The organism is uncultured Planktomarina sp., from assembly GCA_943788425.1.
GTDB lineage: Bacteria > Pseudomonadota > Alphaproteobacteria > Rhodobacterales > Rhodobacteraceae > Planktomarina.
The window spans coordinates 1-114010 of the sequence record CALSQF010000006.1 but is presented as its reverse complement, the minus strand read 5'-3'; the positions used below and the strand labels follow the sequence as shown (position 1 = coordinate 114010).

Here is a 114010-nt window from a genome sequence, read left to right as displayed (position 1 = left end):
CTTGAGCAGCGATAGGCTAGCAAACCCATCCACTGGCAGATGTTGTGAGGCTTGATAGGCCTCAATGGCGATTTCCGTATTTGGTCCGGTGAAACCATCTGCGCCGATGGTATCAAATCCCAATGTCGTCAAGCGGGATTGGATGAATTTCATCTCGGCTTGCGTGAGGCCGCGGGCATCGCCGCCGGGCGGAAACTGCAACGCCGGCGCGCCTTGAAGGCGGTCCGACAAATGCCCGAGGGCAATCGCATAGCTTTGTGCATTGTTATAGCCTATAAAGGCATTGAAATTCTCAGAAACCACAAAAGCAAGACTGTTAACCCCGCCGGGCAAAATCAGCTTGGAGTCATAGGTGCGCTGGTCTTCGTTCATAAAGCGCACACCTAGGTGCGCCCAGGCGTCTCGTGAGCGCGGCGACAGATGGCGCAGCATGTGCAAATCCGCCGGCTCTGGAAGCTGGACAACCGTACCCCAAGGCACATCTGCCTTCCAGCCATGGCAGACGAGGAAATGCGCCGTTGAGACCAGCGCATCTGCGGGATCCTCTGCCCAAATATCTGGCTGGCCATTTCTGGCAGAAACGGCGAAATCAATGTAAGATTTGGGCATGAATTGTGTGTGGCCCATGGCTCCGGCCCAGCTGCCCAGCATTTGATCGGGTGATTTTATGCCCCGGGTGACAATTTCGAAGGCGGCCAAAAGCTGTGCTTCGAACATGGCGGCTCGGCGGCCTTGTGCCGCCAAAGTTGCCAAGGCTGAAATGACGGGCACATCTCCGCGAATGCTGCCGTAATTGCTTTCTAATCCCCAAATTGCGGCAACCACATGGCGATCCACCTGATAGTCCGCCTCAATTTGGTCAAAAACCTCTACATGTTTTTGCAAGGCTGCTTGGCCCTGTGCAATGCGCGCGGGGCTGACGGTTAACTCGATATAGCGTTGCAGGGTTTTGCGGGCTTCGGGTTGGCGCATATCAGCCTGTGCGCTATTCTGCGCAGTGGTCAAATAGGGCGAAACCTCAGTCAATATTGCAGGTGAAACACCATAAGCTGCGGCGCGACTCAAAAAGTCAGATTTCCAGCTTTCAAACGTCATTGCCGTTTTCTGGTAACCTTTCTGGATTTGCCCTTCTTGGGCCCCCGCCGGTTGTTGGCCGACGCAGTTTTGCGTTGTCTCGGCCGTGTTTGCAACTTTGAATCTTCAAGTTGTAAAAGTTCAAGCAAAATACCCCCAGTGGTTGGGGTGGTTTCGGCCAATCGCACAACCACACGTTGACCAAGGCTGATGATCGTGCCGCTGTCCGTACCGCGCAGGGTTTGGCTGTCAGCATCATGTTCGAAATATTCCCGCCCCAAGGCGCGCATAGGCACCAATCCATCTGCACCTGTTTCATCAAGTTTCACAAATATCCCAAATCGTGCGATTCCTGAAATGCGCCCACTGAATTCATTTCCGACACGCTCTGACATGAAACTGGCCAAATAGCGGTCTGAAGTGTCGCGCTCTGCGAGCATTGAGCGTCGCTCTGTTTCGCTGATGTGTTTGGCGGTCTCGTCTAGCATTTCGACATCCTGCGGTGACAGGCCATCTGACGCCCACCCATGGGCTGATACCAAGGCACGGTGCAGCAAAAGATCCGCATAGCGCCGTATGGGCGATGTAAAATGTGCATAATTCTGAAGCGCCAATCCGAAGTGCGACATGTTTTGTGAACTATAGTAGGCTTGAGTCATGGAACGTAATGTTGAAAGATTAATTAACTCTGCTTCATCTTTTCCGGTGGCAGCCTTTAATAATTGATTAAGATGCCGCGTTTGCAATACTTGACCCTTGGCCAGAACCAGCCCCACAGATTTTGCAGTTTCGCGCAGGGAGTCTAATTTTTCGGGGCTTGGTTCTTCGTGAACACGGAACAAAAGCGGCTGTTGTTTGGCAATCAAAGTTTCAGCTGCGGCCACATTCGCCAGCACCATACATTCCTCGATCAAGCGGTGGGCGTCTAAGCGTTCCGAGAAATTAACTGAAGCAACCTTGCCGCTGTCTGATAGAATTATTTTGCGTTCAGGCAGATCCAGATCCAGTGGTTGGCGGGCTTCGCGCGCCTGTTTTAGAGCTGCATAAGCTGCAAATAGGGGCCTAAGCACAGCGTCAACCAAAGGTGCGGCGCGTTCGGAGGGATCTCCATCTACGGCGGCTTGAGCCTCCTCATAGGACAGCGATGCTGGCGATCGCATCACCCCCCGAACAAACCGATGTGACAGTTTTTCGCCTGTTGACGAGAGTTTCATTTCGACCGCAATACAGGGCCTTTTGACCCCTTCATGTAGCGAGCACAGATCACCGGACAGCCGGTCTGGCAGCATGGGGACAACGCGGTCTGGGAAGTAGGTAGAATTGCCGCGCTTGCGGGCTTCCGCATCCAAGGCGGATCCGGCTGTTATATAATGCGCGACATCGGCGATGGCGACCCACAGCAAGAAGCCTCCAGGGTTCTTGGGATCTTCATCCAACAGAGCGCAGCAGGCATCATCATGGTCTCGCGCATCGGCCGGGTCGATGGTGATCAAAGGTAAATCTGTGAGATCAACGCGGCCTTTTGATGTTGCGGGTTTTGCGGCATCCGCCTGTGCCATAACCGCATCGGGAAAGGCGTCTGGAATTCCATGTTGATGAATGGCAATCAGCGATATCGCTTTGGGAGCGGAAGGATCTCCGAGCCGCTCGACCACGCGTGCGCGCGGCGGGCCTAGGCGGCCCTTTGGACCGGACTGTTCGGCTTCGACCAATTCTCCATCTTTTGCCTCACCCGTTGCATCTGCCGCGACAAGCCATTCTTTCCCGTCGCCCTTATCAATCGCAACAATGCGCCCGCCTTCTGCTGTGAGACGGAAAATACCTAAGAGGCGTTTGGGATTGGTTCCAATCGCGCGAATCAATTGGCCAGTATATTGATGGCTGTCCTCATCAGGCACGGGGGTAAGCCGTGCCAAAAGGCGATCACCCTGTCCCAAAGCCGGCTCTCCTTGACGGCTACGCATGAGGATTTTGGGCACATGGCCTGTGCCTTCCCATTCCAGCGGCACGGCGAACATATCGCCTTGCCCATCGGGGCACAGCATTTGCAGGACTGAAACAGGGGGTAAACTATTGGAATCATTAAACCGCCGCCGCCTTTGCATGATGTGGCCTTCGGTCTGTAATTCTTTCAGCATTTGTTTGAGATCAATGCGCGCAGCACCTTTAATTCCAAACGCTTTGGCGATATCTCGTTTCGAGGACTTTTCGGGGTGCGCGCGGATCCATTCGAGAATCTCTGCCTGTGAAGGAATTTGAGTCATGATAGCCCGATATCACGCGGCTGCGACATTCTAAACCCTTGGGTTGTGTGGAGATGTGCTTAGGAAGGTGCATATGAACTGGAGTTGCGAAATGAAATTTTTAATCACGGCATTAATTTTGATATGCGGGTCTGTTTCTGCACAGAGTTATCAAACAGGTGATCTGACGGTCACAAACGCCGTCTCATATCCGACCACTGGCCGTAGTGGCGCAGGATATTTCATCTTATCCAATACAGGCGCAGAGGATGCGCTTGTGGGCGTTGAAGCAGATTACCCAAAGGTAATGCTCCACAAGTCCATGATGAAAGATGGCGTCATGACGATGGAACACCAAATGCGCGTGGAGGTTCCAACGCAGGGACAACTCAACTTCGCCCCTGGGGGTTATCATGTCATGTTCATGGGGCTTAAAGAGGCGTGGGGCGTTGGCGACACGATCAAGGCCACTTTGATTTTCGAGAAATCTGGTCGTTTAGACCTGACTTTCACAGTGACAGAGCGTCCGTAACACAGCCTCTACTTGCCGATCTCACCTTGATTGACGCCGACATGGCCGCGGTGCAACAACAGGTGATCCAAAAGCACGCAGGCCATCATTGATTCGCCAACAGGCACTGCTCTTATGCCCACACAGGGATCATGGCGGCCCTTGGTGATGATTTCTGTATTTTCGCCAGATTTTGTGATTGTTTTTCGGGTCGTCAGGATGGAGGATGTGGGTTTAACAGCAAAGCGCACCACCACGTCTTGGCCCGTGCTAATGCCACCCAAGACCCCACCTGCATGGTTCGAGTTGTAAACTGGCCCGTCCGGTCCCATTGAAATTTCATCAGCATTGGCTTCACCGGTTAGTTCCGCTGCGGCCATTCCATCGCCAATTTCCACTGCTTTGACAGCGTTGATGCTCATCATCGCTGCGGCCAAATCTGTATCGAGCTTGGCGTAAATTGGCGCGCCAAGCCCGGCTGGAACTCCTGAGGCGATCACTTCTATAACTGCGCCGACGGAACTGCCGGATTTGCGCAAATCGTCTAGATAGGTGCCCCAATCTTGAGCGGCCTGCGGATCTGGAGTCCAGAATGGATTTCGGTCAATCTGCGACGCATCAAACAGGTCACGATTGATTTTATGGGGCCCCATCTGACACATGAAGCCGGTAATTTTGAGCGACGGCGCCAGCAACTTGATGGCTTCGCGTGCCAATCCACCCGCGGCCACCCGTGCTGCGGTCTCACGTGCAGAACTGCGTCCACCACCGCGGTAATCGCGAATTCCGTATTTCTGCCAATAGGTAATATCGGCATGACCTGGGCGAAACTTATCCATGATATCGCTGTAGTCTTTGGAACGCTGATCGGTATTCTCGATCATCAATTGCACGGGCGTGCCAGTTGTTCTGCCTTCAAAGACGCCAGATAAAATTTTCACCTGATCGGCTTCTCGCCGCTGTGTGGTGTATTTATTTTGTCCCGGTTTGCGCTTGTCGAGCCATTGCTGAATCATAGCTTCATCGATCGGAACGCCGGGAGGGCAGCCATCCACCGTTGCTCCAAGGGCCGGGCCATGGCTTTCACCCCAGGTCGTGACACGAAACAAATGTCCAAAACTGTTTAAGCTCATGGTGCATCTCCTTTGACCCTGCAATATCGTCGCGTGTCTTGTGGAGCAAGGCCAATAGCGCGCGCCATTCACATAGAAGGTGTGATTAAGCAGGGATAATTTGAGCGATCCTGCCGGGGTTTTGGCAATGATGGGTCTGCGGTACTCTCAAAACAGTTGAAAATACAAAAAATTCTACTCAAAATTGAATAACAAGAATAATAATTGCAATTAATCAGATCATTATTAGGTTTCTGTGGTGCATGATTTTGCAGTGAAACTACATATCCACCCGCCGAACGGGAAAAATCCTCGTGGAGGCGACGGTATATGTCGAAAATTTGCAACAGTATGCATCACCTTTGAAGGTGATGATCTTCCGAAGACGATTGAAATGCGGCTAAAATCTACGCAAAGCGTTGGATTTGATCGCCTCGAATGTAACGATTAAACGTTAATAAACAGTAAAAATTAGTTCTGTTATAAAGTGCCTTTTTGTAATTTGAAAAATTTTTCAACGGACGGTGGTTTGGGTGGTTCCAAATGAGCAGGCCGTAACATTAGATGAAAGAGAATTGTGATGAATAAATTTTTGAGCTTGAGCTTACTGGGAGCAACACTGGCGCTTGTGTCAGGTTGCACACTTGCATCGTTTGAAACTGAGCCTGTGACTTTGAAAACCGACAAAGGTGAGGTCGTCTGCCAACTATACGACCGTAACACTGTTATTTTTGATCGTGTAATTCACATGCCACATGCAATGCATGTCGAAGAGGCGGATGCCCTCTGTCGCGCTGAGGGTGAGCGGCTGAGGAAGAAATAGATTACATTCTTTATTTCGCGCTAATGCTCCCCCACAGCCGGATAACTGTCGGGGGCTTTTGTGCTGGTAGGGATTGTAAAATCCTTTCTCCAAGACTATCCAGTATCTACCTCGGGGCGCCCTTATGGGCTGAGATGCGTAAGCGAACCCGTAGAACCTGAACCGGCTAGCACCGGCGGAGGGAAGGTTTGGACGTCTCCAATCCCTGACCCCGTTCGGCGATATGGAGATAAAAATGAAAGTGACTTCCCTTTTCGCAGGACTGTTTTTAGCAAGCGCGGCTGTTGCCGAAACGCCTGTATTGACGGTCTATACCTATGACAGCTTTGTATCAGATTGGGGTCCCGGCCCGGCGGTTGAATCTGCTTTTGAGGCCAAATGTGGCTGCGACTTGCAGATGATTGGCGCCGGCGATGGGGCGGCGTTGTTATCGCGCCTCAGGCTTGAGGGCTCCCGCACTGAGGCTGATATCGTTTTGGGCTTGGATACAAACCTCACAGCTGCAGCCGCGGAAACGGACTTGTTTTCACCGATTTCACTGTCTGCAAACTATGCGGTGCCCGGTGGGTGGAGCGATACGTATTTTGCGCCATTCGACTGGGGATATTTTGCTTTTGTTCACAACACAGATCTGACCGCTCCGACAAATTTTCGCGCCCTGGCCGCGAGTGATTTGAAAATCGTGATCCAAGATCCTCGGTCGTCCACACCGGGTTTAGGGCTCCTCCTTTGGATCAAGACTGCTTACGGTGATGAGGCGGCGGATATCTGGGCTGATCTTTCAGACAATATTGTGACAGTGACAGCAGGTTGGTCTGAAGCCTATGGCATGTTCTTGGAAGGAGAAGCGGATTTGGTACTCTCCTATACCACATCGCCCGCCTATCATCTGATTGCCGAAGAGGATTCTTCCAAAACTTTTGCTTTGTTTGACGAAGGCCATTATATGCAAATTGAAGTGGCTGGGAAACTTGCGACGACAGATCAAAACGCTTTGGCGGATCAATTCCTGAAATTTATGGTTTCTGATGATTTTCAAAGCATCATTCCCACCACTAATTGGATGTTCCCAGCAGTTACGCCTAAGAATGGATTGCCCGATGGCTTTCCTCAGGCATTGAGTGCCGAGCAGTCTTTGATTCTTTCACCTGAGCAGGCCGCAGCGCAGCGCAGCGCGGCTTTGGATGAATGGCAGAGCGCACTCTCGCAATAATGCTACGCAGTGTTGTTGGTGGGGCAGCCTTGATTGCCCTGCTCATCTTTTCCCTTGGCACAGCCTTGGTTGTCGGCCTGCAAGGGCGCGGGCTTGGTGTGTTGAACAGCGCCGATTGGTCGGCCATAAAATTCACCCTGTGGCAAGCGAGCCTTTCGGCATCATTGAGCATAGCAATGGCGATCCCAGTTGCGCGGGCCTTGGCTCGGCAAAGTTTCCCTGGCCGCCAAGCTCTGATCACTCTCTTAGGCGCGCCCTTTATTCTGCCTGTGATCGTCGGCGTTCTGGGTCTTTTGGCAGTTTTTGGCCGCGCAGGATGGATTAGCGCTGCATTGGACTGGGCTGGCTTTGCAAAACTGTCCGTTTATGGCGCACCAGGCGTGATCCTGGCCCATGTCTTTTTCAATTTGCCTTTGGTGACGCGGCTCTTGCTGCAGGCTTGGATGGCAATCCCCGCAGAGCGATTTAGAGTTGCTGAAAGTCTTAGTGCCGCGCCATGGGCTTATTTTCGATTAATCGAAGGTCCGATGCTGCGTTCCACGGTTCCAGGGGCATTTCTGCTTGTGTTCTTGCTATGCCTTACCAGTTTTGTTGTCGCGCTCGCGGTCGGAGGCGGCCCAAGGGGGACGACCATAGAGCTGGCCATTTATCAGGCTTTTCGCTTGGATTTTGATTTGGGAAAAGCGGCCAGTCTCGCGCTGGTCCAATTTTTAATTTGTGGTACCGTGTCACTTCTGGCCTTTCTCGTACCCTTGCCGCAAACCAATGGCCTTGGGCTTGATCGGGTTCTGCAACGATTGGATGGGTGGCGGCATAGGTTATGGGATGGATTTTGGATTTCAATCGCTGCAGCGTTCTTGGTGCTGCCGCTTGGGGCCGTTCTATTTCGGGGGCTGCGGCATTTGCTTGAATTGCCGCCGCAAATTCTTGCGGCCAGCGTAACATCTTTGACCATCGCTATTATATCAACTGCCCTCTGTCTTGCGATGGCGCTGTCTCTGTCGCTGGCCTTTGCACGCCGGGGCGCACTGGCGCGCAGCTTGGCGGAGGCTACGGGAATTTTGGGCCTGGCCAGCAGTCCGCTGGTGGTGGGAACTGGTCTTTTCGTGTTGATTTTCCCTTACGCGCAACCAATGGCTTTTGCCCTGCCGATCACGGCTTCGGTCAATGCAATGATGGCTTTGCCCTTCGCTCTGCGCGTATTGATGCCTGCGGTTCAAGAGACTTATGGCGACTACCTCCATTTGCGTATGAGCCTTGGAATGGGCCGCTGGATCTGGGCGAAACGGATTTTAGGGCCTCGCCTGCGTCGCCCGATTGGGTTTTCGGCTGGTCTCGCTGCGGCGCTCTCAATGGGAGATCTTGGTGTGATTGCGCTTTTTGCGGATCCTGATTTGCAAACCTTACCGTTGATGCTTTATCGCTTAATGGGCGCTTATCGTATGGACCAGGCCGCCGCGACCGCGGTGGTTCTTGTCGTGCAGAGTTTATTTTTGTTCTGGATGTTTGATCGTGGAGGGCGCCGGCATGCTGCATTTGGATAGGTTGGCTGTTCAGCAGGGCGGATTTTCTCTTAGGGCGGATTTCAAAATTGCAGCGGGGGATCGGGTGGCGGTGATTGGTCCCTCTGGTGGGGGTAAATCGTCATTACTTAACGCGATCGCAGGGTTTCTTGCACCGCGTGTCGGGCAGGTGCTTTGGAACGGTCAGCCCATGCCAGATCACCCCGGTGAACGGCCGCTCAGCATATTGTTTCAAGATCATAATCTCTTTCCCCACCTCACGGTTCTGGACAATGTGGCCATCGGCTTGCGGCCTGATATGCGTCTTTCGGTATCTCAGAAGGCACAGGCTTTAGCCGCGCTGGATCAGGTGGGGCTGAGTGACAAGGCGACGGCCTATCCGCGTGACCTCTCAGGCGGCCAGCAAGGTCGAGCGGGATTGGCGCGGGTGTTGTTGCGTCAACGTCCACTTTTGCTGCTGGATGAACCTTTTGCAGCGCTGGGTCCGGCGCTGAAGGATGAAATGCTAGAGATCACGCGTCAGATTGTGCAGCAGGCTGGTGTCACCACATTGATGGTCACCCATGATCCGCAAGACGCAATGAGCTTTGCAGAATACGCCATTTTGGTTGCCGATGGTCACGCAGATGCGCCTGCGCCAATCGGCCCCCTGTTTCACGAGCCTCCAGTGGCCTTGCAGGCCTATCTGGGGCGGCGGGCACCTTGAGCCCATAAAAAAACGCGCCCCCTCGGGGGCGCGTTATATTTTGGAAAAAGACTTAGTCTTTTCTATATTTTATGGGGCGCCAGAGCTGCTTATTGGCCAGATATAGCAGCAGGGTCAAAAAGCCCAAGATCAAAACCCCAACCGTTCCGGCACGTTTCCGGTCGTTGAGTTTTGGCTCAGCTGTCCACATCAGGAAGGCCGAGATATCTTCAGAGAGATGCTGAAGATCGTTCATGTGGCCATCTTCGAATTCAACAAGCTCGTCTTCCAATGGTGGACCCATGGAAATCCAACCACCTGGGTAAGCGGTGTTTTCATAAAGCGTCACGCCTGCGGACGTTTTTTCATTTCCGGTATAGCCGGTGAGCAAAGACATAATATACTCTGCGCCGCCCATACCTTTAACCAACTGGTTGATGCCTGTGCCTGCTGGCCCGTGAAAGCCTGCGCGGGCTTTGGCCATCAAAGACAGATCGGGCGCATTGGCATTGCCGCCCTTTGGGAAGTGATCGGCTGGAACGGCCTCGCGGTAATCGCCTTCCCCATCGTTTAGATCTTGATCCCAAACTTCGATAAAGTCAGAGGCGTAGGCTCGCACTTCTTCCTTGCTGAGATGCGGTCCGCCCTCATCGCCCAGAGAGCGAATGGGAACGAACTTCATGCCGTGGCAAGAGGAACAGACTTCCGTGTAGATTTTCAATCCGCGCCGCAATTGTTCTTGATCGTAGGAACCAAACGGACCTTCAAAAGAGAATGCGTGGTCTTTAACATAGCCTTCACCTCCAGCAGCGTGCACCCCGCCAGTGGCGAGGAGCAAAGCCAGTGTGAGACCAGTTGTGAGTTTCTTGAACATATTTCGTTCCCTTCTCACTCTGCCGGTTGGGCAGCATCTGCTGCACCGACCGCGCCGTGTTTGGCATTAAAGTCATCTTCGATGGTTGCAGGCGGTGTCGAGGGTTTCTCAAGCACGCCGAGCAGGGGCAAGATAACAAGGAAATATGCAAACCAATAAGTCGCGCCAATCAACGAGAAAGTGGCATAGGGTTCTTCCGCTGGACGCGCACCGAGCCACATCAAGAAGATGAAGTCTGCAACAAGGATGCCAAACCACCATTTGAACATGGGGCGATACCGACCAGAGCGCACACTTGAAGTATCCAACCATGGTGCAAGTGCCATAACGGCAATCGCACCGAACATGGCCAGAACGCCGAAGAATTTCGCGTCAATGATGCCGCCTGTTACGAAGCTTGCGATCTGAACGACCCATACTTCCGATGTGAAGGCACGCAAAATGGCGTAGAATGGAAGGTAGTACCATTCAGGCACAATATGAGCCGGTGTCACCAATGCGTTGGCTTCGATGTAGTTGTCAGGGTGGCCAAGATAGTTTGGCATGAAGCCAACAATCGCCATGAACACGGTCATGATAAGGCCCAGGGCAAAGAGATCCTTTACCACGAAATAGGGCCAGAATGGCAACGTGTCTTTTGCAGCTTCTGCTTTCGAACCTCGGCGCACTTCTACACCTGTTGGGTTGTTGTTGCCTGTGGTGTGAAAGGCCCAGATGTGTACGATTACAAGACCTGCAATCAAAAATGGCAGGAGGTAGTGCAGGCTGAAGAAGCGGTTCAACGCCGGTTGGCCTACGGCGCTGGCGCCCAAGAGCCAGGTTTGCAGCGGCTCACCAATGAAGGGGATCGCACCAAACAGGCCGGTGATCACAGCGGTCCCATGGAAGGACATTTGACCCCAAGGCAAAACATATCCCAAAAAGCCTGTCGCCATCATCAACAGATAGATCAGCATACCAATGATCCATGTGATTTCACGCGGGGCTTTATAGCTGCCGTAGTAGAGACCGCGGAACATGTGGGCATAGACAGCAATGAAGAACAAAGACGCGCCGTTCATGTGGAAATAGCGAATCATATGGCCGCCGTTCACGTCGCGCATGATGTGCTCAATCGACGCAAAGGCCAGATCGACATGCGGGGTGTAGTGCATCACCAGTACAACGCCTGTGACAATTTGCATGGCCAGACAGAAGGTCAAAACAATGCCCCAAATCCACATCCAGTTCAAATTCTTTGGAGTGGGGATCATCAATGTGTCATACAAAAGTCCGATGATTGGCAGACGCGAATTAATCGCTTTTGTGGCCTTGGACTTTGGTTCGTAATGATCGTGTGGAATACCGCCCATTATGCGTTCTCCTTGCCGATAACCAGTTCTGTTTCTCCGTCGAAACGGGCCACTGGAACCAATAGGTTTTCTGGAGCTGGGCCTTTGCGAATTCGGCCAGCTGTATCGTAATGTGATCCGTGACAGGGGCAGAACCAACCGCCAAATTCACCGGCGCCATCGCCCAAGGGCACGCAACCCAAGTGGGTGCAAACGCCCAGCATGACCAACCATTCGCCGTTTTCGTCGAGCGCGCGGTTTTCATCGGTCGCAGGAAGATCTGGTTTGTTGTCATTGCGGTCATTGCCGTCAATCAAATCGCCCATATCAACGGCCCGAGCCGCTTCAATTTCGCTCTCTGTACGACGGCGAATGAAGACTGGCTTGCCCTGCCACAGAACGGTGATTTGTGTACCCGGTTCAACGTCGGCTACATCTACGCGGATCGCGGCCAAGGCCAAAACATCCGCTGAGGGGTTCATCTGGTCGACCAAAGGCCAAACCGCTGCACCCGCTGCTACTGCGCCTGCACCTGCCGTCGCGTAGTAGAGAAAATCTCTACGGGTGCCTTCGTGTTCATCTGTATGCGCCACGAGGTTCCTCCAAGTTAAATGCCAGTCAGGACTGGCTCAAAGACTCGGACCCCGCAAAAGCAGGGTCGCTCGATCCGGTTCCTAGCTCAGGGACAGCGCCGCGTCCAGCGGACATTCGGGCGCAGTCTACAAGGTGCAAATTTGCCGCATTTTTGTAACATTTGCACTGTGCCGCCCCGGTAGCGGCTAGGTTTATCCGTCGAGATTTGTCTCCAGAAAGCTAGGGCGTTTTGAGAAATCAGCAAACCAAGCCGCAAGCGCGTCATGTCCTTGCCGCCAATTGCGTGCGTCATGCCGCAGATCTAGATAACCCAGCGCGCAAGCAATGCTGATATGCGCCATGGTGAGCGGGCCGTTCAACAGGTCCATCCATTGGCTTTGCAAGGCATCGCAACCGCCCATGACTTTTGCCCATTGGGCATCGGTCCATTCGGTGCTGACCTTCTCTTGCGGACGCAAGCGCAGTTCATAGGAAATACTCACCGCACTATCCATCATCGAATCGCCCGTAGCCTCAACGGTGAGCACATCCCAAAGCCTGGCCTCTGGATACATTCCAGAGGCGGCTTTTGCGTCCAAATAGCGTGTGATCACGCGGCTGTCATAGAGCGCAGGCCCATCGGCACGAGTCAAAGAGGGGATACGCCCGGTTGGATTGGTGGCCTTGGCCTGTTCATTGACTTGAAAAGGGGAGGTCGCGATGCTGATCTCTTCTACATCTTTGAGCTTGTTGGTTTCGCGCAACAACACCCGGACTTTCCGTGCAAAGGGAGAGGCTTCGGCCATAATCAGTTTCATTTCATTAACCTTTCAAAAAGGGGGTTATCCGCTGAGCGGCTGTGCGTTTGCTCAACTGCGGCGCAAAAGATCTGCTGGCCGTACCGCCTGGCCCGTGCGTGCCGATTCCAAAGCCGCCTCTGCTAAGGCAAGAGACATCAGCCCGTCATAGCCGCTGGTGCGAGGTGGCTGCCCTGAATTTAAACAGCCTACGAAATGCTCGATCTCCGCCGCATATGCCGCGATATAGCGGGTCATGAAAAAATCGAGCAGCGGCGGACGGGTATAGCCTGTGCCATTGGCGACGGTGACGCGCGACTGATGATGGTTGTCAGCCGATACGGAGCCGTCCGATCCATGCACTTCGATGCGCTGATCATACCCAAAAGTGGCGCGGCGTGAGTTGCTGATGGTGCATTGTTTGCCGCTGGCCGTGCGCAAAATAGCATTTGCGCTGTCAAAATCGCCGCGATTGCCAATTTCAGGATCGGTCAGCACAGAGCCGGCCGCCTGCACCGTTTCGATCTCCTCGCCGAGCATCCAGCGTGCCACATCAAAATCATGGATCATCATATCTCGAAAGATGCCGCCTGAGTGTTCGATGTACTCATAGGGTGGTGCGCCAGGATCGCGGCTGATCAATGTGACCATCTCGACCGCGCCAATTTGGCCTGCATCAATTACAGCGCGCAGAGCTTGAAAGTCTGGATCAAAGCGTCTTTGAAATCCAACCATCAAAGTAGTTTTTGTCTCATCCACAACTTTCAGGCAGGCCTTGACGCGCGCCAGATTCAAATCGACTGGTTTTTCACAAAAAATCGCTTTGCCGGCGCGGGCAAAATCCTCGATCAAATCTGCATGGGTGTCGGTTGGGGTGCAGATGATTACCGCGTCAATATCAGCCGAGTCCTTGATTTGCTCAATCGTACGAATGTCGCAGCCATAGGTGTCGCGCAACGCTTCTGCGGCTGCGGGCATGGGGTCGGCAACTGCGACCAACTGTGCGTTGGGCACCGATGATACGGCACGGGCATGAACCTGGCCAATGCGCCCTGCGCCTAAGAGACCGATTTTTGTCATCATTTTTTCCTTCAAGTCCTTCGCAGGAATAGGCCTGCGAGATGTCTCGCGAATTGATACGCGGTTACGGCGTTCATTCAAGTCCAGACTGCCGCATTGTGGGCAAAGTTGCATTTTATCCGCCGATGTGGCGCTCTAAAATCGCGCTGACTTGTAGGGCCGACGATTGCTGGTTAGCAAGGGAGCAGAAAAGGACATAGAATGAAAAAATCTTTGGTCGACCTTGGTCAACAACTGCTGGATGCCGCGAAACGCGCCGGGGCGGATGCCTGCGATGCCATGGTGGTTGATGGGGTATCGCACTCCATTGAAGTGCGCGGCGGCGAGCTTGAGCAGGCCGAGCGCTCAGAGGGGATTGATATCGGATTGCGGGTCATGCTGGGTGCACGCCAGGCCTGTGTTTCGGCCTCTGATATCAGCGCGGAGGCCATAGAGCTTATGGCCCAGCGCGCTGTTGAAATGGCACGCCATGCGCCGGATGATGCTTACTTGCGTCAGGCCAGCGCTGACCAGCTGGCCCGTAATTGGGACGTGGAGTCTCTGGAGCTGTCCGATCCAGAAGAGGAGCCATCGGCGGCACAATTGCAGGCGACGGCGCTCGAAGCGGAGGCGGCAGCCCGAGCGGTTTCGGGCGTAATGCAATGCCAATCGGCAGGGGCGGCCTTTGGCGCGCGGCGCATTCACCTTTGCATGTCGAATGGATTTAGCGGGGGTTATGCGCGCACAGATCACGGGTTTTCTTGTGTCGCCATTGCGGGCACTGGCTCAGAGATGGAACGCGATTATGATGGCGATTCTCGGATTTTTCGCGCAGATTTGCGTGCGGCCTCCGAGGTTGGTCGCTGTGCCGGTGAACGGGCCGTGGCGCGCCAAGGCGCGCGCAAACCCCCCACGGGCGTTTTCCCAGTTCTTTATGACGAACGTATTTCCAGTGGTTTGATTGGGCATCTTCTTGCTGCGAGCAATGGATCGGCCGTCGCGCGCGGCGCAAGTTGGCTGCAACATGACATGCACAGTTTGGTTTTGCCGCAGGGGACCTCGTTGCTGGAAAACCCATATCGCAAACGCACCGCTGGCTCGCGCCCTTTTGATGGGGAAGGCTTGCCAGTTGCGGAGCGAGCGATTGTGGCAGATGGGATCTTGCAACAATGGACGCTTGATTTGTCCACGGCCGCGCAATTGGGGCTGCAAAGCACTGGGTCCGCTATGCGTGGCCCCTCCGGGCCGCCCGCGCCGGGGGTGGGAAATGTAACGCTGACGCCAGGCCCGCAAAGTCGAGAAGATTTGATCCGCGATATGGGCACGGGCCTTTTGTTGACCTCTTTGATCGGCGCGTCGATTAATGCCACGACTGGAGATTACTCGCGTGGTGCCTCAGGTTTTTGGGTGGAAAATGGTGAGATTGCCTACCCGGTCAATGAATGCACCATCGCGGGAAATTTGCGGGAGATGCTGCAAAATATTGTTCCTGCCAATGATGGACGGGTGCATCTGTCGCGGGTTGTGCCGTCCTTATTGGTTCCATCAATGGCTATCGCTGGTGAATGATCTTGAACTCATAACCCAAGCGGCCCGTGCTGCCGGGGATATAGCCATGGGATTTTTTCAAAAAGATCCTGAGATATGGGACAAATCTGATAATGCGGGCCCGGTGACAGAGGCGGATCTCGCAGTTGATAAAATGCTGTCTGCGGCGTTGTGCTTGGAACGCCCCGAATATGGCTGGCTGTCTGAAGAAACTGAAGATGGTGTAGAAAGATTGCATAAAGAAAAGGTGTTTATTGTTGATCCGATAGATGGCACGCGGGCGTTTATTGCCGGGACAGAACATTGGTCGCATTCTTTGGCCGTCGCCAAAGCTGGGCAAGTTCAAGCGGCGGCGGTCTATCTGCCGGTGTTGGACATGATGTTTTGTGCAAGTTTGGGCGCAGGCGCCTATCTGAACGGCGCGCCTATCTCTGTGTCGCTGCGCGCTGAGACCCAAGGGGCCGATATATTATCTGCTAAATCAAATTTTGACCCTGAATTTTGGCCCGGTGGTTTTCCGGATTTAAAACGCAGTTTCCGCTCTTCTTTGGCCTATCGGTTGTGCTTGGTGGCCAATGGAGCCTTCGACGGCATGCTGACTTTACGGCCGACATGGGAATGGGATGTCGCGGCTGGCAGTTTGATTGTGAATGAGGCGGGGGGGCTGGCCACAGATCAAACTGGAGCGGCGCCCCTTTTTAACAGCGCGGCGGCACAGCTGAACGGAATGGTGGCGAGTAATCGAGATATTCACTCTGGCCTTATGGCGGGTCTAACCTAGGGGCGGATATGACGACAGAGGCCAGAACAGACCGCCCGCTGGTATGGGCCCACGCAAATACACCGGCGGCGGTAGATGCAATTCGTGAGGTGTTGATGCGCGCGCAATTGAGCGATCCAACACTATCTTACGTCCTGACGGCCCCAGACTCGGAGGGTGCTTTTGCACCGGATGTGGTGGTTTTGGATGAGGCGGATGCTCAGGCGGGTTTGGCTTGGTTGTCGAAGACCTCGCCTGATTTGTGTCTTTGGGCGCAGGCCAGCGTTGCCTCTGCATTGTTTGGGTTAAACCATCGCCGCTCAATTCCGACTCTCTTAATCAACGCAGAAACCCGACCCCTGTGGAGCCGCACCTGGCTTTGGCGCAAGACGATCGCGCGGCAGACTTTGAAAACTGTATTCTATGCTTTTGTCACCTCAAGCGAGTCTACGGGAAGCCTCAGAAATCTTGGCTTGCCCGCTCAGAATATAGAGGTTTTGGGATCACTTCTTGGTGGTGTCGTGGTGTCGGGCTGTGATGAGGGTGAACGGGACCGTATTGGTGAAATTTTGGCGGGGCGGCCTGTATGGTTTGCGCATCGGGTGCCCCATCAGGAAATGCGCGTCGTGATAGATGCCTTTATGCAAGCCCAGCGTAAGGCGCATCGCATGCTGTTGATTTTAGATTTGCTCGATCCGTTAGGCACTGAAGATTGCTTGGCTCTTTGTGCTGAGTTGGGATTGACCACACATGCGCGGGCTGAAGAGGGTGAGCCAGAAACGCGGACGCAAGTCTTTCTCTCGGAATCGGGTGAAGACACAGGCCTTTGGTATCGACTGGCGGCGCTCGCGTATATGGGCGGAAGTCTGACGAGCGGCGATGTACCCAATCCGATGGTTGCGGCCGCTCTAGGGAGTGCGGTTGTGCACGGGTCCGAAATTGGCCAAAATCAACATGCCTATAATCGCTTACGGGAGGCCGGAGCGACGCAGCCTTTGGAGACTTCACAAGATTTGAGCCAGCGCGTGGCGGCGCTGATGGAACCTGACCAATGCGCTGAGATGGCCGCTGCGGGGTGGGAGGTTGTCTCAGAAGGGGCAGAGGTAACGGATCGGTTGGTGGAGATCACCTTGCAAAAACTTGGCCTTGGGGAGGCGGCACAATGATACGCACGCCGCAGTTTTGGCATCAACCGCCAGGGGTCATGGCCTATGGCCTTTGGCCATTGGGTCGCCTCTATGGCGCGGCAACGGCTTGGCGGCAAAGCCGTGCATCGCAGGCGCTTGATGCGCCCTGCTCGGTAATTTGCGTCGGAAATATCAATGCTGGAGGCACGGGGAAGACGCCCGTGGTTATTGCATTGGCCGAGCACCTCAAGAAGCGTGGCCGGCAGGTTGTTGCCTTATCGCGCGGCTATGGCGCCACTGTCGCTGTGCCAATTTTGGTGGATCCTAAAACACATGGTGCGGCGGAAGTGGGTGACGAACCCTTGTTGATTTCCGCCTTTTGTCCTGTGGTTGTGGCTCGCAAAAGAGTCGAGGGTTTGGCCCTAGCTTTGGCACAAAAGCCAGATGTGATTTTGATGGATGATGGTTTCCAAGATCCCTCTGTGCGCAAAGATTTTTCAATCGTTGTTGTCGATGCTGCCCTTGGATTTGGTAACGGGTTTTGTATACCGGCTGGCCCTTTGAGAGAGCCGCTGGCCAAAGGTTTGGCGCGTGCTGATCTGTGCCTGTCAATTGGAGAGGCGGCCGCGCAGCGGCGATTTACGGCTCTGGGCCCAGACCATGCGCATTTAAGGGTTGAGGGCCAGATCAAACCTTTGTTGACAGGCATGCCTTGGCAGGGGCTGCCGGTTTTTGCCTTTGCCGGGATTGCCCACCCAGAAAAATTCTTCACCACCCTGCGCGATCTTGGCGCCAATATTTTGGGCTGTGAAGCCTTGTCGGATCACGAACCGCTGTCGCTGCCCTTGATGAAGCGGCTGGTCGCAAAGGCGCGGGAGCTGAATGCACAGTTGGTGTGCACGGAAAAAGATGCGGCCAGATTGCCTGCTCAACATCAAAGAAATGTTTTGGCCCTGCCCGTGCGGCTTGAGTTAAAAGACTGGTCCAAGATCGATGAAAAACTCATCAATCTTGAACTTTGACGTTTATTGAGCATCCAGAATTTGTTGCAATTCCGGGTAGGGCATATTCGAATATTTCACGCCATTGATAATGAAGGATGGGGTGGAAGATATTTCATCTGCGGCCCGGTTGGCCTCATACCACGCCACGAGTTTTTGTGCTTTTTCACCATCGGCAAAGCAACTCTGAACATCTTCTTGCGAGAGGCCTGCGGTGAGGCCAATGCGGCGCAAATTCTCAGCAATTTCCGCCGGCGTGCCTTTGGTCCATTCGGATTGCTTGGTATATAAAAGATCGGTGATGGCAAAAAACTTATCTGCCCCGCCGCAGCGCGCGATGATCGAACCCCATAGGCCATAGCGATCAAAATAGATCTCACGATAGGTAAATTGGAGTTTGCCTGTGTCGATATAGTCAGTTTTGAGTTTTTGAAACACATCCTTGTGGAAGGTGCGGCAATGGGGGCAGGTATAGCTGGCATATTCTGTCATCTGAATTGGCGCGTCTTTGGCTCCGAGTGTCATCTCAAGAATAGAGGAAGTGTCAATTTCACCGGCTTGTGTGGCATTGGCGGCCCCAAAACCTGGGGCCGTTGGTCCCGAGGGCGCGGGCGCTTGCACCATGTAAGCTCCGATGCCCAAGGCGAGTACAAATACCAATCCGATTGCATAAGTCTTTTTCATCTCAAGATCTCTTTTCATGTTTCATAATGTTTTCGCCGAAGGCTGCCAGAGCTGCTCTTAGGCCGTCGTCTTTGATCTCGCACGCAATGGTCTTGGCTTTTTGAGCTGCGGCGGGGCAGGGTGCTGGGGTGGTGCTTTTGGGCTGGGTCCCAAACAGGGCCTTACCATCGGAAAATCCGACGGGGGCTGTTTGGGTGATGCGGATGCGTGAAATCGCGTTGTAGCCATAGCAGGCATTCACCTTTTCGCGAAGCTGTGGCAATTGCATCGCGATCATCTGCGCCTGAGGGCCGGTGGTGAGAACAACCAATGTCGCACCAAATCCCTTTTGGGCGTAGCTGACCTTCACGGGTGTGCAGATATCCGCAACAGGCGCCCCGACGATCTCAGACCAGTGGGTAAGCAGCCGCGTGATCGCAAAGCCACGCGTTTCCCCAGCATTTCGAAGTTTTTGCTCGAGCAAAGCAGAGGTGCGCCGAAAGCCAGCGCCGCGTTTTTTAGATCTGCTTGCGTTTTTTTGCATCGATTTTGCTGACCCTTTCTGATTTACCCTATTTTACCTGAAGCTGGAGGCAACGCCACCACTTTTGTAGAAAGATACTCAAACTTGCGTGATCACATGAACTCAACCGAGCTTTTGACCTGGTATGATGCCCACGCGCGGGAGTTGCCTTGGCGTGTCAGCCCGTCAGCGCGCGCGGCTGGGCAGCAGCCAGATCCTTATCGTATTTGGCTCTCTGAAATCATGTTGCAGCAAACCACCGTGGCGGCGGTAAAAGCTTATTTCCTGAAGTTCACAAAGACATGGCCGACGGTGGTGGATTTGGCTGCTGCTGAAGATGACGAGGTGATGGCGGCTTGGGCAGGGCTTGGCTATTATGCGCGAGCGCGCAATTTGTTGAAATGCGCCCGCGTTATTGTGGCTGAGCATGGTGGAAAGTTTCCGGCAGATCGTGCAGCTTTGCAAAACCTGCCGGGTATCGGCCCCTACACCAGTGCCGCCATTGCTGCGATCGCATTTGACCACGCAGAAACGGTGGTGGATGGCAATGTTGAGCGGGTCATGGCGCGATTGTTTGATCTCCATGCGCCCCTGCCAAAATCGAAGGGCGCGCTAACGTCACTTGCTGCAAGCCTGACGCCCCAGGCGCGGCCTGGCGACTATGCGCAAGCGGTGATGGATTTGGGCGCTACGATCTGCACGCCGAAATCACCACGATGCGCCCTTTGCCCATGGCATAGTATTTGCGCTGCGCGTAAAGCTGGTACTGCGGCGGACCTGCCGTGGAAATTACCAAAGTTGAAAAAACCCACGCGCTTTGGGACCGCTTATGTCGCTCGGCGCAGCGATGGGGCTGTGCTCCTGGAGCGGCGTCCAGAGCGCGGCTTGTTGGGTGGTATGCTGGGCTGGCCGGGGAGTGACTGGCGTGAAACTCTGACAGATGCGATCCCGCCGATACAGGCGAACTGGGTCGAGGTTCCGGGCGAGGTGCGCCATACGTTTACGCATTTTCATCTGCGTCTGTTGGTTATGGTGGCCGAGGTTGAGGCCCACCAAACCAATCAAACATTTATTGCCGCTCAGGACTTCCGTCCCGCAGACCTTCCCACGGTGATGCGCAAGATTTGGAGCATGGCAGCTGCAGAGATCTAGCCGGCCTTGTCAGGTCGATCCGCAAACATTTGTCTGATTTTGGTCATAAATTTTCAAAGTGGCATCATTCAGGGCCGCGTTTTGCTGGTAATATATTTTGAGCCCCGTGGTGGTTCTATATTTTTCGGATTGAGGGCGATCATGCGCCGCATATTTAAAGGATTGAACAATGGCTGATCTGAGCCGGATGCCTGAGATTGGGCAATGGCGCAAGGTTTTACCCTTTTGGGTGTCCTATTTGCTGTTCCCGCTGATCTGGTTGAGCGCAATTTGGGGCGACTGTTGGGTTTTGTTGACCCCGCTGGTGGCTTGGTATTTGTTTTAGCTGCTTGATTTGGCGTTTGGACTGTCTATCGCCAATGAAGATCCAGCAACAAATGTCTCGGCTTTGGCAGGCTACCGATGGGCCACTTTGCTTTGGGCACCTTTCCAATTTGTCACCATTTTTGGTTTATTGATTTACGTATTGCAATCGGGTCACTTGAATTTTTGGGAGCAATTAGGGCTATTTTATAGCTTGGGTGTGATGTCTGGTACGATTGGCATCAACTATAGCCATGAAATGATACATCAAAAAACTGCGGTTGAGCGCGGGATGGCAGATGTGCTTTTGGCGATGGTGCTTGATTCGCATTTTCGCAGCGAGCATTTGCTGGTGCATCATCGGTATGTCGGAACCCCGCGGGACCCGGTCACCGCACGCTATAACGAGAGTTTTTACAAGTTCTTTCCCAGGGTCCTGACGCAGTGCTTTTTTCTGCAATACGCATGGAGCGGGCCATGCTGCGCCGTGCCGAGCACGGGTTTTTCTATCCAAAGAATTCGCTGTTGCGATATGTTGTATTGCAGGCTGGCTTTGTAGTTTTGGCTTTTCGCATTGGCGGTTTTGCAGGGTGGCTGCTCTTTGCTTTTCCGGCTTTTGTTGCAGTCTAGCAGCTGGAATTGATCAACTATGTTGAGCATTCCGGATTGACGCGCAAACATTTGGACGACGGCGTCTATGAGCATGTCTTGCCGCGGCATTCATGGAATGCGGCGCATCAGGCGTCCAATTGGTTGTTGATCAATCTGCAGCGTCATTCTGACCATCATTACAAACCAGATCGCCCCTATCCCTTGTTGCAAACCTACCCGTCTTAGGCGGTACCGCAACTGGCGTTTGGCTATCCTATCATGGCCATGATGGCGATGTTTTCTTGGCGATTTCGCCGGTTTATGAACCCTCAGGTGCGGCGCTGGCGCAAGATGTATTATCCGGAGAATGCGGATTGGACCCCAAATAACAAGGCCGCAAACCCTTTGCTGCGATAAAAAATGCCCCACCAGACCGGCGGGGCATAAGGTGCCGCTTGGTATAGATATGCAAGCACAGGCGAAACTTTTGTTTTGATATTGGGTTAATTGGGGCGTTGACGCATTTCCGAGCGAATTTGCTGGCGCAGCAGATCTATTGAGACCGTTTTGCCGTCGCGACGGAAATTCCAATAGGACCAACCGTTGCAGGATGGTGCATTTTCCAGCACCGCGCCCACTTGATGGATGGAGCCAGCAGCCTCGCCGCTGACCAAGGTGCCATCGGCGCGCACTTTGGCCTCTTTGCCGCGTGGGCTGGTGAGCACTTCACCCGGCCGCAACATACCGCGCTCGACGAGCTGGCCAAAAGCGACCCGAGGTTCTGCGCGTTTGGATACGCTGACCGCCAGGGCATCGCTGTCGTATTTGCGCACGTTGTCAATGCGCTTTTGGGCCACTTTTCGGTAAGCCTCTTCGCGTTCTATTCCAATAAAGTCACGGCCCAGCATTTTGGCCACAGCCCCCGTTGTCCCGGTGCCAAAGAATGGATCGAGCACCACATCGCCGGGGTTAGTCGCCCCGAGCAGAACCCGATGCAGCAAGCTTTCCGGTTTTTGTGTTGGATGGGCTTTGTCACCGTTTTCATCCTTAAGCCGCTCATGCCCATTACAAATCGGCAGCACCCAATCGCTGCGCATTTGAATGCCTTCATTCATGGCTTTGAGCGCCTCATAGTTGAAGGTATATTTTGACCCTTCAGCTTTAGAGGCCCAGATCATGGTTTCATGCGCGTTGGTAAAGCGTTTGCCGCGGAAGTTTGGCATGGGGTTGGACTTGCGCCAGATCACATCATTCAAGATCCAATAGCCTGCATCTTGCAAGGCTGTGCCAACCCGGAAAATATTGTGATAACTTCCAATCACCCAAATTGAGCCATTGGGCTTTAGAATTCGTCTTGCCGCTTTCAGCCAGTCGCGGGTGAACCTGTCATAAGCTGCAAAGCTGTCGAATTGATCCCAGTAATCGTCGACCGCATCAACCTTGGAGTTATCCGGACGGTGCAGATCTGATTTGAGCTGCAAATTATAGGGCGGATCTGCGAAGATTAGATCGACGCTGTTTTCCGGGAGTGAGTTCATGACATCGATGCAGTCGCCATCGATAATTGCGTTCATCGGCAGCCCATCGACTGCCGTTTCATTCGGTTTTTGATTCATTTTTCTGCCTCTGTCCATGGTGCATTTTCGCACTCGTTGGTTGGGTGTAGGATGAGTCAGGAACGAATCGGCGTCAATTTCTTTTTCTTATCAGCAGCTTAAATTTTTCCTTGATACAAGATATTGTGTACTGGTTTGAAGGTTCGTCTATGGTGTGGGGTCACCCCGAAATCTTGGAGGGCTTTTAGATGCTGTGCTGTCGGGTATCCGGCATTTTTTTCCCAACCATAACCGGGAAACTGTTGCGCTAAATCACACATGACCATATCACGCCTAATTTTTGCCACAATTGAAGCAGCTGCGATAGACACTGATAAAGAGTCCCCTTTGACCAAAGCCGTGGCGGGGAGCTCAAGATTGCGTGGAATGATATTGCCATCTACCAGAACATGATCTGGTGTTTGCCTCAACCCTGCCACCGCACGTTCCATTGCCAGATGCGCAGCGCGCAGAATATTGATCTGTTCGATCTCACGTTCTGAGGCGCTGGCCACTGAAACATCCGCATGGGCCAGAATGCTTTCCAGCAAAGCATCGCGTTTTTTGGCCGAGAGTTTTTTGCTGTCGTTCAACCCTATTGGGATATGTTTGGGGTCCAAAATAACAGCGGCTGCAAAGACAGGACCACTGATCGGGCCGCGCCCGACCTCATCTACACCGGCAATCCACTGGCAGCCTTGCTCCTGAAGGATGCGTTCATAGTCATATGTTGGCAATTGTGTCATAGTATTCGAATACGCCCTTTCGATATGATGTGCCATTCCTCAAAAGTTTTTGACAAAAACGGGTTGGTTGCCGGGTGTCATGCTCTATAAGTAATTGGGATCAAATTGGAACGGAGCTGTGCGCATGTCCTTCACCCTCGCCACATGGAATATTAATTCGGTGCGCCTACGCGAGGCGATTGTTTTGCAATTGCTCCGCGATGAGGCCCCTGATGTCTTATGCTTACAAGAGTGCAAAAGCCCCGTTGAGTTAATCCCAACTGCAGGTTTTGCGAATTTGGGGTATCCTCACATGGTGGCGCGGGGTCAAAAGGGATATAATGGCGTGGCAATCTTGTCCAAATTTCCGCTCGAGGATGCGGGGGGTTTGGATCTGGCGCAATTGGGCCACGCCCGGCATGTGGCAGGCCGTTTGCCCAATGGGGTGACCATCCACAATCACTATGTACCCGCTGGCGGCGATGTGCCGGATCGGGAGACAAATGAGAAATTCGGACAAAAACTCGATTACCTCACTGAGTTGCGAGATATTTTTGCGGCGGAAAAACCACAGCGGTCGATCTTGGTGGGAGATTTGAATATTGCGCCCCGTGAAGACGATGTTTGGGATCACAAAAAATTGCTCAAAATCGTCAGCCATACACCGATCGAGGTAGAGCACCTCAATGATGTGATGTCTGCAGGCGATTGGGTGGACGTGACCCGGCAGGATATTCCTAACGGCTTGCTCTATAGTTGGTGGTCATATCGCGCAAAAGATTGGGATGCAGCGGACAAAGGGCGCCGTTTGGACCATGTTTGGGCCACATCAGATATTTCGGCCTCGGCACATTCCAGTCGGGTGCTGCGTGCGGCACGGGGGTGGGAGAAACCGTCCGATCATGCGCCTGTTTTTGCCAGCTTTGATTTGTAAGGGCTCTTGGCAAACGCCATTAAGACACTCATATAGAGCCTAACTTAAAAGGAATTTACCATGTTGGAACTGAACACGGCCGCCACGACAACCGAAGCCGATACGTTGATAAAAGACGGATCAGAACAGAGCTTTATGCAAGATGTGATCGAGACATCGCAGTCCGTGCCGGTGATAGTGGACTTCTGGGCGCCATGGTGCGGGCCTTGCAAAACTCTGGGCCCGGCTTTGGAAGCGGCGGTCACTGCGGCGAAGGGCGCGGTGAAGATGGTGAAGCTGAATGTGGATGAAAACCAGCCTATTGCAGGTCAGTTGCAAATCCAATCCATTCCAACCGTCTATGCATTTTGGCAGGGAAAACCAGTTGACGGGTTTCAAGGAGCGGTGCCCGGATCGGAAATCCAAGCCTTTGTCGAACGCGTTTCCGCTATGGGCAATGGTGCTCCGGATGGTGGGCTTGAAGATGCTCTGAACGCAGCTCAAGAGATGTTGGCTGATGGTGATATCCAAGATGCGGCGCAAACCTTTGCTGCGATATTGGAACAAGAGCCATCGACTGTGGGCGCTTACGCTGGCTTGGCGCAATGCTATCTGGCGCAGGGTGATTTGGAGCAAGCAGAAGCGACCCTGAACGGCGCTCCCGCAGCCATCAGCAATGCACCAGATCTTGAGGCGATATACGCGCAATTGGCGCTGGCGAAGCAAGCCTCAGGAGCGGGGCCTTTGGGGGAATTGCAAGCTGCTGTTGAGGCAGAGGGTGACAATCATCAAGCAAGGTTTGACTTGGCCATCGCGCTCCACGCGAAGGGTGATGCGCAGGCGGCGGTCGATCACCTTTTGGAGCTGTTTCGCAGAGATCGCGAATGGAATGAGGCAGCAGCGAAAACCCAACTTTTCACCGTTTTTGATGCTTTACCAGCAAATGATCCCATTGTTTTGAATGGGCGTCGTAAACTATCGTCTTTAATATTTGCATGATGCCCAAGCCGAGCTAGCTAAACATCATGACATTTAAATTCGATATGCCGGACGTGATCCCCGTTTTTCCCTTGCCGGGGGCGCTGCTGTTGCCGCGTGCCAAGCTGCCATTGCATATCTTCGAGCCACGTTTTCTCAGCATGATTGAGGATTGTATGAAAACCTCAAGCCGATTGATCGGCATGGTTCAGCCCTATCAGGCACGAGATGGCGAGACACGGCTGCATTCAATCGGCTGCGCTGGGCGGCTCAACCAGTTTTCGGAAACTGAAGATGGCCGCTATATGGTCACGCTCTCGGGCATGAGCCGATTTCGGATTAAAGATGAGGTGGAAGGTTTTACCCCATACCGTCGATGCCATGTGTCTTGGGCCAGTTTTGAGCGCGACTTGGGCAAGATTGAACGGGACGAAAACTTCGATAGAGCTAGCTTCATGGGCGCGTTGAAACGCTATTTTGACGATCGGCAGCTCTCGACCGATTGGGACACGATGCAGGAGGCCGATGATGAGTTGCTGATAAACTCTTTGTCCATGCTTTGCCCGTTTGAACCCGAGGACAAGCAAGCCTTGCTTGAAGCGCCGAGCCTCAGCACCCGGCGAGAAACCTTAACAACATTGCTTGAATTTGCCCTGCGGGGTGGAGCGGATGAGGATTTCTTACAATGAGTGACATTGATGGAAAAATGTTGGAGGCATTGATTTGTCCTCAAACAGGTGGGCCGTTGATCTATGATGCAGGCGCTCAGGAACTGATTTCAAAATCTGCACATTTGGCCTATCCAATTCGCGAAGGTATCCCGATCATGTTGGTCAGCGAAGCCCGCGAAGTAGATGAAGCCTAGCCCCTAAAGCGGCTCACCGCGCAGTAAACGTGGTGGATTTCCCGCGGCTCCTGCGGCGGTGGCAACAAAATTCTTTCGCAATTTAGGCGCGGCATTGATGAGCCCCATGCCAAGATCCCGGATCCCGCGAAGCAGCGGGTTGTTGTTGGAAAATAATCTGTTGAAGCTGTTGGTTGCCGCGCACAGCAGGGCATTATCAAACCCGCGCCATTTTTGGTATTCCGCAAGCGTGGTCTGGATGCCGAGATCCTGACCCCGCCGCTTGGTGTCGCAAAGCACCTCTGCCAAAGCGGCGACATCTTTAAAGCCAGAATTGAGCCCTTGCCCGGCAATCGGATGCACTGCATGGGCAGCATCGCCAACAAGAGCAACCCGAGGGGCGATCATGCGATGGGTTGTGGATAGTGAAAGCGGGTAAATATACCGGCTGCCCGCAAGAGAAATCTTACCGAGAAAGTCGCCAAACCTTGGGCGTAGGATGTCAAGATAATCCGCATCACTGAGGCTGTGAATGTTTTGCGCGACTTGCTGCTGCTCCGTCCAGACAATGCCACTGCGATTTTGTGTCAGGGGCAGAATAGCCAAGGGGCCGGAGGGCATGAAATATTGATGGGCAATCCCGTGATGTGGTTTCTCATGGGAGATGGCACATACCAAAGAGGATTGGTTATAATCCCATCCTGTGCGCGTCAGACCCGCCGTATGGGCGGTGCGTGAGTTGCGCCCGTCTGCACCGACCAAAACTGCAGCTGTGATCGGGCGATGCCCGTCAATCACCACGGTGACATGAGTGGAGTGGATGGTCTGATTGGTGATGGTCTGCCCACTCCGCAGGGTCACGTTAGACGCTTTCACGGCCTGAGCCAAACGCACACGCAGGTGTCGATCTTCCACCATGAATCCCATCGGACCTAGACTGAAATCTTCATCGCCAAATTGCATGACAAAGGGCGAAGGGGTTCCGCCGGCGGCGCCATCGCTGACCTTTATTTCCAGCATAGGCTCGGCGTGATGTGCCAGATCCTCCCACAGTCCCAGCGCGTCGAGCATTTTCTGACTGGCGGCGGACAGCGCATATGACCGCCCATCAAATTTTGGGCTGAGACTCTCTTGCGGCGCAAATGCGTCGATCACCACGGTTGCGATGCCAGCACTGTCTAGGGCCAAAGCCAAAGTGAGGCCGTTGAGCCCGCCGCCCGCGATGATAACGTCATAATCCATGGATAAGACATGGGGCAGCAAAGGGATATTGTCGAGGGGGTGCGACATCGTTAGCCTGACGTTGAAGCAGGAGGATCAGAGATGCAACGATGGTTAAACATGAGTGCCGCAGCATTGGGCCGCGCAATTGCTAAGGGGGATATCGACCCCGTTGATCTGGCGCAGACCTATCTTGATGCGATTGATGCCCATCCCTTCACATCGCGGATTTACACTACGGTGACGCGTGACCGAGCTTTGGCAGAGGCGCAGGCGGCGTCTGAGCGGGTGCGACTGGGTCAACGGAAGTCTGCGCTCGATGGGGTTCCGGTCTCTTGGAAAGATCTGTTTGACAGCGCAAATGTGGCGACTGAAGCCGGCAGTGTTTTGCTCAAAAACCGTATGCCGTCCACAGATTGCGAGGTGCTGCGCTGCGCGACGGAGTTGGGGCTGGTCTGCCTCGGGAAAACGCATCTGTCCGAATTGGCCTTCTCTGGTTTGGGTTATAATCCCAGAACAGCGACTCCGCCTTGTGTGAATGATCATGACGCTGTGTCAGGTGGATCGTCTTCTGGGGCGGCGGCGTCTGTTGCCTTTGGCTTGGCACCCTTGGCGATCGGATCTGACACTGGAGGCTCCGTAAGAATCCCGGCGGCTTGGAATGATTTGGTAGGTTTGAAAACCACGAGTGGGCGCCTATCTTTGGAGGGGGTGGTTCCGCTTTGCGCGCGTTTTGACACGGTTGGGCCGCTGTGCCGTTCGGTTGAGGATTCGGCTTTGGCGCTTGCGGTTCTGGAGGGCAGCGAGGCTGCGGATCTGACCAACAGCACGTTGGAGAGGCGGCGCTTCGCGATCTGTGACACGGTGGCTTTAGATGCGCTGCGCCCGGAACCGCGCGCCGCTTTCGACATGGCGATAGATCGTCTGCGCTCGATGGGTGCTATGGTTGAGCGGATTGAAATTCCGCAGGTGCAAGAGGCTTTGGCACTTTCAGGAGTTCTATTCGCGGCTGAAGCTTATGGCGCTTGGAAAGACACAATAGAAGCCAATCCAGACCTTATGTATGAAGAGATCTTGATGCGGTTTCGTGGCGGAGCGGATGTTTCAGCGCCAGATTATGTTGCTGCTTGGCAAAAATTAGACAGGCTGCGCGAAGATTATTACACGGCAACCCGAGAGTTTGACGCAGTTTTGATGCCCAGCTCACCGATCCTGCCGCCGAATATGGAAAGATTGGGACGGGATCATGATTATTATGTGGCAGAAAACCTTCTGGCTCTGCGCAACACCCGCATTGGAAATCTCATGGGCGCTTGCGCTTTGACGCTTCCGACGGGCGTTCCGTCATGCGGTCTCATGATGGTTTGTCCGCCTCTGCAAGAGCACCATCTCCTTAGATTGGGCGCTGCGGTGGAAAATGCATTGGCTTAGCGATGGTTTTGGTTTGCAGTGATCGTCTGGCTGCCTTACGCCTGAGCGCAAGAGGAGACACTTTATGATGCCCACCCGTTTTGATGCTTTGCCGACCGCCACTTGGCCCCGTCTGCGCAATCTGTTGGATGGCCAGGCGCCGGGTGGTCCGGTCATCAATATGACCATCGGCGAGCCAAAACATAAATTCCCCGATTGGGTTGTACCGGCATTGGTTGAGGCGATGGAGGGGTTCAACAGCTATCCCGACAATAATGGCACGCCAGAATTGCGTGAGGCAATCACGGGATTTCTGCGGCGTCGTTACGCAATTGATTTGGATATGGACAGCCAAGTTATGGTGCTCAATGGCACACGTGAAGGTTTGTTTAATGGGGTCGTGGCCCTGGGTCAGACGGGATCCAAAATATTGATTCCAAATCCATTTTATCAGGTCTATACGGTGGCGGCTATGGCGATCGGCGCGCAATCGATGTATTTGCCAGCGCGGGCAGAAAGTGGATTTTTGCCGGATTTGGATGCATTGACGCCCGACGATCTTAACCAAACGTCTGTCTTTTTTCTTTGCTCACCCTCTAATCCGCAAGGGGTTGTCGCCTCGAAGGCCTATTGGACTCGATTGCTCACGCTGGCGGAAACTTATGATTTCAAGATTTTTGCCGATGAGTGTTATAGCGAGATCTACAGAACCGCCCCACCGCCCGGTGCTTTGCAGGTGGCGGCGCAAATGGGGGCAGATCCTGAACGGGTGGTTGCTTTTCATTCCTTGTCGAAACGCTCGAACCTTCCGGGGCTGCGCTCGGGCTTTGTAGCGTCGGGATTTAAAAATATTTCACAGATCAAACAGTTGCGCGCCTATGCTGGCTGCCCGGTGGCTGGACCTATCCAGGATGTTTCTGCTAAGGTATGGTCAGACGAAGATCATGTTGTTGCCAACCGGCAACTATATTGTGGCAAATTTGAGGTGGCGGATCGCATTTTTGCTGGAATTAAGTCCTATAATTCGCCACAAGCCGGGTTTTTCTTGTGGCTGCCCGTCGAAGATGACGAAGCCGCTGCATTGAAACTTTGGACCGAAACGGGGTTGCGGGTGCTACCAGGATCATATCTGGGGCAAATCGCAAATGAGCAGAACCCTGGGTCCGGCTATATTCGGGTCGCTTTGGTGGCTCCAAAAGAAGAAATGCAGCGCGGATTAACTATTTTGCGCGACTGCTTATATAAATGATGTTGAGGTACATATGGCTTATCCAACCCGCGGACGCGATCCGTTTTTGGACGCAGCGACACAGGCTTTCTTAGAAAGACGGGGCGTTGAAGCGCTCGGGCTGATTGTTTTGGCGGCGGGCGTGGCCTTTGCCCTGGCCTTGGCGAGCTATGCACCTGAGGATTCGGCCTGGATTTCGGCCGGTGGCCCAGAGATTAAAAATTGGTTTGGGCAGATTGGTGCCATTGTCGCGGCGCCCTTGATCAAGATCATGGGGCTCGGCAGTTGGGGCATTCCTCTGACATTTGCAGCATGGGGTCTAAGGCTGATCGCGCATATTGGTGCGGAACGTATGCTGATGCGTTTGGTCTATGCGCCAATTTTTTGGGCACTTTGTGCCCTTTACGCGGCAACGCTTACACCGATCAGCAGTTGGTCACACAGTTTTTCGATGGGCGGCTTGTTCGGTGACACGGTTCTCTTCATGATTTTGCAATTTCTACCGGGATCGGTGACTTTGGGCGCAAATATTTTGGCTCTTGTGTTGGGAACTTTGGTTTTGATCCTGGGCGGCTATGTGACCGGGTTAATCTTCTGTGAGATAAAAACCTTTTTTCGCGTTACCAGCTTGCTGGGCAGCCGGCTTATCTTGGGTTTGATTTACGTTTTGGTGCGTGGCTGGACCGTCATGCGCAGCCGTCAAGAGCGCCGCACTGCTGAACGCAGCGATCCGAATATGGGTCCTATGTCACTAAGTGAAACAGCGCGCGTTGCATCTGTGAACAGAGCCAATCCCGCGATGCCGAACGCTCCTTTGGATCTTGCTCTACCAGGACAGCCCCAGCCGAAATCACTTTTTGCGCGGGTTCTGAAGCGCGGGGTTGAGCCGAAGCCGGCGCAATCTCTGATAGCGCCAGTTTTGCCGGGCCCCTTGGGTGAGGCAGAGGATCCGATTCAGGATCGTATTCGAGGAAAAATCGTTGAGGCCATTCGTGCGCGCGATCCGCAAGTGGCTATGGCAGCACAGGGCCAAACTCCAATTGTCACCGCCAAACCCGGTCGTCCCACGGGTCCCGAGCCGATAATCTTGCAGCACCCTGCGCCAGAAGCACCCTTCATGGAAGATCAGGCTGAGGTTTTTGAGGTGCATCCTGCGGCCCCGATGCAATCTGACTATGTAGCTGAACCCCCGCTCACCGCTTCGCATAAGCAAGTGGTGCAACACGGCGTGCGACGACCAATCAAACCGTCCAGCCAAGCGATTGCCGAAGCACAGCCAACATTGAATCTGGAACCCAAGACCCCAGATCAAACCTATGAAAAACCGCCTCTGAGTCTGTTGATGAGCCCATCCTCGGTTGAGCGGCATGTCTTGAGTGACGATGCTCTGGAGAGCAATGCGCGCATGTTGGAAAGCGTGTTGGATGATTACGGCGTCAAAGGTGAGATCGTCAGCGTGCGCCCCGGGCCGGTGGTGACGATGTATGAATTGGAGCCAGCACCCGGGTTGAAAGCAAGCCGGGTGATAGGTCTGTCGGATGATATCGCGCGCTCTATGTCCGCACTCTCTGCGCGGGTGAGCACAGTGCCAGGCCGTTCGGTGATCGGGATTGAGCTGCCCAATGAGAGCCGCGAGATGTGTGTTCTGCGTGAAATTTTGTCTGCGCGTGATTTTGGGGATGCGAATATGCGTCTACCTCTCGCGCTTGGCAAAGACATCGGCGGTGAGCCAATTGTGGCAAACCTCGCGAAAATGCCCCATTTGCTGATTGCTGGGACCACGGGTTCGGGAAAATCTGTTGCGATTAACACGATGATCCTATCTTTGCTCTATCGTTTGACGCCAGAAGAATGCCGGATGATCATGATTGATCCGAAAATGCTGGAACTCAGCGTCTATGACGGCATTCCTCATCTCCTCAGCCCAGTTGTCACCGATCCTAAAAAGGCGGTGGTGGCGTTGAAATGGACTGTCGGGGAGATGGAAGAGCGGTATCGCAAGATGTCGAAAATGGGCGTGCGCAATATCGATGGCTACAACAGCCGCGTTAAAGATGCTCAGGCCAAGGGTGAAATGTTCAGCCGCACGGTGCAAACAGGCTTTGACGAAGGCACGGGCGAGCCGCTGTTTGAGACCGAAAAATTCAAACCAGAAACGCTGCCCTATATCGTTGTTGTGGTCGATGAGATGGCGGATTTGATGATGGTGGCGGGCAAGGAGATTGAAGCCTGTATCCAACGTTTGGCACAGATGGCGCGGGCCTCAGGCATTCATATTATCATGGCCACACAGCGTCCTTCTGTGGATGTGATCACCGGGACAATCAAAGCCAACTTCCCAACGCGGATCTCCTTTCAAGTGACCTCAAAGGTCGACAGCCGAACCATTTTGGGTGAAATGGGCGCCGAGCAGCTTTTGGGCATGGGCGATATGCTTTACATGGCTGGTGGCGGCAAAGTCACGCGCGTGCATGGACCCTTCTGTTCCGATGAAGAAGTGGAAGATGTGGTCAATCATCTCAAAACCTTCGGCCCACCAGATTACCTTTCTGGAGTTCTGGAGGGTCCGAGCGAGGGGACCGAGAGTGATATTGATGCGGTGCTAGGGCTTGGCGGCAATACGGATTCAGAAGATGCGCTCTATGACACCGCCGTCCAAATCGTCGCGAAAGATCGCAAATGTTCCACCAGCTACATCCAGCGAAAATTGGCGATTGGCTATAACAAAGCTGCGCGGCTTGTCGAGCAGATGGAAGAGAACGGGTTGGTTAGCGCCGCAAATCATGTGGGCAAAAGGGAAATCTTGATGCCAGAGCACCATTGAGCACGTGATGCGGTGAGGCAATCGTGATGCGGGCGGGCTTCACGCCTTTTGGAAAACAGGCTAGGATTGTGAAATGAGACCCATCACCGCCCTTTATATCATTTTCGCCACGCCAGTTGCAGCTGAAAAAATCAGCCTCAACGAAATATCGTCGTATTTTAATGCCATGACCACGGCAGAGGCACAGTTTTCACAGGTCACGGATACGGGAGAAACCTCTACGGGGCGGTTGTTCATTCGGCGACCTGGACGCATTCGTTTTGAATATGACCCGCCAGAGGCAACTTTGGTTGTGGTTGGCGGCGGACAGGTGGCGGTCTTTGATCCCAAATCCCGCGATGAGCCACTGCGGTTTCCGCTGCGCCACTCACCGCTGAGCCTGGTTTTGGAGCGGACGGTGGATTTGGCGCAACGTGATATGGTGGTCGCGCATTTCGAGGCCGAGTCGCAAACCGCTGTGACGCTGCAGGATCCGGAAAACCCTGATTATGGTTTCATCCAACTGATTTTCACCGCCAAGCCAGTGCAGCTGCGCCAATGGGTCGTGCAAGACAATTCTGGCGGCCGAACCCATATCGTTTTAGACAGTTTGACCCAAGGCGGGAGGCTGTCGAATATGTTGTTCAACATCCAACACGAGATGCAAAAACGCAGCGATTGAGGTGTGTCGCGGGTGACTCAATGCCTTAGGACAATAGCTTGCAAAGGACCTCTGCATAATAAAATCATATTGCAGATATTCCCAGGCCAGTGGCATCACCGGGCAACACTAGGTTTGGGCGCAGATGCTCCGCTCAAATCGAAATTTTGCGATCCAAGTTACAGGCTCTTTTGATCTTACGACCTGTTGGCAAATCCGGCTGCTATCCCTTACCGCAGCTGATCAATTGCCTCTTATACATCGCCGCCCGGCGGTTGAGGCCATTTGCGATATTAATCAGCCAGCGTTTGGATTTGTATGATCCGCGGCGATAACCGGTCCGGCCTTCGTGGTAGGCGAGATATTGGTTGCGCGTGTCGGACATCGGAATGCCCAGAGATCGGCGGCTTTGCGCCATATACCAGCCCATGAAATCTGCAGCATCACGGATATTGGTGCGGCTGGCGCCCCAGCGGCCTGCGCTTTTCTTATATTCTTTCCAAGTTCCATCTAGCGCCTGCGCATAGCCATAGGCCGAGCTTTGACGACCGGCTGGAATGACCCAGAGTATATATTTCTTTGGTGTTCTGGCATTAGCTTTGAATTTGCTTTCTTGCCAAATTATCGCCATTTGCGTCGAAATTGGCACGCCATATTTGCGTTTGGCCGCACGAAAGGCCGGCAGGAAGCTGCGGCGCTGATCTAATATCGAGCAGGCATTGTCTAGATTCCGTGGCGGATTTGAATTGCCACCAGAAAAAGAACACCCCGCCAGAAGGGTGATCAGAACGAGGCTGCGAAGAATACTGCTCATGGGTGCGGTCACTTTTTGTTAATTTGGCCAGCTTTTGCGTTTATTAATAGCGTCATTCCGGGAATTTTGCAATGGTGCCACGGTTTTGGCAGCCATTCGTCTGATTGCGAAATTATGGCACGCATGGGTATCAATTCTGCGTGATCGCATAGACATTTGGATCCAAATCCGCGTAAAAGAAGGTTCAAACCATAGGTGACCTTTGCAAGCTGAAGCGAAATATCATTTGGGCCAAATCGTCCGGCATAAAAAACACCCGTTTCGCGGGGTCGTTTTCGATGTGGATCCAGAGTTTTCCAATACGGACGAATGGTATGCAGCCATTCCGGAAGAGGCGCGGCCGGTGAAGGATCAACCCTATTACCACTTGTTGGCCGAGAACGATCAAAGCTATTATATTGCCTATGTTTCCGAACAAAATCTTGTGGCGGATATATCGGGGGACCCAGTGGATCACCCTGATATTGAGGATATTTTTGGCCCTTTTGAGAACGGCGCCTATCCTTTACAGTTTCAGTTGAATTAATAGCCCAAGGCGCATCCGTCCTTGCGGGGGTCAGATGCGCCTTGCAGGACGCCGTCTGCACCAATTAAAATTGCCTGAGCGCCGCCAATTGGCCCGTCGGGTATTTCGACCTTATGGCCCATATCGGACAGCTCTTGAGCGACCTGCGGCCCATATCCGCGCTCGACTTTCATCGTGCCTGCGTCTGAAAAGCAGCGGGGTGCATCGATCGCCTCTTGTGGGTCCAAGTTGAAATCTACCATGTTTGACAGGAAACGAGCATGGCCGTTGGATTGATAGGAGCCGCCCATCACTCCAAAGGGCATAGTGATACGCCCGCCTTCGGCCAGCATGCCGGGGATGATCGTGTGCATAGGGCGCTTGCCGCCGGCCAGCTCATTGGGGTGGCCGGCGGCAAGCGAGAAGCCCGCTCCGCGATTTTGAAATAAGATTCCAAATCTGTCTGAGGCAATTCCGGATCCAAAGGCATGGAAGATTGAGTAGATCAATGAAACGGCCATCCGGTTTTTGTCGACGACGGTAATGTAAATCGTATCTTTATGGATCGCTTCGGACAGCCCATGCGGATTTGCCATGGCGCGGTTGGGGTCGATTAATCTGGCGAGCTGCGCGGCGGTTTCGGGGGCCATCATATGATCAACGCGGCTGGCATAATCGCCATCGGCAATAAAGCGATTGCGCGCATCATAGGCCAGCTTGGAGATTTCGGCTTCGATATGCGCCCGTTCTGTCCCGAAAGGTGCCATTGCGGCGATGTCAAAATGTTTCATCATATTGAGCATCAATAGGGCGGTTGCGCCCTGACCATTGGCGGGATGCTCAAGCATTTCAACACCCTTATAAGAGGCGCGCAGCGGTGTGCCATAGGTGGATTTGGTAGCGGCAAAATCCTCAAGACTGTGACACCCTCCTGCCGCGCGCAGGCTGGCTTGCATATCTTCGGCAACTGCGCCGGTATAAAACCCATCGCGGCCTTCTGCAGCCACCCGCTCGAGAACCTCCACTTGCCCAGGCGCGGCGAAGAGTTGCCCAAGTTTTGGCGCTGCGCCAGCGGTTAGATATGTGTCGCGCGCGGATCCTTGCAGCGCCTGCGTGTTTTGGGCCCAGTCAAAGGCAACTTTTGGGGCAACGGGCACGCCTGCACGGGCATAATGAATAGCAGGCGCGAGGGTCTCTTTTAGGGGCAGGGCGCCGAAATCTTTTGCTAGGGTGCAAAATCCGTCCATTGCGCCGGGTATCGTCACCGCATCGACGCTGTGCAGTGGGACCGTGCCGTGCCCTGCATCGCGCAAGGCAGCTGCATTTGCAGCCAGCGGCGCGCGTCCAGATCCGTTGAGGGCGACAACCTCAGAGGCTGGATCCTTTTGGACCAGGGCGAACATATCGCCGCCAATACCGGTCATTTGCGGCTCACAGATGCCCAACAAAACCGCCGCTGCAATCGCCGCATCCGCTGCGTTGCCACCCGCTTTTAAAATATCAATCGCAGTGGCGGCGGCCAAAGGGTGAGAGGTTGCGACCATGCCATTGGTTGCAAAGACGGCCGACCGGCCGGGAAGGTGAAAATCGCGCATGTGCAGTTGAGCCTTTTAGATTGAGCTCATTCGAATATAGCGGATAATGCGGCGGAGGCGAGGGGGCTGCGTCAGGTTTGTGATTTTCTGATGCAAAGCCTTGCTCCCAAGGTGCTGGCCGCGTCATAAGTAGGTGGAAAATGTTAAAAAGAGGCGCGTCATGGAAGATGTTTATATCGTAGGAGCGGCCCGTACGCCGATGGGTGGGATGCAGGGGGCTTTGGCCGATGCACCTGCGAGTCAGTTGGGCGGTGTTGCGATCGCAGCGGCGCTTGCAGCCGGCGATGTTGCACCGGATGATGTGAATGAAGTGCTGATGGGCTGCGTCCTGCCGGGTGGGCAGGGCCAAGCGCCAGCTCGGCAAGCGGGGTTTGCTGCAGGGCTGGGCGAAGATGTGCCTGCAACCACGATTAATAAAATGTGCGGCTCGGGCATGAAAGCCACCATGATGGGGTATGATCAATTGGCTTTGGGCCACGGTCAGGCGATGGTTACAGGCGGAATGGAGAGCATGACCCAAGCGCCATATCTTCTGCCAAAAATGCGCGGTGGCGCGCGGCTCGGCCATGGGCAGGTGCAAGACAGCATGTTTCTGGACGGTCTCGAGGATGCCTATGACAAAGGGCGCTTGATGGGCACCTTCGCTGAGGATTGTGCGATGCATTTTCAGTTCTCCCGTGCCGCGCAAGATGCCTATGCACTGCGCTCCCTTGAGCGTGCCTTGGCGGCGCAGGCCAGCGGCGCCGCTGCAGCCGAAATTGCACCGGTGACATTGGTGGGACGCAAAGCGACGGTTGAGGTTGTCATGGATGAGCAACCCGGCAATGCCCGGCCAGATAAAATTCCACATTTAAAACCCGCGTTCCGGGAGGGCGGCACAGTGACAGCGGCCAATTCTTCGTCGATTTCGGATGGGGCGGCGGCTCTAGTTTTGGCCAATGCCTCTGGCCTCGCGGCAAAGGGCTACAGGCCGCGCGCGCGCATCATGGGGCACGCCAGCCATGCACAAGCACCCGGTTGGTTCACCACCGCACCGGTTCCTGCGGCCCGAAAACTTTTAGATCGCCTCGGCTGGGCTGTTGCGGATGTGGATTTGTGGGAGGTCAACGAGGCCTTTGCTGTGGTGCCCATGGCCTTCATGCATGAAATGGAACTTAGCCCGGATGTTGTAAATGTTTATGGTGGCGCTTGCGCCCTGGGCCATCCCATTGGCGCTTCTGGCGCACGAATTTTGGTGACCTTGTTGAACGCCTTGGAACGGCATGATCTCAAGCGCGGTGTTGCGGCGATTTGCATCGGCGGGGGCGAGGGCACTGCCATTGCCATTGAACGCGTATAAAGGCTGCGGATATGGCTCGGGTGAATTATGAAGAGTTGAGAAAAACCATCGCGAGCCTTTGTGCTGGCGAGGACGATACAATCGCTCTTATGGCCAGTGTGGTCTGTGAGCTGCATCACAGTGATGACCGCTTTGATTGGACGGGATTTTATCGTGTAACTGGACCGGAGATGCTCAAGATTGGTCCCTATCAAGGCGGGCATGGGTGTTTGCAAATTCCGTTCTCACGTGGGGTTTGTGGCGCAGCAGCGCGCTTGAAAACCACGCAATTGGTGCCGGATGTGGAGGCCTTTGAGGGCCATATTGCCTGCGCCAGCTCGACCCGATCTGAGTTGGTTTTGCCTGTGTTTAACGGCGCGGGTGATGTGATAGCTGTATTAGATATCGACAGCGATCAACCAGATGCTTTTTCCCAAGAAGATGCGCAGGCTTTGGAGGCTATTCTTGCCTCGGTTTTTAGCAGATAGTTACCGGTGAAAATTTGTTGCTTTTTTTCACGGCTTCTGCCAACGATAAGCTTGGAAATGAAAAAATGTCGGAAAATTTCACGCGATGCTGCAAGGACAGACAGATCTAAACACCCTTGGGGCCGATATTCGGGCGCTGCGTAAGGCGCGGGGATTGACCCTTGCGGAGCTGGCGCAAACGCTTGGGCGCTCGGTGGGGTGGTTGAGCCAAGTTGAGCGAGATATGTCTGAGCCTGCGATTAATGATCTGCGTGATTTGGCCCGGGCCTTGGATGTGTCGATCTCGTCTTTGTTTGGGTCTGGTCCCGCGCCTGCAGATGAGGCTGGCTATGTGGTGCGTAAAAACAGCAGGCGCCCTATTGGCAGCCGGGAAGCTGGGTTGGTCGAAGAGCTGCTTTCACCCGATTTAACCGATGATTTTGAGATGCTTCATTCCACATTTGAACCTGGGGCAAAGCTATACCCTGCTGTCGCCCGCCCCACTCAGGAAGTGGGATATATTCTTTCTGGACAATTGAAACTTTGGATTGGCGATGCAGACTACCTTTTGGCGCCGGGTGACAGTTTTCGTATCAAAGGCGAATTTTTCCGCTGGGAAAATCCAACCGACAAACCCTGCCAGGTGATCTGGGTGATCGCGCCACCGGTGTATTGATGACATTTCAGGGCTGGATCATATTTGCAGGATTTTGGGTGGTTTTCGTGACAACCCCTGGCCCAAATGCAGTCAATTGCATCAGCAACGGCATGAGCTACGGCCTGCGCCGAGGTCTTTGGGCCGTTTTGGCGATTTTGACTCAAGCGACTGCGTTCTTGATCTTATCGGCTTATGGCATCACCGCGCTGCTCTTGGCATCCCCCACAGCCTTTTCCCTGGCCAAGTTGATCGGCGCGGCTGTTTTGATTTTTCTTGGCATTCGCGGTTGGCTAATGGCCGGAACACCGCCCAAGCTCAATCCAGCGCCAGGTTCCATATATGGGCGGGCATTGGCCATTGCGACGATCAACGCAAAGTCGGTGGCCGGATATTTAGCCGCATTCAGTCAATTTGTTCAGCCGGATGTGCCAATTTGGGATCAAATGGTGGTGATTATGCCGACGGCTCTGGGGCTGACTGCGTTGTCCTATACGGGCTATACAGCTTTGGGTGCCGCTTTCGGAAAATCGGCCATGGCCAAAGTCTTCAATGTCTCGCTGCGGCGCGGGCTGGCGGTTTGCTTTATCGCCTACGGGCTTTTGCTCGGCGCCAGTTCGATGCGAAGCACGGCATGAGGGAGGCTTCGCAATGATGTGGGAGATCCTTTGGGGATTTGAGCCTGCGCTGATCACCGGATTTGTGATTGCTGGCTTGATCTTAAACCTCACGCCAGGAGCAGATTTTCTGTTCATTATGTCCAGTGGTCTTTCCGGCGGTCCGCGCATTGGCGTGGCAGCGGCACTCGGTGTGAATCTTGGTGTTGTGGTGCATATTTTAGCAGCGGCCGCTGGGCTGTCAGCTTTATTATTGGCGCATCCTGCGGCCTATGATGCCATCCGCATCTTAGGTGCGGCCTATCTGGCTTGGATGGCACTGCAGGCTTGGCGAAGCAGCGACGTAGTGGTGCGGGCGCGCGGCAGCCGTGGTGTTTGGCAGGCGGCGCGGCGTGGGTTTTTCATCAATGTATCGAACCCGAAAACCGCACTTTTTATCTTTGCCTTCATTCCGCAATTCACTGACCCCGCCGTTGGCCCCATATGGGTGCAGATCTTGATCCTTGGAACAATATTTTTGGTGAATGGGGCGTTGTTCACGCTCTGCCTTGGTGGCGGGTCTGGCTATTTCGCGGCGGCGCTGGGCGCGCGCGCTGGCGTTCTGAACAAAATATCTGCAATTTTACTCGGCGGGCTGGCAGCCCGTTTGATCATTGACTGAGGGAGACCAAAATGAGTGATTTTCCAACCACGGCAAGGGTTGTCATTATTGGGGGCGGCGTTGTTGGCGTGTCGACCCTGTATCATTTGGCTAAAGCCGGGTGGACCGATTGTGTCTTGCTGGAGAAAAATGAGCTGACCGCCGGTTCAACTTGGCATGCGGCGGGCAATTGCCCGTCCTTCTCGACCAGCTGGGCGATTATGAATATGCAGCGCTATTCTCTGGGTCTCTATGCTGGTTTGGCCGAAGAGGTGGATTACCCGATGAATTATCATGTCACGGGCTCTATTCGACTGGCTCACGACAAAAACCGGATGCTGGAATTTGAGCGCGCGCGCACAATGGGCCGGTATCAGGGCTTGGACATCGAGATGATGTCCGTTTCAGATATGAAAGATGCCTATCCCTTTTTGGAGACGCATGATCTGGCAGGCGGGCTATGGGATCCCGATGACGGTGATATTGACCCCGCCCAGCTCACTCAAGCACTGGCCAAAGGGGCGCGAGATATGGGCGCCAGTATTCAGCGGTTTTGCCCGGCAACTGGGGTCACGCAGGTGGGAGATGAATGGATTGTCCATACGGACAAGGGTGATATCCGCTGCGAAAAAGTGGTCAATTGTGCCGGTTATTATGCGCAGCGCGTGGGTGAATGGTTCAAACCCTACGGCGGTCGGACCGTTCCCATGACGGTGATGAGCCATCAATATTTTTTAACTGAAGAAATTCCTGAATTGAAGGAATGGACAGAGGCCAATGGCCGCAAAGTGCCCCTCTTACGGGATGTGGATTCTTCCTATTACTTGCGGCAGGATAAACACGGGTTGAACCTTGGTCCCTATGAGCGCAATTGCAAAGCCCATTGGGTGACGTCCGAAGACCCGATGCCAGAGGATTTCAGCTTCCAGCTCTATCCTGACGATCTGGAACGTTTGGAGTGGTATATCGAAGACGCGATGGCGCGGGTTCCGATTTTGGGCTCTCAAGGCGTTGGTCGGGTGATCAATGGCCCAATTCCCTATGCGCCCGACGGGCTTCCGCTCATCGGGCCTATGCCCGGTGTGAAGAACGCTTATGAAGGCTGCGTCTTTACATTTGGCATCACCCAAGGCGGCGGGGCCGGTAAAGTCTTGGCGGAATGGATCACCGAAGGGGAAACCGAATGGGATATGTGGGCGGTCGATCCGCGCCGCTATACCGATTACACAGATCAAGACTATTGTGACCGCAAGGCCATGGAAGTTTATGGTCATGAATATGCCATGCATTTCCCGCATCACGAATGGCCCGCAGGACGGGACAAGAAACTCTCACCTGTTCATGATAAGGTGCGTGCGGCCGGTGGCGTAATGGGGGCTTATAACGGCTGGGAGCGGGCCAATTGGTTTGCGCAGCCGGGAGATGACACCGCCCATGAGGCGACCCAGACTTGGGAACGTGAGGGCCCATGGGCCGAACGTATTCGCCAAGAGGTCGAGGCCGTGCGCGATCATTGCGGCGTGTTGGATTTGCCCGGCTTCAGCCGTTTCAACCTCACGGGCGACGGCGCCGCAGAATATTTGCGCGGTAAAATCACCGGCGGACTGCCAAAGATTGGCCGTATGAACCTGGCTTATTTTGCCGATAACCGCGGCCGGATTTTGACAGAGATGTCAGTTGTGCGTCACGCCGAGGAGCATTTCACATTGATTACCGCCGCCAGCGCGCAATGGCACGATTATGATGTGCTCAAGTCAGATCTGCCGGCTGGTTTGGAGCTGGTGGACCATACCAAAGACTTTTCAACTTTGATTGTCACAGGTCCCAAAGCCCGCGAGGTTTTAACCAAAATGGGGACCGATGCGGATCTGTCTTTGGGGTGGTTGACGCATCAAGCGGCACAGGTGGCCAGGCAGGATTGCGCGCTTCTGCGGGTCTCTTTTGCCGGTGAACTTGGCTGGGAAATTCATGCGCAAAACGCTAAAATCCCAGCGCTTTATGATGCTGTAATTGCGGCCGGCGCCAAACCCTTTGGCATGTATGCGCTCAACAGCCTGCGGATCGAAAAAGGGTACCGTGCTTGGAAAGGCGATCTGTCGACAGATTACAGCCTTTTGGAAGCGGGACTTGAGCGATTTGTCAAATTGGACAAGCCGCAAGACTTTCCCGGCAAGGCTGCTTTGCGGAACGAAAAGCAACAAGGGCGCAAGAAAGCCTTTGCCATGCTGATCGTTGAGGCGGGCGCTTATGATGCGCCATATATGTCAACAATTTGGCAGGGTGGCACGGTGGTGGGTGAAACCACCTCGGGTGATTTTGGCCACCGTGTTGGCAAATCCATCGCCCTGGCCATGCTGCGCCCTGATTTGGCCGTGCCGGGAACGGAAGTGGAGGTAGAAATTTTCGGCCAACGCTGCAAAGCCGTGGTGCAGGAGGATCAACCGCTTTGGGATCCAGACAATGCGCGTTTGCGCAGCTGATAGGGAGCAGATGTGATGATAATTCTCGATGGCGGTTTGGGCCAAGAATTGGTGAAACGCGCCGGAAAGGCCACGGATTTGTGGTCCATGCAGGCCTTGCTCGACACTCCTGACATGGTGCGTGCCGTGCATGATGAATATTTTGCAGCTGGTGCGCAGGTAGCCACCACCAACACCTATTCTGTTCTGCCAGACCGGCTGGAGAGCAAAGGTTTGGCTGATAAACTGCGGCCTATGACAGTCTTGGCTTGTGAATTGGCTGTGGCGGCAAGAGATGCCCATGGATCTGGAAAGGTGGCCGGTTCAATCGGTCCGATTGGCTTTTCCTATCAACCAGACAAGGCGCCACCCGCCGAGCAGGCTGCTGAGATATATGCAGATATTGCACGGCTTCATGCGGATTATGTAGATTTTCACATTCTGGAAACTATGGCGTCAGTAGATCAAGCGCGTGGGGGGCTGATGGGCGCGGGGGTGACGGGCAAACCGATTTATGTCTCCCTCTCTGTGGATGACAGTGATGGCACCAAGCTGCGGTCTGGGGAACCTTTGACCGATGCGATTGCGATGCTCAAGGCGTTTAATCCGGCCGCAGTTTTGATCAATTGCTCTCTGCCCGAGGCGGTGTCGCAGGGCCTGCCTCTCTTGGCCGGTCACGGGTTTAATCTGGGCGCTTATGCCAATGGGTTCACGGGTATTCACCAGGAGTTCAATTCGATCCATGCGACGGTGGATCTGCTGAAATTTCGAACCGATTTAGGCCCGGCGAAGTATCTCGCCTTTGCGCGCGATTGGGCCAAAAGCGGGGCGGAAATTATTGGCGGTTGTTGTGAGGTGGGTCCGGCGCATATTGCGCTTCTCGCACAGGAACTGGGAGATTAAGACGATGCTGAACGCTTCAGCGGTGGCCTGTATTGAACAGGTGCGATTGGGGTTTGTCGCCTCTGTGACATCGGGGGGGCGGCCGTCTGTTTCGCCAAAAGGAACCTTTGTTGTTTTGGATGAGCACAAGATTGCCTTTGCCGAAATTCGCTCGCCCGGCACCATCAGCAACATTGGCCACAGTCCTGAGGTGGAGGTGAATTTTGTTGATAGTTTTTGCCGCAAAGGCTGGCGGATGCGTGGCGTCACGCAAATTTTGCGACGGGGCAGTGCAGATTTTGAGGAGATTTTTCCCAAGTGGCACACGCTCTGGGGCGATTTATCCGCGCGCATACGGGCCATTGTTGTGATCAAGGTGAACGAGGTCAAACCCCTCTCTACCCCGCCCTATGATGACGGGGTGACGGAGGCGGACATGATTGCGCTTTACAAAGAAAAATACGCGAAGATGTACCCCTAGGGGTCATTTAGCACATAAGTTTAAGTTCCATAGGAGATGGATATGGCTCAGGTTCCGACAAAAGCGCGCGCGGTCATTATAGGTGGCGGTGTTATTGGCTGCTCATTGGCGTATCATTTGGCCAAATTGGGCTGGAAAGATGTTGTCTTGCTAGAGCGCAAGCAATTGACATCTGGTACAACTTGGCATGCCGCGGGCTTGATTGCCCAGCTGCGCGCGACGGCGAATATGACGAAATTGGCGAAGTATAGCCAAGAGCTGTATGGCAATTTGGAAGCGGAGATCGGCGTTGCAACGGGCTTCAAACGTTGCGGCTCGATTACCGTGGCTCTGACCAAAGAGCGCCGGGAGGAAATCTATCGTCAAGCGGCTATGGCACGGGCCTTCGGGGTGGATGTGGAAGAGATCAGCCCAGCTGAGGTCAAAGCAAAATATGAACATCTTAATATTGATGGGGTGACGGGCGGAGTTTGGTTGCCACTGGATGGACAGGGCGATCCGGCCAATATCGCGCTGGCTCTGGCCAAAGGCGCGCGGCAGATGGGTGCGCAGTTGTTTGAGCAAACCAAAGCCATGGGCGTGACACGCGAGGGGCGGCGGATCACCTCTTTACAGTGGGAAAATCAAAATGGCGAGAGTGGCGCGATCGACTGCGAGAATGTAATCAACTGTGGCGGCATGTGGGGCCATGAGGTTGGGCGGATGCTGAGCATTAATGTTCCGCTCCAGGCCTGTGAGCATTTTTATATCGTCAGTGAGGCCATTGAAGGACTGAGCCAAATGCCTGTGCTGCGGGTTCCAGATGAATGTGCCTACTATAAAGAAGATGCTGGAAAAATGCTCCTTGGAGCTTTTGAGCCCGTTTCAAAGCCTTGGGCCATCGAAGGCATTCCGGTTGATTTTGAATTTGATCAATTGCCGGAAGATTTCGACCATTTTGAGCCAATTTTGGAAAAAGCAGTGTCGCGCATGCCGATGCTGGGTTCTGCGGGAATCCACACGTTTTTCAACGGACCGGAGAGTTTTACCCCCGATGACGCCTATCATCTTGGCTTGGCGCCGGAGATGGATAATGTTTGGGTGGCTGCCGGCTTCAATTCTGTTGGTATTCAATCCGCCGGCGGTGCGGGGCAGGCTCTGGCGCAATGGATGGAAGACGGTCAAAAACCCTTTGATCTCGGGGATGTAGACATCGGTCGGATGCAACCGTTTCAGGGCAACAAACATTATTTGTTTGAACGCTCGAAGGAAACGCTTGGCTTACTTTACGCCGATCACTTCCCTTATCTACAAAAAAAGACAGCCCGCGGTGTGCGGCGTACGCCGTTTCATCATCATCTCAAGGAAAACGGCGCTGTCTTTGGTGAATTGGCCGGGTGGGAGAGGGCGAATTGGTTTGCCAATCCTGGGCAAGATGCCAGCTATGCCTACAGTTGGAAGAGGCAAAATTTCTTTGATAATATCGCAGCCGAACATAAGGCGGTGCGCAACAATCTTGGGCTTTATGATATGTCCTCGTTTGGCAAAATTCGCGTGGAAGGGCCGGATGCTTGTGCCTTCATGAATTACATTGGTGGTGGTCAATATGATGTGCCCCAGGGCAAGATTGTTTACACGCAATTTTTGAATGATCGGGCGGGGATAGAGGCCGACGTGACCGTCACCCGTTTGTCTGAAGCTTGTTATCTGGTGGTTACCCCGGCTGCGACCCGTCTGGCCGATCAGACCTGGATGATGCGCCACAAAGGGGCGTTTAATGTTGTGATAACTGATGTCACGGCGGGTGAAGGTGTCTTGGCTGTCATGGGACCAAATGCTCGCAAGTTATTAGAGCGGGTTTCTCCCAATGATTTCAGCAATGCCAACAATCCCTTTGGGACGGCGCAAGAAATTGAGCTGGGCATGGGGCTGGCACGGGTGCATCGGGTCACCTATGTGGGCGAGTTGGGCTGGGAGGTTTACGTCAGCACAGATATGGCGGGCCATGCTTTTGAAACACTGTGGCAGGCTGGGCAAGAAATGAATGCAAAACTTTGCGGCATGCATATGATGGACAGCTGCCGTATCGAAAAAGGTTTTCGACATTTTGGCCATGACATCACTTGCGAGGACCATGTTCTAGAGGCTGGATTGGGCTTTGCGGTGAAGATGGACAAAGCTGAGTTCATCGGTCGTGATGCGGTGCTGCGCAAGAAGGAAGCGGGACTGAATGCGCGCATGGTACAGTTCAAACTGACCGATCCAGAGCCGCTTTTGTACCACAATGAGCCGGTGCTGCGGGATGGTGAGATTGTAGGTTACCTGTCATCTGGCAATTATGGTCATCACCTCGGTGGCGCAATTGGCTTGGGATATGTGCCCTGTGCCGGTGAGAGCGTGGCTGAAGTTTTGGCCTCCAGTTATGAAATCGACGTCGCTGGAACGCGGGTTGTCGCGGAAGCGTCGATGAAGCCGCTTTATGATCCAACCGGCGCCCGTGCCAAGGCTTAGGACCCTGGGGGAGGCGCCTGCGGGCGCCTTTCCGCATTAACCATAAAGTAACTTTTACGGCTCAATTCCATTGAGTTTCGTTGATCGCATTTCCCGTCAAGTTAATATTGGATTAACAATTCCCTCCCTCACCTCATTGGGTTTGGATGTAAATAATTGATTAATATTTACTTTGATGGATGCTATGTGACGGTTCAACCAAATTTCAGCAGTGATGTGCCTTTAGTTGGCCTGCGTACCCATGGCCTATGCGCAGGATATTGAGCCGGGTGAAACCATGGGTGCGGCAGTCTCTCCAAGCATGTTTGCCCGTGTTTATCAGCATGGTCAGAGTGTCATGTAACACCCTGCAAAGACACTGGCATGGCATCAAAAGGCGGCGTCTCAAGGAGATGTCGAGGCGCAATACAAATTGGCCAAGATGTATGAGGGCCGCGACAGCATTTTGTTTGACGACACTCAGCAAGAAGACATGAAACTGTTTGGTACAGTACAAGGTATTGCTGTTGCAGCAACAACCGACCAAGAAAACTTTACTAACTCCTACTCACTCAGTGGTACTTTTGCTGGTGTAGCGTTGACAGCTACTGGCACAGACAACGATGATAACGGCGGTTCTGCATCAAAGATCTCTGCATCCTACGCAATGGGTGACTTGACGCTGAAAGCCTCCGTTGAGGACGAGTCAAAAGCAGACGGTTCCGAAGATGACAACACACTTGGTCTGTCATACGTAATGGGCGGCATCACTGATGGCTACACATCAATCCGTCCAGGCACTGCCGGTTCCTGCGGTGACGAGTGGGACTTCTCTGTTGCATACGCAGCTGGTGCCACTTCAGCATCCTTCGCAACTGACGAAACAGATGCCACAACATTCATCCTTGACTACGATCTTGGTGGTGGCGCATCTGCATTCGCAGCAATGCATGACAAAGCTGGTGAGAATAACGATCTGACAGCTATCGGTTTGAATCGCATTCTAAGCGAAACCTACTTACCCATAGAGAGAGCGGCGCTTCGGCGTCGCTCTTTTTTGTAGCGGCATCGCGTATTGGCAAGGTTGCATCCCAAACGGCGGCATTCGGTATATACAGCTGCACGCGTTTGAGCTGCTTGGGCCTCGCGTGCACGGGGTTCGTGCGCATTCCACAAGGTCCGCAGCTCTGCATCCACTTGGACGGATTGCGCATGCGGGCGCGCTGGTGAGGCGAGGAGGCGCATAGGACGTCAAATCACACCGATTGCATTGGTTTCGCAGGTATGCACATGCGTGGCGGAAATAGGCGCGCAGATGCAGGCCCGTGACGCGTGATTGGGCGTTGAACCGCGCGGCTTGATCTAGCTGAATGTCTGGTTGGAAAAACAAAAGGCTTAGGCCGCTAAGCCTAAACCTTTGTACGAGTGGTGAGCCCTGATGGGTTCGAACCATCGACCTACTGATTAAAAGTCAGTTGCTCTACCGGCTGAGCTAAGGGCCCACTGCGGCGGTGTCTAGAAAGGGTAGAGGGCGGGGTCAAGGGCTATTATGATCTATTACTGGATTCCTTTTAATTACACCGATATATGGCCATCATGACGCAGCAGATTTCCTTTAAGAAGATGCATGGGCTCGGCAATGACTTTGTTATTGTCGATTCGCGCGGGCATGGGCCACTGATCTCGCCAGAAATTGCCCGCGGATTGGGCAATCGACATCTGGGTGTGGGGTTTGACCAGCTGGCGGTGATAAGTGATTCGCCGCAGACGGATGTCGCCTTGACCTTTTTCAACGCCGATGGCTCGACAGCGGGTGCTTGCGGAAATGCCACGCGCTGCGTCGCGCAATATGAGATGCAGCGTTTGGGGCGGCAGACTCTCTCTTTGATTACGGAGCGCGGCATCTTGCATGCGCGTCAGGAGGGCGCTTTGGTCAGCGTCAATATGGGCCAGCCTTTGCTTGCATGGGATGAGGTGCCGTTGGCGCGGGAAATGGAGACTTTGCACTTACCGCTTGACGGCCAGCCGACGGCAACTGGCATGGGCAACCCGCATTGCACGTTTTTTGTTGAAGATGCGGATGCAGTAGATTTGGAGCAGTTGGGGCCAAGGTTTGAACATGATCCGTTGTTTCCTGAACGCACCAATGTGCAATTTGCCCATGTTGCCGGAGAGAACCGTCTGAGAATGCGGGTCTGGGAGCGCGGTGTGGGGGTGACTTTGGCCTCTGGCTCGTCATCTTGCGCCACAGCGGTCGCGGCGGCGCGTTTGGGCCTCACTGGGCGGCGGGTTGAAATTCAGCTTGACGGTGGTTTGATTGACATCGATTGGTGCGACGATGGTGTTTGGATGACAGGCGCAACTATGCATGTGTTTGATGGCGTGCTGACCGTGCAGTTTTTGGAGAGCCTCCAATGAATGTGCCAGTCTTTTCAAATCATGGCTGCCGATTAAACATGTATGAAACCGAGGCGATGAAAGAGCTGGTGAGTCAATCGGGACTCACTGATACGGTTGTGGTAAATACCTGTGCCGTGACTGCGGAAGCGGTGCGTAAAGCCAAGCAAGATATACGCAAGCTGCGCCGCACACACCCGCAAGCAAAATTGATTGTCACAGGCTGCGCTGCGCAGACTGAGCCTGAGAGTTTTGCGCAGATGTCCGAAGTGGATGCTGTGCTGGGCAATATGGAAAAAATGCAGCCTGCAACTTGGGCCGGCTTGGCGGGAGAGTATGGCACGGAGCCGGTGCAGGTGGATGACATCATGTCCGTTACCGAAACAGCTGGCCATTTGATCGACGGCTTTGGAACCCGCAGCCGCGCTTATGTGCAAGTGCAAAATGGCTGTGATCACCGCTGTACCTTTTGCATAATCCCATTTGGTCGCGGCAACTCGCGCTCTGTGCCGGCCGGGGTTGTGGTGGATCAAATCAAAAGATTGGTGGATCGCGGCTATGCGGAAATTGTTCTAACGGGTGTGGATATGACCAGTTGGGGCGCAGATCTGCCAGCGACCCCGCGCTTGGGGGATTTGGTGCTTCGGATCCTAAAACTGGTTCCAGATTTGCCCCGCCTGCGGATTAGCTCGATTGATTCCATTGAAGTGGACCCTGCATTGATGCAGGCCATTGCCACAGAGCCGCGTTTGATGCCGCATTTGCATCTGTCCTTGCAGCACGGCGACGATCTCATTTTGAAGCGCATGAAACGCCGACATTTACGCGACGATGCCATTCGGTTCACTGAGGAGGCGCTGTGCCTGCGCCCTGAGATGACATTTGGCGCGGATATTATTGCGGGGTTTCCGACGGAGACCGAAGCCCATTTTGAGAATTCCTTGGCGCTGGTGCGGGATTGCAACCTGACGTGGCTACACGTCTTTCCCTATTCTGTGCGCAATGGCACGCCTGCCGCCCGCATGCCGCAGGTGAATGGTCGCGCCATCAAAGACCGCGCCGCCCGCCTGCGCCAGGCAGGAGAGGCGCAGGTTGAGCGCCATCTTGTGGCGCAGATCGGGCAAATTCACAGCGTGTTGATGGAGAGTCCTACGATGGGTCGCACACAACAATTTGCGGAAGTGACTTTTGATCAGGCTCAACCGGAAGGTCAGATTGTTTCTGCAGAGATCACAGCAACTTCTGGCACGCAATTGCTTGGGCGCGCCGCGTGAGCTTGGATGCGTCGTCGCCAGTTTTATACAGCTTTCGGCGCTGTCCCTATGCTATGCGTGCTCGGGTGGCGATTTTGGCGTCTGGCTTAACGGTGGAGCTGCGGGAGATCGTGTTACGGGAGAAGGCGCCAGAATTCCTCGCCAGCTCTCCGAAGGGCACCGTGCCTGTTTTGGTGACGCCCTCTGTGGTGATTGAGGAAAGCCTTGAGGTAATGCTTTGGGCTTTGGATCAATCAGATCCAGAAAGCTGGCTGGTCATGCCGGAGGCGGGATATGAGTGGATTGCGCGCTGTGACGGGCCGTTCAAAACCGCGTTGGATCATACGAAATATGCCGTGCGCTATCCCGATCTAGATCCTGAACAAGAGCGCGGACGGGCGGCGGAATTTTTGTTGGATTTAAATTCGCAAATTGCCAGCTCAGATTGGATTTTTGGCGCAACATGCACCCTGGCCGATATGGCAATTGTGCCATTCATACGTCAATTTGCCAATAGTGACCGCAGCAGGTTTGATGCCCAACCCTGGCCAAACCTGCAGCGCTGGCTGTCCAGATTTTTGGCGTCGGACCGTTTTGTCAGCATCATGACAAAATACCCCGAATGGCAGGCTGGCGATCGCCCGGTGATTTTCCCCAACCCACCTTAACTATTTGCGTCGTAGGGTGTCACCATAGGCGATCTTCGGTGATAGCTCGATCACATTGCTCATAGGTTCCAGCGAAGGATCGTTGCGCGCCGCAATAATTTTGGCTGCCATTTGACCGATCTCAAAACGACAGCTGTCCATCGTGGCCAATTTCTGCGGCAGGCCGTCAATCAGTTCGACTTTGTTGAACCCCGCCAAACCCATCTGTTCGGGAACATTTATACCTTGTTCGCGCAGATGCAAAAGCCCACCTGCACCAATCATATCATTGGAATAATACATAAAATCCAATTCTGGGGAGCGTTCCATCATTGCGGCGGTCATTTCGCGGCCTTTGGCCAATGCTGAACCGCCGGTGTAAAACTCCTGATCCATAATCTCGACACCCTGTTTGCCTAAGGCCTGGGTGAAGCCTTCAAAACGCTTGCGGGCCCGATGATCGAGCGGCATTTGTGTGCCCATGAACCCGATATTTTGGTACCCAGACTTTAAAATCGCTTCTGCCATTTTGCGCCCGGCGCGCCGGTGGGAAATACCGACCATGGCATCAATGGGTTCGCCGTCAATATCCATGATTTGCACCACTGGAATACCGGAGTTTATGAGCATCGCGCGTGACGTCTCTGATTGCTCCAGCCCTGCAATGATCACGCCGGAGGGGCGCCAAGAGAGCATTTCATAGAGGACTTTTTCTTCACGTTCGGGTAGATAATTGGTCACGCCAACAACAGGTTGCAAGGGTGTGTCATCCAGCGCATCGGATATGCCGGTCATCACTTCGGGGAAAACCATGTTTGACAAAGACGGAATAATTACCGCCACTAAATTCACCCGCTGAGAGGCCAAGGCCCCAGCAATTTTATTTGGCACATAGCCCAGGGTTTTGGTTGCGTTTAACACTTTCTCCCGCGTCGCGGCCGAGACATCGCCTCGATTGCGCAACACGCGGCTCACCGTCATCTCTGATACACCTGAAACTTCGGACACATCTCGGAGGGTCAGAGGGCGCTTTTGTTGACTCATGTTTTGATCCATATTTAACTTCCAAAACGTTACCCAAGCCAATGCGGAATGTCCAAGCCTAGTATGCACCCGGCCTGAATAAGCCAAAACTTCTACAATTCAGGCACTGGATTTCCCAAGATATTTTTGGCACTAGGGTTGCGTGGCTCAGTGGCTCAACTGGATAGAGCAGCCCCCTCCTAAGGGGCAGGTTGCAGGTTCGAATCCTGCCTGGGTCACCAGCGGCCTTTTAATTCTTGCCATGGGCACTTAGGATGCGAATAGAGGCTGTAGGGATTACGAGTTCTGGAGGTTCTTTTTTATGTAGGCTTCCAACCCATCTAGATCGAGCGGTTCAAAGTGACCGAAGCCTTGCATCCAAGCCCCGGCGGCCTGCATGGCATAGGGATCTAGTTTGCACCATTTTACTCGGCCGCGGCGTTCTTGTTGGATCAGTCTGGCGTTGGTTAGTACAGCTAAATGCTTGGAGATCGCCGCCAAAGACATCTCAAAAGGTTCCGCTACATCGGTCACAGCCATGTCATCTTCCAGCAGCAAGGTGAGGATTTCTCGCCTCGTTGGGTCTGAGAGGGCGGAAAAGATGAGATCAAGAGAGCTGGCCATATCCTTACTGATACCCAACGCGATCCGATCGTCAACCGAATGGTTGAATATCCCTTTTGACGTTATTTGAGGTGATTGGCTATGACTCATGATCGATGACGGGAGTGCAATTATTTAAAATAATTTAAAAACAATTAGTTAGGTCGAGTACTTGCATGCAAACTGGAATTGACTCTCCGTGCAGAGGCGACTATCCCCCTCGCATCACTCTTGGACGGGAGTTTTATGTGCCGACGCCAGATCCGCAGAAGCTCACTGAGCTCGAAAATCGCATTGCGAGGATGAAGGCTACGACGGCGCCAAAACCTGCCAAAGAGGAGCATCATACAATGGCCAATATGGCCTGGCGTATGGTGATAGAATTGGTGGCTGGAATCGTCATTGGATTTGGGATTGGGTATGGCTTGGATAGGCTGTTTGGCACACTGCCAATTTTCCTGGTCTTGTTTATAGTTTTGGGCTTTGTGGCCGGTGTGCGCACGATGATGCGCACGGCCCAGGAAGTTCAAAAAATGCACATGGCGCGAGCCGCAGACGAAAAAGAGGGCTGAGACCTTGGCAACAGAAACACATGGCGAAGCAGAAGCAGGCCTCGTATTTCATCCGATGGATCAATTTCAGGTAACACCATTGTTTGGTGCGGGCCCGGTGGAATGGTTTACGATCACCAACGTGACACTATGGATGGGCGTCTCAATTCTGGTAATCTTTGCAATTTTGGTTTTGGGAGCCCGCGGCCGGGCTTTGGTTCCAACACGTAGTCAGTCAATTGCAGAGTTGGCATATGGGTTTATTTACAAGATGGTTGAAGACGTGACCGGCAAAGACGGCGTTGTCTACTTTCCATACATTATGACACTTTTCATGTTCATTGTTGTTGCTAACTTCCTCGGCCTCCTTCCGATGGCGTTCACCACCACAAGTCACATTGCGGTAACAGCCGTAATGGCTATGGCAGTATTCCTAGCGGTTACCATCCTGGGGTTTGTAAAAAATGGTTTTAGCTTTTTGAGCGTGTTTTGGATTTCATCTGCCCCACTTGTGTTACGCCCAATCTTGGCGCTGATCGAGGTGATTTCGTACTTCGTGCGCCCCGTAAGCCACTCTATTCGTTTAGCTGGCAACATGATGGCGGGTCACGCTGTTATTAAAGTGTTCGCAGCGTTTGCGCCTCTGATTCTTATTTCGACGGGTATTGGACTGGTAGTGACACCGCTGTCGATTCTCGCGATCACAGCTATATATGCCCTAGAAGTGCTCGTTTCCTTCATCCAGGCATATGTATTTGCAATTCTGACCTGTGTGTATTTGCGGGATGCATTGCATCCGCATCACTAAGTTACGAGCTTCAACTTATCTATTATAAATGAAATCAAGGAGACTATGAAATGACTGGCGATATCGTACAAATGGGTGCTTACATTGGTGCTGGCTTGGCATGTACTGGCATGGGCGGCGCAGCCGTTGGTGTTGGCCATGTTGTGGGCAACTTTATATCAGGCGCACTGCGCAACCCTTCTGCCGCTGGCGGCCAAACTGCAACGATGTTCATTGGCATTGCGTTTGCAGAAGCCTTGGGGATTTTCTCATTCCTCGTCGCTTTGCTGCTGATGTTCGCAGTATAAGCCATCCTTTCCTTAAGGTTCTGGGGCCTCATTGAAGCCCTAGTTCGCCCTCAGGTATTGGAGGAATTGATATGGCAACACAGACAACAGATGCGGGTCAAGCCGTGGGCGGTGCTGCAAAGGTAGGCATGCCACAGCTGGATTTTTCGACCTTCTCGAACCAAATCTTTTGGTTGGTCATAACGCTTGTTGTGATCTACTTCATCTTGTCGCGCATTGCCCTGCCGCGTATCGGTGGTGCTTTGGCAGATCGTGCCGGTACGATCACGAATGATCTGGCTGAAGCGGAAGACTTGAAGAGCCAAGCGCTTGCGGCTGAAGAGGCCTATGAAAAAGCTCTTGGCGATGCACGTGCTGAGGCTCAGAATATTAACGTCTTAATGCGTGCTGAAATTCAGGGTCAGCTAGACGAAGAATTAGCCAAGGCCGATGCTCAGATCTCTGCTCGGACAAAAGAAGCGGCAGCAGAACTGGCTGAAATTCGCGACTCGGCGAAAGCAAATGTTAAGATTGTCGCCAAAGCAACAACAAAAGAAATCGTTGCCGCGCTGGGCGGTAAGGCAGATGCCAAAACCGTAACAGCCGCCGTGATTGAACGGATGAAAGGCTAAGACATGAGATATCTTTTAGTCCTAATAGTGACAGTTTTGGCCTCACCGGCGCTTGCCGCCAGTGGAGCATTCTTCTCACTCCATAATACCGATTTCGTGGTCACTTTGGCGTTTGCTGGCTTTGTGGCGTTGGTTCTGTATTTTGGTGTGCCGAAAATGCTTGGTGAGATTCTGGACGCCCGTGCGGACGGCATTCGCTCAGAGTTGGAAGAAGCCCGTTCTCTGCATGAAGCGGCGAGGGCGCTGCTGGCCTCTTACGAGAAAAAGCAAGCTGAAGTCCAAGCGCAAGCCGACCGGATTGTGGAGGCCGCGCGCGTCGAGGCTGCTACGGCGGCTGAGCAGGCCAAGGCTGACATCAAAAACTCTGTTGCGCGCCGCATGGTTGCTGCGGAGGAGCAGATTGCATCCGCAGAAGCCTCAGCGATCAAAGATGTGCGTGATGAAGCAATAATTGTGGCCGTGGCTGCAGCTCGCAGCATCATCGAAAATCAAATGACTGTGGCAGATGGCAATGGTTTAATTGACGATGCTATTGAACAGGTTGGTTCAAAGCTACACTAGCTGGTTATGTGAATTGAGAATAAGTCCGAGGTGCGAACCTTGGGCTTATTTGTGCCGCGCCGCATCTGCGTCGAGTGCATTTTTGGGAAAGGTGATCTCCAAACGGGATCTTAGGGCCGGTCTAACGCATGAGAAAAGCGCAGCTTGGCGATCTCCTCATTTTTGTTGGCGCGCTCCTGTTCTTTCAAAACTCCACCGACGAAATCCAAGTGTAAATGCACCGCTTGCCTTGCTGTATCTGGGTTGCGTGATTGGATCGCATCATTGATTGCACCATGTTGTTCCAGCAGTTGCGACCGGCCACTTTTTTGTCGAAATGTTGCCTTGCGATTGTAAAATACCCCGGTCTGGAGCAGATCATACATTGAGCGCATCATATGTAGCATCACCACATTATGCCCCGCTTCGCAGATCGACATGTGAAACTGAGCATCCAATCGCGCCTCTTCGTCCGTAGAGCGCTTGGATTGTGCCGCCTCCATTTTATTGTAAATGGTGTTGATGACCTTGAGGTCCGTATCAGATCCGATTCGGGCGGCTCGTTCTGCGGCCAGGCCCTCCAAATCTTTGCGAAATGCCAGATAGTCGTAAACCGCTTCATCATGGGTTGAAAACAACCGCATGAGGGCCGGGGAAAAAGCAGAGCCTAAAACCTCTGCCACAAAAATTCCTGCGCCTGCGCGCGCCGTAAGAAGCCCAGCTTGCTGTAACTCACTCAGGGCCTCCCGAAGCGAGGGGCGCGATACAGCCAGCTTTTCCGCAAGTTCTCGCTCTGAGGGCAAGCGCTCGCCTGGACGCAAAATGCCGCGCAGAATTAGCTGTTCTACTTGCCGAACAACGGATTTTGACAATTTTTCTGAGTCAACTCTTTGAAACGGCATGCATCCCCCATAGATTGGTCAAATTATATGACCAGTCTACGGAACGCAACCGTCATCTCGAGAAGCGGCGTTGCGTTACTTCAGCCAGGCGGCGGCGCGCAGCCGCGTGATTTGAGGCAAGGTTACAGGTTTGGTCGGATTACAATTTCCACTCGGCGGTTCTGGGCACGGCCAGTGGCAGAGAGATTGCTGGCCACGGGTTCACCCTCGCCGCGCCCAAATGTGCGCAAGCGTACGGGTGGCACACCATTGCTCATTAAGACGTCCGCCACTGCATTTGCACGACGTTGCGACAGTACTTGGTTGTAGTTGGCGCTTCCGGTGCTGTCCGTATGACCTTCAATCAAGATGGCGGAATCTGGATAGGCCTGTAAATTGCCCGCCACAACGCCCAAGTCGCGGCGCAAGTCACTGCGCACAGCGGCGCTATCCAAGGCAAATAGAATGTCCTGTGGCATCGTAACGATGAGCTCGGACCCAGTGTTTGTGACATCGACTTGATCATTGTTCAGATCCCGGCGCAAATCAGCCGCTTGTTGATCCAGAGTTTGACCAATTGCATTACCGGCCGTCGCGCCGACAATGGCACCAATAATTGTCCCCTTTTTGCGATCATTTTTGCTCGACATCTCCATGCCAGCGATGGCCCCAATCATGCCGCCCATGATCGTGCCTGCGGTGGTGTTATCACCTGGCTTGTTAATGGCCGCGCTCTCTGGCGTGACGCATCCTGTGAGAACAACCAATGCGGATCCGGCGAGTGCAGAAGATAAAATTTTCATGATGGGTTCCTCAAACCAGGTCAATTTCTTGCAGCGTCTTGTTATGCGCCAGTTTCCATCTTTGCGCAATTCACTGAATTGTGTGGCGGCAAGGCTTCGCTCATGAATTGCGGACGATGTGCAAAAACAAGCCAAGAAATTTTGGTTTAGTTTTGCTCAAATTTTTCATATAGATCTGCCATGGCAAAACAACTCCCCTATCCGGTTATGCGCGAAATCTTCTCGCGGTTTGAAAACAGCGAAGCTGAACCAAAGGGTGAGCTCAATCATGTGAACGCCTATACGCTCGTGGTGGCCGTGGCTCTTTCGGCGCAGGCGACAGATAAGGGCGTCAACAAAGCCACAGAGGCGCTGTTCAAAATCGTAGATACGCCGCAAAAAATGCTGGATCTCGGTGAAGAGGGGTTGATCGCCCATATCAAGACCATTGGCCTTTATAAGACCAAAGCCCGCAATGTGATGAAGATGGCGCAGATTTTGGTGGAAAAGTTTGGGGGCGAGGTGCCCAATTCACGGGCCGCCTTGCAAAGCCTACCAGGGGTTGGACGTAAAACTGCAAATGTCGTATTGAATATGTGGTGGCAGCAGCCGGCACAGGCGGTGGATACGCATATTTTCCGGGTGGGAAATCGTGCGGGCATTGCGCCGGGCAAAACGGTTGATCAGGTTGAACGGGCGATTGAAGACAATGTGCCTGCGGATTTTCAGTTGCACGCACATCATTGGTTGATATTGCATGGGCGATATATTTGTGTCGCGCGAAATCCCAAATGCCGCGCCTGCATTATCAGTGATTTATGCCAATTTGAGGAGAAAAATCAGTGAGAAAAGCCTATCAGGTGGTTGGTATCGGAAATGCCGTATCGGACGTTATTGCGATCAGCAGTGACGAATTTTTGGCCGAAAACGGGGTTGAAAAGGGCATCATGCAGCTGGTTGACCGTCCGCGCGCTGAAGCGCTCTTCGCAGCGATGGAGAGCCGGACAGAAACGCCCGGTGGATCTGTGGCCAATACGATTGCAGGGCTTGGATCTTTGGGTCTTCGTACGGCTTTTATCGGACGGGTTGCCGATGATGACTTGGGTCATTCCTACGCTTTGGCAATGCAAACAGAAGGCACGGACTTTCCAAACCCGCCGGTGCGCAATGCGGTGCTTCCGACGTCGCGGTCAATGATTTTCGTGTCACCTGATGGTGAGCGTTCAATGAACACCTATCTTGGAATTTCATCAGATGTTGGACCAGAAGATGTGCCTGACGAGGTGATCACTGACTGTGGAATACTATTCTTTGAGGGATATCTCTTTGACAAGGAGCCCGGCAAGGAGGCGTTTCGCAAGGCCGCATCGTTGGCACGGCAATCTGGTGCGCGCGCTGGAATTTCACTGTCCGACCCCTTTTGTGTGGATCGGCATCGTGATGACTTTCGCGCTTTGGTGTTGGGCCCATTGGATTTTTTCTTATGCAACGAAGAAGAGCTGAAGTCGCTGTATCAAACGGATGACTTGGCAAAAGCGCTCAAAATGGGGGCTGCAGATTGTGATTTGGTGGTGTGCACGCGCTCGGAACAGGGTGTCTCGATATGCCAGGCGGATGCGCGCTGGGATGTGCCGGTTGTCCCAGTGATCCCAGTTGACGCCACAGGTGCAGGCGATCAATTTGCCGCTGGCTTTCTATATGGGGTGGCCCAAGGGCTTGATCTTGAGACCTGCGGCAAAATCGGTGGTATTGCCGCAGGAGAGGTGATCGGACACATCGGTCCGCGCCCTGCTACTTCGATCGCACAGATGCTCAAAAAGCAGGGTATTATTTAGACCCGCCTTTAGGTTTCGCTCAATTTTGCGTGAATTTCATCAAGATTAATCTCGCCGATGGGCATTTTATTGGTGGGATCTTCAGAGCTATGTTGATGATGTGCCAATTTAATGAGACCTATTTGATTGGTCATGTGCAGCGTACAGGATTTATCGTCGAAGGCTCCCCCAAGGAAGTCACGCAGCGCCTGTTGCCGACCCTGGGCCAAGATGTTTTGCATGAGCACCACCAAATTATCGATGCGCAATTCCCGCAAAGTTATCAGATCTACGAAGAGGTGGCGCTTGTGGAAAATGCCGTGCCATTGGCAGAATTTTTGAGTATCTCTATCGAAAAGGCTCGTGCCATACTGGCATTGGACCATTTGTTTTCGGATTAGGAGCCTGTTGATGGCGTATGAGTATGACAATCAAAATATCTTCGCTAAGATTTTACGTGGGGAAATTCCCAACACTACCGTACTAGAGACCGAACACAGCCTAGCGTTTCGCGATATTCAGGCACAAGCGCCGGAGCATGTTTTGGTAATTCCCAAAGGAGCTTACGTCTGTTTTGACCATTTTGCCAATTCCGCCAGTGCAGAGGAGATTGTTGATTTCACCCGTGCAGTTGGTCAGGTAGCAACGGCCTTGAAGGTTGATCCTGGCACCGGAGGCGATGGCTATCGTCTCTTGGCCAATTCAGGACGCAATGGGGTGCAGGAGGTGCCGCATTTGCATGTGCATCTCGTCGCCGGTCGGCCGCTTGGGCGGATGTTGCGCGAAGCCTAGCGGGTACCGGCCTATTTGGTGATGTCCAAAAAGACGTCTTGCAAGTCGGGCTGTTCGGTTTGGATGTCCAAAATCTTGACGCCCGCAAGGCGTAGCGCATCTAAAATTTCACCGGGAGAAATGGAACTGCGGCTATACGTGAAGGCCAAGGTGCCATCGGCCCGCTGGCTTTGTGTCACCCCGGCAGGCAGACTGATATCCACGGGCGGTTCACTCTCAACAACTAAGGTTTTTGTGTCAAGTTTTGACAGAAGGTTGGCTGTGGTGTCCAATGCGCGCAGCGCGCCCTCGTGAATAATGGCGATTTGATCGCACATTTCTTGAGCTTCTTCGAGGTAATGGGTGGTGAGAATCACAGTCATGCCGTCCGCATTGAGCTGGCGCACATTGTCCCAGAGCATCTGGCGCAGGCCGATATCCACCCCCGCTGTGGGCTCATCGAGCACCAAGATCTGTGGACCATGGACGAGCGCTTTGCCCAAAAGCAATCGTCGGCGCATGCCACCTGAAAGACTGCGCGCATAGGCATTGGCTTTGTCCTCCAATCCGATCAACCGTAGAATTTCATCGGTTTTGCGCAGAGCTTTGGGCACGCCGTATAAGCCGGCCTGCATATCTAGCGAGGCTCCGGGCGTGAAGAACGGGTCGAGGTTCAATTCTTGCGGCATAACCCCAATCGAGGCGCGCGATTGTCGCGGATTCTCATCTTGATCAAAGCCCCAGATATTGACTGAGCCCGCGGATTTTTTCACCAATCCGGCGAGAATATTGATCAAGGTCGATTTCCCCGCGCCATTGGGTCCCAAGAGCCCGAAGATGGCGCCCCGCGGAATATCCAAATCAATGCCTGAGAGCGCCGTCTTGGCCTCAGTTTTTTTGGTTGCGGCATAGGTTTTCTTCAAACCGCGCAGCTCAATCGCATTTTGTGACATATTCGGCCTTTCAAAGTGCTTGTGGGTTGCGCGTGTTTTGGTATCTTATCCAGCGACATATGCGCAGCAAGTCCCAACAGCAACCAGAAGGCAAAAAAATGACAACTCAAGCACCTGAGACAAAAATTGTAGAGGCTTATCGTGTGGCCTGTGACGGTGGTGAGGGCGCCTTGGGGCACCCGCGCGTTTGGTTGCAGATACCCAATGAGCATGGGTGGGTTGAATGCCCCTATTGTGATGCAAAAATGGTGCATAAGGATTTTGAAGGACAGATCTAAACTGTCCTAACTCAGCGGAATTTCCACCTGACCACTCTTTTCATTAAGGAAATCTTGGATATAATGGCCGGACCAAGCGTGGATGCTCACGCCGTGATTGGTGAGGCCATATCCTTTGACTTTGCCGCTCACATCGTCGCGATAGTAAAAAATTACCTTGCCCCAATGGCCATTGTCGCACTCGAAATTGGCTTAGCCCGTTCCGATAAAATTGCGAGAGACCCATGTGCCCGTGCAGATCGCCCCAAAATTGATTACGCCGGCCAGGGTTCCTTCATCCCGGCCCAAAGCCCGACCTGCAAAATATTTACCGCTATTGCCAAAACAAGCCAGAAGCGGCGAGCAACTGTCGCGGCTGTCAGGGATATCGAAGCAGTTTTCGTCAGGAACCGGCACCGAGGCGGATGCAAATGTACAACTCAAGGCCAGTAGCACTGGCAGGTATAAATTTTTCATGCCACAAACAGTCTTAATCAATGATCCAAGGATAGCATCATTATGGCATTCGGAAAAGGACATCATTTGCATCTGATCGACGGGTCAGCCTTCATCTTTCGCGCCTATCACGCTTTGCCGCCGCTGACGCGCAAATCAGATGGTTTGCCGGTGGGCGCAGTGGCTGGATTTTGCAACATGTTGCAAAGATATGTGGAAAACAACACTGGCCCCGATGCGCCCACTCATGTCGCCGTGATCTTTGATCATTCTGGCAAGACATTTCGCAATGATATGTATGATCTGTATAAGGCGAACCGATCTGCCACGCCGGAAGATTTGATCCCACAATTTCCGCTCACCCGCGCCGCAACACGGGCTTTCAATGTGGCATGTAAAGAGGTCGAAGGGTTTGAAGCGGATGACATCATCGCAACTTTGGCATGCCGCGCCCGTGAAGCGGGGGGCGCGTGTACCATTATCAGCTCTGACAAGGATTTGATGCAGTTGGTCGGTGGCGGTGTTGTGATGCTGGATGCTATGAAAAACAAGGTGATTGATCGCGACGGTGTTGTTGAGAAATTTGGTGTCGCCCCGGAGCGTGTGGTTGATGTACAAGCTTTGGCAGGCGACAGCGTTGACAATGTGCCCGGAGCGCCCGGCATTGGCATTAAAACCGCAGCTTTGCTGATCAACGAATATGGCTCTTTGGAAGAGCTTCTGGACCGCGCTGGCGAGATCAAACAGCCCAAGCGCCGCGAAAGTCTGATGGACAATCGGCCGCAGATTGAACTGTCCAAACAGTTGGTTCAGTTGGATTGCAACATGGAGCTGGATTTCTCTATCGAAGACCTGGAGGTGCGAGATCCAGACCCAAGGGAACTTATGGCCTTTGTTGCAGAGATGGAATTTCGCACCCTCAGCAAAAGGTTGTCTGAAAAGCTGGGGGTTGAAGCCCCAACTATTGCCGAGCCAGAAGTGCAGCAGGCAGCGATTGAGGCCCCGGCTGCGGTGGCCTTTGATGCAAGCAAATATGAGACCATTCGAGACGCGGTGGCTCTGCAAGCTTGGATTGATCGCATTTATGCCCGCGGCTATGTAGCCGTGGATACGGAAACGACCGGTTTGAATGAAATGCGCGCGGATTTGGTCGGGGTCTCATTATGTGTTGAGGCCGGTGAGGCGGCCTATTTGCCGCTCACGCATCGCGCGGGTCAATCTGATGATCTTTTTGGCACGGATGCTTTGGCCGAGGGCCAGATGGATCACGACACGGCTTTGGCCATGCTCAAACCGATGCTGGAAGATTCCACCATTCTGAAAATCGGTCAGAATATGAAATATGACGCCAAGATTTTGGCGCGAGTGGGCATTCAAGTGGCGCCGATCGATGACACAATGTTGATGAGCTACGCACAAAATGGTGGCTTGCACAATCATGGGATGGATCTCTTGAGCGCGCGTTATCTCGATCATGCGCCGATCTCGATCAAAACACTTCTGGGCAGTGGGAAGTCCGCGATAACCTTTGATCGCGTTTCAATTGATGAGGCCAGCCGCTACGCGGCAGAAGATGCCGATATCACCCTGCGCCTCTGGCACTATCTCAAACCGCGTTTGCATCTTAATCGGGTGACATCGGTCTATGAAAGCCTTGAGCGCCCTCTCGTGCCGGTACTGGTGGATATGGAGATGCAGGGGATCAAAGTGGACCGAGATGTCTTGAGCCGTATGTCAAATGGTTTCGCACAAAAGATGGCGGGTCTTGAGGCTGAAATTCACCAGATGGCAGGGCGGAGCTTTAATGTCGGATCCCCTAAGCAGCTTGGCGAAGTGCTCTTTGATGAACTGGCGCTCCCGGGCGGCAAGAAGGGCAAAACCGGCGCCTATGCCACCGGGGTCGATGTGTTAGAAGATTTAGCGACGGAACATGAATTGCCCGGGCGGGTTTTAGACTGGCGTCAATTGAGCAAGCTGAAGTCCACCTATACCGACGCGCTGCAAGACCATATTCATCCTGAGACTGGCCGCGTGCACACATCTTATTCGATCGCGGGCGCAAGCACCGGGCGTTTGGCCTCAACTGATCCCAATTTGCAAAATATCCCCATTCGGACAGAAGAAGGCCGCAAAATTCGCGAGGCTTTTGTGGCGGAGGCAGGCAAAACATTGGTTGCCCTCGATTATTCACAAATCGAGCTGCGCATCCTGGCCCATATTGCCGATATTTCAAGTCTGAAACAGGCCTTTGCCGATGGGATTGATATTCACGCGCTGACAGCAAGTCAGATGTTTGATGTGCCGCTTGATCAGATGACATCTGATGTGCGCCGCAGAGCAAAAGCTATTAATTTTGGGGTGATCTATGGTATTTCTGGCTTTGGCCTTGCGCGCAATCTGCGCATTCCGCGGGCAGAGGCTCAGGCGTTCATCGATACCTATTTTGAACGTTTCCCGGGCATTCGGACCTATATGGACGAGACCGTAGCTTTCGCCAAAGAGCACGGCTATGTGCAAACGTTGTTTGGGCGCCGCATTCATACGCCGGAAATTGGCGCCAAAGGCCCGCATGCTGGTTTTGCCAAACGCGCCGCAATCAATGCGCCGATCCAAGGCACTGCGGCAGATGTCATCCGCCGTGCGATGGTGCGCATGCCCGAGGCGATTGCGCATCTACCGGCCAAAATGTTGTTGCAAGTACACGACGAATTGCTGTTTGAAGTTGAAGATTGTGCTGTCCAGGAGCTTATCGACGTTGCTAAGCAAGTGATGGAACGGGCCAGCTTGCCCGTGGTCAAGCTGGATGTGCCTTTGATTGTTGAAGCCGGATCTGGGCCAAACTGGGCCGTCGCGCATTAGAGTTTGAGGCAAAAGGAGGAAATTTATGGCGAAACGCGGCCTATCAGTAGCGACCATTGCGGCACAGGCGGGCGGTTATATTGACGCGGCCAGCGGCGGGGTGGTCCCGCCCATTCAGCCCAGTACCACCTTCGCAAGGGACCGCAGCTATCAGCTGCATCCCACAGGTAATATCTATGCCCGTGATGACAACGATGTGGGCCGTATTGCCGAAGCACTTTTGGCGCAGCTTGATAACGCCGAGGCCGCATTATTGTTTCCCAATGGTATGGCCGCGATTGCGGCGGTGTTTCGTGCTGTGCCAAGTGGTGCGACAGTCTTGGTGCAGTCGCAGATTTATTGGGGCACAACGAAGTGGTTGCGGGAGTTTTGTGCCCGCCGGTCTGTGACGCTGATTGAGGCGGATTTGAGCGATATTGGGCAGGCGCAAAGTGTCTGCGTGCATCACCAGCCGGATTTAGTGTTTGTTGAGACGCCTTCAAACCCATGGCTGCGGACAACAGATATCACGCGCGTCGCCGAGGCCACCCATGCGGCGGGCGGGCGATTGGTGGTTGATGCCACGGCCGCAACCCCAATTTTGACCCGCGCCTTGGATTTTGGGGCGGATATTGTCATGCATTCGGCGACCAAAGGGATCAATGGCCATTCGGATGTCTTGGCCGGAGTTTTGGCGACCAATGTACCTGCCGATCCGCATTGGCAAGCGATCGCCATAGATCGTCATGATGCGGGCGCGGTGATCGGCAGTTTTGAGGCTTGGTTGCTTATTCGTTCGATCCGCACTCTGCCTTTGCGCGTCGAGCGCATGTCCCAAAATGCCCAGGCTGTGGCAGAATTTTTGCAAAGCCACGACGCAGTGGAGCGCGTATTTTATCCTGGCCTGCTCAATTTCGAAGGGCATAAGGTGGCCAAGCGACAAATGACAGGTGGGTTTGGCTCGCTCTTGTCTTTTTGCGTGAAGGGTGGAGCTACGGATGCTCTTCGGGTCGCAGGTCGATTGAATTTATTTCACCGCGCCACTTCTTTGGGCGGGGTGGAAAGCCTTGTGGAACATAGGCACACGATTGAACCTGATACGGGCATTCCTGAACAGCTCCTGCGCTTATCTATCGGTATTGAGGATGCGCAGGATCTATGCGCCGATTTGGAACAGGCGCTCAGGTGCTGATCCTGTTCAACAAGCCGTTCAATGTCTTGTCACAATTCACCGATCGAAGCCTCGAGGCCAGTGGGCGTGAGACTCTATCGCACTATGTCCCGGTTTCGCATGTCTACCCTGCTGGTCGATTGGATCGGGACAGCGAGGGTCTGTTGCTCTTAACCGATGACGGTAAATTGCAGGCCCAGATTGCCGATCCAAAACACAAAATGGCAAAAACCTATTGGGTACAGGTTGAGGGCGCGCCGCAAGAAGACGCCTTGCAAAGCCTACGGCGCGGGGTGCGTTTGAAAGATGGTGTCACTCAAGCGGCCAAAGCGCGACTGATAGAAGAGCCGATGGGCCTCTGGCCACGCAATCCGCCTATTCGGGTGCGCAAATCGGTGCCGGACAGCTGGATAGAGATGGTCATACGCGAGGGCAAAAATCGCCAAATTCGCCGCATGACCGCAGCCGTAGGGCACCCCTGCCTACGCCTCATCCGCGCGCAAATTGGCGATTGGCGTTTGGAGGATCTCATGCCAGGGGAGTACAAGAAATTGACAGTCTGACAGAGAAATATTTTTTATATTAATTATTTAACTCCCGCGACGGGATTATCGGGAAGAATGTGGATTGCGACCGCAGCCCGAACCAGCTCTCACCCCCCCATGTGTCATGCGAGCCTAGGTCGACCAAGCGATAGAAGCTCTTGCGATCAATTAAGGCTTCGAGATTGCTGCGCACCAGAACATAGGGGGAGGGCTCGCCGGTTTTGGCATCGCGCTCCACGCGGATCGGGTGATTAGGGCCAGCGATCATTGTGTCGCCGACCTGTGTGGTGAAATGCAAATCGCCGTCGCGATGATCCACATCCACGGCAACAAAGGGGGCGTCATCCACTTGAATGCCCACTTTTTCAACTGGGGTCACGAGGTAATATTTCCCCGCCTCTCTTTTCAAAATCGATGAAAACAGCTTCACAAGCGCTGGTCGACCAATGGGCGTACCAAGGTAGAACCAGGTGCCATCCCGGGCAACTCGGATGTCTAGGTCACCGCAAAATGGCGGGTTCCAAAGGTGCACTGGCGGCAAGCCTTTGCCCCGGGTTGCGGCTGAGACGCTGGCGGCGATGTTTTCCGCCGATGGGGTCACAATATTTTGTCCGCTCATATCAGTTGTCATCTCTTTTTCTTAAGCTAGGCTAGATATATACCACATAGAAATTATTGCGAGGCAATCTTATGACCCAGGCTGAAACGCTTGTTCCACAAATTCAAGATCTAGGGCACAGGCTGACAGAGGCCCGAGAGATGATCCGCGGGGTTTTCATTGGACAGGAGCGGGTGGTGGATTTGGTGCTCATAACATTACTATGTGGCGGGCATGGGGTTTTGGTGGGCCTGCCAGGGGTTGGGAAAACCCGCTTGGTTGAGGCGCTGTCCACAGTTATGGGACTGCGCGGCAATCGGGTGCAATTCACCCCCGATCTAATGCCTGCTGATATATTGGGCTCAGAGGTCCTAGAGACCGCATCCGATGGCACGCGGCAATTTCGTTTTGTCCAGGGGCCAGTGTTTTGTCAATTGTTGATGGCTGATGAAATTAACCGCGCCAGTCCGCGCACGCAATCGGCGCTGCTTCAAGCCATGCAGGAAAAATCGGTGACGGTTGCGGGGCAAGATCGGCCGCTGGGTGTGCCCTTTCATGTGCTGGCAACTCAAAACCCGATTGAACAGGAAGGAACCTATCCTTTGCCTGAGGCGCAACTCGATCGGTTTTTGTTGGAAATCCAAGTGCCTTACCCGGACAGATCAACGGAGCGAGACATTCTTTTGGCGACCACAGGCGCGCAGGAGGCGGAGGTGTCTGCGGTCTTTGATCCGGGTCAGCTGCTGGCGGCGCAGGCCTTGATCCGCCGCATGCCGGTGGGCGAGGCGATTGTGGAATTGATCTTGGATCTGGTGCGCGCATTCCGACCGGAAGATCTAACAGCGCCGGCGCAGGTTCGGGAGAACATGCGCTGGGGGCCGGGGCCGCGTGCGGCGCAGGCTTTGATGCTGGCTGTGCGCGCGCGTGCTTTGTTGCGCGGGGCCTATGCACCCTCAGCTCTAGATGTCTCTGATCTTGCGCCTGCGGTGCTCAATCACCGTATGGCATTGGGATTCGGCGCTCGGGCAGGCGGCATCACTCAGCTTGAGCTGATTGGAGCTGTCACCCAGATGATCTTAGAAAAGAAGGCGGAGACTTGAATCCAAACTTGCCCTTAAACGCGGCCTTAGAACTGACGTCTGATTGGCCACAGCTCTTGGCAGAGGCGCAGAGGCTTGCTCAAAATTTTTCATTGGGCGGGCACGGCCGGCGGCGCGCTGGGCCGGGGGATGTCTTTTGGCAGTACCGCGCCGCACAGGCCGGCGATGCATTGCGCGCGATCGACTGGCGGAGATCTGCGCGCGCAGATGAGCAATTTGTGCGCGAAAACGAGTGGCAGGCGGCGCAGGCGGTGCAATTTTGGGTCGATAATTCTGCCGCGATGCAATTCTCTAGTCAGCAAGAAAGTAAGCTGCACAGGGCTGCGATCATCGCTTTAGCTCTGGCAATTCTCCTCAATCAGGCTGGTGAGCGCGTCGGCACCAGTGATGGGGTATTGCCGCCGCAAACCGGCCGTGCGCAGATTTCTGCCCTTGCACAGGCGATGGCGCGCCCTGCGTCGCGTGATTTTGGCAGACCGAATATTGAGGGTTTGATGCCGAATAGTTTGGCGGTTTTGGCCTCTGATTTTTTCGGTGATTTGGCAGCGCTCCGTGAAATGGTGAGACGGGCCGCCGGTCAACAAGTGCAGGGTGTGTTGCTGATGGTGTTAGATCCTCAAGAGCTTCACTTTCCCTTTCAAGGGCGCACCCTATTTGAGAGCATGGCCGGCAGTTTGCGCCATGAGAGCCAGAAGGCCGATGATCTTCGCAGCTCATATTTTGAGGCTTTAGAAGAGCGCAAGGCGCAGCTTGAAAATTTGGCGCAGAGCCTGAGCTGGCAATTTTTAATGCACAGTACAGATCAAGCGGCAAGCGGCGCCTTGTTGGATCTCTATCAGGCCTTGGAAGGCCGCCGATGACGCTGTTTTCTACGATCGGGTTTGCGGCGCCTTGGTTGCTTTTGGGGCTTCTAGCCCTGCCGCTGTTGTGGATCCTGCTTCGGGCTGTACCGCCAGCACCAATTCGACGGGTTTTTCCCGGCGTGGCACTGCTATTGGGGTTGAAGGATGAGGACGTCCAGTCGGATAAAACCCCGTGGTGGCTTTTACTGTTGCGGGCCTTAGTGATGGCCTGTTTAATTGTAGGCCTGGCCGGTCCAATTGTGAACCCGGCACCGAAGGGGCAAAGCCTGTCAAAGCTTCTTGTGATCCTCGAGGGAAGCTGGGCAGATGCCAGCGATTGGGCGGCGCAGCAACGCAAGGCACTGGAGGTGGTGCAGCAGTCGCGCAACCAAGGGCGTCCCGTGGCGTTTTTGCAGCTCACGGCGTCACTGGATGATCTGGTGTTTTCGGCAGCTTCGGAAGTGGCTCCGGCCATTAAGGCTGCTGAGCCGAACGCTTGGTTGCCGAAGGAGAACTGGCAAGGCCAGTTTGAGCCTTTGGGTGATTTTGACACCCATTGGCTGGCCTCACCGCTCGATTGGTCTGGCCGGACCCAATTGGCCCGAGAATTGCTGCGCCATGGATCGGTAGAGGTCGCGATGAGCCGCAGCAGCCCCCTAGGTCTGCTGCCGCTGCGTACTACGGCACAGGGGATAGAGATTGCGGCTGTGCGGATGACCGCCGGACAGGCGCAGGTGGTTGAGGTTGATATCCTCGGGTTGGATCCCTCTGGCGTGGAACGCCGTTTGCAAAGAGCTGATATAAAATTTGCAGCGCAGGCGTTGCGTGCGACCACAGCAGTGGACTTGCCCTTGGAGATGCGCAACCGAATTTCGCGGCTTGCAGTTGTGACCCATAAATCTGCGGCAGCGGTGCGTTTGACCGATGATCGCATTCGACGTCCAGAAATTGCTATTCTGACCGGGGAGACATCCGATCGTGAAAGTCTGATCCTTTTTGCCCCTGATCACTATTTGACCCAAGCTTTGTCTCCTGTTGCAGAGTGGATCGAAGGTACATTAGATGACGTGGTTTTGGCCAATCCTGATGCGATTATTTTAGCGGATGTCGCCAAGATTGCCTCGAAAGAGGCCCTGGTGGATTGGGTGGCTGAGGGGGGCACCTTGGTGCGCTTTGCCGGACCGCGTTTGGCAGCCGCTCAATTTGAGGCGCAAGCGCGTGATCCGCTGTTACCGGTCAAACTGCGGGCTGGTGGGCGAACGGTGGGCGGGGCCATGTCTTGGGGCGCTCCGAAAACCCTACAGAGCTTTGAGGTTGATACGCCGTTTTATGGTTTGCCGACGCCGGATGAGGTCACGGTCACGGCGCAGGTATTGGCCGAGCCCGGGCCGGATTTGGCGCCCCATGTGATCGCGCGCCTGAGCGATGGCACCCCATTGGTGACCCGAAGGCAGCTTGGGCAAGGGCAGGTCGTTTTATTTCACGTGACTGCCAATACAGAATGGTCAAACTTACCGATTTCAGGGCTCTTTGTCGCCATGTTGGAGCGTTTGTCCGTTGTCGGGAATGCTGCAAATTTCGAACCGGATTCTTTAGCGGGCAGCACCTGGCAATTGGTCGAGCAGTTAGATGGCGCCGGTAAATTGATGCAGGTTGATGATCGTGCCGGTATTGCAGGCGCTGAGTTGGCACTGGCAGCGATCTCTCCACAGACCCCCGCCGGCCTGTATCAAGGAAATGACCGCCGTTGGGCGCGCAATATCCTCTCAGACGATAGCCAATTTTCGCCAGCGCTTTGGCCGGACGAGGTGCGGCTGTTGGGGCAAAATCAACCGCGCTCGCATCGTCTGGGCGCTTGGTTTTTGGCGTTGGCTTTGGGTTTGCTGGCCGCAGATGTTATGGCAGCGCTGTGGATATCTGGCCGGCTGCGTGGTGATGTCTTAGGGGCAATCTTTGGAGCGCTTCTCATAAATATTTCTCCCGAGAGCGCATCAGCACAAACGCCGCCGGCCCAAGCGATAGCCGCCAGTCGTGCTGTGGTTTTGGCTTATATTGAAACTCAGGATGCACGGCAGGATGAGATTTCCCGCGCCGGTTTGCTTGGGTTGTCACAGGCGCTTTTTCAGCGCACCTCCATCGAGCCGGCCGCGCCAATGGGGTTGTCTCTGGCGCGTGATGAATTGTCGTTCTTTCCGTTTCTCTATTGGCCGATCACCTTGGGGCAGCAGCCTTTGTCTTCTGAGGAGCTGCGCAAATTGAACCGCTACCTCAAAGGCGGCGGGATGATCTTATTTGATACAAGGGATGGTGACATTGCGCGGGTTGGCCAGACGACTAAGGAAGGCCGTGTGCTGCAACAACTGGCTGCGGGGCTGAATTTGCCACCTTTGGCGCCGATCGTGCCGGATCATGTGCTGACGCGCAGTTTTTATCTGCTTCAAGATTTCCCAGGCCGGTACGCGAGTCGGGAAATTTGGGTAGAAGCGCCACAAAACGCAAGTGTGCAAGTGGAAGGCATGCCGTTTCGCAACCTCAATGATGGGGTCACCCCAGTTGTAATTGGCGGCAATGATTGGGCGGCTGCATGGGCCGTGGATGAAGCCGAAGCGCCTCTTTTGCCTGTGGGTCGTGGCCGGGCTGGAGAGCGGCAGCGCGAGATTGCCCTTCGGTTTGGGGTCAATCTGATCATGCATGTTTTGACGGGCAACTATAAATCCGACCAAGTCCATGTCCCTGAACTTCTTCGGAGGTTGGGCGAATGAGGCTGGATGCAGTGATTTTTGATCCGCTTCTACCATTCTGGCTGATGGGAGCTTTGGCGCTGGTTGTGCTCGCAGTTTTGGTATTTGCGGTATTTCGGCGACTGACTGGCTGGCCCTATCGCGGCTTTGCTGTGGTCTGTGTGTTTTTGGCATTGCTCAATCCATCCCTGAAAACCGAAGAGCGCCAAGCGAAAGCGGATATTGTCATCGTGGTTGTAGACCGCTCTTCGAGTCAGATGCTGTCGGATCGCGCAGCGCAAACGCAGGCGGCTTTGGCGCATGTCACCCAGCAGCTTGCGGATCGGCCCGGGACAGAGATGCGACTGGTGGAGGTGGAAGATGCAGCGGGGCCAGGTGGCTCGGAAGTCATGTCCGCTTTGGCGCAGGCCCTATCTGAAACCGCGCGTGACCGCATTGCTGGAGCGATTGTGATCTCAGATGGGCAGATTCACGATACGGAGTTTGCCCCAAAGCTGCCGGCCCCTCTGCATTTGTTGCTCACGGGTCAACCGCGCGATTGGGATCGTCGACTCGTGGTTAAAAATGCACCAGGTTTTGCGATTTTGGGCGAACCTATCACCCTGACGCTTTTGGTCGAGGATCAAGGGGCCGCGCCACAAGCGGCTTTCGCAGATCTCATCCTGTCGGTGGATGGTGGACCAGAGCAGCGATATCAAATTCCAGTGAACCGCGAAGTCGAGGTGGATGTGTCACTGGGCCATGGCGGCATAAATATTTTGCAGTTTTCTACGCCAGATAGGAGCGGTGAGTTGACCGATCGCAACAATGCGGCGGTTGTGCAGATCAATGCACTGCGCGACCGGCTTCGTGTTTTGCTGGTCTCGGGGGTGCCGCATCCGGGCGAGCGCACATGGCGCAATCTTTTAAAGTCGGACAGTAATGTCGATTTGGTGCATTTCACCATTTTGCGCCCACCGGAAAAGCGAGATGGGGTGCCGGTGGCGGAATTGTCTTTAATTGCCTTCCCAACCCGTGAATTATTTCTCGAGAAAATTGGCGAATTCGATCTGATTGTTTTTGATCGTTACAAACGCCGTGGCTTGTTGCCAACGGAGTATTTCGAGTCAATTGCCAATTACGTCCGCCAAGGTGGCGCTGTTTTGGTGACGGCCGGACCTGACTATGCGGGGGCCAATAGTCTTTATCGATCGCCACTTGGAGCCATACTGCCCGGCCGCCCGACCTCTCGGGTTTTTGAGGAACCGATCATGCCAAACGTGACAGAATTTGGTCTCAAACATCCGGTCAGTGAGAGCCTAGAGCGTTTTGCGCCAGATACAGGCTGGGGGCGCTGGTTGCGGCAGATTGAGGTTGAGACGACCTCAGGTCAGGTGCTGATGACGGGACGCGGCGAGTCGCCTTTGCTGATTGTGGACCGCGTTGGTGAAGGGCGAGTTGCGCTTTTGGCCTCGGATCATGCGTGGCTTTGGGATCGTGGCTATGAAGGGGGCGGGCCACAGGCGGAATTGCTGCGCCGCGTGGCCCATTGGTCGATGAAAGAGCCGGACCTTGAAGAGGAGGCGCTTCTGGCGCAACCAATGGAGAGCGGGCTGCTGGTGACGCGGCGCAGCTTGACGGAGGGTCCGCTTGCGCCACTTGAAATTACAAAGCCAAACGGCAAGCAGCTAACCATAGCTTTGCAACCCGTGGCACCTGGTCGGTATGAGGCAGAAATTGTCAGTGAAGATTTAGGACTTTATCGTTTGGGCTCTGGGGATTTGGAAATCGTGGCCGCGCTGGGTCCAGCAGCGCCGCGGGAGTTTGTTCAGACCATTGCGACCGATCGGGTGATGGCGCCCATTTTGGCGAAAACCAATGGTGGTGCTTTGGCCCTATCTCAGGGTCTGCCAAAGTTTCGCAACATTCGTAATGGACGCCCGTCCCATGGGCGCGGGTGGATCGGGCTGGTCTCGCGCGAGGCCTATGTCGTGCAGGGGGTCGAGATCGGGCAATTCTTACCCGCTTGGGTCTATCTCATTTTTGCCGGTCTGGGGCTTTTGACCGGGTGGTTGCGCGAAGGGCGCTGGGGTAAATGACCTGTCGGTCTCCGTGATCCCAGTTTTCAAAAGTGCGCTGGCCCGGGAGGAAAATTCACGGTTCCAGAGCATCCAAAGGGTAATCACAAAGGCTGCAAGCAAGACAGGGGCGCCAGCTAGCCAGGCCAGAGATGCAAGTGCAAAATACATAGCGCGCAGCCCGCGGTTAAAGCTTAGAGCTGCGCGAATATTGATCTCTCCAGCCATGATGGCGCGTGGTATCGCTTGGGGATGATTTGGATCATTCGGCACAGCGGCCATCAAGACGGCGCAATATCCAAATAGGCGACTGGACCAAACAAATTTCAAAAAGGCATGCACCAAAAACAGAGCGGCAAAGGCCAATTTGAATTGCAATTTGAGCGCAGTTGCTTCCTGCGATTGAGTGAGGGCATGGGTAAACTCCAGCAGACGGTCTGGCGTGCCCATAATTGCCAAAAGCCCACCAATGGCGATCAAAGCTGTAGAGCCGAAAAACGCTGTGCTCTGGCGCAGTGATGCAAGCATTTGCGAATCAAAAATACGCGGATCGCGATCGACGAAATTCAGCATCCAAGTGCGTCGATAATAGGACATTAAGGCGGTGACAGAAGCGCGTGACTTGGGTGGGTTTTCGATCACATGGCCGATTAGAAAGGCTGCGAGCAGGCCAAATCCGACGACAAAGAGATCTAAAGTGGTGAGTTGCGAGAGGATCACGCCAAATATCATGGGGCCAGTGTAACAGAGGTTTTGCCCTTGCGATCCCCCAAAATTGGTTATATTTATTTACCAATTGGAGGGTTAAATATGGAAATGCCACAACCAAACGCGGAAATCCTGTCGAAAAAGGCGAAGGTTGCTGCGGCTTTGCGCGCTGTTTTGCCCTATGATGCGGTGATCGATGACCCTTCGGAAACTCGGGCTTATGAATGCGATGCGCTCACCGCATACCGCTGCCCACCGATGATCGCAGTCTTGCCTGCGACCACGCAGGAAGTCTCAGATGTTTTGAAGATTTGCCACCGCGAAGGCGTGCCGGTTGTGCCTCGGGGTTCGGGAACATCTTTGGCGGGGGGCGCATTGCCGACTGCAGACTGTGTGATCCTAGGCGTTGCAAAAATGAATAAGGTGCTGGAAACGGACTATGATAATCGCCTGATCCGGGTGCAAAGCGGACGAACCAATCTCAGCGTGTCTGGCGCTGTGGAAGAAGAAGACTTCTTTTATGCTCCAGATCCCTCCAGTCAGTTGGCCTGCGCCATCGCGGGCAATATTGCGATGAACTCCGGTGGGGCGCATTGCTTGAAATATGGGGTGACGACCAACAATCTTATGGGCGTGACCCTGGTGATGATGGATGGTGAGATCATTGAGGTCGGCGGCGGCTACCTGGATGCCCCTGGGCTTGATATTCTCGGTGTGATCTGTGGGTCAGAGGGCCAGCTTGGCGTGGTTACAGAGGCCACATTGCGGATCTTACCCAAACCGGAGGGTGCGCGCCCGGTGATGATCGCTTTTGACAGTAATGAAGTGGCAGGCGCCTGTGTGGCCGATATTATAAAAGCTGGTGTGTTGCCTGTTGCGATTGAATTTATGGACCGCCCAATCATTGAAATTTGTGAGAATTTCGCTAAGGCCGGATATCCGGACTGCGAGGCGCTGTTGATTGTGGAGGTCGAAGGATCCGAGGCAGAAATTCAAGACCAACTTGACCGCATCAGCAGGATCGCAAAAAAACACAATCCGGTAGAGCTGCGGCAAAGCCAATCTGCCGCCGAAAGCGCGGCGATTTGGTTGGGCCGAAAATCCGCTTTTGGTGCTGTGGGTCAAGTTGCCGACTATATGTGTTTGGATGGAACCATTCCGGTTTCTGCCCTGCCAGAAGTTCTGCGTCGGATCAAAGAGCTGTCGGATCAGTATGGGTTGCGGGTCGGCAATGTGTTCCATGCGGGTGATGGCAATATGCACCCGCTCATTATGTTCAACGCCAATAAAGAGGGCGATCTTGAGCTCTGTGAATCAATGGGGGCAGATGTCTTGCGACTCTGTGTTGAAGTGGGCGGCTGTCTAACAGGTGAGCACGGCGTGGGTATTGAAAAACGCGATTTGATGGAGACCCAATACAGTGCAGAAGATTTGGAGATCCAAATGGCGGTCAAAGATGTATTTGACCCTGGTTGGCTTCTAAACCCTTCCAAGGTCTTCCCCCTGTCGGTGTCTCAATCGCGGCGGGCGTCATGAGTGATATGCTTTACCCTGCAGATGAGGCGGCCCTTTCGGACATGCTCCGAGAGGCTGCGGGTCCATTGCGGATCATGGGGGGCGGGACGCGTCCAATTGGCCGCATCGCACCGGCACAAGCCCTCAGCACCCGTCGCATGCAGGGGATCACCCTTTATGAACCTGGCGCGATGACCCTCGTGGCGAAAACGGGTACATCTATTGAGGAGATTGAGGCGGTTTTGGCGGCGGAGAAACAGCGGCTTGCCTTTGAGCCTATGGATCACCGTGCGATTTTGGGAACATCTGGGCAACCAACCTTGGGAGGGGTGATCGCTGCCAATGTCTCGGGCCCGCGCCGCATTCAAGTGGGTGCGGCGCGTGATTTTGCGCTGGGCGTGACGTTTGTCGATGGGACTGGCCAAGTGCTGAGCAATGGTGGCCGGGTGATGAAGAATGTCACCGGCTATGATCTGGTGAAATTAATGTCCGGCTCTTGGGGCACGCTTGGGGTTCTCACTGAGGTGGCGTTGAAGGTCCTGCCTGTGAGCGAGACCCAGACCACATTGAAAGTTCATGTCACCACCTGGGCGGATGCGGTCGCCTCCATGTCGGCGGCGCTGGGTACGCCATTTGATGTCAGTGGCGCTGCAACCGTGCAGGCGAAAAATGGTGGCTTTGACAGTTTGATCCGGATCGAAGGATTTGAGACCTCGGTTCAATACCGCGCGTCTGAATTGACCCAATGCTTAGCGAAATTTGGCGCGGTTGATGCGGTCGTTGATCCTTGGGCTGAGGTGAAAGACCTGACTGCTTGGGCAGATTTGGACACTGTATGGCGTATTTCAGTGCGTCCCACCGACAGTTTGAGCGTCCTTGAGCTGATGCAAAACCTGCAACAAGATCGTGGGTTTCACTGTCAATTGGATTGGGGTGGCGGGTTGATTTGGCTTGGGCTGGAGGCGGCACAAATGTCTGATGTACAGGCGGGGCTGGCCTTGCATCAAACATTGCAGAGGCATGTGGCCCAGCTGAGAGGCCATGCGACACTCATGACTTCGGGTCTTTTGCGCGATCAAGATCTGTGCCACTTCCAACCGCCAGAACGCGCAATTGAGCGCGTCTCGCAATCTCTGCGCAAAACATTTGATCCGCGCGGAATCTTGAACCCGGAGCGAATGAGCTGATGCAAACACATTTCACCGAAACGCAGCTCTTAGATCCGCAGGTCAAACGGACCAATGATATTCTGCGCAGCTGTATTCATTGCGGCTTCTGCACGGCGACTTGTCCCACATATCAAGTGCTGGGTGATGAGTTAGACAGCCCACGCGGCCGGATCTATCTCATTAAGGACATGCTGGAAAATCAGCGGACTCCGGATGAAAAGACAGTCAAACATATTGATCGCTGCCTGTCGTGTTTGGCCTGTATGACCACATGCCCCTCGGGTGTGAACTATATGCATCTGGTAGATCATGCGCGGGCCTATATCGAGCAAACCTACCAGCGCAGCACGCCGGATCGTGTGTTGCGGTGGGTCCTGGCGCGTGTTTTGCCCTATCCAAACCGTTTTCGACTGGCGCTCTTGGGCGCAAAAATTGCACGACCCTTGCGTCATTTGATGCCCGATCCTCGGCTGAAAGCCATGCTCGACATGGCGCCAAGGCAAATTCCTGCACCCAGCCCCAATGACGACGCACAAATTTTTCCAGCCCAGGGCCAGTTGAAACTGCGGGTGGCTCTGATGACAGGCTGTGCGCAGCGGGCTTTGAACACCGATATCAACGACGCGACCATTCGGCTCCTCACCCGGCATGGTGCGGAAGTGGTCGTCCTCAAGCAAGGTTGTTGCGGCGCCCTCACACATCATATGGGCAAGGTGGGCGAAAGCCATCGCACCGCGGCGGTGAATATCGAAGCCTTTGCTGCGGAAGACTCAGCGCGTGGATTGGACGCGGTGGTGATCAACACGTCAGGCTGTGGCACGACTGTGAAAGATTATGGACATATGTTTGCCGGCGACCCGTTGGAGGAAAAAGCGGCGCGTGTGGCGCAATTGGCGCGTGATGTGAGCGAAGTCTTGATGGAGCTCGACTTGCCAAAACGACCAGACCAAGGTCTGAGGGTCGCCTATCATGCGGCCTGCTCTTTGCAACATGGGCAGCAGATTAAGACCTATCCAAAAGACCTATTGCGTCGCGTAGGATATAAGGTTTTAGAGCCGGAAAACAGCCATCTGTGCTGTGGCTCTGCTGGCACCTATAATTTGATGCAGCCCGAGATTTCTGGTCAACTCAAGGCGCGTAAAATTGAAACTCTGGAAGCCAAGACCCCGGATGTTATCTCGGCGGGAAATCTTGGCTGTATGATGCAAATTGGCAGTGGCACGGCAATTCCGATTATGCATACGGTAGAATTGCTTGATTGGGCCACGGGTGGCCCTGAGCCGCGCGCCTTATCGGGCCAACCGGCAGCCGGTCACGTGCCAATCCTGCGGTAATTGGTGTATTTGCGCAAATTGGAGATTTCTTTGGTGCTCCGGGTTCGGCATATAGTCTTTTCAGGTTATATTCAGGCGTGATGTAGCGCCAATGTCACAAAACTGCCAAGAGCGGGTGGGGATTGGTTTTTCAACAAGAGCTGAGGATGCGATAGAGGTAGGATGCAATATTTCTTAAAGCAGATGTGTCTTATTGTCGGTATCTTTCAGGGGGTGATGGTCGCAAATACCGCCTCGTCGACAGATATGGACAGGCAATGGCTGGCGGTGGGGCGGCTGAATGTGACCGGTGGCGGGTTTTGCACTGCGACATTGATCGGAGAAATGCATGTCTTGACCGCCGCGCATTGCGTCTATGATGCGCAATCCGGAGCCCCTGTGGACGCCGATGATCTAGAATTTCGCGCAGGCTGGCAGGATGGGCAGGCCGAATCCTATCGCAAGATCGCGGCAGTGAAGGTGCATCCAGATTTTTCCTTTACCGAGCAAGAGGGGCTCAAGCGGGTGGCGAGTGATTTGGCCATCCTGCGGTTGCGCACACCCATCACCCATCCTGATATCATCCCCTTTTCAGTCGCACAGATGCCGACTCGTGGCGCGCGCGTTGCGGTGGTATCTTACGCTCACGATCGCAGTCAGGAACCGAAGGTGCACCAAGGTTGCACCATCTTAGGGCGCAAAGAGAAGGCCCAAGTATTTGGCTGTGAGGTGGACTATGGCTCCTCTGGCGCACCGGTGTTTCGCTTAGACCTTGGCGCGCCAATGATAATCTCTGTCATTTCTGCCAAATCCACACATGCCGGAGAGCCGATCTCTCTTGGCGCGGCGGCAGGTGAAAAATTGGTGACCCTGGCGTCCCGCGGCGCGAATTTTTTGCGGCCATGAGCAGGGGGCTGCCTATCTTGCGTTGTTTCTGGACGTGAAATAAAGCGTCTCATCTTGATCTTTTGAGGGCGGCATATCACGGGTCCCGATTAGCGAATGTGACGTTTAGACTGGTTCCGAGTTCCAGACTATTTTCGTGTTTCGTCTTGGGGTCTTCCTAATTACCAGTAAGGTCCTTATCGGAAAAACTCTGCCGCGCCTATACGGCTCGAACAGGGGCCTGATCCGGGCGCGACGAATGACTATGTTCGTAGCATTGCAGATCGATTGAGCATTTCGCTATACGGACAGACATCTTCCTCGAACGGGATATGACGACGGCGAAAGTGATTGCCTGGCAACGCCTCTAGCGCATCGATTCTGTCCATTCTGAAATGGCGAAAGTCACCCCGCGCTGGATCCCAGCCGACCAGGTACCATAAGGGAGGTAAGATCAACATAACTTGGGGCTCAACCTCACGTTGCGTTTTCTGACCGCGTGCGTCTTGGTAGTTAAAGCGAATGAACTGACGTTGAATAAATGCAGTCTTTAAAGCAGAAAGCAGGTCGGGCGCCATTTCCCCCATATCTGAAATATCCTGCAATGGTGAAAGTTGCCCGCCGCGCGCATGGCCGAGACGCTGATCAACAGCGCGACTACTTCTGGTACAGACAACTTTGCCGTTGTCTGCATGGACTGTGGATCAAGTTGAAGCCCCCCGCCTCGACCGACATCGGAATATATTACATAGCCCTCATCGCCGCTTGCTTTGTGAGTTACCTGCGAGATCCGCAGGCCTCCGGTTTTTCCTATACGATGCACGGATGCCTCTTGAACTGTACCGTCCCGCTTCCCACCTATAATGGAGATCGCCCGAATGGGGATCTGGAACTTATATGGCCATGCCCAAATGGGGTGGCCGAATTGGACTCGCTTTTGAAAGGATACTCCTATGCGTTCGTTTGACTTTGCACCGCTTTACCGTGCCAGTATTGGCTTTGATCAAATTGCTGACCTGCTCGACCGTGTGTCGACCCATGAGGGCGGACAATCGAGCTACCCGCCCTATAATATCGAAAAAACTGGAGAAGATGGGTATCGCATTTCCATTGCGGCTGCTGGATTTTCAGAGGCGGATCTGGAAATTGAAGTGAAGGAAAACACCTTAAACGTGTCGGCTCAAAAGCCGAAAGCCGAAGATAAAAGAACCTATTTGCATCGTGGCATTGCCACACGCGCCTTTGAGCGGCAGTTTCATCTTGCCGACCATGTCCGTGCGGTTGGCGCCAGTTATGAGGATGGCATGCTGCATATTGAATTGATCCGTGAGGTGCCGGAGGCACTCAAACCGCGGCGCATCCAAATTCAATCGAAATCCCCGTTGCAGGTAGAAGCCAGCCCGGCGTGATACGATCAAAGGGCTGAACAAAAAAGGCAGGGCTGTCCCTGCCTTTTCGTTTAAGTGGCGCTCCTAGACCGACATGCAGATATATTTTAGCTCAAGGTATTCATCCATGCCATGATGGCTGCCCTCACGGCCCAGACCGGATTGTTTAACGCCGCCAAAGGGCGCGACCTCAGTCGAGATGATGCCTGTATTTACGCCGATAATGCCATATTCTAGCGCTTCGGCGACCTTATACACGCGGCTCAAATCTTTGGCATAGAAATAGGCGGCCAGGCCGAAAATCGTATCATTGGCCATGGCAATCACATCATCTTCATTTTCAAATTTGAATAAAGGCGCCATGGGGCCGAATGTCTCTTCTTTGCTTACAGCCATGTCTTGCGTCACACCGGTTAAGATAGTCGGCTCAAAGAAGGTGCCACCCAGATCATGCGGTTTTCCCCCGGTCGCCACGACCGCGCCCTTGGACAGCGCATCAGCGATATGATCCTGAACCTTGGCCAGAGCTGGCTTGGAGATCAGCGGACCAAGGTCGGCACCTGCAAACCCATCACCTACTTTCATCGCTTCAACCGCCACTTTGAAGCGTTTGGTGAATTCTTCATAGACGCCCGCTTGCACATAAATCCGATTGGCACAGACACAGGTCTGACCATTGTTGCGGAACTTACAAGCCATGGCACCGATGACCGCTTCATCAAGATCTGCATCATCAAAGACGATAAAGGGTGCATTGCCGCCCAGCTCCATGGAACATTTTTTCACCTGCTCAGCCGCTTGGCCCAAGAGAATGCGTCCAACGCGAGTAGAGCCGGTGAAGGTGAGTTTGCGCACTTTCGTATTTTCACAAAATTCCTTGCCCGAAGCGGATGCGTCATTGGAGGGCACAATTTGCAATATTCCCGCTGGCAAGCCCGCACGTTCCGCCAAAACACCGAGGGCCAAAGCCGACAGTGGGGTCAATTCCGAGGGGCGGGCGACGAATGCGCAGCCGGCGGCCAAAGCCGGTGCCGCTTTGCGGGTAATCATCGCATTTGGAAAATTCCAAGGCGTGATCGAAGCTGCCACGCCTATGGGCTGCTTTATGACGGTGATCCTTTTGTCAGCCTGATGACCTGGAATGGTTTCACCATAGTTGCGCTTGGCTTCTTCGGCAAAAAACTCAACGAAGGATGCACCATAGGCAATTTCTCCCATGGCTTCGGCAAGGGGTTTGCCCATTTCAGCTGTGAGGATCATTGCCAAATCAGACTGATGTTCCATCATCAAATTATACCAGCTGCGCAGGATATTGCAGCGTTCTTTTGCGGTTTGCGCGGCCCATTTCTTTTGTGCGGCCTCAGCGCCGTCAATCGCCCTTGCCAAATCAGCACGCGATAGGTCCGCAACCTGTGCGATGACATCACCGCGCGCGGGGTTGGAAACAGCAAAGGTTGCGCCATTTTCCCCATCAACCCATTGGTTGTTGATGAAGGCTTGCGTTTGCAGCAAGCTGGGATCTGAGAGCATGGATTTTAGATCTGTGGATGTATCAAGCATTTTGGCCTCCCTTGGTTAAAGATGTGAGACCATTTGATCGGTTATTTGTCCAGAGGAGAAGCGACTTGACCCTTGATGATGCCTATGCGAATGCCGCCTATATTCCCGATGCGGACAGGTTTTTAACCTATTGGGATGAAACTGCAAGCAGCTATCGCGACGCCGAGCACACGCTGGGCCGGGCTCAGTTGAACCAGCCCTATGGGGCGCATCCAAATCAAGTCTTTGACTTATTTTTTCCCGCAGGACGCCCGGTTGGTCTGATGATCTTCGTGCATGGTGGCTATTGGCTGCGATTCGGACGGCGAGATTTTTCTCATCTGGCGCAAGGCGCCTGCTCGCGGGATTGGGCGGTGGCCTTGCCCAGTTACCCCTTAGCTCCGGGTGCATCGATCCCTCAGATTACACAGTCGGTGTCCCTGGCCATCAATCAGATTGCCCGCCGCATCCCGGGCCCGATTGTTTTGGCGGGTCACTCTGCCGGGGGGCACTCGGTGGCGCGCATGGGACAAGGCGACAGCGGCTTGTCTTGCGAGACTCGCACGCGGATCCAGACCATTGTGCCGATATCGCCGGTCGCCGATTTGCGGCCGCTAATGCAGACGGAAATGAACGGACCACTGGGTTTGACCGAGGATATTGCCAAGGTGGAAAGTCCAGCCTTGCACAGGGCTCCGAAAGGGGTGCGCACGCATGTTTGGGTTGGCGCGGATGAGCGGCCGGCGTTTTTAGAGCAAGCGCAACTTTTGGCCAAAAATTGGCAGTCGAGCCTGACCATTGAGCCGGGAAAACACCATTTTGATATCATCTCTGGGCTGGAAAATCCCGAAAGTGAGTTGCTTGAAGCAATGCTGGGACCGGCCTCTTAGGGTCTGTGGCGCAAAGCCACAAAGGAGCCAAGATAGGTCAAGCGATCTGTTCCAGCTGTGTCCAGCTCAGCTTGCGCATGTTCAAAGATGATGACGCAAGTGGTGTTGAGGCCCAAACGGTCCTCAATGGATGCGCTATCGCCATGCGAGAACCAATGCTCCAACCTGGGTTCTGGGTTTTCATTGCAAATCACTTCAACACGATCTGGAATAAACGCCGGGCCGGCTGCGCCGCGCAAATGCGCGAATACTTGTTGCTGGTTGGCAAAGCGCCCGGCATAAATATCTGCCGTTTGGCCTAGGGAACTGGCCGGGATCAAATGCAGCGCCCACCGTCCACTTCTAGCGCCACGCCAGTGATCATACTGGCTTCATCGGAGCACAGAAAGCTAGCGGCATGTCCCATATCCTGCGGTGTTGAAAAACGCCCAAGTGGAATAGTCGCGAGAAATTTTGCCCGCATTTCTGGCGTGTCTTCTCCCATGAAACTGGCGAGCAATGGTGTTTCACCGGCCACAGGGTTGAGCGCATTGACCCGAATGTTAAATGGCGCCAGCTCAACGGCCATAGCTTTGGTCGCGGTGATCATCCAGCCTTTTGAGGCATTATACCAATTCAAATTTGGTCTGGGCGAAACGCCGGCGGTCGAGGCAATGTTCAAGATGGCGCCAGACCTTTGGCGCTTGAGCAGCGGTACAAGATGGCGAGCGGTCAAGAATACGGATTTTGCATTCACGGCGAAGACCTGATCGAATTCTTCTTCGCTGACGTGATCCATCGCCTGTGGTAAATGGGTGACGCCTGCATTGTTGACCAAAATATCAATCCGGCCCGAAAGGGCCTGTGCCGCACCGATCATCTCGGCGACGGAGCTGTCGCGAGAGACATCAACATGCTGCGCCACTGCTCCAATTGGTTCTGCGATGGTTTGCGCAGCATTCAGATTAATATCGGCGACCATCACTGTTGCACCTTCGGCAGCAAATTTTTCAGCAATGCCTGCTCCAAACCCTGAGCCCGCTCCCGTAACAATGGCGGTTTTTCCGTGAAGTCGCATGTTTGCCTCCCCCGTGATCGCTTCAAGATGCGCAACTGCTCGGGCATTGGCAATATAAATCCTCCCATAGGAGTGCCAGTGAACAGATTGCGGCACAATTTCCCAGCGTTGATGCTTTACACCCTTCCTCTTGGGCGTATTACTCAGCGCGTAAAAGCTCACAACAGGTTTTAATACTCTGATGGTTTTTTTGTTTGCCTTACCTTTTCCCGTGCTTGTGGCTCTGTATCTTGGGTTCCGCGCGGGGCGGCGAGATCCGCAGGGGTTTCGGGAATTTTGGCGGGAAGTGGCCGTGGCTGTTGCTTGGGCTTTCAGCGTGGTTTTCCTGTGGCATTGCCTTTGGATCACCTCACTTGTCCCAGCTCCTTGGCAAGAAACAGCTCTCTCCGGCGCGATTTGGACCGCCGCAACTGGCGCTGTTTGGTTGCCGGTTTTGGTGATTTGCTATGTCATTACGGCGCTAAAAATCCGGCACAAAGGATAAGGGCGCAGAGGAAATCATGGACAGGGGCTTCTGGTTGGCAAATTGAACCCCTATATAGATCAAAGGTGAGACACCCTTTAAAGGAGCTGTTGGATGCTGGCCAAAATTAGATGGATTTTGAAAGTGCTACTGGCTCTGCTGGTCCTTGCAGCGTTTCATTATAATTTGCCCCAACGCGATATTGTGCGCATTACAGGCACAGAAATTTTGCGCAAAGATTTATCGGGCTGGACTGGTATGTTTTATGCGGCAGCGCAGAGTGGTGAGGCACAAACTCAGAACCGTGATTTGAGGTTGATTAACGCGGTCCGAGCCAATGGCAAAGTCAGCGTGTATCGCAACGAGGACACGGGCTTTAACTGGCCGCCCTATTTCAAGTTTGACAGCTCGAACCTCCAAGCCGAAGCGGAAGATGCCGTCTCCAACAAAGAGGCCCCGGAATGGTATATTTTGCGGCACTATGGGTGGCGCAACACGTTTTGGTCGATCTACCCCAATGCCGTGAGTCTCAAGCCCATTTCTGGGCCGGATGTACGGTTGATCCCGTGGTTTAATATTGTGTTTTTGCTTGTGTTGGCGGCTTTGAGTTGGGCGATCTATGTGCGCGTTCGCGGGTTTTGGGCGCGGCGCGTGGATCCCGTCATTGACCGGATTGATGCAGCCGCTGAGGAGACCTCTGGCCGCGTCAGAGGGTGGTTTCGCCGCAAATAATGCAGCGTCACTCGCCGTAGGGGATCCAGATAGTTTTGATCTCGGTGCCGGCATCAAGCCAACTCGCGTGATCGTCTTGTGCCGCCCCTTGCCAAACGCGTTTGATATTACTGCTGGCGCGCGCTTGCACCGCTTCAGTGCGCGGTGCCCCAGACAAGCACCACACAGTTTCCAGCCCCATATGCGCGCCCAGATGAGGTGCCAGGTCGGCCTGGGGGCCTGTGAGGATGTTCACAGCCCCTGCCGGCACGTCGGATGCTTCTAGGATGTGGTAGAAATCGGTCGCTGCCAAGGGAAAAGGCGCGCTGGCGCAGAGGGTTATTGAGTTGCCAGTGCTGAGTGCCGCGGCCATGGGTGTGACCAAGCCCAGAAGTGGATTTTGATCTGAACAAAGAGCGGCAATCGCCCCCACGGGTTCACGCATGGCCAGAGCGACAGCGCGCATTGGTACAGATTTGGCCTGACCTTCAAATTTATCGGCCCAAGCTGCATAGGTGAACAAGATATCGACCGCAACCTGCACTTCCTCAGCGCCTGCGCTCAAGCCCGTCATGGCATCCAAGCACTCCGCAAACCTATTGGCTTGGGCGGCAAGATTTTCAGCGATGTAATAGAGAATCTGTGCCCGCAAGTGACCGGTTGTTTTGCCCCAGCTGCATGCCAATTGTGCTTGCACCGCGTTGCGGATGTCCTTGCGATTCGCGATGGGCGCATGGCCGAGCAATTTCCCTTTGGGACTAAAAATCGCTTGGCTATAGCCCCCATCTGGTCGGGCTTGTTTGCCGCCGATAAAAAGTTTCGCGGTTCGGTCGATATCCTCTGCAGCGGCGCCTTGCCCGGTGAACGCTGTGATGTGGGTTGGTTCGGCCAAGGGATTGGCTGGCTTGCTATAGGCTTGTAAACCTTCCCAGCCGCCTTCCCGGCCAAAGCCACTTTCGCGCGTGCCGCCAAAACCGGCCGCAGCGTCAAATAGGTTTGTTGCATTGACCCAGACCACACCGGCGACGAGCTTGGGCGCGATCTCGAGCGCAAGATTGATGTTTTCCGTCCAGAGCGTCGCTGCCAAGCCGTATTTGGTGTTATTGGCAATTTCCACAGCCTCCGCCGGGGTGCGAAAGGTGGTCGAGACCAATACAGGGCCAAATATCTCTTCCTGCATAAGCCTGTCGGCTGGATGCAAACCGGTGATCAAAGTGGGCGGGTAAAAACAGCCCTCCGGTACTGGCGTTTGCGCATGATAGGTCTGCCCAGCTGTACTGCCCTCCACCAGCTTACCGATTTGTCGCAGCTGAATAGGATCAACAATTGCGCCCACATCTATAGATTTGTCCAGTGGGTCGCCGATCCTTAATTTGTCCATGCGGGTTTTGAGGCGATTGTGAAAATCATCCGCAATGGCTTCATGAACAAGCAGGCGTGATCCGGCGCAGCATACTTGGCCTTGGTTAAACCAAATTGCATCTACGAGCCCTTCGATGGCGCTGTCGATATCGGCATCATCAAAGACGATATAGGGTGATTTCCCGCCCAATTCGAGGGTGAGGGATTTGCCGCTCCCAGCGGTTGCTTTTTGAATTTGCCGTCCGACTGAGGTTGAGCCGGTGAAGGCGATTTTGTCCACATTCGCATCGACCAGCGCGGCACCTGTGCTGCCGTCCCCTGTCACGATATTCACCACACCCGGGGGCACGCCGGCCTGGCTGCAAAGATCGGCAAAGATCATGGCTGTCATTGGCGTATATTCGGCGGGCTTAAGGACAACTGTATTGCCCATCGCCAAAGCGGGAGCGATTTTCCACGCGAGCATGAGCAGCGGAAAATTCCATGGGATAATTTGTCCACAGACGCCTAAAGCTACGCGATCGGAAAGGGCCGAGGGCATCAATTGTGCGTGGCCTGCGTGATGGTAAAAATGTCGAATGGCCAGGGGAATATCAATATCCCGGCTTTCACGGATGGGTTTGCCATTGTCCAAAGATTCCATCACGGCGAGCAATCTTGCGTGTTTTTGCATCAAACGTGCGAGCGCATAAAGCACGCGCGCGCGGGCTGGTCCTCCTGCGGTTTGCCAGCCTGGTTGTGCGGCTCTGGCGCTTCGCACCGCCTCTGTCACCTCATCTTTTGTACAAAGGCTAATTCCTGCAAGCTTCTCGCCCGTGGCAGGATTGCAGATCGCGAGATCATCTCTCCCGGGGGAGAAGGCGCCATTGACATAAGGGCCCAAAAGGCCGCCGCGATCGGCAATCCACCGAAGCGCCACGCTGCGATCTTCAGGGGCTGTGCCATACTCCATTGTGTCAAAAATTGTTTCTATACTCATCGGATTATCCAATCGGGTGGCGGTGATTGGCAGAATATCCGCCAGTGAGATGATGTTCGAGTTGCCGTTCGATATCACCCAGCAGCGAGGAGGCGCCAAACCGAAACAGATCAGGGCGTAACCAGCGGTCGCCCAGTTCTTCCTTGATCAAAGCCAGATAGGTAATGGCATCTTTTGCCTTCGATATTCCGCCCGCTGGTTTATAGCCGACACGAAATCCTGTGCGATTATAATAGGCACGGATCGCGCGTAGCATGACCAACGTCACCGGCAGGGTTGCATTGACGCTTTCTTTACCGGTCGAGGTTTTGATGAAATCGGCTCCGGCCATCATGCAGATTAAACTGGCACGCCCGACATTGCGCAGGCTGCCAAGCTCACCGGTCGCGAGAATTGCTTTCACATGCGCATCGCCGCAGGCAGATCTGAATGCTGCCATTTCATCGTAGAGTGCTTGCCAATTTTGCGTCAAAACATGCCGCCGAGAGATGACGATATCAATTTCAGAGGCACCAGCTGTTACGCTTTCGCGGATTTCCTCAATTCGAAGATGCAGCGGTGATAGGCCCGCGGGGAAGCCTGTACTGACGGCTGCTACGGGAATGCCGCTGCCCTGTAATGCGGTCACTGCGGTCTCAATCATATCATGGTAAACACAGACCGCTCCGGTGGTCAGATGTGGCAAGCCGATCTGTTGCAAAATATCTTGCCGTACCGGCTGGCGGGCTTTGACGCAGAGGCGTTTGACCCGGCCCGCAGTGTCATCGCCTGACAGGGTGGTGAGATCAATGCAGCTGATGGCGCGCGCGAGCCAAGCGGCTTGATGATCTTTTTTGACAGAGCGCCGTCCGGGCAGGCTGGCGCAGCGCCTTTCAATGGCGGAGGTATTGGCCTGAACGGAAAGTGCCCAATCCAAATCAAGGGGCAATCCCGGATTGCGAGGCTCGAGCGTAAGAGGCAATTGTGTTACTGTCGGTGTCGTGTGTCCCATAGAACCTGTGTGCATGGGATTGCACCGCATTTCAAGCATTCTAGCGCGTGACAATTGCCGCCTGCCACGATAATTGCTGCGAAACGATATAAAGGTAAGCCCATGTCTTTCGACCGATCCGTAAAAATTGCCCCCTCAATCCTTTCTGCCGATTTTGCCAATTTTGGAAAAGAAATTCGCTGTGTTGAAGCGGAAGGTGCCGATTGGATTCATGTTGACGTCATGGATGGGCATTTTGTGCCAAATATCACATTTGGCCCCGCGACCTGCGCCGCAATCCGGCCGCATATCAAAACGGTGATGGATGTGCATTTGATGATTACCCCGGTTGATCCCTACATCGAAGCATTTGCTGCGGCCGGTGCGGATGTCATTACCGCCCATGTCGAAGCTGGGGCGCATATTCACCGCAGCCTGCAAGCGATCCGCGCCAATGGCGCAAAGGCCGGGGTGGCGCTTAATCCTGGCACGCCGGCCAGCGCGGTTGAGCATTTGCTCGATATTACGGATTTGGTCTGTGTGATGACTGTGAACCCTGGTTTTGGAGGGCAGTCGTTTATTCCATTGGAAAGCAAAGTGGCGCAATTGCGGGCTATGATTGGTGATCGGCCCATTCATATTGAGATTGACGGCGGTGTGACACCTCTGACCGCGCCAGGTTTGGTTCGTGCCGGGGCGGATGTCTTGGTGGCAGGGTCGGCTGTATTCAAAGGTGGCTCCGTGTCAAATCCTGCACCATATGGTGAAAATATTCGCGCAATCCGCGCCGCGATTTAGGATCCGTACCATTGATCTTTAGCTTTGGAGAAACAAAAACTCATCGGTGTCTGTCGCGCCATAATTGGTAATGCGAAATTCAGCGGCGGCGCTGATCAGGGTTGTTTGAGAGGGATTAGCGGTGGGTGCTCGTCCAGTGCCATCATCGACCCGCTCCTGGATGGCATGCAGTGCAACTGTGTCAATGGTGGCCTCAAGCTCGGTGGCAAGCGGAACGCCTTGCGCGGCAAAACAAAGCTGTCGGTGCTGGCTGCGGCCACAGTTTGGCCTGCCACTTGCTGCGCGGAATTTACCGCCGCAGACGCGTGGGTTTGAACCATCCAATTTTGTTGGCCTGTCAGGGAGGTGACGAGTGCTTGGTGCGAGATCGTAAAATTTGTATCGGCCGCAAGGGTGGCGCTAAGATCTGTTTGCTGCAGGGCGATGACATTTGCGTTGGTGAAATCTGTGGCTGACAGGCTTCGGCCATCGGCGCTCTCCACTACCAGCTGTTCATTGCTGAAATTTAATATTGCACCGGTCGCTGTGCTGGTCACTGTCAATTGTTGAACATGGGTGAAGCCGCTCCAATGGGACAGGTCCAAGCGATCCTGCCCCAGCTCAAAATCGGTGATGCGATCGGTGGCGCCATCCCCCACGAGCATGAATGTGTCCGCTCCAGTTCCGCCTGTCAGCTGATCCATTCCCGCCCCGTCGCGCAGTAGGTCATCTCCGCCGCCGCCATTGAGGGCTTGCCCGGCATTCTTGGCAAACAAAACATCGGCCTGTGCGCTGGCGGTTGTGCTGAGGTTGAGGGTGAAGTGACCTATGCCGGCCTCTGAGCCAGAGACTGTGAACAGCTGAACATCGCCTCCAATGATGTCGACATAGATATACGCAATGCTGCTGATCGGCATGTTGAGTTGATCTGCGATGGTGTCCAGGTGGACAAGCTGCCCATCGTCCAAAAACCGGAGCAATGACAGGCCGTTGTCTTGCCCAGCTGCAATGACATAGGCACCTCCTTGATGGGTGAAGGTCTCCAGTATTTGCGCCCCCTGGAACCGCGTATTGAGGCTGTCTGTGACCTGATCCACTGGAGATAAGATCCCCGAAGAATCCAGTGTCAGGACGGTTAGCGATCCTATGCCCGCACTGGCCAGCACAACATAGCTTTGTCCTTGGAATGACACGGTGGCCATATCCTGCGGTGTGGCAATGGGCAGAAATTGTTGTGCGCCCAGAGTGGAGGCGGGCGACAGCGTGCCGTTGGATGAGACCGCATAGGCGGTGATGCTATAATTGCTGGCGGAGGCGGCTAGAAGGAAGCTGTCGCTCCCCCGGGTCACAACGCTCAGCGCGGAAATTTGATCGGTGAATGCGGCTTGCTGGGTGGCCAGTTGGTTTGCTCCACCATTGTCCCGTCCCTGGCGACTTGAAACGTGGCCAGCCCATTGCCCGTGCTGTCTGCGAGCACGACAAGGCTGGTGCTGTCGGTTTGCATGTGCATCGCTTCAAGGCGGTCTGAATATCGACCTGTGTTGCCCGAATGAAGGCTTAAAGAACTGTCGGATCTGCTGGTCAAAACTGCGGCTAAATCTCGATCTGAAATTGTGATCGTCCGCCCGCCAAGGGTGACATTTTGCGATGGCGCATAGGCAGAAACTGGGGCGCTGTGGGCCAGGGCGGCTGTGAGAGTCACAACGCCCTGCCCACCATCGCTAGCCAGGGTAATCTGCCCGTTATGTTCCTAAAATCGCGCATCCCCAAGCGGGGTGTTCAGGATGGATCCTGAAATTGCCCCGTTATACTGAAAGCTTCCCACGACTGGTCTCCGAAATGCGCTTTTGGGCTTTCTCACAGGTAAAAATTAATGAAATCTTATTGCCGGAATTCGATTGTGAACAATTTATGTGAAAAGCAAACGGCTGCATTTTAGGTATCCTCCTCTTGACCCCACCGGCGTTTGCAGCCTTTGTGCAAAACAGACAGGAGGAGCAGACAATGGCATGGGAATTTTGGGTCGATCGCGGGGGCACGTTCACGGATATCGTGGCACAAGATCCCAGCGGTGCGCTTCATAGTCACAAGCTTTTGTCCGAAAACCCAGAGCAATATAAAGATGCGGCTGTCGCTGGAATCCGCCATATACTCGCCGATACAGATCTGGAGGCGGCTGATATTGCGGCGGTGAAGATGGGCACAACTGTGGCCACCAATGCCTTGTTGGAACGTAAGGGCGCAAGAGTGCTTTTGATGATCACCGAGGGCTTTGGTGATCTACTTGAAATCGGGTATCAGACCCGCCCCGATTTATTTGCCATGCAAATTTCGCGACCAGAACTGCTCTATGACACCGTTGTAGAGGTTTCAGAGCGCCTGGATGCAGCGGGTAGAGTTCTCACGTCCTTGGAGCTTTCCCGCGCCCGCGCCGATATGGAAGCGGCCCGTGCGGCGGGGGTGCAGTCCATCGCAATTGCGCTGCTGCATGCCTATCTGAATCCTGTTCATGAGCAGCAATTGGCACGACTGGCCGCCGAGCTTGGCTTTTCACAAGTTTCGACCTCTCATGAGGTGTCTGGCCTGGCAAAGTTGGTTGGGCGCGGTGATACCACCGTGGTGGACGCATATCTGTCTCCAATCTTGCGGCGCTATGTGGATCAGGTGGCGGGGGCATTGAATGTCGGTGGAAATTGCAAAGCATTGATGTTTATGCAGTCGAACGGCGGGCTGACCGATGCGCAAAAGTTCCAAGGCAAAGATGCCATTCTATCTGGTCCCGCAGGCGGCATTGTCGGCATGGTGCAAACCGGCCAACAAGCAGGGTTTGATCAGCTGATTGGCTTTGACATGGGCGGCACCTCCACCGATGTTAGTCATTTTGCCGGCAAATTTGAGCGCAGTTTTGAGACCGAAGTGGCCGGTGTGCGCATGCGGGCACCGATGATGGATATCCATACGGTGGCGGCCGGTGGTGGCTCAATTTGTAGCTACCGCGATGGCCGGTTCCAAGTGGGACCGGAAAGTGCCGGCGCTGATCCTGGCCCGGCCAGCTACCGCCGCGGTGGGCCTTTAACTGTCACGGATTGCAATGTGATCTTGGGCGCGCTTTCTGCGGATTATTTTCCCGCTGTTTTTGGTGCATCCGGCACATTGCCCTTGGATGCGCAGGCGGCTGTCGCAAGAATCGAAGCCTTGGCGGCACAGCATGGTTTGGAGGGGACGACAGAAGATATGGCGCAGGGCTTTTTGGATATTGCCGTGCAGAATATGGCCAATGCGATCAAGAAAATTAGCGTCGAGCGCGGCCATGACATCACGTCCTATACGCTTCAGAGCTTTGGTGGGGCGGGAGGGCAGCATGCCTGTTTGGTGGCCGAAGCCCTGGGCATGTCGCGGGTGATGGTCCATCCTTTTGCCGGTGTCCTCTCCGCCTATGGCATGGGGCTGGCTGATGTGCGCTGTCTGCGAGAAGGGCAGTTAGATTGCGATCTATCGGACGCCGATCAGGTGTCGGCGCGGTTGGCAATATTGCAAGAGGCCGCACGGGCGGAATTGCTTAGTCAGGGCATCACTGACCCGCGGCTCGAAATCACTGCGCATCTGCGCTACGAGGGATCTCATCAATCTTTGGGCGTCGCCTACGGCGGGCAACAAAAAATGGTTGAGGACTTTGAGGCCGCGCATATGGCGCGCTTTGGCTTTGCCTCGCCCGATCGCAAGCTGCAATATGAGATGCTCAGTGTTGAGGCTATTGGCGAGATGACGCATGCGGCAACCCCATCCCAGAATTTTGGTGCCGGCGTGCCTGTTGGTGAAAGCACGCTGTACCGCAAAACCTGGCATGAGACCCAAGTCTATGATCGCGGCCTTTTGCGGAACGATCAGGTGATCTCGGGTCCGGCCATAATCATTGAACCCACCGGAACCAATGTGGTCGAGCCGGGCTGGCAAGCGCGGCAAGACGCGCTGGGAAATTTGATCTTGGAGCATATTGCCCGTAGGCCACGCGATCTGGCCAGCACGAAGGCAGATCCGATCCTTCTGGAGGTGATGTCAAACCGCTTTATGTCTATTGCGGACCAAATGGGCGCAACATTGGCCAACACAAGCTGGTCGGTAAATATCAAAGAGCGGTTTGATTTTTCCTGTGCCATTTTTGACGGGCAAGGGGATTTGGTAGCCAATGCGCCGCATGTGCCGGTGCATTTGGGCTCCATGTCGGACAGCATCAAAACAGTCATGCAGCAAAACCCGTCGATTGCAGAGGGCGATGCCTTTATGCTGAACTCCCCTTACAATGGTGGCACGCATTTGCCAGATGTCACCGTTGTCACGCCCGTTTTTGTTGCGGGCAAACCGGCCTATTGGCTCGGTTCGCGTGGGCATCATGCGGATATCGGCGGCCGCACGCCAGGATCCGCGCCCCCCGACAGCCAGCATATCGAGGAAGAGGGGGTTCTGATTGACAATGTGCAATTGGTCCGCGCTGGAACCCTATGCGAAAGCGCGGCCATCGACGTTTTGTCGTCGGGCAGATACCCCTGTCGCAATATTTTGCAAAATATGGCCGATCTCAAAGCGCAGATTGCCGCCAATGAAACGGGACGGCGCGAATTGTTGCGCATGGTAGACAGCTATGGGGCGGCGGCAGTCACGGCCTATATGCGGCATGTGCAGGACAATGCGGAGCAGAGTGTACGCGCAGTGATCGCGGATCTAAAGGACGGAAGCTTTGTCTATCCTATGGACACCGGCCAACAGATCAAAGTCTCCGTAAAAATTGATCATGCCTCTGGTCGGGCCTGCGTCGATTTCACGGGCACCAGTGCGCAGCATCCAGGCAATTACAACGCGCCTTTTGCGGTTTCACGGGCGGTGGTGCTGTATGTATTCCGTATGATGGTTGGAAAAAATATCCCGCTAAATGAGGGCTGTCTCAAGCCGCTGGATATTATCGTGCCAGAAAATTCCATGCTCAACCCGGCCTATCCGGCTGCGGTGATTGCAGGCAACACAGAAGTCAGTCAAGCGGCCTGCAACGCCCTCATTGGGGCGCTGGGCATTATGGCTGGCAGCCAAGGCACTATGAATAATTTTGTCTGGGGCAATGCGGAGTTTCAAAATTATGAAACCATTGCTGGCGGCACGGGCGCTGGGCCGGGATTTCACGGCTGTGATGCGGTGCAAACTCATATGACCAACACGAAAATGACGGATCCTGAGATTTTGGAAGGCCGTTTTCCTGTGCGCTTGCGAAGCTTTGCCATTCGGCGGGGATCGGGGGGCGCTGGCGCGTATCACGGTGGGCACGGGGCCCTGCGGCGCTTGGAGTTTTTAACGGATGTGACAGTGACAACCCTATGCTCTCACCGGACCGTCCCGCCGTTTGGAGCCGCGGGAGGTGGTACGGGCGTCACCGGTGAAAATTGGGCGGAATTGCCGGATGGTCGGCAGATCGCGTTGCAAGGAAACGATGAGATTGATCTGCCAGCAGGGTCCATTTTCGGATTGGCAACCCCTGGGGGTGGCGGTTGGGGCAAAGCTTAAGCGCAGGGGCAACCGTTAAGGTATTGAATTATGCAATACCCTTCCGAAAGACATGCCGCCAAAGTATCACATTCGCTTGCGATGATGTCGAAATTTTGCCCGATGCGGGACGGCGTTCAAACCGTCCCGCTGACCGTTTAGATGGCTTTGAGACCAACGCGAAGATCATCCAAGATTTTTGACACATCTGCCTCTGTTAGCGTCAGGGGTGGGGACATCAAAAGATTGTTGCCGCCCATACGCACCATCGTGCCAGATTGATAGCAGGCTTTATGGGCGCGTTTGAGGCTGGGCATGTCCATTGGAGTTTTTGCATCCCGATCAGAGACCAACTCAACCGCGGCCATCAACCCATGTCCGCCGCGCACATCGCCGATAATGTCAAATTCCTCTTGCAGGGTTTTCAATCCGTTATGGAGCTGGGTGCCCCGGGCTGCGGCATTGCTCTTTAGGTTCAGCCGCACCGTCTCGCTCAAACAGGCATTAACCGCCGCCATGCCCACAGGGTGAGCCGAGTAGGTATAGCCATGAAAAATTCCACCCTCACCGGATTGATCGCTTTCAAAGGTCTCTGCCACTTTGGCATTCAATAAAGTGGCTCCAACAGGGAAATAGGCGGACGTAATGCCCTTGGCTGTGGTCATCATGTCAGGTTGCACGCCCCAATGACGCGCGCCAGACCAATCGCCGGTACGACCGAAGCCAGTGATCACCTCATCTGAGATCATCAAGATGCCATATTTGTCGCAAATATCCCGCGCCAATCTCATGAAGCTCTCATGATAGACGATCACCCCGCCTGCGCCCTGGATCGGCTCCAGAATGAAAGCGGCAATCGTGGAAGGATCTTGGAACAAGATTTCATCTTCCATGGCTTGAGCCACCAATTGCGCCAATTTGGCCGGATCGCTCTCATTGAATGGATTGCGATAGCTGTAGGGTGAGGGCAGGTGATAACAGCCCGGTAGCAAGGGCTCATAGGCCGTCCTGAACCGAGCATTGCCATTTACAGAGGCGCCGCCAAAATGCGTGCCGTGATAGCCTTTCTTGAGGCTGAGAAATTTGATCCGCTGTGGTTGACCGCGCAAGCGATGATATTGGCGCGATAACCGCAAGGCGGTTTCCACCGAGTCAGAGCCGCCAGAGGTGAAAAATGCCCGTGCCATACCATCTGGTTTGAAGAAATTCACCACCGTCTCCGCCGCTTCAATCGCAGGAGCGTTGCTGGTGCCGGCGAAGGCAGAATAATAGGGAAGCTTGGACAATTGGTCTGAGATTGCCTGTTTTACCACGTCGTTGGAATAGCCCAGATTGGCGCACCAGAGACCTCCGACGGCGTCAATTGTTTCGTGGCCATCAATGTCAGTGATGCGCACGCCTTCGGCACGGTCAATGATGGTCGGGGCATTGGCTTGCAAATCACCCGGATGACCCATCGGGTGCCATATCTGCCGTGCGTTCAAGTCTTTGAGCTCTTGAATGTCTTTCATGTCACATCTCCTGAGACTGTGAAGGGTATTTCATACCAGTATTCTTCTAAATTAGCGCTGTTGCCTATCCGATCCACGACGGCAAATAGTCCGGGGGCGAACAGGGGGGTTAACACACCATGCCAGATATTGCGGTGAAAGTTGATTCCCTGTCCAGCCTCTGTGCGAAAGGCCAAGGGGCGACCAGGAATGCCGTTTTCATCTGGAGCCACTATCACCAAAAAAGGATTTTCAGTCATGGGGATAAAGGCCTGTGAGCCTTCTGGATGCCGCTCCACCAGTTCCAAAATATAGGGGAGGCTGCGCGGTGTGGCGTCAAATAAGCTGAGACCTGCTCGGCCGTCCGCTCCGAAATCCATCAATGCCAAATCATGATGCCGGCCGCAAAGCCCTTGATTGATGAGCTTATCGGGCGCGGATTTCAGCGCCAGAATATCACCATAGGGGGCGAAAGCGTCTTGAGTTAGGGGATGGATGAGGATGTCAGTCATGAATCAGCCCTTTTCAACTTCACACCTACCCTATCCGCTTGTTGGAGAAGGTCCAGCTTGTGACTTGGTGATAGGGAGTTCCGGGGCGCAATATAATATCGGGAAAATGACTTTGGTCCAATGAACCTGGCCAGCTTTGTGCCTCGAGCGCCGGCGCGGCATAGGGCCCATAGGGCGCGCCGTGATGGGTCGGATAATCGCGCCCTTCGATTGTGCCTCCATCATAAAGCTGCAGCCCGCATTCGGTTGTGGCCATCTCCATGCAAACCCCTTCCCGCCCGGTCAAGGTCGCAATCGGGCGCAGCGGGGCTTTTGTGGCGCCAAGACAGAGGTTGAGATCATAAAAGTCGCGTGCGTCGCCTGCCAAGGTGCGTCCGGCGCGGAAATCATTGGGGCCGTCGTCCACAGGCAAGATACGTCCCGTAGGCATCAACTCTGCATCTGGTTCGCTGTAGTGATCGGCGGCAATTTGAAGCGTTTGCCCACCATAGCCCGGCTTTGAGTCCAAGGACCAATAGGAATGATTGGCGGGGTTGAAGGGGGTCGGTGCATCACTGGTGGCCTTGGCGGTCATGCGCAGGCTGGCCTGCTCAATCTCATAGCGCAGCGTGATCTCGCGGTTCCCAGGAAAGCCGCCCAATCCATCCGGCAAGTGCAACCTTAGCACGACATAGTCTGATCCATACTCGGCAATACTCCAAATCTGCCGATGCATGCCGGTGCTTCCGGAATGCTGGGTCAAATTGCCAGAATGGTGCTTTTCAAACCTGTAGGTCTTTCCGTCAATCTTGGCGGTACAGCCTTTAATCCGATTTATGACAGGTCCCATGAAGGAGCCAAAGCTGCTTAATTTCCCCTCGTAGCCCGCCACATCAGGACTGCCGAGGGTCAGGGGCCAGGGCACGCCGGTCAGCCGAACATCATTGATCACAGCGCCGAGGGTCAGGATCGTGACGGTGAGCTGTTCAGAGCGCAGGGTGAGTTTTTGCACATAGCGCCCATCGGCCACCTGTCCAAAAGTTTCGGGTCGCATTATTTGGACTCCCAAAGCACACCTGCCGCTGGCAGGGTCATCCCATGGAAGGTCACGCTGCGCGGCCCGTAGTTAAACCAAAACCTATGGCTGTCTGTTTCCCGCAGGCGCAAATCTGGCGGTAAATCCATCAGCTCAAGTCCGGCTTGCTCTGTCAGCATTTCCAGAATTCGCCGCCAGCCTGCCGCGTCGGGCCATCCGGCAATGTAGATCATCTGCGCATTGCGCACAGCTGCGGGGGCGCCCTCTTCAAGGCGCAAGATCACGGTATCCGTGGTTTCAATGGCTTCACGCCATTTTATAAATGCCCCACCCCCGTCCAGGGCCATTGGTGCAAAAGGTGGAAGGCTTTCCACGAAGGTGACCTTTGTGGAAAGGTCGGTAATATCGGGGCCAAGACCCTCGGGGATGGTCAGCTCTTCGGTTTTGGATCCGGCCCGAGGGCCCGCCACAACCAAACCGCCACGCAGGCTTTCTGGTATGGTCAACAGGCCCGGGGCGAAGGTGATTTTATAGGCGCTGGGATCGACGGATTTGGGCACGACATCCACCGAGAGGCCGGCCCGCCGTAAAGCCCGATAACAGTCAAACACCAGCTGGAAATAATCGAAATCTGCGCCTTGGGGCTGGCTTTCCCAAGCGTAGGCGCTGTCATAGTCAAAAACCAGCGCAACCGGGGCTGTTGCCGTGCCAACATATGGCACCTCTGCCAACTCTGCGGCGACCTGGGCGGCCTCGGCCAGGGCCGGGGCGGGACTGCGGTCAGGGCGCAACAAGCCTGCGTGCATTTGTTCTTGCGCGAATGGCGCTTGCCGCCAGCGGAAATAGCACACGGTTTCTGCGCCATGGGCAAAAGCCTCCCACGCCCAAAGGCGGGGCATGCCCGGTAGGGGAGCGGGGTTCCATGGAGCCCAGTTGACCGGGCCGGGCTGTTGCTCCATCACCCACCAGCGCCCAGCGGAGGTGGCGCGGTACAGATCATGATGGAAGGCTTGAAAGTCTGGATCACCTTGGCGCAGATAATGCGCTTGCGCAGTTTCATCGGCTCCAACGCGGTCCAGCAAAAACCCCATAGGGTAGCTGTCCCAGGACGATATATCCAAATCTGCACCCAGGTCATAATGATCAAAGGCGGTGATACGGCCCATGAAATTATGAATGATGGGACGATCCGAATATTTGCGAATTTCGTCACATTGTACGCGATTGAACATCACAACCTGATCGGATGAGAACCTGCGAAAGGCCAAGACATGGCTGGGGTTTGGTTCGGTGACGGTTTGATTGGGCAAATCCAACTGATCGAAACTGTCATACTCCATAGACCAAAATACATTTCCCCAGGCTGCATTGAGCGCTTGTGGAGATTGATAGCGCTGGGCGCACCAGTCTTGAAAGGCGTGTTTGGCATGAGTCGAATAGCTGATGGCAGTATCGTGACAATCATACTCATTGTCAGTCTGCCATGCCGCAATGATCGGGTTTGCGCCATAGCGTTCGGCCATCAGGCGGGTGATACGCCGGGCCTCTTCTCGGTAGGCGGCATGGCTAAAACAATAGTGGCGCCGCGAGCCAAATTTGCGGATCTCGCCGTTGCTGCCATGGGCCAGCATGTCTGGATGTTTGTCCAGCATCCAGCGGGGCGGGGTGGCGGTGGGTGTGCCTAAGATGACCTTGAGGCCCGCTTTTCCCAAAGCCGCAATTGCGCGGTCCAGCCAACCCCAGTCAAACTGTCCCGGCTGCGACTCAAGGCGCGACCAAGAAAATTCACCAATCCGCACCCAGGTTAGACCGGTTTCAGCCATCGATTGCGCATCGCGATCCCAAATCTCTTCGGGCCAATGTTCTGGATAATAACAAACTCCGAGGCTGCGTTTCATTGGGACCTCACAAAATGACCTGATGTTCAAGCTGTCCGATGGCGGAGACTTCGGCAACAAAGGTTTGGCCATCATGCCCAGTCAGAGCCTCCGGCGCGATGCCTTCCGTTGCGCTGGTACAAAAAATTTGGCCGCTGGCTCCCGCAAAGGCGGGGCATGTGGCATGCGCGGCACCAATTTCGAGGGTCTGCAACAAGACGCCCTGTGGGCTGTAACAGGCCAGACGCGCCGCGCCCCATTGCGCGTTCCAAATATTGCCCTGCGCATCCACAACGGCACCGTCTGGATTGTCGGTCGTTCCGGTCAGGTCGACCGCCACGCGCGGCGCGCTGCATGGCCAGCCATCCGCATCCAGATCCACCGCAAGAATTTGCCGGAGCGGGGTGTCGGTGAAATAGGCGGTATGCCCATCTGGAGCAAAACATATGGCATTGGGAATGGTAATCTCAGGGAACAACTGTACCAAATTACCTTGGTAATATCGGTAAATCGCGCCGGCCTTCGCCTCTGCTTTCTTACCCATTGTGCCAATCCAAAACCCACCCTGGGGATCACAGCGCCCATCATTGGACCGTGTAATGGGATTGTTTGCTTCGAGGTCGCAAATTTTCGTTTGAGTGTGATCGCCAAGATGGAAGCGAAACAGCTGACTTTCAGAGGCGACGAGCAACTCATCCTTGCTGATCCAACCGGCGGCCGAGACATATTCATCAAATTGGCAAACGGCGGTTTTGCTGAGCAATTGATGGGCGTTGATGTCAAACCAGAAGAGTTCGCCGCGCAAAGGATGCCAGAGCGGACCCTCGCCCAGGCTGCAAGGGCGGGTGTCGAAAACGCTTACCATGCGGCATCGAATGCGGCGACAATGGCGCGCGCCTTTTGTTGAACAATCTGTGGCGTGTCACCTGGTTTGTATATGGCCGAACCAAGGCCAAAGCCATCGGCACTGGCGGCAATCCAATCGGAAAAATTATCTGGCTGAGCGCCGCCCACCGCATAGACTTGCGTGCCGGCCGGTAAAATTGCCCGCATTGCCTTTAGACCGCGCGGCTGCGCCATGTCGCCTGGAAATAGCTTCAGGCCCGTTGCCCCCGCTTTGAGAGCAGTTAATGCCTCGCTCGGGGTAAAGATCCCGGGCCAACTTTGAAGACCGGCGGCGACCGCGGCACTTATGACCTCTACATCGCAATTTGGAGACACCACCAAACGGCCCCCGGCTTGATCCACCTGCGTGACCTCTTGGGGTGCCAGCACTGTTCCGGCCCCAATCAAGGCATCAGCGCCATAGGCCTTGGCCAGAGCTTCGATACTGATAAGGGGGGAGGGAGAATTCAGCGGGACTTCGATTTTTTCAATGCCGGCCTGCAAAATTGCATCTGCAATCGCTAAGACCTCCTCCGGCTTAACCCCGCGCAAAATGGCGATGATGGGACGGGTCATGGGGTTTCCTTCCAAGTGGCATAGGCTGCTTTGAGCCCGGCTAGGGTCATTTGGCTGGTATCGGTGCGAATTACGGGCACATGCTGCGCTGAAAGCGCTGCTGCATAACCATCGCAGAGCGCTTGCGCGCCAATCATGGCAATTGATTGTCCGATCCAATAGGGTTTCGCGGCGGCCAATTCCGCGCCGACCAAGAGGCCCGAAACGCGCGCGCGGGCAGAGGCGGGGGGGAGACCATGTAGAAGATCCTGGGCCCGGATCCCAAACAGCCGCGCCGCTAAGGCTTCCGGTCTGGACATGGCCTCGTCCACAGCCGTCAGGAAAGCGTCGTCCTCCCAGGTTTCGCCGACGACAGAGTGGCGCAGAACCGAGGAGGTACAGAGAAGGGCGAAAATTTCGCCGGTCATAAATGTCTGAAAACTCACGATCTCGCCCGCGCTCATTTGCACCCATTTGGTATGGGTGCCCGGCAGGCAAATGACCCCATCCCATTTTGGATTTAGACGCTGGAACCCAGCTATTTGCGTTTCTTCGCCGCGCATGACATCGGCTGGTTCGGATTGGCTGACGCCGGCGATGATATGCACGTTGAGCCTTGGATCACTGGTTGGGGCCGTGGTGAACCGTGATTGAGGCTTGCAGGGGGTGGGGGCATAGGTCGCTTCGACCCAACCTTGTTTGGCGCCGACCATGCCGCAGGCGATGACGGGGGTTGGCTTGGACACTTCAAGCCAAGGCTCCACAAGTCGCAACAATGCAGGTTCAAACTCTGCTGAGGCCAACTGCCCCATGCCGTCTGTGCTTGAGGCGGTGGCTAAATCTTGCCCATCCTGGCTCATCGCCCAAGCCCGCAGCGTGCTTGTGCCCCAATCTACGGCGATCCAATCGGCTGTCATCGTCATCCTGTGGTAACCACGCCGCCATCGATAACCAAGGCTTGGCCGGTCATCATTTTCGAGGATTGAGAGGCGAGAAACAGGCAGCCTCCGACGATATCCTCTGGCTCTAAGGTTTCGTTGAGGCACTGTCGTGCCACATGGGCCGCCAACCCTTCTTCTGTGACCCAGAGATCTTTTTGCTTTTGCGTCAGAACCCAACCCGGTGCCAAAGCATTGACGCGAATTTTGTCGGGTCCAAATTCCCGTGCGAGGCTGCGGGTCATTCCGTTGATCGCGGAATTGCAGGCGGTGTAAATGGGATAGCCTGCATTTCCCATCATATAGCTGATAGAGCTGAAATTTATGATTGAGCCAAAGCCGGCGGCTTGCATCTGCGGTAGGGCCGTTTGGCAGGCAAAGAAGTAGGCTTTAAGATTGATTTGCACCATCTGGTCCCAAAAATCTTCTGTGACATCTGCCGTGCTGTGCCGCGCATCATTGGCCGCATTGTTGATCAGGCAGGTGATATGGCCGTGCGCGTCTTTGGCCTGTGCCATGCTGGATTGGAGCGCACCGGTGTCGGTGATGTCCCCTTGAATGAACAGCGGTGGGTTGTCGTATTTTTCAGCCAGATCGTTGGCGAAAGCCGTGGCGTCAGATCTTCCAATGAAGGCGACTTTGGCGCCTTGGGCGACAAATCCCTCAGTGATGGCCGCGCCAATGCCAGATCCGCCGCCGGTGATGTAGATGGAGGCCTGTTTAAGATCGCTAAACTGGACGCTGGGCATGTGGGATCTCCTTGCGGCGGTCTGTGTGTCTTGTGAGAATAAAGTCAGAGTTTGCGCCCTTCAACAACCCATATTGAACCGGGCATGGCATAGGGCAAATGCAAGCCATGGGTCATCAACCAAACTCCAGAGGCTTGCAGGTCTTGCGATTTGAGCAGGGGCGCTCCGCGTGATAGGTTTGAGGCCTCATCGCGGTTGCGCAGCCGCAAGCTATAGCGGGCTTCCGGATCAAGCGCGGTCAAGCACAGCGGGCGGGGCAGAATTTGCTGCGCGCTGTCCAGTTGATTGGAAAACACCACAAAGCGCGACCCATCCGCCGCGAGCTGCATCTCTCCCAGAACCGAGGGATCGGCGGTATCTAACCGCAAGATATCCGCTGTGGCCAGCCAGTCGCGATTGTCTTTGTACCATTGGGTCACCTCGGTGAGTACCTGCGCCTCTTGCGGCTCCAGCTCGCGAGGATCCATTTCAAAGCCCATATGTCTCTGCGCCGCAACCCAAGCGCGGTAACGCATATCAAAGACTCGGCCTGAGGTGTGACAGAGGCGTGGACCAACGTGGCTACCGGTTACCAGGGAGGGTAAAAACAGCGCGGCGCCATGTTGAATGTGGCTGCGCTCAAGCGCGTCATTGCTGTCCGACAGCCAGACCCGCTGACAATGCTGTAATATGCCAAAGTCAATGCGCCCGCCGCCAGAAGCGCAGCTTTCAATCTCCACATGTGGAAACGCGGCGCGCAAGCGGGTCAAAAGCACATAGATGCCTTCGGTTTGTGCCACATCGCACAGAGGCAGGATCCGATTGTGATCCCATTTCAAGTAGCTAATATTATAGGTCTCAAGCAGGGTGGAGATGCAGTCATAAAGATAGGTGATGACCTCCTTGCGCGCGAGGTCGAGCACCATTTGTTGGCGTCCAAGCAATTGGTCTTTCGGCCCCAAGATCCAATCGCGATGGGCACGAAAGAGGTCGCTGTCAGGGTTCACCATTTCCGGCTCAACCCAAAGACCGAATTGCATGCCCTAGAGATGTGACGTGATCAATCGAGCGGATCCAGACCGTTGGGATATTTACGCGGATCAATCTGCCAATCGCCCAGGGACGAGCTGTCATCATCGCGACGACCAAACCATCCATCATCTAGCACAAACCGCTCTGCACCCAGCCTTTTGGCGCGGGTTGCGATGTCTTTGAGACTGTCAAGATCATGGTCAAAATAGATGGCTTCCCAGCAATTATAATGCACTGGACGCGGCAGGGAGGCTTCGGGGAACGTCAGGATATGATCGCGCAGGTGCCTTTGAAAGGCGGTCCCGCAGCCATTGAGTCCCTTATCGGAAAATACAGCATAGAGCTTTGCCGTTTCAAAACTTTGGGACAGACCGTTGTGGCTGTCGCAGGCATGGCCAAATTGGATTTGCCGGCGTCCATCGGGCAGTTCTTCGGCGATCATTTGATGTCCGCCTGACCATCCATAGTGAAACCCATAAGCCCGGCCCGTGGTATTGCGCGCGCCAACTTCTGGAAGGATGAGGCCAGGGAAATGTTCATGCCCGCTGCGGCCGGTGCGGCTCTCGCGCTTGTGAATGCCGGGGCGCCAAGGGATTGTGTGGGTTTGAAACTCGCCAATCCAACGCCCGGAAAAGCCTATCATCGCATCGCTCAACTGTGTTGCGGGAAATACCGGTGCGGCCAGCCAGTTTACCATAAGTGGCTGCATCGCCGTCAAGCGGCTCCAGCAGGTGAGCATGTTTGAGCTGGCCGTCAGTTCAAAATGCGCCTCATAGGTTAGGCCCAATTCCTTGTCCGCATAGGTGAGGCATAGGCTGTTGTCCTGCGTCAGCTCCTGTGAAAAGCGAAAATTTGGGCGCAGAACGCGTCCTTGTGCATCGCGGCAAATGAGACCCGGTTGGCCGGGAAAGGTCTGGCTTGCCTCTGGGCAGATGGACAGCTCCGGATTGGCGTCGAGCATACCGCCGGTGATGTCCATCGCATGGGCGGCGGCGAGCGCGGCGCAATCCTCGGATGCGGGCAGGGGCGCCCCCCAGTAGATGACCTGCGGCAGCCTCTCCTGTTCAGCCGCGAGAATCAAGGTTTGAACGGGCCCATCTAAGCGCCAAAACTGTGACATAGCGTGCTCCTTGGCGGCTCGGGTGTAGGTTACTTGACCGCGCCGAGTGTTAGGCCGGCAATGAAATGTTTTTGCATAAGGAAGAACATCAAGACCGGCGGCAGCGCTGCAACAATCGAGCCCGCGCTCATCAGATGATACATAGCGCGAAACTGCGCGTTAAAGCTGGTAATCCCAGCGGTGACGGGCTGGGCGTTTTCGCCCTGGGTCAGCACAATTGCCCAGAAATAATCATTCCAGATGAAGGTGAAGATCAAAACCGACAGCGCAGCAATCGCGGGCTTCATCAGCGGCAGGACCACGAACCAGAATATCCGCCACTCAGCGATGCCCTCGACCCGAGCCGCTTCGATCAGCTCATGGGGCAGCGCTTTGATGAAATTGCGCATGAAGAGGGTGCAAAATCCAGTTTGAAACGCGATGTGAAATAAAACGAGCCCTGTTTTGGTATTATATAACCCGATATCAAGTGTCAGGTCGCGCACGGGTACCATGAGGATTTGAAAGGGCACGAAATTACCGGCAATGAACATGAAAAAGATCAGCAAATTTCCGCGGAATTTGTAAACGCCCAGTGCAAAGCCGGTCATACAGCTGAGCGCTACCGCTCCTATTACTGTCGGAATAGTTATCAGAAAAGAATTCATTATGTAGCGCGGCATTGCGGAGCCAAACACCATGCCGTAGTTTTTGGTCATCTCAAAGGATGATGGCCAGCCCCAATAATTGCCAACTAAAAAATCTGAGTCTGGCCGGATCGAAAAGAGCGCCACGGCTAGTAAGGGGGCCAGCCATAGTAACATCACGGTGGGTAGTAGGGCCTGATAACCAAGCTGCCAAGTGCGTGATGATTTTTCGATGGGTTTCGGAAACATCCGTTATAGCTCCAAAGCTGCAAAAATGGATTTCATCCGTTAGTGGCTTTCTCATCTTGGTACATGCGCCACAAAAAGTAGCCAATGAATACCATCATTATTAGAAATAGGATCACCGCAATCGCGGCGCCATAGCCCATTTTGAAACCGTATTCTGAAAGGGACTTTTCAAACATGTAAAAACTGAGCACTCGCGATGACCCGAACGGGCCACCATTAGTCATGATTGAGATCAGGTCAAATGAGCGAAGCGAGCCGATCACTGTCACCACAAAGGCAATGAACGTGGCGGGGCGTAGTTGCGGCAAGATAACGTGCCAAAGCATCCTAATGCCTTTGGCACCGTCCAAACGAGCCGCTTCGGTTTGTTCGGGGTCAAGGGAGTTGAGGCCGGTTAGATAAAGGATCATGCAATATGCCGTCTGTGGCCAAAGCCCAGCTGCTATGACCCCGTAGGTCGATAAGGTAGGATCACCCAAAACATTTAGTGGCTTAAAGCCGACAAAGCCAATGATCCCGTTGAATAGCCCGTATTGTGGATCATAAAACCACGTAAAAACCAAGCCAACAACGATTTGAGAGATTACGAATGGAAAGAAAAACAAGGATTTATAAAGTCGAATGCCGCGCACGGTTTGATTGAGGAATAATGCGATAAATAGTCCGGCTGGAATTGAGGCTAGATAAAAAACCAGCCATTTAAGATTGTTCCAAAGCGAAATGTTGAAAGAGCGATCTCGGGTCAGAAGCTTTTCATAATTTGCCATCCCAATATATTCGCCATGTGTCGCTAATGATCCAAGGCCATCCCATTTGAATAAGGAGATACGAAAGCTTTGAAAAATTGGGAAGACTACGTAAATTGCAAACATAATGAGCCCTGGCACCAAAAACAGCCATGGCGTGATCGCGATTTCATTTCGCTTGTACCAGTTCTGTTTGACCAATGTTGTGTTCATCGAGTCGCCTTCCGCGGGAAGTGAAGGTCTAAGAAATCAGAAAAGACAAACGGAAGCCGCTTGTCGTTAGTGATACTAGGGGCGGATGCGCAGGTTGCCCTGCGCATCCGATATTCGGTGAGTTGAAAATTAGCTCCCGTGTTTGAACTTAGTAAACTTCTTTTCGTACGCCTTCGATGCGGTCAAGGATATCGTCCAGGTTATCTGGATAAATCATGAATTCTTGGAAACCCTCCATGGCAGCTTGCGCCATTTCTGCTGGGAAGTCACGGTCAAAGAACTGTGCTACGCCTCCCGGACTGTTTGAAGACAGCATTTCAAAGCCTTTATTTAGGAATTTATCATCATCCACAGACGCTTTGGAATTAACCGGCAGCTGTCCCAAATTAGCGCCATTATTCATTTCAGTTTGAGCATCAGCAGAAACAATATATGCTAAGAAAGCTCGGGCGTTATCTTTATTTTTGGCATTGGCAGCAATATGAAATGTATCTGTTGGAGCATCTTCTGCCATCGCAACACCAGCAGTGATTGCCGGAAATTGATGAAAGTCTAATTGATCGTCGGTCAATCCACCTTCACGTAACGGTGAAACTGCAAAGTTGCCCATTAAAATGGCCCCAGCGGAACCATCAATTATAAACGGTAGTGACTGCTGCCAGTCTTTATTCTGATTGTCGTCAATGAACGCGCCCATGCGAATTAATTTACCCCAGTTGGCGAATGTTTCACGAACTCGTGGATCGGTCCATTCAATTTCGCCGGCAGCCATTTGCATATGGAAGTTAAATCCGTTGGTCCGTAAATTGATGTAGTCAAACCATCCAGCTCCGGTCCAAAGCCATTTATTTCCTATGGTGTAACATTTGCGCCCAGATGCAATCATTGCTTCACAGTTTGACAGCATATCATCAAAGTTAGCAGGCTCTGAGAGGCCTAGTTCTTCATAGATATCTTTTCTATAATAGATGCCCCATTGATAGTACGTATAAGGGACGCCCCATTGTTTGCCGTCAACTGTCAGCGCACCTTTTGTAGATGCTAATTCGTTAGCAATGTCTGTACCATCAGCCCACATGTCCGATACATCTTCTAACAAGCCAGCCTCAACATAGGGCCTCATCCTGTTGGCGGCGTACCATGTTAGGACGTCAGGCGCATCGGCTGATAGAAAATTACGTATTTGCGTTTTGTAGGCCTCACGATCAATCACATTAGTTGTAATGTTTAATGCCGGATGTGCAGCTTGGAATTTTGCAATTAAAGCTTCCATTGTTGCACGTGGTGCAGGGTTCGACGTATCGAGATTGATCTTTAGGTTGCCAGTCAATTCTGCAGATGCAGGCCCGGCCAGTGCAACGAGTGTTGCGAGCGACACAGCTGTCGCTTTCAAAATGGAACGCATGGTATCCTCCCTAGTGTTTCCGCATTTTTGTTTCAAATAATGAAACTCGGTTTTACATATTGATATTTTAATCGTGACTCGCATATGCTTGTCAACAAATTCGTCGGCGTTGGCGTCAGAAAATTTTCCTGGCCCGGCGTTGATTTTCAAATGAAGTGAATTGGGCAAATATTGGGACTGACACTATAAATGTATGATGCACCGCATTCAGATGGAACGGTTGGCAAGGCGATGCAGGTCTTGGATCAAGTGGCTTCTTTTGAACGCCCGGTGAGGTTTTCTGAGTTATTGGCCAATAGCCCCTTTCCAAAGCCCACGCTTTATAGATTCGTGCAAACCCTAACCAATCAGGGGATGCTGGCCTTTGATGCTGAACGCCAAACCTATTCCATGGGGCTTCGGCTGGTACGTTTGGCTCACGCGGCTTGGCGGCACAGCTCCCTTGCCTCCGTCGCCCGCCCATTTATTGAGGCTTTGGCGGAGGAGATCGGTGAGGCGATTCACTTGGCGCAAATCGACAATGGGCATGTTCTATTTGTCGACAAATACAAAGCGACTGACAAATTTGATACTTTGGCGCAGGCTGGAAAAATAGCACCGGGATATTGCACAGGCGTCGGGAAAGTGATCTTGGCATTCATGCCAGAGCGCGCACAAAAACGCGCCTTGGAAGAACAATCTTTTGTTGCTTATACCCCCAATACCCACCGAAATCAGAAAACTCTGGCGGCGGAATTGTTGACCATCCGTGACGCGCGGGTGGCCTATGACCGCGAAGAGCACCAACTTGGAATCATTTCCATAGCCTGCCCGATTTTGAACGGGCAGGAGCAGGTTGTTGGCGCTTTGTCCATTGCCACCTCCACCAACCGATATGGCATTGATGAATTGAATAAACATTGGCCCGCTTTGCGTGACACCGCAAATTCCATTGGGGCCCAAGCAGAATTATGGCAGGTTCCGATATGGAGCTGACCGATTGGGAGACGAGATAAATGTCCGGTGTAACTCTATCTAATATCACCAAAAAATATGGCGAAGTTCAGGTCATACATGGGATTGATCTTGAGATCAAAGACGGCGAGTTTTGTGTATTTGTCGGCCCGTCTGGCTGCGGAAAATCCACTTTGCTGCGGATGGTGGCTGGGCTCGAGGACACCACGGGCGGCGCCATTTCTATTGGCACACGCGATGTCACCCGCGAAGACCCAGCGCGGCGTGGCGTGGCGATGGTATTCCAAACCTATGCACTCTATCCGCATATGACCGTGCAGGAAAACATGGGGTTTGGCCTGCGCATGAATGGCCATCCAAAGCATGAGATTGCGCAAAAGGTCGCTGAAGCCAGCCGGATTTTGAAACTTGATGATTACCTCAAGCGAAAGCCCGCGGCGCTCTCGGGCGGGCAGCGGCAGCGCGTATCGATCGGCCGGGCCATTGTGCGCGGGCCGGAGGTATTTTTGTTCGATGAACCTTTGTCGAATCTTGACGCGGAACTGCGGGTTGAGATGCGCGTGGAGATCGCAAGACTGCATAAGGAAATCGGCGCGACCATGATCTATGTCACCCATGATCAGGTTGAGGCCATGACACTCGCGGATAAGATCGTCGTTCTACGGGGCGGGGTGATTGAGCAGGTCGGCGCACCAATGGACCTTTATCGTGATCCGGACAATAAATTTGTAGCAGGTTTCATCGGCAGTCCGGCAATGAATTTCCTTTCAGCAGTGGTAAAAAACGGTGCGGTCGATGTGCCGGGCCTAGAGACCGCCGTGGATCTGCCCGTCACCCTGCCGGCTGATGGGACGGCTGTTGAAATTGGTCTACGTCCAGAGCATTTGACTCTTGACCCAAAGGGCAGGACCCATCGCATCGAGATGACCGAAAGCCTTGGTGGCGTCTCCTACGCCTATTTGAAGGGCGCGACTGGCGAGAAAATTGTCGTCGAGGAGCGCGGCGAAACACGCTCAACGGAAGGGGACACGGTGGGGTTGATCCTTGATCCCGCCTCTGCTCGCCTGTTTGATGCGGCCAGTGAAATCCGCATTCGATAGGGCGCGCCGCTTGGGGGTGTTAAATTTCAAAGATCATCCGCAGGATGCCCCAACCGGCCAGCGCCAGTAAAAGCAGAAGGCAAAACGGTTTGTAAAGATGCTCCCACCTTGGTGCGAAGGACAGTTGTCCCAAGATAACCCCAAGAGCCGCGGGCCCAGCCATGGCCAACCCGCGGGCTATGGCGGTTCGGTCCATTAGTCCAAAAGCCAGCAGGCTAAGCGCCGTCGTGACACTGCCCAGAAACAAAAATAACACCAAAGAGGCGCGCATTTCACGCGGTGGAGCATTTTGCGCCAAAACGTAGAGCGCCACAACCATGCCGCCAACACTGGCCAGCCCCGTGGCCACGCCCGCCATCCAGCCCGATCCGTAAAGCCCCCAATTGCTGGCCAAAAAGCGCAATTGCACCCGGGCAAGTTGCAAGGCGGCGAGACTGGCGATGACCGCAAGCGCGATCAGCTTTGAGGTTTCCGGATCGACCTGAGTGGTCAGGGCCAGACCGAAAGGCACGCCGATGGTTGAGCCAACCGCCAGACCCAGAGCGACCTTGCGATTGGCCTCGCGCCAACCGCCGCGTAGCATGAAAAGCGAGGCGGTCATCTCAAGCCACCAACAGACGGGAATCAGTTGCACAGGCGGCAGGATCAAGGCACCCGATGCCATGACCATGGCGGAAAGTGCAAAGCCTGAAAAGCCGCGCACAAGACCGGCAATGAAGCAAATCAAACCGAGTAGTGCAAGGTGCTCTGGCGGCAAAGCTAAGGCTGCTGAGGCCGCTTGCATCACGGATGCATCTCGCTGGCAATAAGCGCCACCCCTTCGGCAATTTTCCGAACGGGAAGCGAGCTATAGGCCAAGCGATAATAATTTTTTGGCGCATCTTCTTGGGTAAAAAACGGCCGACCCGGTTCGATCAACACGCCTTTGCTGCGCAGCCTCTCGGCAACCTGCTCCGTATCAACCTGCGCCGGGGCACGCATCCAAAAGGAGCTGCCGCCAAAGGCACCTTGCCCAGCGACGGTAAGGCCATTTTGGGAGAATGCCTCCTCCATAGCCAAGCGCCGCGCATGAAATTCAGCGCCCATCCGGCGGATCAGCGCGTCGTAATGACCAAGCGATAGAAAATAGGCCGCCGTGCGTTGAATATGGCCGGGCGGATGACGCAACACTGTTGAGCGCAGCGCCCGTGCCTCGCGAATAAATGGCTTGGACCCGACCAGATAGCCAAGCCGCAACCCGGGAAACAGCGATTTAGAGAAGCTGCCAACATAGATCACCCGCCCCTCACGGTCCAAAGATTTCAGCGCTGGAGACGGGGCCTTAAGAAAGGACATCTCAAACTCATAGTCGTCCTCAACAATCAAGAAATCTTGCTCTGCCGCGCGCGCCAGAAGTGTTCGGCGGCGCTCCAGTGGCATTGTGGTGGCGGTCGGGCATTGGTGGGAAGGGGTGGTGAAAACCACATCGACATTAGACGGCAAGGCGTCTGGCCGCAAACCTCCCGCATCCACCTCAACGCTGGCAACTTGGCAGCGTGATTGGGTTAAAATATCGCGCAAGGATGGGTAGCAGGGGTTTTCCAATGCAGCTGTTCGCCTTTGGTTCAGCAGGACATTCGCGGTCAACCAAAGCGCATTTTGCGCCCCCATGGTGACCAAAACCTCATCTGGCTCTGCTCTGATTCCCCGCCGCGGCAGCGTGTGGCGCAGGATAAATTCGATCAACTTTGGATCATCCCGATCGAAGTAATCACTGGTCAGCGCATCGTAGTCTTTTGAGCCCAAAGCTTGAAGTGCACAGAGCCGCCAATTCGACCGATCAAACAGAGTTTCATCGGCTTGACCGTAGATGAAGGGATATTTGTAACTGCCCCAATCGGAGGGTTTCATCAGTGTCACCCCGCCGGAAAATTTTTGACCAATGGCGCGCACCCAATCGACTTTGTCTTCACGAGGCATGATGGGAAATTTCGGCGGCTGCGGTGCATTTGAGCTGATATAATAACCGGAGCGACCGCGGCTTGTGAGATAGTCATCGGCCAGAAGTTCGGTATAGGCGAGGGTCACGGTGATCCGACTCACCCCCAAATGGGCTGCCAATTTTCGGCTTGAGGGCATTTTCTCTCCGGCCCGAAACCTTCCGCTGAGAATCGCTTCGGCGACCAGCTGTTGGATTTGGTTTTGCAGGGTGCCTTCCGCATCGGGCGGCAAAAAGAAAGTCTCTTCAGAAATCGCCATTTTGGACCTAAACCTATATGACTTTTGGATCTATTGATGCCGAGTTTTCTGTAGGGGCGCAAGGTCTAGAAGTGGTGGCATGTTTGGAAATATTTGGTGGGTATAAAAAAGGCAGGGACAGGCCCTGCCTTTTTAGTCAGGCTTTGGGAGGATTAGCCAAAGACTCGGCTTAAGGCCTGATCTATTGCATCGGTGATGAGGTCGATATCTTCGGCCGTACAAATCAGCGCCGGTGACAGGCACAGAGTGTTGTTGAAACCCTGGCAAGGAGCGGTTTGTCGCGCCGATGATGACGCCCTGCGCCATGCAGTCTTTGACCACCGCCTGCACTTTTGCTTCCGGTGCCGGTTCGCGGGTTTCGCGGTTCGTCACCAGCTCTGCGCCGCAGAACAAGCCTTTACCACGGACATCGCCAATGATGCTGTGTTTCTCAGCCAAGGCTTCGAGATTAGCAATCAATTGCGCTCCGCGGGCTGTGCAATTTTCAAGAAGGTTTTCATCCTCAATGATGCGCATGTTTTCCAGCGCTGCTGCCGGGCCTGCGGTGCATCCGCCGAAGGTGGAGATATCGCGGAAATATCCCATGTGATCGCTGGCATCTTTGAATTGCTCGAACACCTCTTCCGTGGTGACGGTCAATGAGATGGCCGCATAGCCTGAAGCAACGCCCTTGGCCATTGTGACGATATCTGGCTGGATGTCGTAATGTTGATATCCAAACCAGGTGCCTGTGCGCCCAAGGCCGCAAACAACTTCGTCGATCATCAATAAGACATCATATTTTTTGCAGATTTCCTGCACCCGTGGCCAGTAGCCTTCGGGGGGCACAATAACGCCGCCACCTGCTGTGATTGGTTCAAGGATCAAACCGCCAACGGTGTCGGGACCTTCGCGCAGGATGACATCTTCAATCGCATTTGCTGCGCGTAGCCCGTAGCTTTCGCCTTGTCCGAGGTTGTCTTGCGCCGCTTCGCGATATTCAAGGCAATGCGGCACGGAAATGAAACCCTCAGGAAAGGGGCCATATTGGGCGCTGCGCTCATGCTGGCCACCGGCCGCCAAAGTCGCAATGGTGGTGCCGTGATAATCGCGTTCGCGGTACAGAATTTTATTTTTCTTGCCACCATATTTCTTATGCGCGATTTGCCGGATCATCTTGAAGCCTTTTTCATTGGCCTCCGATCCTGAGTTTGAGAAATAGGCCCGGCTCATGCCTGGCATTTTTTCGATCAAGCGTTTGGCAAAATTGGCCGCAGGGAATCGAGCCAGCGGAGCCGGCAAAAAAGTTCATCTTGACCAATTGATCGCGCACGGCATCGGCGATGCTCTCGCGGCCGTAGCCGACGTTGACGGTCCAAACCCCGCCGGAGACCGCATCCAGATGCTCCTTGCCGGCTTGATTCCAAACCCGCATGCCTTTGCCCTCAACAATGATATTGGGGTCAGCGGTTTCGAACATTTTATGTTGGATCAAGTGATGCCAAACATGGGCTTTGTCGTTGGCGACAACGTCACTCAAATCATTTTGCAGATTGCCGTCCATAGGCCACGCTCCTTTTTCAGATCTTATGGGATAGTCGGATTCTATAGTCTTGAGTTGACCGCTATCAGCGCAGAAAAGCCAGAGTAGAAATAGGTCCAGATATATATCCTCTGTATGTCCAAAAAGCATTTCTGCTTGCTGCACGCGACGACTGTTTGCAGTGTTGCGCGGATGATGTCGTTGTGTTGGCGTGAAGATCGGCCGCGGCTCGTTGTGAAACTGGGAGAGATCAAATCA

At 54.1% G+C, this 114010-nt stretch carries 107 protein-coding genes, 2 tRNA genes, 2 pseudogenes and 1 riboswitch (1 of these 112 cut by a window edge); of the genes and pseudogenes, 63 read left to right on the top strand and 48 right to left on the bottom strand.

Going from position 1 to position 114010, the window contains the following annotated elements; genetic code table 11:
- Positions 1 to 1095 carry the 5' portion of a lytic murein transglycosylase gene (locus ABLW18_RS06270; protein ID WP_347823986.1) on the bottom strand. Its footprint begins 18 nt before the window's first position, so only the first 1095 of its 1113 coding nucleotides appear in the window; the start codon lies at positions 1093 to 1095; its stop codon lies off the left edge, out of view.
- A complete protein-coding gene (rnr, locus tag ABLW18_RS06265; RefSeq protein ID WP_347823985.1) occupies positions 1092 to 3338 on the bottom strand; it encodes a ribonuclease R in 2247 nt (748 codons plus the stop codon). The genes ABLW18_RS06270 and rnr overlap by 4 nt, the downstream gene beginning before the upstream one ends.
- Before the next feature lie 91 nt (positions 3339 to 3429).
- On the opposite strand from rnr, the gene ABLW18_RS06260 reads away from it, so the two are divergent.
- Positions 3430 to 3849 carry a copper chaperone PCu(A)C gene (locus ABLW18_RS06260; RefSeq protein WP_347823984.1) on the top strand — a complete coding sequence of 140 codons (420 nt, stop codon included), beginning with the start codon at positions 3430 to 3432 and terminating at the stop codon, positions 3847 to 3849.
- A gap of 8 nt (positions 3850 to 3857) precedes the next feature.
- Here the strand turns inward: ABLW18_RS06260 and aroC are convergent, their stop codons facing one another.
- A complete protein-coding gene (gene aroC / locus ABLW18_RS06255; protein ID WP_347823983.1) occupies positions 3858 to 4961 on the bottom strand; it encodes a chorismate synthase in 1104 nt (367 codons plus the stop codon).
- Positions 4962 to 5520: 559 nt separating this feature from the next.
- Between aroC and ABLW18_RS06250 the strand changes: the two genes are divergently transcribed.
- From ABLW18_RS06250 to ABLW18_RS06235, 4 genes are all read left to right on the top strand, one after another.
- The gene (locus ABLW18_RS06250; RefSeq protein ID WP_347823982.1) at positions 5521 to 5763 is read left to right on the top strand and encodes a hypothetical protein; all 243 of its coding nucleotides are present in this window, start codon (positions 5521 to 5523) and stop codon (positions 5761 to 5763) included.
- Positions 5764 to 5865: 102 nt separating this feature from the next.
- Positions 5866 to 5964: riboswitch (TPP riboswitch) on the top strand.
- 34 nt (positions 5965 to 5998) lie between these two features.
- Positions 5999 to 6976, top strand: a complete 978-nt coding sequence (thiB, locus tag ABLW18_RS06245) for a thiamine ABC transporter substrate binding subunit (protein ID WP_347823981.1) — start codon at positions 5999 to 6001, stop codon at positions 6974 to 6976.
- The gene (locus tag ABLW18_RS06240) at positions 6976 to 8520 is read left to right on the top strand and encodes a thiamine/thiamine pyrophosphate ABC transporter permease ThiP (protein ID WP_347823980.1); all 1545 of its coding nucleotides are present in this window, start codon (positions 6976 to 6978) and stop codon (positions 8518 to 8520) included. Before thiB ends, ABLW18_RS06240 begins: the two co-directional genes overlap by 1 nt.
- Positions 8504 to 9205, top strand: a complete 702-nt coding sequence (locus ABLW18_RS06235; RefSeq protein WP_347823979.1) for an ATP-binding cassette domain-containing protein — start codon at positions 8504 to 8506, stop codon at positions 9203 to 9205. Before ABLW18_RS06240 ends, ABLW18_RS06235 begins: the two co-directional genes overlap by 17 nt.
- 52 nt (positions 9206 to 9257) lie before the next feature.
- Here the strand turns inward: ABLW18_RS06235 and ABLW18_RS06230 are convergent, their stop codons facing one another.
- The 5 genes from ABLW18_RS06230 to iolG all read right to left on the bottom strand — a co-directional run bounded on the left by ABLW18_RS06230 (position 9258) and on the right by iolG (position 13839).
- Positions 9258 to 10058, bottom strand: coding sequence for a cytochrome c1 (locus ABLW18_RS06230; protein ID WP_347823978.1), 801 nt, complete (start codon positions 10056 to 10058; stop codon positions 9258 to 9260).
- A gap of 14 nt (positions 10059 to 10072) precedes the next feature.
- Positions 10073 to 11410: a cytochrome b N-terminal domain-containing protein gene (locus tag ABLW18_RS06225; RefSeq protein WP_347823977.1), complete on the bottom strand. Its 1338-nt coding sequence runs from the start codon at positions 11408 to 11410 to the stop codon at positions 10073 to 10075.
- Positions 11410 to 11982 carry a ubiquinol-cytochrome c reductase iron-sulfur subunit gene (gene petA / locus ABLW18_RS06220; protein WP_347823976.1) on the bottom strand — a complete coding sequence of 191 codons (573 nt, stop codon included), beginning with the start codon at positions 11980 to 11982 and terminating at the stop codon, positions 11410 to 11412. Before petA ends, ABLW18_RS06225 begins: the two co-directional genes overlap by 1 nt.
- A gap of 192 nt (positions 11983 to 12174) precedes the next feature.
- Positions 12175 to 12780, bottom strand: coding sequence for a glutathione S-transferase family protein (locus tag ABLW18_RS06215; protein ID WP_347823975.1), 606 nt, complete (start codon positions 12778 to 12780; stop codon positions 12175 to 12177).
- Between the two features lie 51 nt (positions 12781 to 12831).
- Positions 12832 to 13839, bottom strand: a complete 1008-nt coding sequence (iolG, locus tag ABLW18_RS06210; RefSeq protein WP_347823974.1) for an inositol 2-dehydrogenase — start codon at positions 13837 to 13839, stop codon at positions 12832 to 12834.
- A 201-nt stretch (positions 13840 to 14040) separates the two neighbouring features.
- On the opposite strand from iolG, the gene ABLW18_RS06205 reads away from it, so the two are divergent.
- The 4 genes from ABLW18_RS06205 to lpxK are packed head-to-tail and all read left to right on the top strand — an operon-like array spanning position 14041 to position 18275.
- Positions 14041 to 15387 carry a TldD/PmbA family protein gene (locus ABLW18_RS06205; protein ID WP_347823973.1) on the top strand — a complete coding sequence of 449 codons (1347 nt, stop codon included), beginning with the start codon at positions 14041 to 14043 and terminating at the stop codon, positions 15385 to 15387.
- On the top strand, positions 15380 to 16147 hold the full coding sequence (locus ABLW18_RS06200; RefSeq protein ID WP_347823972.1) for a 3'(2'),5'-bisphosphate nucleotidase CysQ: 768 nt from the start codon (positions 15380 to 15382) through the stop codon (positions 16145 to 16147). The genes ABLW18_RS06205 and ABLW18_RS06200 overlap by 8 nt, the downstream gene beginning before the upstream one ends.
- An 8-nt stretch (positions 16148 to 16155) precedes the next feature.
- A complete protein-coding gene (locus ABLW18_RS06195; RefSeq protein ID WP_347823971.1) occupies positions 16156 to 17292 on the top strand; it encodes a glycosyltransferase N-terminal domain-containing protein in 1137 nt (378 codons plus the stop codon).
- On the top strand, positions 17289 to 18275 hold the full coding sequence (gene lpxK, locus ABLW18_RS06190) for a tetraacyldisaccharide 4'-kinase (protein ID WP_347823970.1): 987 nt from the start codon (positions 17289 to 17291) through the stop codon (positions 18273 to 18275). The genes ABLW18_RS06195 and lpxK overlap by 4 nt, the downstream gene beginning before the upstream one ends.
- Positions 18276 to 18278: 3 nt before the next feature.
- On the opposite strand, the gene ABLW18_RS06185 is transcribed toward lpxK, so the two are convergent.
- Positions 18279 to 18938, bottom strand: a complete 660-nt coding sequence (locus tag ABLW18_RS06185) for a DsbA family protein (RefSeq protein ID WP_347823969.1) — start codon at positions 18936 to 18938, stop codon at positions 18279 to 18281.
- 1 nt (position 18939) lies between these two features.
- Positions 18940 to 19461: a DUF721 domain-containing protein gene (locus ABLW18_RS06180; protein WP_347823968.1), complete on the bottom strand. Its 522-nt coding sequence runs from the start codon at positions 19459 to 19461 to the stop codon at positions 18940 to 18942.
- Positions 19462 to 19557: 96 nt separating this feature from the next.
- Here ABLW18_RS06180 and mutY point away from each other — a divergent pair, with 96 nt between their 5' ends.
- Complete coding sequence (mutY, locus tag ABLW18_RS06175; protein WP_347824350.1) at positions 19558 to 20592, top strand: A/G-specific adenine glycosylase; 1035 nt, start codon at positions 19558 to 19560, stop codon at positions 20590 to 20592.
- A gap of 169 nt (positions 20593 to 20761) precedes the next feature.
- Positions 20762 to 21903 (top strand): annotated as a pseudogene (locus tag ABLW18_RS06170) (alkane 1-monooxygenase).
- An 86-nt stretch (positions 21904 to 21989) separates the two neighbouring features.
- Here the strand turns inward: ABLW18_RS06170 and ABLW18_RS06165 are convergent.
- Both ABLW18_RS06165 and ABLW18_RS06160 read right to left on the bottom strand, forming a co-directional pair.
- Complete coding sequence (locus ABLW18_RS06165) at positions 21990 to 23102, bottom strand: site-specific DNA-methyltransferase (protein ID WP_347823967.1); 1113 nt, start codon at positions 23100 to 23102, stop codon at positions 21990 to 21992.
- Between the two features lie 98 nt (positions 23103 to 23200).
- A complete protein-coding gene (locus tag ABLW18_RS06160) occupies positions 23201 to 23827 on the bottom strand; it encodes a ribonuclease HII (protein ID WP_347823966.1) in 627 nt (208 codons plus the stop codon).
- A gap of 124 nt (positions 23828 to 23951) precedes the next feature.
- On the opposite strand from ABLW18_RS06160, the gene ABLW18_RS06155 reads away from it, so the two are divergent.
- Genes ABLW18_RS06155 through ABLW18_RS06140 form a run of 4 tightly spaced genes read left to right on the top strand, consistent with a single transcriptional unit; the run spans position 23952 to position 26562 of the window.
- Positions 23952 to 24740 carry an exodeoxyribonuclease III gene (locus tag ABLW18_RS06155; RefSeq protein ID WP_347823965.1) on the top strand — a complete coding sequence of 263 codons (789 nt, stop codon included), beginning with the start codon at positions 23952 to 23954 and terminating at the stop codon, positions 24738 to 24740.
- Positions 24741 to 24800: 60 nt separating this feature from the next.
- Positions 24801 to 25718 carry a thioredoxin gene (trxA, locus tag ABLW18_RS06150; protein ID WP_347823964.1) on the top strand — a complete coding sequence of 306 codons (918 nt, stop codon included), beginning with the start codon at positions 24801 to 24803 and terminating at the stop codon, positions 25716 to 25718.
- 26 nt (positions 25719 to 25744) lie between these two features.
- Positions 25745 to 26386: an LON peptidase substrate-binding domain-containing protein gene (locus ABLW18_RS06145; protein ID WP_347823963.1), complete on the top strand. Its 642-nt coding sequence runs from the start codon at positions 25745 to 25747 to the stop codon at positions 26384 to 26386.
- Entirely contained in the window at positions 26383 to 26562 is a 180-nt protein-coding gene (locus ABLW18_RS06140) for a Trm112 family protein (RefSeq protein ID WP_347823962.1), read from the top strand. The genes ABLW18_RS06145 and ABLW18_RS06140 overlap by 4 nt, the downstream gene beginning before the upstream one ends.
- Positions 26563 to 26565: 3 nt before the next feature.
- Here ABLW18_RS06140 and ABLW18_RS06135 read toward each other — a convergent pair whose 3' ends face one another.
- Positions 26566 to 27831, bottom strand: a complete 1266-nt coding sequence (locus ABLW18_RS06135) for an FAD-dependent monooxygenase (RefSeq protein ID WP_347823961.1) — start codon at positions 27829 to 27831, stop codon at positions 26566 to 26568.
- A gap of 33 nt (positions 27832 to 27864) precedes the next feature.
- Between ABLW18_RS06135 and ABLW18_RS06130 the strand changes: the two genes are divergently transcribed.
- The 4 genes from ABLW18_RS06130 (at position 27865) to ABLW18_RS06115 (ending at position 33885) form a co-directional block, all read left to right on the top strand.
- Positions 27865 to 29193, top strand: a complete 1329-nt coding sequence (locus ABLW18_RS06130) for an amidase family protein (RefSeq protein ID WP_347823960.1) — start codon at positions 27865 to 27867, stop codon at positions 29191 to 29193.
- A gap of 64 nt (positions 29194 to 29257) precedes the next feature.
- Positions 29258 to 30421 carry an aminotransferase class I/II-fold pyridoxal phosphate-dependent enzyme gene (locus tag ABLW18_RS06125; RefSeq protein ID WP_347823959.1) on the top strand — a complete coding sequence of 388 codons (1164 nt, stop codon included), beginning with the start codon at positions 29258 to 29260 and terminating at the stop codon, positions 30419 to 30421.
- Positions 30422 to 30434: 13 nt separating this feature from the next.
- On the top strand, positions 30435 to 33224 hold the full coding sequence (locus ABLW18_RS06120) for a DNA translocase FtsK 4TM domain-containing protein (protein ID WP_347823958.1): 2790 nt from the start codon (positions 30435 to 30437) through the stop codon (positions 33222 to 33224).
- A 73-nt stretch (positions 33225 to 33297) separates the two neighbouring features.
- Positions 33298 to 33885, top strand: coding sequence for an outer membrane lipoprotein carrier protein LolA (locus ABLW18_RS06115; RefSeq protein ID WP_347823957.1), 588 nt, complete (start codon positions 33298 to 33300; stop codon positions 33883 to 33885).
- Between the two features lie 202 nt (positions 33886 to 34087).
- Here the strand turns inward: ABLW18_RS06115 and ABLW18_RS06110 are convergent, their stop codons facing one another.
- Positions 34088 to 34678: a transglycosylase SLT domain-containing protein gene (locus ABLW18_RS06110; RefSeq protein ID WP_347823956.1), complete on the bottom strand. Its 591-nt coding sequence runs from the start codon at positions 34676 to 34678 to the stop codon at positions 34088 to 34090.
- Positions 34679 to 34880: 202 nt separating this feature from the next.
- Between ABLW18_RS06110 and hspQ the strand changes: the two genes are divergently transcribed.
- Positions 34881 to 35204, top strand: coding sequence for a heat shock protein HspQ (hspQ, locus tag ABLW18_RS06105; protein ID WP_044048482.1), 324 nt, complete (start codon positions 34881 to 34883; stop codon positions 35202 to 35204).
- On the opposite strand, the gene ABLW18_RS06100 is transcribed toward hspQ, so the two are convergent.
- Positions 35201 to 36778: a gamma-glutamyltransferase family protein gene (locus ABLW18_RS06100; RefSeq protein ID WP_347823955.1), complete on the bottom strand. Its 1578-nt coding sequence runs from the start codon at positions 36776 to 36778 to the stop codon at positions 35201 to 35203. The two genes, hspQ and ABLW18_RS06100, sit on opposite strands and share 4 nt — an antisense overlap.
- A gap of 160 nt (positions 36779 to 36938) precedes the next feature.
- On the opposite strand from ABLW18_RS06100, the gene ABLW18_RS06095 reads away from it, so the two are divergent.
- From ABLW18_RS06095 to ABLW18_RS06050, 10 genes are all read left to right on the top strand, one after another.
- Positions 36939 to 38117: an acetyl-CoA C-acyltransferase gene (locus tag ABLW18_RS06095; RefSeq protein WP_347823954.1), complete on the top strand. Its 1179-nt coding sequence runs from the start codon at positions 36939 to 36941 to the stop codon at positions 38115 to 38117.
- A gap of 11 nt (positions 38118 to 38128) precedes the next feature.
- The gene (locus ABLW18_RS06090) at positions 38129 to 38584 is read left to right on the top strand and encodes a GAF domain-containing protein (protein ID WP_347823953.1); all 456 of its coding nucleotides are present in this window, start codon (positions 38129 to 38131) and stop codon (positions 38582 to 38584) included.
- Positions 38585 to 38669: 85 nt separating this feature from the next.
- Positions 38670 to 39239, top strand: a complete 570-nt coding sequence (locus tag ABLW18_RS06085) for a cupin domain-containing protein (RefSeq protein ID WP_347823952.1) — start codon at positions 38670 to 38672, stop codon at positions 39237 to 39239.
- Positions 39239 to 39856 carry a LysE family translocator gene (locus ABLW18_RS06080; protein WP_347823951.1) on the top strand — a complete coding sequence of 206 codons (618 nt, stop codon included), beginning with the start codon at positions 39239 to 39241 and terminating at the stop codon, positions 39854 to 39856. The genes ABLW18_RS06085 and ABLW18_RS06080 overlap by 1 nt, the downstream gene beginning before the upstream one ends.
- Positions 39857 to 39869: 13 nt before the next feature.
- Positions 39870 to 40496, top strand: coding sequence for a LysE family translocator (locus ABLW18_RS06075; RefSeq protein WP_347823950.1), 627 nt, complete (start codon positions 39870 to 39872; stop codon positions 40494 to 40496).
- 11 nt (positions 40497 to 40507) lie between these two features.
- Entirely contained in the window at positions 40508 to 42955 is a 2448-nt protein-coding gene (locus tag ABLW18_RS06070) for an FAD-dependent oxidoreductase (RefSeq protein WP_347823949.1), read from the top strand.
- A 15-nt stretch (positions 42956 to 42970) separates the two neighbouring features.
- A complete protein-coding gene (locus ABLW18_RS06065) occupies positions 42971 to 43837 on the top strand; it encodes a homocysteine S-methyltransferase family protein (RefSeq protein WP_347823948.1) in 867 nt (288 codons plus the stop codon).
- Between the two features lie 4 nt (positions 43838 to 43841).
- The gene (locus tag ABLW18_RS06060) at positions 43842 to 44297 is read left to right on the top strand and encodes a pyridoxamine 5'-phosphate oxidase family protein (protein WP_347823947.1); all 456 of its coding nucleotides are present in this window, start codon (positions 43842 to 43844) and stop codon (positions 44295 to 44297) included.
- 42 nt (positions 44298 to 44339) lie between these two features.
- Complete coding sequence (locus tag ABLW18_RS06055; protein WP_347823946.1) at positions 44340 to 46787, top strand: FAD-dependent oxidoreductase; 2448 nt, start codon at positions 44340 to 44342, stop codon at positions 46785 to 46787.
- 412 nt (positions 46788 to 47199) lie between these two features.
- The gene (locus ABLW18_RS06050) at positions 47200 to 47829 is read left to right on the top strand and encodes a hypothetical protein (protein ID WP_347823945.1); all 630 of its coding nucleotides are present in this window, start codon (positions 47200 to 47202) and stop codon (positions 47827 to 47829) included.
- Between the two features lie 363 nt (positions 47830 to 48192).
- On the opposite strand, the gene ABLW18_RS06045 is transcribed toward ABLW18_RS06050, so the two are convergent.
- Positions 48193 to 48268: transfer RNA gene (locus ABLW18_RS06045), tRNA-Lys, on the bottom strand.
- An 85-nt stretch (positions 48269 to 48353) separates the two neighbouring features.
- Here ABLW18_RS06045 and dapF point away from each other — a divergent pair.
- Genes dapF through ABLW18_RS06030 form a run of 3 tightly spaced genes read left to right on the top strand, consistent with a single transcriptional unit; the run spans position 48354 to position 51084 of the window.
- A complete protein-coding gene (dapF, locus tag ABLW18_RS06040) occupies positions 48354 to 49184 on the top strand; it encodes a diaminopimelate epimerase (RefSeq protein ID WP_347823944.1) in 831 nt (276 codons plus the stop codon).
- Positions 49181 to 50437, top strand: a complete 1257-nt coding sequence (gene mtaB, locus ABLW18_RS06035; RefSeq protein WP_347823943.1) for a tRNA (N(6)-L-threonylcarbamoyladenosine(37)-C(2))-methylthiotransferase MtaB — start codon at positions 49181 to 49183, stop codon at positions 50435 to 50437. The genes dapF and mtaB overlap by 4 nt, the downstream gene beginning before the upstream one ends.
- Complete coding sequence (locus ABLW18_RS06030; protein ID WP_347823942.1) at positions 50434 to 51084, top strand: glutathione S-transferase; 651 nt, start codon at positions 50434 to 50436, stop codon at positions 51082 to 51084. The genes mtaB and ABLW18_RS06030 overlap by 4 nt, the downstream gene beginning before the upstream one ends.
- On the opposite strand, the gene ABLW18_RS06025 is transcribed toward ABLW18_RS06030, so the two are convergent.
- Positions 51085 to 52107: a LacI family DNA-binding transcriptional regulator gene (locus tag ABLW18_RS06025; RefSeq protein WP_347823941.1), complete on the bottom strand. Its 1023-nt coding sequence runs from the start codon at positions 52105 to 52107 to the stop codon at positions 51085 to 51087.
- Between the two features lie 144 nt (positions 52108 to 52251).
- On the opposite strand from ABLW18_RS06025, the gene ABLW18_RS06020 reads away from it, so the two are divergent.
- Positions 52252 to 52328 (top strand) — tRNA-Arg (locus ABLW18_RS06020).
- Between the two features lie 55 nt (positions 52329 to 52383).
- Here ABLW18_RS06020 and ABLW18_RS06015 read toward each other — a convergent pair.
- Positions 52384 to 52710: a metalloregulator ArsR/SmtB family transcription factor gene (locus tag ABLW18_RS06015; protein ID WP_347823940.1), complete on the bottom strand. Its 327-nt coding sequence runs from the start codon at positions 52708 to 52710 to the stop codon at positions 52384 to 52386.
- 227 nt (positions 52711 to 52937) lie between these two features.
- Between ABLW18_RS06015 and ABLW18_RS06010 the strand changes: the two genes are divergently transcribed.
- The 5 genes from ABLW18_RS06010 (at position 52938) to ABLW18_RS05990 (ending at position 55507) form a co-directional block, all read left to right on the top strand.
- Positions 52938 to 53261 (top strand): AtpZ/AtpI family protein, encoded by a 324-nt coding sequence (locus tag ABLW18_RS06010; protein WP_347823939.1) that lies wholly within the window; start codon positions 52938 to 52940, stop codon positions 53259 to 53261.
- Positions 53262 to 53316: 55 nt separating this feature from the next.
- Positions 53317 to 54048, top strand: a complete 732-nt coding sequence (locus ABLW18_RS06005) for a F0F1 ATP synthase subunit A (RefSeq protein ID WP_347824349.1) — start codon at positions 53317 to 53319, stop codon at positions 54046 to 54048.
- Between the two features lie 50 nt (positions 54049 to 54098).
- Positions 54099 to 54335, top strand: a complete 237-nt coding sequence (locus tag ABLW18_RS06000; protein ID WP_271550904.1) for a F0F1 ATP synthase subunit C — start codon at positions 54099 to 54101, stop codon at positions 54333 to 54335.
- Positions 54336 to 54406: 71 nt separating this feature from the next.
- On the top strand, positions 54407 to 54946 hold the full coding sequence (locus ABLW18_RS05995) for a F0F1 ATP synthase subunit B' (RefSeq protein WP_347823938.1): 540 nt from the start codon (positions 54407 to 54409) through the stop codon (positions 54944 to 54946).
- Between the two features lie 3 nt (positions 54947 to 54949).
- A complete protein-coding gene (locus tag ABLW18_RS05990) occupies positions 54950 to 55507 on the top strand; it encodes a F0F1 ATP synthase subunit B (RefSeq protein ID WP_347823937.1) in 558 nt (185 codons plus the stop codon).
- 110 nt (positions 55508 to 55617) lie between these two features.
- Here ABLW18_RS05990 and ABLW18_RS05985 read toward each other — a convergent pair whose 3' ends face one another.
- Together ABLW18_RS05985 and ABLW18_RS05980 are read right to left on the bottom strand one after the other, a co-directional pair.
- Entirely contained in the window at positions 55618 to 56388 is a 771-nt protein-coding gene (locus ABLW18_RS05985) for an FCD domain-containing protein (protein WP_347823936.1), read from the bottom strand.
- A gap of 122 nt (positions 56389 to 56510) precedes the next feature.
- The gene (locus ABLW18_RS05980) at positions 56511 to 57170 is read right to left on the bottom strand and encodes an OmpA family protein (protein WP_347823935.1); all 660 of its coding nucleotides are present in this window, start codon (positions 57168 to 57170) and stop codon (positions 56511 to 56513) included.
- A gap of 180 nt (positions 57171 to 57350) precedes the next feature.
- Between ABLW18_RS05980 and nth the strand changes: the two genes are divergently transcribed.
- From nth to ABLW18_RS05960, 4 genes are read left to right on the top strand one after another with little or no spacing between them, the layout of a single operon-like run.
- Entirely contained in the window at positions 57351 to 57995 is a 645-nt protein-coding gene (nth, locus tag ABLW18_RS05975; protein WP_347823934.1) for an endonuclease III, read from the top strand.
- Entirely contained in the window at positions 57992 to 58984 is a 993-nt protein-coding gene (locus ABLW18_RS05970) for an adenosine kinase (protein ID WP_347823933.1), read from the top strand. Before nth ends, ABLW18_RS05970 begins: the two co-directional genes overlap by 4 nt.
- Before the next feature lie 29 nt (positions 58985 to 59013).
- Positions 59014 to 59364, top strand: a complete 351-nt coding sequence (locus tag ABLW18_RS05965) for a DUF5928 domain-containing protein (protein ID WP_347823932.1) — start codon at positions 59014 to 59016, stop codon at positions 59362 to 59364.
- A 10-nt stretch (positions 59365 to 59374) separates the two neighbouring features.
- Positions 59375 to 59755, top strand: coding sequence for an HIT domain-containing protein (locus ABLW18_RS05960; RefSeq protein ID WP_347823931.1), 381 nt, complete (start codon positions 59375 to 59377; stop codon positions 59753 to 59755).
- A gap of 11 nt (positions 59756 to 59766) precedes the next feature.
- On the opposite strand, the gene ABLW18_RS05955 is transcribed toward ABLW18_RS05960, so the two are convergent.
- Positions 59767 to 60687 carry an ABC transporter ATP-binding protein gene (locus ABLW18_RS05955; RefSeq protein ID WP_347823930.1) on the bottom strand — a complete coding sequence of 307 codons (921 nt, stop codon included), beginning with the start codon at positions 60685 to 60687 and terminating at the stop codon, positions 59767 to 59769.
- A 98-nt stretch (positions 60688 to 60785) separates the two neighbouring features.
- Between ABLW18_RS05955 and ABLW18_RS05950 the strand changes: the two genes are divergently transcribed.
- Complete coding sequence (locus ABLW18_RS05950) at positions 60786 to 60965, top strand: zinc-finger domain-containing protein (RefSeq protein WP_347823929.1); 180 nt, start codon at positions 60786 to 60788, stop codon at positions 60963 to 60965.
- 192 nt (positions 60966 to 61157) lie between these two features.
- Here ABLW18_RS05950 and ABLW18_RS05945 read toward each other — a convergent pair whose 3' ends face one another.
- Entirely contained in the window at positions 61158 to 61421 is a 264-nt protein-coding gene (locus ABLW18_RS05945) for a hypothetical protein (RefSeq protein WP_347823928.1), read from the bottom strand.
- Positions 61422 to 61463: 42 nt separating this feature from the next.
- On the opposite strand from ABLW18_RS05945, the gene polA reads away from it, so the two are divergent.
- From polA to ABLW18_RS05930, 3 genes are read left to right on the top strand one after another with little or no spacing between them, the layout of a single operon-like run.
- Complete coding sequence (gene polA / locus ABLW18_RS05940) at positions 61464 to 64259, top strand: DNA polymerase I (RefSeq protein WP_347823927.1); 2796 nt, start codon at positions 61464 to 61466, stop codon at positions 64257 to 64259.
- A gap of 25 nt (positions 64260 to 64284) precedes the next feature.
- On the top strand, positions 64285 to 65430 hold the full coding sequence (locus tag ABLW18_RS05935; protein ID WP_347823926.1) for a PLP-dependent aspartate aminotransferase family protein: 1146 nt from the start codon (positions 64285 to 64287) through the stop codon (positions 65428 to 65430).
- Positions 65397 to 65972: a pseudouridine synthase gene (locus tag ABLW18_RS05930; RefSeq protein WP_347823925.1), complete on the top strand. Its 576-nt coding sequence runs from the start codon at positions 65397 to 65399 to the stop codon at positions 65970 to 65972. The genes ABLW18_RS05935 and ABLW18_RS05930 overlap by 34 nt, the downstream gene beginning before the upstream one ends.
- A gap of 19 nt (positions 65973 to 65991) precedes the next feature.
- Here ABLW18_RS05930 and ABLW18_RS05925 read toward each other — a convergent pair whose 3' ends face one another.
- A complete protein-coding gene (locus ABLW18_RS05925) occupies positions 65992 to 66573 on the bottom strand; it encodes a DUF1285 domain-containing protein (RefSeq protein ID WP_347824348.1) in 582 nt (193 codons plus the stop codon).
- Between the two features lie 71 nt (positions 66574 to 66644).
- On the opposite strand from ABLW18_RS05925, the gene ABLW18_RS05920 reads away from it, so the two are divergent.
- The 4 genes from ABLW18_RS05920 to ABLW18_RS05905 are packed head-to-tail and all read left to right on the top strand — an operon-like array spanning position 66645 to position 73313.
- A complete protein-coding gene (locus ABLW18_RS05920; RefSeq protein WP_347823924.1) occupies positions 66645 to 67652 on the top strand; it encodes a MoxR family ATPase in 1008 nt (335 codons plus the stop codon).
- Complete coding sequence (locus ABLW18_RS05915; RefSeq protein ID WP_347823923.1) at positions 67649 to 68512, top strand: DUF58 domain-containing protein; 864 nt, start codon at positions 67649 to 67651, stop codon at positions 68510 to 68512. Before ABLW18_RS05920 ends, ABLW18_RS05915 begins: the two co-directional genes overlap by 4 nt.
- Complete coding sequence (locus ABLW18_RS05910) at positions 68509 to 71256, top strand: DUF4159 domain-containing protein (protein ID WP_347823922.1); 2748 nt, start codon at positions 68509 to 68511, stop codon at positions 71254 to 71256. Before ABLW18_RS05915 ends, ABLW18_RS05910 begins: the two co-directional genes overlap by 4 nt.
- A complete protein-coding gene (locus ABLW18_RS05905) occupies positions 71253 to 73313 on the top strand; it encodes a hypothetical protein (RefSeq protein ID WP_347823921.1) in 2061 nt (686 codons plus the stop codon). Before ABLW18_RS05910 ends, ABLW18_RS05905 begins: the two co-directional genes overlap by 4 nt.
- Here ABLW18_RS05905 and ABLW18_RS05900 read toward each other — a convergent pair.
- Complete coding sequence (locus tag ABLW18_RS05900) at positions 73233 to 74012, bottom strand: DUF599 domain-containing protein (RefSeq protein ID WP_347823920.1); 780 nt, start codon at positions 74010 to 74012, stop codon at positions 73233 to 73235. The two genes, ABLW18_RS05905 and ABLW18_RS05900, sit on opposite strands and share 81 nt — an antisense overlap.
- A 90-nt stretch (positions 74013 to 74102) precedes the next feature.
- On the opposite strand from ABLW18_RS05900, the gene ABLW18_RS05895 reads away from it, so the two are divergent.
- From ABLW18_RS05895 to ABLW18_RS05880, 4 genes are all read left to right on the top strand, one after another.
- Positions 74103 to 75536 (top strand): FAD-linked oxidase C-terminal domain-containing protein, encoded by a 1434-nt coding sequence (locus ABLW18_RS05895; protein ID WP_347823919.1) that lies wholly within the window; start codon positions 74103 to 74105, stop codon positions 75534 to 75536.
- On the top strand, positions 75533 to 76702 hold the full coding sequence (locus ABLW18_RS05890) for an FAD-binding protein (protein WP_347823918.1): 1170 nt from the start codon (positions 75533 to 75535) through the stop codon (positions 76700 to 76702). The genes ABLW18_RS05895 and ABLW18_RS05890 overlap by 4 nt, the downstream gene beginning before the upstream one ends.
- Positions 76702 to 78018 carry a glycolate oxidase subunit GlcF gene (gene glcF / locus ABLW18_RS05885; protein WP_347823917.1) on the top strand — a complete coding sequence of 439 codons (1317 nt, stop codon included), beginning with the start codon at positions 76702 to 76704 and terminating at the stop codon, positions 78016 to 78018. The genes ABLW18_RS05890 and glcF overlap by 1 nt, the downstream gene beginning before the upstream one ends.
- Positions 78019 to 78180: 162 nt before the next feature.
- Entirely contained in the window at positions 78181 to 78903 is a 723-nt protein-coding gene (locus ABLW18_RS05880; RefSeq protein WP_347823916.1) for a trypsin-like serine protease, read from the top strand.
- A 242-nt stretch (positions 78904 to 79145) separates the two neighbouring features.
- Here the strand turns inward: ABLW18_RS05880 and ABLW18_RS05875 are convergent, their stop codons facing one another.
- Positions 79146 to 79460: a WYL domain-containing protein gene (locus tag ABLW18_RS05875; protein ID WP_347823915.1), complete on the bottom strand. Its 315-nt coding sequence runs from the start codon at positions 79458 to 79460 to the stop codon at positions 79146 to 79148.
- A gap of 375 nt (positions 79461 to 79835) precedes the next feature.
- Between ABLW18_RS05875 and ABLW18_RS05870 the strand changes: the two genes are divergently transcribed.
- The gene (locus ABLW18_RS05870; RefSeq protein ID WP_347823914.1) at positions 79836 to 80291 is read left to right on the top strand and encodes an Hsp20 family protein; all 456 of its coding nucleotides are present in this window, start codon (positions 79836 to 79838) and stop codon (positions 80289 to 80291) included.
- A 63-nt stretch (positions 80292 to 80354) separates the two neighbouring features.
- Here the strand turns inward: ABLW18_RS05870 and ABLW18_RS05865 are convergent, their stop codons facing one another.
- Positions 80355 to 81830, bottom strand: a complete 1476-nt coding sequence (locus tag ABLW18_RS05865; RefSeq protein WP_347823913.1) for an NAD-dependent succinate-semialdehyde dehydrogenase — start codon at positions 81828 to 81830, stop codon at positions 80355 to 80357.
- A 65-nt stretch (positions 81831 to 81895) separates the two neighbouring features.
- Between ABLW18_RS05865 and ABLW18_RS05860 the strand changes: the two genes are divergently transcribed.
- Entirely contained in the window at positions 81896 to 82699 is an 804-nt protein-coding gene (locus ABLW18_RS05860; RefSeq protein ID WP_347823912.1) for an alpha/beta hydrolase, read from the top strand.
- Here ABLW18_RS05860 and ABLW18_RS05855 read toward each other — a convergent pair.
- A complete protein-coding gene (locus ABLW18_RS05855; RefSeq protein ID WP_347816684.1) occupies positions 82696 to 83019 on the bottom strand; it encodes a hypothetical protein in 324 nt (107 codons plus the stop codon). The two genes, ABLW18_RS05860 and ABLW18_RS05855, sit on opposite strands and share 4 nt — an antisense overlap.
- Positions 83016 to 83756 carry an SDR family oxidoreductase gene (locus tag ABLW18_RS05850; protein WP_347823911.1) on the bottom strand — a complete coding sequence of 247 codons (741 nt, stop codon included), beginning with the start codon at positions 83754 to 83756 and terminating at the stop codon, positions 83016 to 83018. The genes ABLW18_RS05855 and ABLW18_RS05850 overlap by 4 nt, the downstream gene beginning before the upstream one ends.
- A gap of 181 nt (positions 83757 to 83937) precedes the next feature.
- Here ABLW18_RS05850 and ABLW18_RS05845 point away from each other — a divergent pair, with 181 nt between their 5' ends.
- A complete protein-coding gene (locus ABLW18_RS05845) occupies positions 83938 to 84240 on the top strand; it encodes a hypothetical protein (RefSeq protein ID WP_347823910.1) in 303 nt (100 codons plus the stop codon).
- A gap of 93 nt (positions 84241 to 84333) precedes the next feature.
- Positions 84334 to 84951 carry a DUF1523 family protein gene (locus ABLW18_RS05840; RefSeq protein WP_347823909.1) on the top strand — a complete coding sequence of 206 codons (618 nt, stop codon included), beginning with the start codon at positions 84334 to 84336 and terminating at the stop codon, positions 84949 to 84951.
- Positions 84952 to 84958: 7 nt separating this feature from the next.
- Here ABLW18_RS05840 and ABLW18_RS05835 read toward each other — a convergent pair whose 3' ends face one another.
- Complete coding sequence (locus ABLW18_RS05835) at positions 84959 to 87271, bottom strand: aldehyde dehydrogenase family protein (RefSeq protein WP_347823908.1); 2313 nt, start codon at positions 87269 to 87271, stop codon at positions 84959 to 84961.
- Between the two features lie 4 nt (positions 87272 to 87275).
- Positions 87276 to 88277 carry a deoxyribose-phosphate aldolase gene (deoC, locus tag ABLW18_RS05830; RefSeq protein ID WP_347823907.1) on the bottom strand — a complete coding sequence of 334 codons (1002 nt, stop codon included), beginning with the start codon at positions 88275 to 88277 and terminating at the stop codon, positions 87276 to 87278.
- Between the two features lie 87 nt (positions 88278 to 88364).
- Between deoC and rpe the strand changes: the two genes are divergently transcribed.
- Entirely contained in the window at positions 88365 to 89039 is a 675-nt protein-coding gene (gene rpe, locus ABLW18_RS05825) for a ribulose-phosphate 3-epimerase (RefSeq protein ID WP_347823906.1), read from the top strand.
- A 95-nt stretch (positions 89040 to 89134) separates the two neighbouring features.
- Here the strand turns inward: rpe and ABLW18_RS05820 are convergent, their stop codons facing one another.
- Complete coding sequence (locus ABLW18_RS05820; RefSeq protein WP_347823905.1) at positions 89135 to 90367, bottom strand: hypothetical protein; 1233 nt, start codon at positions 90365 to 90367, stop codon at positions 89135 to 89137.
- A gap of 5 nt (positions 90368 to 90372) precedes the next feature.
- Positions 90373 to 90720: a hypothetical protein gene (locus tag ABLW18_RS05815; protein ID WP_347823904.1), complete on the bottom strand. Its 348-nt coding sequence runs from the start codon at positions 90718 to 90720 to the stop codon at positions 90373 to 90375.
- 302 nt (positions 90721 to 91022) lie between these two features.
- Here ABLW18_RS05815 and ABLW18_RS05810 point away from each other — a divergent pair, with 302 nt between their 5' ends.
- Positions 91023 to 94568 carry a hydantoinase B/oxoprolinase family protein gene (locus tag ABLW18_RS05810; protein WP_347823903.1) on the top strand — a complete coding sequence of 1182 codons (3546 nt, stop codon included), beginning with the start codon at positions 91023 to 91025 and terminating at the stop codon, positions 94566 to 94568.
- A 137-nt stretch (positions 94569 to 94705) separates the two neighbouring features.
- Here ABLW18_RS05810 and ABLW18_RS05805 read toward each other — a convergent pair whose 3' ends face one another.
- From ABLW18_RS05805 to ABLW18_RS05745, 13 genes are all read right to left on the bottom strand, one after another.
- The gene (locus ABLW18_RS05805; RefSeq protein WP_347823902.1) at positions 94706 to 96058 is read right to left on the bottom strand and encodes an aminotransferase class III-fold pyridoxal phosphate-dependent enzyme; all 1353 of its coding nucleotides are present in this window, start codon (positions 96056 to 96058) and stop codon (positions 94706 to 94708) included.
- Positions 96055 to 96549 carry an ureidoglycolate lyase gene (locus ABLW18_RS05800; RefSeq protein ID WP_347823901.1) on the bottom strand — a complete coding sequence of 165 codons (495 nt, stop codon included), beginning with the start codon at positions 96547 to 96549 and terminating at the stop codon, positions 96055 to 96057. The genes ABLW18_RS05805 and ABLW18_RS05800 overlap by 4 nt, the downstream gene beginning before the upstream one ends.
- Before the next feature lie 25 nt (positions 96550 to 96574).
- Positions 96575 to 97582 carry an aldose epimerase family protein gene (locus ABLW18_RS05795; RefSeq protein ID WP_347823900.1) on the bottom strand — a complete coding sequence of 336 codons (1008 nt, stop codon included), beginning with the start codon at positions 97580 to 97582 and terminating at the stop codon, positions 96575 to 96577.
- The gene (locus tag ABLW18_RS05790) at positions 97582 to 99462 is read right to left on the bottom strand and encodes a beta-galactosidase (RefSeq protein ID WP_347823899.1); all 1881 of its coding nucleotides are present in this window, start codon (positions 99460 to 99462) and stop codon (positions 97582 to 97584) included. Before ABLW18_RS05790 ends, ABLW18_RS05795 begins: the two co-directional genes overlap by 1 nt.
- Before the next feature lie 7 nt (positions 99463 to 99469).
- Positions 99470 to 100306: an SMP-30/gluconolactonase/LRE family protein gene (locus ABLW18_RS05785; RefSeq protein WP_347823898.1), complete on the bottom strand. Its 837-nt coding sequence runs from the start codon at positions 100304 to 100306 to the stop codon at positions 99470 to 99472.
- Complete coding sequence (locus ABLW18_RS05780; RefSeq protein ID WP_347823897.1) at positions 100300 to 100902, bottom strand: 2-dehydro-3-deoxy-6-phosphogalactonate aldolase; 603 nt, start codon at positions 100900 to 100902, stop codon at positions 100300 to 100302. Before ABLW18_RS05780 ends, ABLW18_RS05785 begins: the two co-directional genes overlap by 7 nt.
- Positions 100899 to 101798 (bottom strand): 2-dehydro-3-deoxygalactonokinase, encoded by a 900-nt coding sequence (locus ABLW18_RS05775; RefSeq protein WP_347824347.1) that lies wholly within the window; start codon positions 101796 to 101798, stop codon positions 100899 to 100901. The genes ABLW18_RS05780 and ABLW18_RS05775 overlap by 4 nt, the downstream gene beginning before the upstream one ends.
- Positions 101799 to 101800: 2 nt before the next feature.
- Positions 101801 to 102568: an SDR family oxidoreductase gene (locus ABLW18_RS05770; RefSeq protein ID WP_347823896.1), complete on the bottom strand. Its 768-nt coding sequence runs from the start codon at positions 102566 to 102568 to the stop codon at positions 101801 to 101803.
- A gap of 44 nt (positions 102569 to 102612) precedes the next feature.
- Complete coding sequence (locus ABLW18_RS05765) at positions 102613 to 103587, bottom strand: alpha-galactosidase (RefSeq protein ID WP_347823895.1); 975 nt, start codon at positions 103585 to 103587, stop codon at positions 102613 to 102615.
- Between the two features lie 20 nt (positions 103588 to 103607).
- On the bottom strand, positions 103608 to 104699 hold the full coding sequence (locus tag ABLW18_RS05760) for an alpha-galactosidase (RefSeq protein ID WP_347823894.1): 1092 nt from the start codon (positions 104697 to 104699) through the stop codon (positions 103608 to 103610).
- 29 nt (positions 104700 to 104728) lie between these two features.
- Positions 104729 to 105574, bottom strand: coding sequence for a carbohydrate ABC transporter permease (locus tag ABLW18_RS05755; protein ID WP_347823893.1), 846 nt, complete (start codon positions 105572 to 105574; stop codon positions 104729 to 104731).
- A gap of 32 nt (positions 105575 to 105606) precedes the next feature.
- The gene (locus ABLW18_RS05750; RefSeq protein ID WP_347823892.1) at positions 105607 to 106533 is read right to left on the bottom strand and encodes a sugar ABC transporter permease; all 927 of its coding nucleotides are present in this window, start codon (positions 106531 to 106533) and stop codon (positions 105607 to 105609) included.
- A gap of 148 nt (positions 106534 to 106681) precedes the next feature.
- Complete coding sequence (locus ABLW18_RS05745) at positions 106682 to 107938, bottom strand: ABC transporter substrate-binding protein (protein WP_347823891.1); 1257 nt, start codon at positions 107936 to 107938, stop codon at positions 106682 to 106684.
- 189 nt (positions 107939 to 108127) lie between these two features.
- On the opposite strand from ABLW18_RS05745, the gene ABLW18_RS05740 reads away from it, so the two are divergent.
- A complete protein-coding gene (locus ABLW18_RS05740) occupies positions 108128 to 108913 on the top strand; it encodes an IclR family transcriptional regulator (protein ID WP_347823890.1) in 786 nt (261 codons plus the stop codon).
- Between the two features lie 20 nt (positions 108914 to 108933).
- Positions 108934 to 109992 carry a sn-glycerol-3-phosphate ABC transporter ATP-binding protein UgpC gene (gene ugpC / locus ABLW18_RS05735; RefSeq protein WP_347823889.1) on the top strand — a complete coding sequence of 353 codons (1059 nt, stop codon included), beginning with the start codon at positions 108934 to 108936 and terminating at the stop codon, positions 109990 to 109992.
- Positions 109993 to 110011: 19 nt separating this feature from the next.
- Here ugpC and ABLW18_RS05730 read toward each other — a convergent pair whose 3' ends face one another.
- The 3 genes and pseudogenes from ABLW18_RS05730 to ABLW18_RS05720 all read right to left on the bottom strand — a co-directional run bounded on the left by ABLW18_RS05730 (position 110012) and on the right by ABLW18_RS05720 (position 113773).
- Positions 110012 to 110776 (bottom strand): sulfite exporter TauE/SafE family protein, encoded by a 765-nt coding sequence (locus tag ABLW18_RS05730; protein WP_347823888.1) that lies wholly within the window; start codon positions 110774 to 110776, stop codon positions 110012 to 110014.
- Positions 110776 to 112230: a PLP-dependent aminotransferase family protein gene (locus tag ABLW18_RS05725; RefSeq protein WP_347823887.1), complete on the bottom strand. Its 1455-nt coding sequence runs from the start codon at positions 112228 to 112230 to the stop codon at positions 110776 to 110778. Before ABLW18_RS05725 ends, ABLW18_RS05730 begins: the two co-directional genes overlap by 1 nt.
- Before the next feature lie 152 nt (positions 112231 to 112382).
- Positions 112383 to 113773 (bottom strand): annotated as a pseudogene (locus ABLW18_RS05720) (aminotransferase class III-fold pyridoxal phosphate-dependent enzyme).
- Between the last annotated feature and the right edge of the window lie 237 nt (positions 113774 to 114010).

Excerpts from the sequence above, each read along its gene's own strand:
- ABLW18_RS05745 (WP_347823891.1), bottom strand. The coding sequence starts at position 107,938 with ATGCGTTCCATTTTGAAAGCGACAGCTGTGTCGCTCGCAACACTCGTT.
- thiB (WP_347823981.1), top strand. The coding sequence starts at position 5,999 with ATGAAAGTGACTTCCCTTTTCGCAGGACTGTTTTTAGCAAGCGCGGCT.
- ABLW18_RS05760 (WP_347823894.1), bottom strand. The coding sequence starts at position 104,699 with ATGTCACAGTTTTGGCGCTTAGATGGGCCCGTTCAAACCTTGATTCTC.
- iolG (WP_347823974.1), bottom strand. The coding sequence starts at position 13,839 with ATGACAAAAATCGGTCTCTTAGGCGCAGGGCGCATTGGCCAGGTTCAT.
- ABLW18_RS06155 (WP_347823965.1), top strand. The coding sequence starts at position 23,952 with ATGTCCTTCACCCTCGCCACATGGAATATTAATTCGGTGCGCCTACGC.
- ABLW18_RS05880 (WP_347823916.1), top strand. The coding sequence starts at position 78,181 with ATGCAATATTTCTTAAAGCAGATGTGTCTTATTGTCGGTATCTTTCAG.
- ABLW18_RS05875 (WP_347823915.1), bottom strand. The coding sequence starts at position 79,460 with ATGGCGCCCGACCTGCTTTCTGCTTTAAAGACTGCATTTATTCAACGT.
- ABLW18_RS05930 (WP_347823925.1), top strand. The coding sequence starts at position 65,397 with ATGCGCCGATTTGGAACAGGCGCTCAGGTGCTGATCCTGTTCAACAAG.
- ABLW18_RS06140 (WP_347823962.1), top strand. The coding sequence starts at position 26,383 with ATGAGTGACATTGATGGAAAAATGTTGGAGGCATTGATTTGTCCTCAA.
- deoC (WP_347823907.1), bottom strand. The coding sequence starts at position 88,277 with ATGCACACAGGTTCTATGGGACACACGACACCGACAGTAACACAATTG.
- ABLW18_RS06205 (WP_347823973.1), top strand. The coding sequence starts at position 14,041 with ATGAAAAAATCTTTGGTCGACCTTGGTCAACAACTGCTGGATGCCGCG.
- ABLW18_RS06005 (WP_347824349.1), top strand. The coding sequence starts at position 53,317 with ATGGATCAATTTCAGGTAACACCATTGTTTGGTGCGGGCCCGGTGGAA.
- ABLW18_RS05865 (WP_347823913.1), bottom strand. The coding sequence starts at position 81,830 with ATGCTTGATACATCCACAGATCTAAAATCCATGCTCTCAGATCCCAGC.
- ABLW18_RS05950 (WP_347823929.1), top strand. The coding sequence starts at position 60,786 with ATGACAACTCAAGCACCTGAGACAAAAATTGTAGAGGCTTATCGTGTG.
- ABLW18_RS06075 (WP_347823950.1), top strand. The coding sequence starts at position 39,870 with ATGATGTGGGAGATCCTTTGGGGATTTGAGCCTGCGCTGATCACCGGA.
- ugpC (WP_347823889.1), top strand. The coding sequence starts at position 108,934 with ATGTCCGGTGTAACTCTATCTAATATCACCAAAAAATATGGCGAAGTT.
- ABLW18_RS05985 (WP_347823936.1), bottom strand. The coding sequence starts at position 56,388 with ATGCCGTTTCAAAGAGTTGACTCAGAAAAATTGTCAAAATCCGTTGTT.
- trxA (WP_347823964.1), top strand. The coding sequence starts at position 24,801 with ATGTTGGAACTGAACACGGCCGCCACGACAACCGAAGCCGATACGTTG.
- ABLW18_RS05920 (WP_347823924.1), top strand. The coding sequence starts at position 66,645 with ATGACCCAGGCTGAAACGCTTGTTCCACAAATTCAAGATCTAGGGCAC.
- ABLW18_RS06250 (WP_347823982.1), top strand. The coding sequence starts at position 5,521 with ATGAATAAATTTTTGAGCTTGAGCTTACTGGGAGCAACACTGGCGCTT.
- ABLW18_RS06260 (WP_347823984.1), top strand. The coding sequence starts at position 3,430 with ATGAAATTTTTAATCACGGCATTAATTTTGATATGCGGGTCTGTTTCT.
- ABLW18_RS06115 (WP_347823957.1), top strand. The coding sequence starts at position 33,298 with ATGAGACCCATCACCGCCCTTTATATCATTTTCGCCACGCCAGTTGCA.
- ABLW18_RS05750 (WP_347823892.1), bottom strand. The coding sequence starts at position 106,533 with ATGAACACAACATTGGTCAAACAGAACTGGTACAAGCGAAATGAAATC.
- ABLW18_RS05780 (WP_347823897.1), bottom strand. The coding sequence starts at position 100,902 with ATGACCCGTCCCATCATCGCCATTTTGCGCGGGGTTAAGCCGGAGGAG.
- ABLW18_RS05935 (WP_347823926.1), top strand. The coding sequence starts at position 64,285 with ATGGCGAAACGCGGCCTATCAGTAGCGACCATTGCGGCACAGGCGGGC.
- mutY (WP_347824350.1), top strand. The coding sequence starts at position 19,558 with ATGAACTCAACCGAGCTTTTGACCTGGTATGATGCCCACGCGCGGGAG.
- ABLW18_RS06065 (WP_347823948.1), top strand. The coding sequence starts at position 42,971 with ATGATAATTCTCGATGGCGGTTTGGGCCAAGAATTGGTGAAACGCGCC.
- ABLW18_RS05980 (WP_347823935.1), bottom strand. The coding sequence starts at position 57,170 with ATGAAAATTTTATCTTCTGCACTCGCCGGATCCGCATTGGTTGTTCTC.
- ABLW18_RS06145 (WP_347823963.1), top strand. The coding sequence starts at position 25,745 with ATGACATTTAAATTCGATATGCCGGACGTGATCCCCGTTTTTCCCTTG.
- ABLW18_RS05755 (WP_347823893.1), bottom strand. The coding sequence starts at position 105,574 with ATGTTTCCGAAACCCATCGAAAAATCATCACGCACTTGGCAGCTTGGT.
- ABLW18_RS05805 (WP_347823902.1), bottom strand. The coding sequence starts at position 96,058 with ATGAAAGACATTCAAGAGCTCAAAGACTTGAACGCACGGCAGATATGG.
- ABLW18_RS06230 (WP_347823978.1), bottom strand. The coding sequence starts at position 10,058 with ATGTTCAAGAAACTCACAACTGGTCTCACACTGGCTTTGCTCCTCGCC.
- ABLW18_RS05850 (WP_347823911.1), bottom strand. The coding sequence starts at position 83,756 with ATGCGACTTCACGGAAAAACCGCCATTGTTACGGGAGCGGGCTCAGGG.
- ABLW18_RS06070 (WP_347823949.1), top strand. The coding sequence starts at position 40,508 with ATGAGTGATTTTCCAACCACGGCAAGGGTTGTCATTATTGGGGGCGGC.
- ABLW18_RS05770 (WP_347823896.1), bottom strand. The coding sequence starts at position 102,568 with ATGCCCAGCGTCCAGTTTAGCGATCTTAAACAGGCCTCCATCTACATC.
- ABLW18_RS05895 (WP_347823919.1), top strand. The coding sequence starts at position 74,103 with ATGGAAATGCCACAACCAAACGCGGAAATCCTGTCGAAAAAGGCGAAG.
- ABLW18_RS06000 (WP_271550904.1), top strand. The coding sequence starts at position 54,099 with ATGACTGGCGATATCGTACAAATGGGTGCTTACATTGGTGCTGGCTTG.
- ABLW18_RS05845 (WP_347823910.1), top strand. The coding sequence starts at position 83,938 with ATGGTTTTTTTGTTTGCCTTACCTTTTCCCGTGCTTGTGGCTCTGTAT.
- lpxK (WP_347823970.1), top strand. The coding sequence starts at position 17,289 with ATGATACGCACGCCGCAGTTTTGGCATCAACCGCCAGGGGTCATGGCC.
- nth (WP_347823934.1), top strand. The coding sequence starts at position 57,351 with ATGGCAAAACAACTCCCCTATCCGGTTATGCGCGAAATCTTCTCGCGG.
- ABLW18_RS05870 (WP_347823914.1), top strand. The coding sequence starts at position 79,836 with ATGCGTTCGTTTGACTTTGCACCGCTTTACCGTGCCAGTATTGGCTTT.
- ABLW18_RS05835 (WP_347823908.1), bottom strand. The coding sequence starts at position 87,271 with ATGAGTATAGAAACAATTTTTGACACAATGGAGTATGGCACAGCCCCT.
- ABLW18_RS05905 (WP_347823921.1), top strand. The coding sequence starts at position 71,253 with ATGAGGCTGGATGCAGTGATTTTTGATCCGCTTCTACCATTCTGGCTG.
- ABLW18_RS06235 (WP_347823979.1), top strand. The coding sequence starts at position 8,504 with ATGCTGCATTTGGATAGGTTGGCTGTTCAGCAGGGCGGATTTTCTCTT.
- ABLW18_RS05785 (WP_347823898.1), bottom strand. The coding sequence starts at position 100,306 with ATGGTAAGCGTTTTCGACACCCGCCCTTGCAGCCTGGGCGAGGGTCCG.
- ABLW18_RS05890 (WP_347823918.1), top strand. The coding sequence starts at position 75,533 with ATGAGTGATATGCTTTACCCTGCAGATGAGGCGGCCCTTTCGGACATG.
- ABLW18_RS05725 (WP_347823887.1), bottom strand. The coding sequence starts at position 112,230 with ATGGCGATTTCTGAAGAGACTTTCTTTTTGCCGCCCGATGCGGAAGGC.
- ABLW18_RS06110 (WP_347823956.1), bottom strand. The coding sequence starts at position 34,678 with ATGAGCAGTATTCTTCGCAGCCTCGTTCTGATCACCCTTCTGGCGGGG.
- ABLW18_RS06215 (WP_347823975.1), bottom strand. The coding sequence starts at position 12,780 with ATGAAACTGATTATGGCCGAAGCCTCTCCCTTTGCACGGAAAGTCCGG.
- ABLW18_RS05790 (WP_347823899.1), bottom strand. The coding sequence starts at position 99,462 with ATGAAACGCAGCCTCGGAGTTTGTTATTATCCAGAACATTGGCCCGAA.
- ABLW18_RS06080 (WP_347823951.1), top strand. The coding sequence starts at position 39,239 with ATGACATTTCAGGGCTGGATCATATTTGCAGGATTTTGGGTGGTTTTC.
- ABLW18_RS05800 (WP_347823901.1), bottom strand. The coding sequence starts at position 96,549 with ATGACTGACATCCTCATCCATCCCCTAACTCAAGACGCTTTCGCCCCC.
- ABLW18_RS05910 (WP_347823922.1), top strand. The coding sequence starts at position 68,509 with ATGACGCTGTTTTCTACGATCGGGTTTGCGGCGCCTTGGTTGCTTTTG.
- ABLW18_RS05765 (WP_347823895.1), bottom strand. The coding sequence starts at position 103,587 with ATGCAATTCGGTCTTTGGGTTGAGCCGGAAATGGTGAACCCTGACAGC.
- ABLW18_RS06165 (WP_347823967.1), bottom strand. The coding sequence starts at position 23,102 with ATGAATCAAAAACCGAATGAAACGGCAGTCGATGGGCTGCCGATGAAC.
- ABLW18_RS05945 (WP_347823928.1), bottom strand. The coding sequence starts at position 61,421 with ATGAAAAATTTATACCTGCCAGTGCTACTGGCCTTGAGTTGTACATTT.
- ABLW18_RS06060 (WP_347823947.1), top strand. The coding sequence starts at position 43,842 with ATGCTGAACGCTTCAGCGGTGGCCTGTATTGAACAGGTGCGATTGGGG.
- ABLW18_RS06090 (WP_347823953.1), top strand. The coding sequence starts at position 38,129 with ATGGCTCGGGTGAATTATGAAGAGTTGAGAAAAACCATCGCGAGCCTT.
- glcF (WP_347823917.1), top strand. The coding sequence starts at position 76,702 with ATGCAAACACATTTCACCGAAACGCAGCTCTTAGATCCGCAGGTCAAA.
- ABLW18_RS06195 (WP_347823971.1), top strand. The coding sequence starts at position 16,156 with ATGACGACAGAGGCCAGAACAGACCGCCCGCTGGTATGGGCCCACGCA.
- ABLW18_RS05925 (WP_347824348.1), bottom strand. The coding sequence starts at position 66,573 with ATGAGCGGACAAAATATTGTGACCCCATCGGCGGAAAACATCGCCGCC.
- ABLW18_RS05775 (WP_347824347.1), bottom strand. The coding sequence starts at position 101,798 with ATGACAGCCGATTGGATCGCCGTAGATTGGGGCACAAGCACGCTGCGG.
- dapF (WP_347823944.1), top strand. The coding sequence starts at position 48,354 with ATGGCCATCATGACGCAGCAGATTTCCTTTAAGAAGATGCATGGGCTC.
- ABLW18_RS05955 (WP_347823930.1), bottom strand. The coding sequence starts at position 60,687 with ATGTCACAAAATGCGATTGAGCTGCGCGGTTTGAAGAAAACCTATGCC.
- ABLW18_RS05740 (WP_347823890.1), top strand. The coding sequence starts at position 108,128 with ATGTATGATGCACCGCATTCAGATGGAACGGTTGGCAAGGCGATGCAG.
- ABLW18_RS06085 (WP_347823952.1), top strand. The coding sequence starts at position 38,670 with ATGCTGCAAGGACAGACAGATCTAAACACCCTTGGGGCCGATATTCGG.
- ABLW18_RS05730 (WP_347823888.1), bottom strand. The coding sequence starts at position 110,776 with ATGCAAGCGGCCTCAGCAGCCTTAGCTTTGCCGCCAGAGCACCTTGCA.
- polA (WP_347823927.1), top strand. The coding sequence starts at position 61,464 with ATGGCATTCGGAAAAGGACATCATTTGCATCTGATCGACGGGTCAGCC.
- rnr (WP_347823985.1), bottom strand. The coding sequence starts at position 3,338 with ATGACTCAAATTCCTTCACAGGCAGAGATTCTCGAATGGATCCGCGCG.
- ABLW18_RS05990 (WP_347823937.1), top strand. The coding sequence starts at position 54,950 with ATGAGATATCTTTTAGTCCTAATAGTGACAGTTTTGGCCTCACCGGCG.
- ABLW18_RS06100 (WP_347823955.1), bottom strand. The coding sequence starts at position 36,778 with ATGCGCGATTTTCACCTTCCCGGCCGGTCGGCCGTCTTTGCAACCAAT.
- ABLW18_RS06015 (WP_347823940.1), bottom strand. The coding sequence starts at position 52,710 with ATGGCCAGCTCTCTTGATCTCATCTTTTCCGCCCTCTCAGACCCAACG.
- aroC (WP_347823983.1), bottom strand. The coding sequence starts at position 4,961 with ATGAGCTTAAACAGTTTTGGACATTTGTTTCGTGTCACGACCTGGGGT.
- ABLW18_RS06240 (WP_347823980.1), top strand. The coding sequence starts at position 6,976 with ATGCTACGCAGTGTTGTTGGTGGGGCAGCCTTGATTGCCCTGCTCATC.
- ABLW18_RS06025 (WP_347823941.1), bottom strand. The coding sequence starts at position 52,107 with ATGAGTCAACAAAAGCGCCCTCTGACCCTCCGAGATGTGTCCGAAGTT.
- ABLW18_RS06225 (WP_347823977.1), bottom strand. The coding sequence starts at position 11,410 with ATGGGCGGTATTCCACACGATCATTACGAACCAAAGTCCAAGGCCACA.
- ABLW18_RS06135 (WP_347823961.1), bottom strand. The coding sequence starts at position 27,831 with ATGTCGCACCCCCTCGACAATATCCCTTTGCTGCCCCATGTCTTATCC.
- ABLW18_RS05840 (WP_347823909.1), top strand. The coding sequence starts at position 84,334 with ATGCTGGCCAAAATTAGATGGATTTTGAAAGTGCTACTGGCTCTGCTG.
- ABLW18_RS06095 (WP_347823954.1), top strand. The coding sequence starts at position 36,939 with ATGGAAGATGTTTATATCGTAGGAGCGGCCCGTACGCCGATGGGTGGG.
- ABLW18_RS05995 (WP_347823938.1), top strand. The coding sequence starts at position 54,407 with ATGGCAACACAGACAACAGATGCGGGTCAAGCCGTGGGCGGTGCTGCA.
- ABLW18_RS06120 (WP_347823958.1), top strand. The coding sequence starts at position 30,435 with ATGGCTTATCCAACCCGCGGACGCGATCCGTTTTTGGACGCAGCGACA.
- ABLW18_RS05810 (WP_347823903.1), top strand. The coding sequence starts at position 91,023 with ATGGCATGGGAATTTTGGGTCGATCGCGGGGGCACGTTCACGGATATC.
- rpe (WP_347823906.1), top strand. The coding sequence starts at position 88,365 with ATGTCTTTCGACCGATCCGTAAAAATTGCCCCCTCAATCCTTTCTGCC.
- ABLW18_RS06130 (WP_347823960.1), top strand. The coding sequence starts at position 27,865 with ATGCAACGATGGTTAAACATGAGTGCCGCAGCATTGGGCCGCGCAATT.
- ABLW18_RS06160 (WP_347823966.1), bottom strand. The coding sequence starts at position 23,827 with ATGACACAATTGCCAACATATGACTATGAACGCATCCTTCAGGAGCAA.
- ABLW18_RS05960 (WP_347823931.1), top strand. The coding sequence starts at position 59,375 with ATGGCGTATGAGTATGACAATCAAAATATCTTCGCTAAGATTTTACGT.
- ABLW18_RS06055 (WP_347823946.1), top strand. The coding sequence starts at position 44,340 with ATGGCTCAGGTTCCGACAAAAGCGCGCGCGGTCATTATAGGTGGCGGT.
- ABLW18_RS06125 (WP_347823959.1), top strand. The coding sequence starts at position 29,258 with ATGATGCCCACCCGTTTTGATGCTTTGCCGACCGCCACTTGGCCCCGT.
- mtaB (WP_347823943.1), top strand. The coding sequence starts at position 49,181 with ATGAATGTGCCAGTCTTTTCAAATCATGGCTGCCGATTAAACATGTAT.
- ABLW18_RS05795 (WP_347823900.1), bottom strand. The coding sequence starts at position 97,582 with ATGCGACCCGAAACTTTTGGACAGGTGGCCGATGGGCGCTATGTGCAA.
- ABLW18_RS06185 (WP_347823969.1), bottom strand. The coding sequence starts at position 18,938 with ATGAAAAAGACTTATGCAATCGGATTGGTATTTGTACTCGCCTTGGGC.
- ABLW18_RS06180 (WP_347823968.1), bottom strand. The coding sequence starts at position 19,461 with ATGCAAAAAAACGCAAGCAGATCTAAAAAACGCGGCGCTGGCTTTCGG.